At 71.2% G+C, this 113311-nt stretch carries 108 protein-coding genes, 2 pseudogenes and 1 riboswitch (2 of these 111 only partly in view); of the genes and pseudogenes, 39 read left to right on the plus strand and 71 right to left on the minus strand.

Features of this window, described 5'->3' with window-relative positions; all coding sequences use genetic code 11:
- Positions 1 to 199 carry the beginning of an ABC transporter permease gene (locus tag OO68_RS33880; RefSeq protein ID WP_033313073.1) on the minus strand. It extends 836 nt beyond the left edge of the window, so 199 of the gene's 1035 nt are visible here — the first part of the coding sequence; its start codon is at positions 197 to 199; its stop codon lies beyond the left edge, outside the window.
- A gap of 26 nt (positions 200 to 225) precedes the next feature.
- On the minus strand, positions 226 to 1908 hold the full coding sequence (locus OO68_RS33885; RefSeq protein WP_033313075.1) for an extracellular solute-binding protein: 1683 nt from the start codon (positions 1906 to 1908) through the stop codon (positions 226 to 228).
- 322 nt (positions 1909 to 2230) lie between these two features.
- Between OO68_RS33885 and OO68_RS33890 the strand changes: the two genes are divergently transcribed.
- On the plus strand, positions 2231 to 5068 hold the full coding sequence (locus OO68_RS33890) for a glycoside hydrolase family 3 C-terminal domain-containing protein (RefSeq protein WP_033313077.1): 2838 nt from the start codon (positions 2231 to 2233) through the stop codon (positions 5066 to 5068).
- 97 nt (positions 5069 to 5165) lie between these two features.
- On the opposite strand, the gene OO68_RS33895 is transcribed toward OO68_RS33890, so the two are convergent.
- The 3 genes from OO68_RS33895 to OO68_RS33905 all read right to left on the minus strand — a co-directional run bounded on the left by OO68_RS33895 (position 5166) and on the right by OO68_RS33905 (position 10658).
- Positions 5166 to 6611: an aldehyde dehydrogenase family protein gene (locus tag OO68_RS33895; protein ID WP_033313079.1), complete on the minus strand. Its 1446-nt coding sequence runs from the start codon at positions 6609 to 6611 to the stop codon at positions 5166 to 5168.
- 122 nt (positions 6612 to 6733) lie between these two features.
- Positions 6734 to 8407, minus strand: a complete 1674-nt coding sequence (locus tag OO68_RS33900) for a PucR family transcriptional regulator (protein WP_033313081.1) — start codon at positions 8405 to 8407, stop codon at positions 6734 to 6736.
- A gap of 118 nt (positions 8408 to 8525) precedes the next feature.
- Complete coding sequence (locus OO68_RS33905) at positions 8526 to 10658, minus strand: hypothetical protein (protein ID WP_033313082.1); 2133 nt, start codon at positions 10656 to 10658, stop codon at positions 8526 to 8528.
- A gap of 251 nt (positions 10659 to 10909) precedes the next feature.
- Between OO68_RS33905 and gabT the strand changes: the two genes are divergently transcribed.
- From gabT to OO68_RS33915, 3 genes and pseudogenes are all read left to right on the plus strand, one after another.
- Complete coding sequence (gene gabT / locus OO68_RS33910) at positions 10910 to 12244, plus strand: 4-aminobutyrate--2-oxoglutarate transaminase (protein ID WP_033313083.1); 1335 nt, start codon at positions 10910 to 10912, stop codon at positions 12242 to 12244.
- A 328-nt stretch (positions 12245 to 12572) separates the two neighbouring features.
- Positions 12573 to 12791 (plus strand): annotated as a pseudogene (locus tag OO68_RS47940) (phosphatase PAP2 family protein); the annotation flags it as partial.
- Between the two features lie 253 nt (positions 12792 to 13044).
- A complete protein-coding gene (locus tag OO68_RS33915) occupies positions 13045 to 13716 on the plus strand; it encodes a phosphatase PAP2 family protein (RefSeq protein WP_051814907.1) in 672 nt (223 codons plus the stop codon).
- Here OO68_RS33915 and OO68_RS33920 read toward each other — a convergent pair.
- From OO68_RS33920 to OO68_RS33950, 7 genes are all read right to left on the minus strand, one after another.
- Positions 13698 to 14168, minus strand: a complete 471-nt coding sequence (locus OO68_RS33920; RefSeq protein ID WP_033313084.1) for a hypothetical protein — start codon at positions 14166 to 14168, stop codon at positions 13698 to 13700. The two genes, OO68_RS33915 and OO68_RS33920, sit on opposite strands and share 19 nt — an antisense overlap.
- A gap of 141 nt (positions 14169 to 14309) precedes the next feature.
- The gene (locus OO68_RS33925) at positions 14310 to 15728 is read right to left on the minus strand and encodes an NAD(P)/FAD-dependent oxidoreductase (RefSeq protein WP_033313085.1); all 1419 of its coding nucleotides are present in this window, start codon (positions 15726 to 15728) and stop codon (positions 14310 to 14312) included.
- 18 nt (positions 15729 to 15746) lie between these two features.
- Positions 15747 to 16547 (minus strand): ABC transporter permease, encoded by an 801-nt coding sequence (locus tag OO68_RS33930; protein WP_033313086.1) that lies wholly within the window; start codon positions 16545 to 16547, stop codon positions 15747 to 15749.
- On the minus strand, positions 16548 to 17477 hold the full coding sequence (locus OO68_RS33935) for an ABC transporter permease (RefSeq protein WP_033313088.1): 930 nt from the start codon (positions 17475 to 17477) through the stop codon (positions 16548 to 16550).
- Positions 17477 to 18622, minus strand: a complete 1146-nt coding sequence (locus OO68_RS33940; protein WP_209442652.1) for an ABC transporter ATP-binding protein — start codon at positions 18620 to 18622, stop codon at positions 17477 to 17479. The genes OO68_RS33935 and OO68_RS33940 overlap by 1 nt, the downstream gene beginning before the upstream one ends.
- Positions 18623 to 18627: 5 nt before the next feature.
- Positions 18628 to 19875 carry a polyamine ABC transporter substrate-binding protein gene (locus tag OO68_RS33945; protein ID WP_033313090.1) on the minus strand — a complete coding sequence of 416 codons (1248 nt, stop codon included), beginning with the start codon at positions 19873 to 19875 and terminating at the stop codon, positions 18628 to 18630.
- Positions 19876 to 19931: 56 nt separating this feature from the next.
- Positions 19932 to 21467, minus strand: a complete 1536-nt coding sequence (locus OO68_RS33950; protein ID WP_033313092.1) for a gamma-aminobutyraldehyde dehydrogenase — start codon at positions 21465 to 21467, stop codon at positions 19932 to 19934.
- A gap of 199 nt (positions 21468 to 21666) precedes the next feature.
- Here OO68_RS33950 and ybiA point away from each other — a divergent pair, with 199 nt between their 5' ends.
- Positions 21667 to 22239 carry a riboflavin biosynthesis intermediates N-glycosidase gene (gene ybiA, locus OO68_RS33955; RefSeq protein ID WP_033313093.1) on the plus strand — a complete coding sequence of 191 codons (573 nt, stop codon included), beginning with the start codon at positions 21667 to 21669 and terminating at the stop codon, positions 22237 to 22239.
- A gap of 51 nt (positions 22240 to 22290) precedes the next feature.
- Here ybiA and OO68_RS33960 read toward each other — a convergent pair whose 3' ends face one another.
- Positions 22291 to 22755, minus strand: a complete 465-nt coding sequence (locus OO68_RS33960; RefSeq protein ID WP_031105737.1) for a DUF4190 domain-containing protein — start codon at positions 22753 to 22755, stop codon at positions 22291 to 22293.
- A 68-nt stretch (positions 22756 to 22823) separates the two neighbouring features.
- On the minus strand, positions 22824 to 23468 hold the full coding sequence (locus tag OO68_RS33965; protein WP_033313094.1) for a DUF4190 domain-containing protein: 645 nt from the start codon (positions 23466 to 23468) through the stop codon (positions 22824 to 22826).
- A 279-nt stretch (positions 23469 to 23747) separates the two neighbouring features.
- Between OO68_RS33965 and OO68_RS33970 the strand changes: the two genes are divergently transcribed.
- Together OO68_RS33970 and OO68_RS33975 are read left to right on the plus strand one after the other, a co-directional pair.
- Positions 23748 to 24809 (plus strand): adenosine deaminase, encoded by a 1062-nt coding sequence (locus tag OO68_RS33970; protein WP_033313095.1) that lies wholly within the window; start codon positions 23748 to 23750, stop codon positions 24807 to 24809.
- Positions 24806 to 25531 carry a glycerophosphodiester phosphodiesterase gene (locus tag OO68_RS33975; protein WP_033313378.1) on the plus strand — a complete coding sequence of 242 codons (726 nt, stop codon included), beginning with the start codon at positions 24806 to 24808 and terminating at the stop codon, positions 25529 to 25531. Before OO68_RS33970 ends, OO68_RS33975 begins: the two co-directional genes overlap by 4 nt.
- Here the strand turns inward: OO68_RS33975 and OO68_RS33980 are convergent.
- From OO68_RS33980 to OO68_RS33990, 3 genes are all read right to left on the minus strand, one after another.
- Positions 25476 to 27134 carry an RNA polymerase sigma factor gene (locus tag OO68_RS33980; protein WP_033313096.1) on the minus strand — a complete coding sequence of 553 codons (1659 nt, stop codon included), beginning with the start codon at positions 27132 to 27134 and terminating at the stop codon, positions 25476 to 25478. The two genes, OO68_RS33975 and OO68_RS33980, sit on opposite strands and share 56 nt — an antisense overlap.
- Before the next feature lie 128 nt (positions 27135 to 27262).
- Complete coding sequence (locus OO68_RS33985; RefSeq protein WP_033313097.1) at positions 27263 to 27787, minus strand: hypothetical protein; 525 nt, start codon at positions 27785 to 27787, stop codon at positions 27263 to 27265.
- A gap of 104 nt (positions 27788 to 27891) precedes the next feature.
- Positions 27892 to 29331, minus strand: coding sequence for a gamma-aminobutyraldehyde dehydrogenase (locus OO68_RS33990; RefSeq protein ID WP_033313098.1), 1440 nt, complete (start codon positions 29329 to 29331; stop codon positions 27892 to 27894).
- A 164-nt stretch (positions 29332 to 29495) separates the two neighbouring features.
- On the opposite strand from OO68_RS33990, the gene OO68_RS33995 reads away from it, so the two are divergent.
- From OO68_RS33995 to OO68_RS34025, 7 genes are all read left to right on the plus strand, one after another.
- Positions 29496 to 30035 carry an Lrp/AsnC family transcriptional regulator gene (locus OO68_RS33995; RefSeq protein WP_033313100.1) on the plus strand — a complete coding sequence of 180 codons (540 nt, stop codon included), beginning with the start codon at positions 29496 to 29498 and terminating at the stop codon, positions 30033 to 30035.
- 13 nt (positions 30036 to 30048) lie between these two features.
- Positions 30049 to 31416: an aspartate aminotransferase family protein gene (locus tag OO68_RS34000; protein ID WP_078625622.1), complete on the plus strand. Its 1368-nt coding sequence runs from the start codon at positions 30049 to 30051 to the stop codon at positions 31414 to 31416.
- A gap of 207 nt (positions 31417 to 31623) precedes the next feature.
- The gene (locus OO68_RS34005; RefSeq protein WP_033313103.1) at positions 31624 to 32373 is read left to right on the plus strand and encodes an ABC transporter ATP-binding protein; all 750 of its coding nucleotides are present in this window, start codon (positions 31624 to 31626) and stop codon (positions 32371 to 32373) included.
- Positions 32355 to 34007: a hypothetical protein gene (locus OO68_RS34010; RefSeq protein WP_033313105.1), complete on the plus strand. Its 1653-nt coding sequence runs from the start codon at positions 32355 to 32357 to the stop codon at positions 34005 to 34007. Before OO68_RS34005 ends, OO68_RS34010 begins: the two co-directional genes overlap by 19 nt.
- 142 nt (positions 34008 to 34149) lie before the next feature.
- On the plus strand, positions 34150 to 34557 hold the full coding sequence (locus tag OO68_RS34015) for a VOC family protein (protein ID WP_033313107.1): 408 nt from the start codon (positions 34150 to 34152) through the stop codon (positions 34555 to 34557).
- Positions 34558 to 34581: 24 nt separating this feature from the next.
- A complete protein-coding gene (locus tag OO68_RS34020) occupies positions 34582 to 35703 on the plus strand; it encodes an LOG family protein (protein WP_033313108.1) in 1122 nt (373 codons plus the stop codon).
- A 155-nt stretch (positions 35704 to 35858) separates the two neighbouring features.
- Positions 35859 to 36554 (plus strand): LAETG motif-containing sortase-dependent surface protein, encoded by a 696-nt coding sequence (locus OO68_RS34025; RefSeq protein WP_033313379.1) that lies wholly within the window; start codon positions 35859 to 35861, stop codon positions 36552 to 36554.
- Positions 36555 to 36615: 61 nt separating this feature from the next.
- On the opposite strand, the gene OO68_RS34030 is transcribed toward OO68_RS34025, so the two are convergent.
- From OO68_RS34030 to rlmN, 5 genes are all read right to left on the minus strand, one after another.
- Entirely contained in the window at positions 36616 to 37413 is a 798-nt protein-coding gene (locus OO68_RS34030; RefSeq protein ID WP_033313109.1) for a maleylpyruvate isomerase family mycothiol-dependent enzyme, read from the minus strand.
- 24 nt (positions 37414 to 37437) lie between these two features.
- Positions 37438 to 38457 carry an ABC transporter ATP-binding protein gene (locus OO68_RS34035; RefSeq protein WP_033313110.1) on the minus strand — a complete coding sequence of 340 codons (1020 nt, stop codon included), beginning with the start codon at positions 38455 to 38457 and terminating at the stop codon, positions 37438 to 37440.
- Positions 38457 to 40121, minus strand: coding sequence for an ABC transporter permease (locus OO68_RS34040; protein ID WP_033313112.1), 1665 nt, complete (start codon positions 40119 to 40121; stop codon positions 38457 to 38459). Before OO68_RS34040 ends, OO68_RS34035 begins: the two co-directional genes overlap by 1 nt.
- Positions 40097 to 41134, minus strand: coding sequence for a thiamine ABC transporter substrate-binding protein (locus OO68_RS34045; protein ID WP_051814909.1), 1038 nt, complete (start codon positions 41132 to 41134; stop codon positions 40097 to 40099). The genes OO68_RS34040 and OO68_RS34045 overlap by 25 nt, the downstream gene beginning before the upstream one ends.
- A gap of 124 nt (positions 41135 to 41258) precedes the next feature.
- A riboswitch (TPP riboswitch) is annotated at positions 41259 to 41365 on the minus strand.
- A 24-nt stretch (positions 41366 to 41389) separates the two neighbouring features.
- On the minus strand, positions 41390 to 42496 hold the full coding sequence (rlmN, locus tag OO68_RS34050) for a dual-specificity RNA methyltransferase RlmN (RefSeq protein ID WP_033313115.1): 1107 nt from the start codon (positions 42494 to 42496) through the stop codon (positions 41390 to 41392).
- A gap of 205 nt (positions 42497 to 42701) precedes the next feature.
- Here rlmN and OO68_RS46425 point away from each other — a divergent pair, with 205 nt between their 5' ends.
- Positions 42702 to 44054, plus strand: a complete 1353-nt coding sequence (locus tag OO68_RS46425) for a HEPN domain-containing protein (RefSeq protein ID WP_157852778.1) — start codon at positions 42702 to 42704, stop codon at positions 44052 to 44054.
- A gap of 359 nt (positions 44055 to 44413) precedes the next feature.
- Here the strand turns inward: OO68_RS46425 and OO68_RS34055 are convergent, their stop codons facing one another.
- The 3 genes from OO68_RS34055 to OO68_RS34065 form a co-directional block, all read right to left on the minus strand.
- A complete protein-coding gene (locus tag OO68_RS34055; RefSeq protein ID WP_033313116.1) occupies positions 44414 to 44899 on the minus strand; it encodes an NUDIX domain-containing protein in 486 nt (161 codons plus the stop codon).
- Positions 44900 to 44918: 19 nt separating this feature from the next.
- Positions 44919 to 46133, minus strand: coding sequence for a helix-turn-helix domain-containing protein (locus OO68_RS34060; protein WP_033313117.1), 1215 nt, complete (start codon positions 46131 to 46133; stop codon positions 44919 to 44921).
- A gap of 235 nt (positions 46134 to 46368) precedes the next feature.
- A complete protein-coding gene (locus OO68_RS34065; protein WP_033313119.1) occupies positions 46369 to 46737 on the minus strand; it encodes a GntR family transcriptional regulator in 369 nt (122 codons plus the stop codon).
- 149 nt (positions 46738 to 46886) lie between these two features.
- On the opposite strand from OO68_RS34065, the gene OO68_RS34070 reads away from it, so the two are divergent.
- The 12 genes and pseudogenes from OO68_RS34070 to OO68_RS46430 all read left to right on the plus strand — a co-directional run bounded on the left by OO68_RS34070 (position 46887) and on the right by OO68_RS46430 (position 53373).
- Complete coding sequence (locus OO68_RS34070) at positions 46887 to 47240, plus strand: SCO3933 family regulatory protein (RefSeq protein ID WP_033313121.1); 354 nt, start codon at positions 46887 to 46889, stop codon at positions 47238 to 47240.
- A 2-nt stretch (positions 47241 to 47242) separates the two neighbouring features.
- Positions 47243 to 48449, plus strand: a pseudogene (locus OO68_RS42610) (FtsK/SpoIIIE domain-containing protein).
- Between the two features lie 82 nt (positions 48450 to 48531).
- Positions 48532 to 49227, plus strand: coding sequence for a DUF2637 domain-containing protein (locus tag OO68_RS34080; protein WP_033313122.1), 696 nt, complete (start codon positions 48532 to 48534; stop codon positions 49225 to 49227).
- A 19-nt stretch (positions 49228 to 49246) separates the two neighbouring features.
- Positions 49247 to 49441 carry a hypothetical protein gene (locus OO68_RS34085; protein WP_033313123.1) on the plus strand — a complete coding sequence of 65 codons (195 nt, stop codon included), beginning with the start codon at positions 49247 to 49249 and terminating at the stop codon, positions 49439 to 49441.
- A gap of 1 nt (position 49442) precedes the next feature.
- Positions 49443 to 49634, plus strand: a complete 192-nt coding sequence (locus tag OO68_RS34090) for a mobile element transfer protein (protein ID WP_031108984.1) — start codon at positions 49443 to 49445, stop codon at positions 49632 to 49634.
- Positions 49635 to 49647: 13 nt separating this feature from the next.
- Complete coding sequence (locus OO68_RS45765; RefSeq protein WP_106974487.1) at positions 49648 to 49803, plus strand: hypothetical protein; 156 nt, start codon at positions 49648 to 49650, stop codon at positions 49801 to 49803.
- 24 nt (positions 49804 to 49827) lie between these two features.
- Positions 49828 to 50151 (plus strand): hypothetical protein, encoded by a 324-nt coding sequence (locus tag OO68_RS34095; protein WP_033313125.1) that lies wholly within the window; start codon positions 49828 to 49830, stop codon positions 50149 to 50151.
- Between the two features lie 89 nt (positions 50152 to 50240).
- Positions 50241 to 50429, plus strand: coding sequence for a hypothetical protein (locus OO68_RS34100; RefSeq protein WP_033313127.1), 189 nt, complete (start codon positions 50241 to 50243; stop codon positions 50427 to 50429).
- Positions 50422 to 51579 carry a replication initiator gene (locus OO68_RS34105; RefSeq protein ID WP_033313128.1) on the plus strand — a complete coding sequence of 386 codons (1158 nt, stop codon included), beginning with the start codon at positions 50422 to 50424 and terminating at the stop codon, positions 51577 to 51579. The genes OO68_RS34100 and OO68_RS34105 overlap by 8 nt, the downstream gene beginning before the upstream one ends.
- A gap of 2 nt (positions 51580 to 51581) precedes the next feature.
- Positions 51582 to 51779 carry a helix-turn-helix transcriptional regulator gene (locus tag OO68_RS34110; protein ID WP_033313130.1) on the plus strand — a complete coding sequence of 66 codons (198 nt, stop codon included), beginning with the start codon at positions 51582 to 51584 and terminating at the stop codon, positions 51777 to 51779.
- Positions 51779 to 53014: a tyrosine-type recombinase/integrase gene (locus OO68_RS34115; protein WP_033313131.1), complete on the plus strand. Its 1236-nt coding sequence runs from the start codon at positions 51779 to 51781 to the stop codon at positions 53012 to 53014. Before OO68_RS34110 ends, OO68_RS34115 begins: the two co-directional genes overlap by 1 nt.
- Positions 53015 to 53217: 203 nt before the next feature.
- The gene (locus tag OO68_RS46430) at positions 53218 to 53373 is read left to right on the plus strand and encodes a hypothetical protein (RefSeq protein ID WP_157852779.1); all 156 of its coding nucleotides are present in this window, start codon (positions 53218 to 53220) and stop codon (positions 53371 to 53373) included.
- 25 nt (positions 53374 to 53398) lie between these two features.
- Here the strand turns inward: OO68_RS46430 and OO68_RS34120 are convergent, their stop codons facing one another.
- The 6 genes from OO68_RS34120 to rpsB all read right to left on the minus strand — a co-directional run bounded on the left by OO68_RS34120 (position 53399) and on the right by rpsB (position 58659).
- Positions 53399 to 53848 (minus strand): SRPBCC family protein, encoded by a 450-nt coding sequence (locus OO68_RS34120; RefSeq protein ID WP_033313133.1) that lies wholly within the window; start codon positions 53846 to 53848, stop codon positions 53399 to 53401.
- A 135-nt stretch (positions 53849 to 53983) separates the two neighbouring features.
- Positions 53984 to 55111, minus strand: a complete 1128-nt coding sequence (locus tag OO68_RS34125; RefSeq protein WP_078625623.1) for a phosphatidate cytidylyltransferase — start codon at positions 55109 to 55111, stop codon at positions 53984 to 53986.
- A complete protein-coding gene (gene frr, locus OO68_RS34130; protein WP_006136598.1) occupies positions 55111 to 55668 on the minus strand; it encodes a ribosome recycling factor in 558 nt (185 codons plus the stop codon). The genes OO68_RS34125 and frr overlap by 1 nt, the downstream gene beginning before the upstream one ends.
- 164 nt (positions 55669 to 55832) lie before the next feature.
- A complete protein-coding gene (pyrH, locus tag OO68_RS34135) occupies positions 55833 to 56591 on the minus strand; it encodes a UMP kinase (protein WP_003993277.1) in 759 nt (252 codons plus the stop codon).
- A gap of 184 nt (positions 56592 to 56775) precedes the next feature.
- Positions 56776 to 57612, minus strand: coding sequence for a translation elongation factor Ts (gene tsf / locus OO68_RS34140; RefSeq protein ID WP_033313135.1), 837 nt, complete (start codon positions 57610 to 57612; stop codon positions 56776 to 56778).
- Between the two features lie 177 nt (positions 57613 to 57789).
- The gene (gene rpsB, locus OO68_RS34145; protein ID WP_033313137.1) at positions 57790 to 58659 is read right to left on the minus strand and encodes a 30S ribosomal protein S2; all 870 of its coding nucleotides are present in this window, start codon (positions 58657 to 58659) and stop codon (positions 57790 to 57792) included.
- Positions 58660 to 58932: 273 nt separating this feature from the next.
- Between rpsB and OO68_RS34150 the strand changes: the two genes are divergently transcribed.
- Complete coding sequence (locus tag OO68_RS34150) at positions 58933 to 59523, plus strand: M23 family metallopeptidase (protein WP_078625625.1); 591 nt, start codon at positions 58933 to 58935, stop codon at positions 59521 to 59523.
- A 27-nt stretch (positions 59524 to 59550) separates the two neighbouring features.
- On the opposite strand, the gene OO68_RS34155 is transcribed toward OO68_RS34150, so the two are convergent.
- From OO68_RS34155 to OO68_RS34235, 17 genes are all read right to left on the minus strand, one after another.
- On the minus strand, positions 59551 to 60108 hold the full coding sequence (locus OO68_RS34155) for a TetR/AcrR family transcriptional regulator (RefSeq protein ID WP_033313138.1): 558 nt from the start codon (positions 60106 to 60108) through the stop codon (positions 59551 to 59553).
- 93 nt (positions 60109 to 60201) lie between these two features.
- Positions 60202 to 61044, minus strand: a complete 843-nt coding sequence (gene whiG / locus OO68_RS34160; protein WP_033313139.1) for an RNA polymerase sigma factor WhiG — start codon at positions 61042 to 61044, stop codon at positions 60202 to 60204.
- Between the two features lie 271 nt (positions 61045 to 61315).
- On the minus strand, positions 61316 to 62476 hold the full coding sequence (gene dprA / locus OO68_RS34165; RefSeq protein ID WP_033313140.1) for a DNA-processing protein DprA: 1161 nt from the start codon (positions 62474 to 62476) through the stop codon (positions 61316 to 61318).
- Positions 62473 to 64098: a YifB family Mg chelatase-like AAA ATPase gene (locus tag OO68_RS34170; protein WP_033313142.1), complete on the minus strand. Its 1626-nt coding sequence runs from the start codon at positions 64096 to 64098 to the stop codon at positions 62473 to 62475. Before OO68_RS34170 ends, dprA begins: the two co-directional genes overlap by 4 nt.
- Positions 64099 to 64470, minus strand: a complete 372-nt coding sequence (locus OO68_RS34175; protein WP_033313144.1) for a YraN family protein — start codon at positions 64468 to 64470, stop codon at positions 64099 to 64101. It abuts the gene before it with no gap.
- 88 nt (positions 64471 to 64558) lie between these two features.
- A complete protein-coding gene (locus tag OO68_RS34180) occupies positions 64559 to 64867 on the minus strand; it encodes a DUF2469 domain-containing protein (protein WP_003993268.1) in 309 nt (102 codons plus the stop codon).
- Positions 64868 to 64923: 56 nt separating this feature from the next.
- The gene (locus OO68_RS34185; protein ID WP_033313146.1) at positions 64924 to 65448 is read right to left on the minus strand and encodes an NUDIX hydrolase; all 525 of its coding nucleotides are present in this window, start codon (positions 65446 to 65448) and stop codon (positions 64924 to 64926) included.
- The gene (gene lepB, locus OO68_RS34190) at positions 65438 to 66217 is read right to left on the minus strand and encodes a signal peptidase I (RefSeq protein WP_033313147.1); all 780 of its coding nucleotides are present in this window, start codon (positions 66215 to 66217) and stop codon (positions 65438 to 65440) included. The genes OO68_RS34185 and lepB (OO68_RS34190) overlap by 11 nt, the downstream gene beginning before the upstream one ends.
- A 51-nt stretch (positions 66218 to 66268) precedes the next feature.
- A complete protein-coding gene (gene lepB, locus OO68_RS34195) occupies positions 66269 to 67231 on the minus strand; it encodes a signal peptidase I (RefSeq protein ID WP_033313148.1) in 963 nt (320 codons plus the stop codon).
- On the minus strand, positions 67119 to 68210 hold the full coding sequence (lepB, locus tag OO68_RS34200; protein WP_033313149.1) for a signal peptidase I: 1092 nt from the start codon (positions 68208 to 68210) through the stop codon (positions 67119 to 67121). The genes lepB (OO68_RS34195) and lepB (OO68_RS34200) overlap by 113 nt, the downstream gene beginning before the upstream one ends.
- Positions 68203 to 68928 (minus strand): signal peptidase I, encoded by a 726-nt coding sequence (gene lepB / locus OO68_RS34205; protein WP_033313150.1) that lies wholly within the window; start codon positions 68926 to 68928, stop codon positions 68203 to 68205. Before lepB (OO68_RS34205) ends, lepB (OO68_RS34200) begins: the two co-directional genes overlap by 8 nt.
- A gap of 45 nt (positions 68929 to 68973) precedes the next feature.
- On the minus strand, positions 68974 to 69324 hold the full coding sequence (gene rplS / locus OO68_RS34210; protein ID WP_003993262.1) for a 50S ribosomal protein L19: 351 nt from the start codon (positions 69322 to 69324) through the stop codon (positions 68974 to 68976).
- A 134-nt stretch (positions 69325 to 69458) separates the two neighbouring features.
- Positions 69459 to 70292, minus strand: a complete 834-nt coding sequence (gene trmD / locus OO68_RS34215) for a tRNA (guanosine(37)-N1)-methyltransferase TrmD (RefSeq protein ID WP_033313152.1) — start codon at positions 70290 to 70292, stop codon at positions 69459 to 69461.
- Positions 70292 to 70834, minus strand: a complete 543-nt coding sequence (gene rimM / locus OO68_RS34220; protein ID WP_033313154.1) for a ribosome maturation factor RimM — start codon at positions 70832 to 70834, stop codon at positions 70292 to 70294. Before rimM ends, trmD begins: the two co-directional genes overlap by 1 nt.
- Positions 70835 to 70918: 84 nt before the next feature.
- Entirely contained in the window at positions 70919 to 71158 is a 240-nt protein-coding gene (locus OO68_RS34225; protein ID WP_003973401.1) for an RNA-binding protein, read from the minus strand.
- A gap of 2 nt (positions 71159 to 71160) precedes the next feature.
- Positions 71161 to 71580 carry a 30S ribosomal protein S16 gene (gene rpsP / locus OO68_RS34230; protein ID WP_033313156.1) on the minus strand — a complete coding sequence of 140 codons (420 nt, stop codon included), beginning with the start codon at positions 71578 to 71580 and terminating at the stop codon, positions 71161 to 71163.
- A gap of 293 nt (positions 71581 to 71873) precedes the next feature.
- Positions 71874 to 72476 carry a hypothetical protein gene (locus tag OO68_RS34235; RefSeq protein WP_031107038.1) on the minus strand — a complete coding sequence of 201 codons (603 nt, stop codon included), beginning with the start codon at positions 72474 to 72476 and terminating at the stop codon, positions 71874 to 71876.
- Between the two features lie 562 nt (positions 72477 to 73038).
- Here OO68_RS34235 and OO68_RS34240 point away from each other — a divergent pair.
- Positions 73039 to 73893 (plus strand): methyltransferase domain-containing protein, encoded by an 855-nt coding sequence (locus tag OO68_RS34240; RefSeq protein WP_033313157.1) that lies wholly within the window; start codon positions 73039 to 73041, stop codon positions 73891 to 73893.
- A 136-nt stretch (positions 73894 to 74029) separates the two neighbouring features.
- Positions 74030 to 74632 (plus strand): hypothetical protein, encoded by a 603-nt coding sequence (locus OO68_RS34245; protein WP_033313158.1) that lies wholly within the window; start codon positions 74030 to 74032, stop codon positions 74630 to 74632.
- 79 nt (positions 74633 to 74711) lie between these two features.
- Here OO68_RS34245 and ffh read toward each other — a convergent pair whose 3' ends face one another.
- From ffh to nsdA, 5 genes are all read right to left on the minus strand, one after another.
- Positions 74712 to 76262 (minus strand): signal recognition particle protein, encoded by a 1551-nt coding sequence (ffh, locus tag OO68_RS34250; RefSeq protein WP_033313159.1) that lies wholly within the window; start codon positions 76260 to 76262, stop codon positions 74712 to 74714.
- 81 nt (positions 76263 to 76343) lie between these two features.
- Positions 76344 to 78791 carry a [protein-PII] uridylyltransferase gene (locus OO68_RS34255; protein ID WP_033313160.1) on the minus strand — a complete coding sequence of 816 codons (2448 nt, stop codon included), beginning with the start codon at positions 78789 to 78791 and terminating at the stop codon, positions 76344 to 76346.
- A 34-nt stretch (positions 78792 to 78825) separates the two neighbouring features.
- Positions 78826 to 79164 (minus strand): P-II family nitrogen regulator, encoded by a 339-nt coding sequence (locus OO68_RS34260; RefSeq protein WP_033313162.1) that lies wholly within the window; start codon positions 79162 to 79164, stop codon positions 78826 to 78828.
- Positions 79161 to 80501: an ammonium transporter gene (locus OO68_RS34265; protein ID WP_033313163.1), complete on the minus strand. Its 1341-nt coding sequence runs from the start codon at positions 80499 to 80501 to the stop codon at positions 79161 to 79163. The genes OO68_RS34260 and OO68_RS34265 overlap by 4 nt, the downstream gene beginning before the upstream one ends.
- Positions 80502 to 80839: 338 nt before the next feature.
- Positions 80840 to 82336: a transcriptional repressor NsdA gene (gene nsdA, locus OO68_RS34270; RefSeq protein ID WP_033313164.1), complete on the minus strand. Its 1497-nt coding sequence runs from the start codon at positions 82334 to 82336 to the stop codon at positions 80840 to 80842.
- A 446-nt stretch (positions 82337 to 82782) separates the two neighbouring features.
- Between nsdA and OO68_RS34275 the strand changes: the two genes are divergently transcribed.
- A complete protein-coding gene (locus OO68_RS34275) occupies positions 82783 to 83448 on the plus strand; it encodes a bifunctional DNA primase/polymerase (protein WP_033313166.1) in 666 nt (221 codons plus the stop codon).
- A gap of 120 nt (positions 83449 to 83568) precedes the next feature.
- On the opposite strand, the gene ftsY is transcribed toward OO68_RS34275, so the two are convergent.
- Complete coding sequence (gene ftsY, locus OO68_RS34280; RefSeq protein ID WP_033313168.1) at positions 83569 to 84768, minus strand: signal recognition particle-docking protein FtsY; 1200 nt, start codon at positions 84766 to 84768, stop codon at positions 83569 to 83571.
- Positions 84769 to 84919: 151 nt separating this feature from the next.
- Here ftsY and OO68_RS34285 point away from each other — a divergent pair, with 151 nt between their 5' ends.
- Positions 84920 to 85891, plus strand: coding sequence for an LLM class flavin-dependent oxidoreductase (locus OO68_RS34285; protein ID WP_033313170.1), 972 nt, complete (start codon positions 84920 to 84922; stop codon positions 85889 to 85891).
- 126 nt (positions 85892 to 86017) lie between these two features.
- Here OO68_RS34285 and OO68_RS34290 read toward each other — a convergent pair whose 3' ends face one another.
- The 4 genes from OO68_RS34290 to OO68_RS34305 all read right to left on the minus strand — a co-directional run bounded on the left by OO68_RS34290 (position 86018) and on the right by OO68_RS34305 (position 92321).
- Entirely contained in the window at positions 86018 to 87436 is a 1419-nt protein-coding gene (locus tag OO68_RS34290; protein WP_033313172.1) for a sugar porter family MFS transporter, read from the minus strand.
- A gap of 222 nt (positions 87437 to 87658) precedes the next feature.
- Positions 87659 to 91237, minus strand: coding sequence for a chromosome segregation protein SMC (gene smc / locus OO68_RS34295; RefSeq protein WP_033313174.1), 3579 nt, complete (start codon positions 91235 to 91237; stop codon positions 87659 to 87661).
- A 220-nt stretch (positions 91238 to 91457) separates the two neighbouring features.
- Positions 91458 to 91661, minus strand: coding sequence for a hypothetical protein (locus tag OO68_RS34300; RefSeq protein WP_030852030.1), 204 nt, complete (start codon positions 91659 to 91661; stop codon positions 91458 to 91460).
- 378 nt (positions 91662 to 92039) lie between these two features.
- Entirely contained in the window at positions 92040 to 92321 is a 282-nt protein-coding gene (locus OO68_RS34305) for an acylphosphatase (RefSeq protein WP_031138144.1), read from the minus strand.
- 161 nt (positions 92322 to 92482) lie between these two features.
- Here OO68_RS34305 and OO68_RS34310 point away from each other — a divergent pair, with 161 nt between their 5' ends.
- Together OO68_RS34310 and OO68_RS34315 are read left to right on the plus strand one after the other, a co-directional pair.
- Complete coding sequence (locus tag OO68_RS34310) at positions 92483 to 93634, plus strand: CAP domain-containing protein (RefSeq protein ID WP_033313175.1); 1152 nt, start codon at positions 92483 to 92485, stop codon at positions 93632 to 93634.
- Between the two features lie 84 nt (positions 93635 to 93718).
- Positions 93719 to 94117, plus strand: a complete 399-nt coding sequence (locus OO68_RS34315) for a winged helix-turn-helix transcriptional regulator (RefSeq protein WP_033313176.1) — start codon at positions 93719 to 93721, stop codon at positions 94115 to 94117.
- Here OO68_RS34315 and mutM read toward each other — a convergent pair.
- From mutM to recG, 8 genes are all read right to left on the minus strand, one after another.
- On the minus strand, positions 94107 to 94967 hold the full coding sequence (gene mutM / locus OO68_RS34320) for a bifunctional DNA-formamidopyrimidine glycosylase/DNA-(apurinic or apyrimidinic site) lyase (RefSeq protein ID WP_033313177.1): 861 nt from the start codon (positions 94965 to 94967) through the stop codon (positions 94107 to 94109). The two genes, OO68_RS34315 and mutM, sit on opposite strands and share 11 nt — an antisense overlap.
- Before the next feature lie 105 nt (positions 94968 to 95072).
- Complete coding sequence (gene rnc, locus OO68_RS34325) at positions 95073 to 95921, minus strand: ribonuclease III (RefSeq protein ID WP_033313178.1); 849 nt, start codon at positions 95919 to 95921, stop codon at positions 95073 to 95075.
- A 7-nt stretch (positions 95922 to 95928) separates the two neighbouring features.
- Entirely contained in the window at positions 95929 to 96102 is a 174-nt protein-coding gene (gene rpmF / locus OO68_RS34330; protein WP_003951102.1) for a 50S ribosomal protein L32, read from the minus strand.
- A 2-nt stretch (positions 96103 to 96104) separates the two neighbouring features.
- Positions 96105 to 96758, minus strand: coding sequence for a YceD family protein (locus tag OO68_RS34335; protein ID WP_033313179.1), 654 nt, complete (start codon positions 96756 to 96758; stop codon positions 96105 to 96107).
- A 124-nt stretch (positions 96759 to 96882) separates the two neighbouring features.
- On the minus strand, positions 96883 to 97956 hold the full coding sequence (locus tag OO68_RS34340) for a F0F1 ATP synthase subunit B (protein WP_033313180.1): 1074 nt from the start codon (positions 97954 to 97956) through the stop codon (positions 96883 to 96885).
- 121 nt (positions 97957 to 98077) lie between these two features.
- Positions 98078 to 98557: a pantetheine-phosphate adenylyltransferase gene (gene coaD, locus OO68_RS34345; protein WP_033313182.1), complete on the minus strand. Its 480-nt coding sequence runs from the start codon at positions 98555 to 98557 to the stop codon at positions 98078 to 98080.
- Between the two features lie 26 nt (positions 98558 to 98583).
- Positions 98584 to 99171 carry a 16S rRNA (guanine(966)-N(2))-methyltransferase RsmD gene (rsmD, locus tag OO68_RS34350; RefSeq protein WP_033313183.1) on the minus strand — a complete coding sequence of 196 codons (588 nt, stop codon included), beginning with the start codon at positions 99169 to 99171 and terminating at the stop codon, positions 98584 to 98586.
- Positions 99172 to 99251: 80 nt separating this feature from the next.
- The gene (recG, locus tag OO68_RS34355; protein WP_033313184.1) at positions 99252 to 101477 is read right to left on the minus strand and encodes an ATP-dependent DNA helicase RecG; all 2226 of its coding nucleotides are present in this window, start codon (positions 101475 to 101477) and stop codon (positions 99252 to 99254) included.
- Positions 101478 to 101665: 188 nt separating this feature from the next.
- Here recG and OO68_RS34360 point away from each other — a divergent pair, with 188 nt between their 5' ends.
- Together OO68_RS34360 and OO68_RS34365 are read left to right on the plus strand one after the other, a co-directional pair.
- Positions 101666 to 103504: an HSP90 family protein gene (locus OO68_RS34360; protein ID WP_033313382.1), complete on the plus strand. Its 1839-nt coding sequence runs from the start codon at positions 101666 to 101668 to the stop codon at positions 103502 to 103504.
- Entirely contained in the window at positions 103501 to 106440 is a 2940-nt protein-coding gene (locus tag OO68_RS34365; RefSeq protein WP_033313185.1) for a tetratricopeptide repeat protein, read from the plus strand. Before OO68_RS34360 ends, OO68_RS34365 begins: the two co-directional genes overlap by 4 nt.
- A 227-nt stretch (positions 106441 to 106667) precedes the next feature.
- Here the strand turns inward: OO68_RS34365 and OO68_RS34370 are convergent, their stop codons facing one another.
- Positions 106668 to 108380 carry a DAK2 domain-containing protein gene (locus tag OO68_RS34370; RefSeq protein WP_033313186.1) on the minus strand — a complete coding sequence of 571 codons (1713 nt, stop codon included), beginning with the start codon at positions 108378 to 108380 and terminating at the stop codon, positions 106668 to 106670.
- A gap of 267 nt (positions 108381 to 108647) precedes the next feature.
- Here OO68_RS34370 and rpmB point away from each other — a divergent pair, with 267 nt between their 5' ends.
- Positions 108648 to 108833, plus strand: coding sequence for a 50S ribosomal protein L28 (rpmB, locus tag OO68_RS34375; protein ID WP_003993230.1), 186 nt, complete (start codon positions 108648 to 108650; stop codon positions 108831 to 108833).
- A 123-nt stretch (positions 108834 to 108956) separates the two neighbouring features.
- On the opposite strand, the gene thiD is transcribed toward rpmB, so the two are convergent.
- Both thiD and OO68_RS34385 read right to left on the minus strand, forming a co-directional pair.
- Positions 108957 to 109754 (minus strand): bifunctional hydroxymethylpyrimidine kinase/phosphomethylpyrimidine kinase, encoded by a 798-nt coding sequence (gene thiD, locus OO68_RS34380; RefSeq protein WP_033313187.1) that lies wholly within the window; start codon positions 109752 to 109754, stop codon positions 108957 to 108959.
- The gene (locus tag OO68_RS34385; protein WP_033313188.1) at positions 109751 to 110716 is read right to left on the minus strand and encodes a thiamine-phosphate kinase; all 966 of its coding nucleotides are present in this window, start codon (positions 110714 to 110716) and stop codon (positions 109751 to 109753) included. The genes thiD and OO68_RS34385 overlap by 4 nt, the downstream gene beginning before the upstream one ends.
- Positions 110717 to 110922: 206 nt before the next feature.
- On the opposite strand from OO68_RS34385, the gene OO68_RS34390 reads away from it, so the two are divergent.
- Both OO68_RS34390 and OO68_RS34395 read left to right on the plus strand, forming a co-directional pair.
- Positions 110923 to 111156, plus strand: a complete 234-nt coding sequence (locus tag OO68_RS34390) for an Lrp/AsnC family transcriptional regulator (RefSeq protein ID WP_030851968.1) — start codon at positions 110923 to 110925, stop codon at positions 111154 to 111156.
- A 20-nt stretch (positions 111157 to 111176) separates the two neighbouring features.
- Positions 111177 to 111695, plus strand: a complete 519-nt coding sequence (locus OO68_RS34395; RefSeq protein ID WP_033313189.1) for a DUF3515 domain-containing protein — start codon at positions 111177 to 111179, stop codon at positions 111693 to 111695.
- A gap of 82 nt (positions 111696 to 111777) precedes the next feature.
- Here OO68_RS34395 and OO68_RS34400 read toward each other — a convergent pair whose 3' ends face one another.
- On the minus strand, positions 111778 to 112935 hold the full coding sequence (locus tag OO68_RS34400) for a D-alanine--D-alanine ligase family protein (protein ID WP_033313190.1): 1158 nt from the start codon (positions 112933 to 112935) through the stop codon (positions 111778 to 111780).
- A gap of 59 nt (positions 112936 to 112994) precedes the next feature.
- Positions 112995 to 113311, minus strand: partial view of an NAD(P)H-dependent glycerol-3-phosphate dehydrogenase gene (locus tag OO68_RS34405; protein WP_033313191.1) — the end only. It continues 694 nt past the right edge of the window; the window shows 317 of its 1011 coding nt (coding positions 695–1011); the start codon falls outside the window, past its right edge; its stop codon occupies positions 112995 to 112997.

Below are 113311 nucleotides of genomic sequence, written 5' to 3' on the forward strand. Positions count from 1 at the left end.
CGTAGTTGAAGACCAGGACCAGCAGGACGGCCGGCAGGGTCATCAGGATCAGGGTGCGGTCCCGGCGGAACCGCAGGCGGAGGCTCAGTCTGCCGGAGCGTTTCGCCTCCGGCCGCCCCCCGGCGGGGGCTTCCGCCCGGGGGTCCGCCTCGGTGGTGGCCGCCTCGGCCCTGCTGCGGGGCACCGTGCTGTTGGACACGGATGTCTCCTTGCCTCAGCGCCGGGTCACTGCGCGGAACCGTTGTCGTCGTGCAGCTTCTGGTACCAGTCGCGCAGCTTGTCGCCACCCTGCTTCTTCCAGTCGGAGACGGCCTGCTGCACGTCGCTGATCTTCTTGCGGCCGCGGACGGTGTCGTCCTCCAGCTGCTCGAAGTCGTTGGAGAGGTTGGTGTAGCGCGCCGGTTCGGTGATCTGCAGGCCCCAGAAGGTGGACTTCTTGGTGAAGGCGCCCATCCGCTGCTGCCACTCCACCTGCTCCTTGGCGATGTCCGGGAAGTCCGGGTGCGCGATGGTCGGAGCGGGGCTGGCGAGCATGACGTAGGCGTTGATGACCTCCTGGTTGCCCTTGTCGTTCTTGGTGGGTACCCCGTCCTTGACGGTGTAGTGGGTGCCCTCCACCCCGTAGTTGGTGAGCATGTACTCCTTGGTGCCGTACGGGGCGGCGGTGACGTTGGCGGCGGCCAGGATGTCCTCGACGACGGCCTTGGAGGCCTTCTTGTTGACGAAGGCGAAGATGCCCGCGGGCGAGCCGGCCCAGAGCGTGGGGTCACCGCCGTCGGCGCCGAAGATGTCCATGCCGGAGATGCGGAAGTCGCTGTTCTGGCCCGCCTGTTCGGCCATCTTCCCCCACCAGGACGAGATGTTGTCGTTGTACATCAGGACCTGGCCGGCGGTGAACCGGTCGCCCGCGGTGCCCTGGACCGCCTTCGCGTCGGGGTGGACGACACCGGCCGCGTACAGCTTGCGCGTCCATTCCAGCGCCTCGAGGTACTCCTCGGTCTCCACCCGGTAGATCATCTTGCCGTCGACCAGGTTCCAGCCGAGCGGCTTCTCGCTGCCGGAGAGCACTCCGAAGAAATTGAAGGCGCTCCACTTCATGTCGTCGCAGGCCCACACCTTGTCCTTGGGCCGGCTGATCTCCTTGGCGAGGGAGAGGAACTCGTCCGGTGACGTGGGGAGTTCGTAGCCCTCCTTGTCGAAGACGTCCTTGCGGTAGAAGGGCACGATGCCGACGACGGAGGGGGCGGGCTGGGGCAGGCCGCGCAGCTTGCCGCCGAAGATGGAGTACTGCCAGGCGCCGCTCGGGATGGCCGCGAGGTTCGGGTACTTCTTGATCGCGTCCCCGGACAGGTAGGGGCCGAGGTCGGCGAACTTGCTGATGATGGCGCTGGGTATCTTGCCGCCCATGTTCCAGCTGGGGATGACCACGACGTCCGGCACGTCGCTGGAGGCGAGCACCGCGCCCAGCTTCTCGTCGTAGGTGTTGCCGTCCTGGTTCTGCCAGGCGATGTCGACGCCGATCAGGTCGTTCATCGCCTTGTAGTAGGCGTTGTCGCCCTTCGGCGGCGTGCCCCAGAACGGCGACATGATCTTGACGGAGCCGCCCTTGCCGAGCTTCTTCGGCACCGAGGTCTTGAGGCCGGCCAGGTCGAGCTTGGCCGTGAAGCCCATGGCCGAGCCGTTCTTGGACGGGATGTCCGGCGTCACCACGTTGCTCGCCACGTACGCCGGCAGCAGCTTCTTGGCGTTCTTGCCGGCCGTCGTGCCGTCCTTCGACCCACTGTCCGACCCGCCGCACGCGGCGAGCAGCGGCATCCCGCCCGCGACGGCAGCGGTGGCGACCGCCGTGGAGGCGAGGAAGCTTCTCCGGCTCGGTCCCGAGGAGGCGGAGGCGGCATTCGGCGTCATTGCGTCAACCCTTCATGGCGCACCAGGACACCCGGCGGAGGGCCGTCGGCTGCGGTGTCTCGAGTGGAACTGGCTGAGCAGAAGCGACACTTCGACCAGAGGGGCTTCCGCAGTCGAAGCGCTTCGATGTTGGTGTGAGGTTAAGTCAACACCCCAGGGTGCACAAGGGTCGTCCCCAAACTTCCTCGCAGGTGCGGGAGGGGACGGTTCCTCATGCACGACTTGAAGTGACGGCGTCGGCTCTTGACACCTGACCCGTCCCCGACCCAGCATCGAAGCGCTTCGAAAGCGCCTCGCCGATCCATCGCAGGGGGATCCCCACGTGACCGCACACCCGCCGCCCACCGCACCGTTCCGCGATCCGCAGCTGCCGTTCGCGAAGCGCGTCGACGATCTGCTGGGGCGGCTTACCCTCGACGAGAAGACGTCCTTCCTGCACCAGTTCGCCCCCGCCGTCGAGCGGCTCGGCCTCGCCGCCTTCCGCACCGGCCAGGAGGCCCTGCACGGGGTGGCGTGGATGGGCCCGGCGACGGTGTTCCCGCAGGCGGTCGGTCTCGGCGCCACCTGGAACCCGGAGCTGGTGCGGCGTGTCGGCGACGCGGTGTCCCGGGAGATCCGCGCGATGCGCGCCAAGGACGACCGGGTCGGCCTCAACGTCTGGTCCCCGACGGTCAACCTGCTGCGCCATCCCCTGTGGGGCCGCAACGAGGAGGGCTACTCGGAGGATCCGAAGCTCACCTCGGCGATCGCCACGGCCTACACCCACGGGCTGCGCGGCGACCACCCCACCTACTGGCGCACCGCGCCCGTGCTGAAGCACTGGCTGGCCCACAACAACGAGACGGACCGCTCCACGACGTCGAGCTCGGTGCGCCCGCGCGTGCTGCACGAGTACGACCTGCGGGCCTTCCGCGAGACCGTCGAGGCGGGTGCGGTGGCCGGGGTGATGCCGGCGTACAACCTGGTCAACGGCCGCCCCAACCACGTGTCGCCGCACCTGGCCGAGCACCTGCGGACCTGGACCGAGGAGGAGCTGCTGGTCTGTTCGGACGCGGGCGCGCCGAGCAACCTGGTCGACTCGGAGCACTACTTCGACACCCACGAGGAGGCCACCGCCGCCTCCCTCGTCGCGGGTGTCGACAGCTTCACCGACCACGGCACGGACTCCTCGCAGATCACCGGACGGCTGCGCGGCGCCCTGGAGCGCGGTCTGCTGACCGAGGCCGATGTCGACACGGCCGTCCGCCGCCAGCTCTCGATCCGTTTCCGGCTCGGCGAGTTCGACCCGGGCCACGACCCGCACGACGCGACCGGCGAGTTCGACACCCCGGCGCACCGCGCCCTCGCCCAGGAGGCCGCCGAGCAGGCGATCGTGCTGCTCAAGAACGACGGGGTGCTGCCGCTCGCCCCGGACGCCCGGATCGCCGTGGTGGGCCTGCTCGCCGACGAGTGCAAGCTCGACTGGTACAGCGGCACCCTCATCCACCGCTCGACCCCGCTGGAGGGCCTGTACGAGCGGTTCGGCGCGGAGCGGGTGGAGTTCGCGGAGGGCGTGGACCGCGTCCGGCTGAAGACCTCCACGGGTGCGTTCCTGCACGTGCCGGTGGCCGAAGGGGCCGCCACCGAGGCGCGCGGGGCCGAGGGCGCGCTCGACCCGGCCCTGCTCACGGGCCGCACCGACCTGCCCGCACTCACGACCGGCGCCGACGGCACCGAACTGGCGCTCGCCGACTGGGGCGAGGGCGTCCTGACCCTGCGCGCCCCCGACGGCCGCTACCTCTCGGTCGCCGACGACGGCTGCCTGCGCGCCTCCGCCGACCAGCCGGGCGGCTGGATCGTGCAGGAGACGTTCCGCCTGGAGCCGCACGGGAACGGGCACCTCCTCAAGCACCTGGGGACGGGTCGCCACGTGTGTGTCTCCGCCGACGGCGTGAAGGTTGCCGACGCGGACCCCGAGGTCTTCGAGCTGGTCGTCGCCGAGCGCGGCGAGGAGGCGGCGGCGCGTGCCGCGGCGGCGGCCGACGTGGTCGTGGTGGTCGCGGGCAACGACCCGTACATCAACGGCCGCGAGACCGAGGACCGTACGACCCTGCGCCTGCCGGAACACCAGGAGCGGCTGCTGCGGGCGGCCCGCGCCGCGAACCCGGCCACCGTGCTGGCGCTGGTCTCCGCCTACCCCTACGCCATCGACCCCGCCGGGCTCCCTGCGGTGCTGTGGACCGCGCACGGCGGCCAGGCGGGCGGCACCGCCCTGGCCCGCGTCCTGGCCGGTGACGTCTCCCCCGCCGGCCGCCTCCCGCAGACCTGGTACGCCGACGACGCCGACCTGCCCGGCCTCCTCGACTACGACGTGATCGGCTCCCGCCAGACGTACCTCTACTTCGAAGGCACGCCTCTGTTCCCGTTCGGGCACGGCCTGTCGTACGCGTCGTTCACGTACGGCGGCCTGACGGCCCGGGCCGGGGACGGGGCGTTGCGCGTCTCCTTCTCGGTCACCAACACCGGTGACGTCACCGCCGACGAGGTGGCGCAGCTCTACGCCCGGGCCGTCGACCCGTCCGTGCCGCGTCCGCGCCGCGAGCTGCTGGACCACCGACGCGTCACCCTCGCCCCGGGGTCGACGGCGGAGCTGGCCTTCGAGATCCCGCTGAGCGCCTTCGGGTTCTTCGACGTCGCCCAGGACCGGTGGCGCGTGGAGCCCGGCGCGTACGAGCTGCTGGCCGGGGCGTCCAGCGAGGACGTCCGGCTGCGCGCGACGGTCACGCTCGACGGCGAGCCGGCCCTGCCCCGCGCGGTCGTCGCGAACGGCCTCCCGGCGGCCGGGTTCGACGAGTACAGCGGCATCGAGATCGTGGACCGCACGAAGGTGTCGGGCGACGCGGTGACACCGGCGGACCAGGCGATGGGCGAACTCGTCTATCGCGGCTGCGACTTCGGGCGGGGCATCTCCGGGGTGACGGTGGAGGTGGCCGGCGAGGGCTCGGTCGAGCTGTCCCTCGACGGCGGCCCGGTGCTCGCGGTGCTGTCGACCGCGGCCCCCACCCCGGGCCCGTACGACTACGTCTCCCTCGACGCCTCCGTCGCAGCGGCGGGCGTCCACGACGTGCACCTCAGGCTGCGCGGCCCGCTGCGGCTCGCGCACGTCGGCTTCTCCGGTTGAGGGTCCGGAGCAGGCCGGCACAGAGAAGGGGCCCGGCACCGGAAGGCATCGGTGCCGGGCCTCTTGTTGGAGCTTACATGAAAATGGTTCTCATGAGCTAGAGGTTGATGCCGGTGAGGACCAGCACGCGCTCGTACGTGTAGTCCTCCATGGCGAACCGCACGCCCTCACGGCCCACGCCGGACTGCTTGACGCCGCCGTACGGCATCTGGTCGGCGCGGTAGGACGGCACGTCGCCGATGACGACACCGCCGACCTCCAGGGCCCGGTGGGCGCGGAAGGCGGTCTGCAGGTCGTGGGTGAACACACCCGCCTGGAGGCCGTACTTGGAGTCGTTGACGGCGGCGAAGGCCGCGGCCTCGCCGTCCGCCTTCTGCACGGTCAGGACCGGTCCGAAGACCTCCTCGCAGGAGATCGTGACGCCGGCCGGGACCTCGGCCAGGACGGTCGGCGCGTAGGAGGCGCCGTCGCGCTTGCCACCGGTGAGCAGCTGCGCGCCGGCGTCCACGGCCTCCTGGACCCACGTCTCGACGCGCCGGGCGGCGTCCTCGCTGACCAGCGGGCCGACGTCGGTGGCGTCGTCGCCCGGGTCGCCGGTGACCTGGGCCTCGACGGCGGCGACGATGCGCGGCAGCAGCCGGTCGTACACCGAGGCGTCGGCGATGACCCGCTGCACGGAGATGCAGGACTGGCCGCCCTGGTAGTTGGAGAAGGCGGCGATGCGGTTCGCCGCCCAGTCGAGGTCCTCGTCACTCGCCCAGTCTGCGAGGACGACGGCCGCGCCGTTGCCGCCCAGCTCCAGGGTGCAGTGCTTGCGCGGCACCGAGTCCATGATCGCGTAGCCGACCTTCTCGGAACCGGTGAAGGAGATGACGGGCAGCCGCTCGTCCTGCACCAGGGCCGGCATCTTGTCGTTGGCGACCGGCAGGATGCTCCAGGAGCCAGCGGGCAGCTCGGTCTCGGCGAGCAGTTCGCCGATGATCAGGCCGGAGAGCGGGGTCGCCGGGGCCGGCTTGAGGATGATCGGGGCGCCGGCGGCGATGGCCGGGGCGACCTTGTGGGCGCAGAGGTTCAGCGGGAAGTTGAAGGGCGCGATGCCGAGCACGACGCCTTTGGGGAAGCGGCGGGTGAGGGCCAGCCGGCCCTGGCCGCCGAGGTCGGTGTCGAGCCGCTGGGCCTCGCCGCCGTTGAACCGCCGGGCCTCCTCGGCCGCGAACCGGAACACGGACACGGCCCGGCCGACCTCGCCGCGCGCCCACTTCATCGGCTTGCCGTTCTCGGCGGAGATCAGCCGCGCGATCTCCTCGGTGCGCTCGGCGAGGCGCTTGCTGACGTGGTCGAGCGCGGCGGCCCGGACGTGCGCGGGGGTGGCGGCGAACTCGTCCAGAACGGCGTGCGCGGCGGCCACGGCCTCCTCGACCTGCGCGTCCGTCGGCACGCTCACCGTGCCGACGAGCCGCCCGTCCCAGGGGGAGGTGACGTCGAAGGTGTCCTCGCCGGTGGCCTGGCGGCCGGCGAGCCAGAAGGCGTGGGTGGAGGTCATGTGGGTTCCGGCCCTTCGGCGTTGGGGGTGATCCTGTGCTGCGGGACCAACGGTAGGGGTGAGGGGGCCGAACGGCGTTTGTCCGAGCCGTAGCAGTGGGGGACGCGGACACTCCGGTTTGGCTACTCGGTGGTGGCCGCCTTCAGGGCGAGCCACAGCTCCATCCGGACGTCCGGGTCGTCCAGGGACCGGCCGAGGATCTCCTCGACCCGGCGCATGCGGTAGCGCAGGGTGTGCCGGTGGACGCCGAGGTCGGCCGCCGCCGCGTCCCACTGGCCGTGCTTGGACAGCCAGGCGCGCAGGGAGGCGACGAGGTCGCCGCGGCCCGTGGCGTCGTGCTCGTACAGCGGCCGCAGCATGCCGTCGGCGAAGGCCCGCACCGCGTCGTCCGCCAGCAGCGGCAGCACCGATCCGGCCGCCATCTGCTCGTGCTCGACGAGGACCCGCCCGCGCCGCCGCGCCACCGACAGCGCCTGCTCGGCCTGCTTGTACGCGGCGGACGCGGCGATGGGTCCGGCGGGTGCCGACAGGCCCACGACCAGTTCGTCGTCCTCGCCGCCCGGCACCTTCTCGCGTATCCCCGCCCGGGCCGTCTCCAAGGCGGCCGCGTACTCCCCGCAGGCCGTCGCGGCGGCGCCACCGTCCGCGGCCAGCACCACCAGCCGCTCCCCCTCCGGCACCACCAGCACGGCCTCGCCGGCCCGGGCCGCCGCGGACTCCACGACGTCCGCGAGGGCCGCCAGGGGGTCGCCGCCGGGGTCGGCCGCGGCGAGCGCGGCGGCCGAGTGCCGCTCTGCGGGAGCAGCGCCCTTGCGCGCCTCGGCGCGGGCCAGCGCGGCGGACGCCGACACCGGCACCCGCTCCGCGACCATCATCCGAAACGGCGCGTCCAGCAGCTCGCCGTACAGGTCACCGGCGACCGCGCGGGCGTGGTCCGGCTCCCCGGCCAGCAGCATGCGCAGCACCGCGGCACCGACGCGCTGCTCGGCGGCCTGGAGGGACCGGGAGCGTTCCGTGGTCAGGGTCAGCAGCGCGATGGCCGAGTGGACGGCGTAGCGCTCGGCGGTGCCCGGTGCGGCGGCCGTGCCGACGGCGAGGGCCGCCCGGGGGCGGCGGCCGGTGCCGAGGGTGTGCAGTTCGACCCGGTCCTCGTTCTCCGGGCCGCCGACCACGGAGGAGGCGGGCGCGGGACGGTCCCGCAGCTTCTGCACGTCACCGGTGAGCCGCGCGGCGCGCCGCCCCGCCCACTCCGGTGCCGTGGCGACGACGGCGCCCGAGGCGTCGTACAGCGCCGCCCAGCCGTCGACCTGCGATGCCAGCGCGGCCAGCAGCCCCTCCGGCCCGCCGGCCTGGGCCTGCCGGGTCAGCTCCCGCTGGGCTGCGAACCCGGCGGTGACGGCCCGGTACTGGTCGGCGGCGATCGCGGCGGAGACGGCCTTGCTGATGGCGAGGAACGGGGTGCGGCGCGGCACCTCCAGCAGCGGCAGGCCCTCCCTTTCGGCCGCGTCGACGAGCGCGGCGGGGATCTCCTCGTAGTTGACGCCGACGGCGAAGCCGAGCCCGGCCACTCCCGCCCCGGCCAGCCGCCGCACGTAGCGGCGCATGGCCTCCGGGTCCTCGGCGTCCAGCTTGAGCGCGGTGATCAGCAGCAGCTCCCCGCCCTCCATGTAGGGGACGGGGTCGGCGAGCTCGCTGGGGTGCGCCCAACGGACCGGCACGTCGAGGCGGTCTTCGCCCGCCCGCACGGTCAGCTTGAGCGCGGAGTGGTGGACGAGCGAGGCGAGCGTCGGGGGCATGAGGCCTTCTGCGTCAGGGCGGTGTGATCACTGTGTATTTTGGCCGCCGCGTATGAACGACCTGTGACGATTCTGCCTCACCGTACGGTCCCTTCGTGCCCCCGCGGGTGCGAAGGGGTCAGCCCCGCAGATCCACCAGCAGCGGAGGCGCGTGCTCGCCCTTGACGTCGGTGAGCGACAGCACCGCGTGCCCCGCCGGTACGCCGTGTGCCAGCTCGGAGGCGGACCAGCGCTCCCGCTCGACCTGCCGCACGGTCACCGCCCGCGCGGTCGGGGCCTTGCCGGTGATCACCCGGCGCAGCATGTGCACGGCCTTGCCGGCCGGGGTCTCCGCGATGATCTGCCGGTCGGTGACGTCGCGGGCCTCCGTCCACTCCTTGCCCCACACCTCGGCGAAGTCCTGCCCGTCCCACGGCGTGAGCCCCGACAGGGCCATCCGGCATCCGGTGGCCCCGAGCAGCGGCCCGCGCAGGGGCCGGGCCACGTCGTCCAGGGTCCGCAGGGTGAGCACGACTCCGGCGTTGCCGGACCGCAGCCGCTGGATGCCGCGCACGGCCTCGGGCGTCACCACGCCGGTCGCGTCGTCCAGCAGCAGGCAGGCGAAGAGCGACCGGTCCTCGCGTACGGCGACACTGGCCGTGAACTGCGCGAGCACCAGGCGGGCCAGCATCTTGGAGGCGTCGGCGTGGCCGCGCTGGGGCAGGTCGATGCGCACCCGCACCGGGTGGTCGAGGGCCTTGAGCGTGAAGGGCCGGGACTGCCCGGAGGTGTCGAAGAACCCGGCGAAGGCGGGCCGGTCGAGCAGCGCGACGCGATCGCCCAGCACCCCGCCGACGTCCCCGGGCTGCCCCATCTGCCGCTCCCGGGCGTCGAGCTCCCGCAGCAGCGACTCCTGCCCGGCCTCCTGGAGCCCCTGGCGCAGCGCGGCGAACGGCCCGGGCGCCCCGTCCAGCAGCTGCCGCAGCTCCGGTACGGAGGGGAAACGCCCGTGCACGGCCCGGAACGGCCCGAGCAGCTGGGCGAGTACGGTGGTGGACCGGCGGCTGTCACTGCCGGGGTGCGGATCGGCCAGGTCGCCTACGAGCGCTTCGGCGAGCACGGCGGCGGCCTCGTCCGGGTCGGTGCTGCCGCCGTAGAGATCGAGGTCGTACTCGGAGTCCTGGTTCCCGATCCGCACGACCACGTCGTACGCGTCGGCCGGTCCGAGCCCCGCGCCGGCCGCCCCGACGACGACCACGGCGGCACGCCCGGCGAGGGCGTGCAGGCAGAGCGACTCGGCGAGGGGGCGGACGACGGTGCCGGTCTTGCCGGATCCGGCGGGGCCGACGGCGACGAGCGAGGTGCCGAGCAGGTCGGGCCCGAGGGCCAGCCCGGTGCCACGGTAGGCGTACGGGTTGCGGGCGTCGTCGACGGTGGTGCCGAGCCGCACCTGTCCGGTGACGAGGTCGTGCCGGGCGAGCCGGGCGGGCAGGTCGCGCTCCCCGGAGGGGTGCAGGCACGCGGCGGCACCGTCCTTGAGCACGGCGCCGCTGAAGGTGGCGAGGCTGTGCCGTCCGGTGCGCACCCCCTGCCAGGCACGGAGGATCCGGGCGTGGTCGACGTCCCGCATCAGGCCGGAGCGGGCCTCGGCGGCGAGCCGCTCGGCGGCGTCGGCGGCCCCGGCGGCGCGCAGCTCGTTCCACTGGGCCGGGTCGTCCTCGGGCGTCGTACGGGTCTCCTGGGCCTGAGGCCGGCGGAAGCGGGGGGTGACGAAGCGGCGCCACACCTCGCCCCAGCGGCCGAGCCGGGCCGCCCCGACCATGATCGCCAGGGCGACGAGCAGCTCGTACCCCTGGTAGACGATGAACGTCCCGGTCTCCCCGAGATCGCTGTCGCCGCCGCGCCAGGCGTCGGGGACGATCAGGTCGAACGGCACCCACCACCAGGTGCCGAGATACCCGTTCTGCAGCAGCGACCAGATCAGCCATCCCACGAGGAAGGCGATCAGTGCCCCGCTCAGCAGTTGCCGGGTCGGGATCTCCTCGGGCTCCTCCGCGGGCCGCGGCCGGTGCCCGAACCGCCACACGCCCGGCGCGGCGTCGGGGCGCGGCGCGCGCAGCCAGGTGAGGAACGCCGACCCGTCCGGCGGTGGCGGCATCCCCGGCGCCCGGGGTGGCAGGGGAGGCATCGCGGGCACCTGAGGAGGTCCCGCCGGGCGCGGCACGGGACTCGCATGCGTACCCCGCGCGTCCTGCGTCCCGTCGCTGTCCATCGCCCTTGCCCCCTGACCAGCCGCTCCGTCCACCATCAGCGAGCCAATCTAACGCCCTCCCCTGGGGAGTTCACCGCTTACACGGCCGGGTCGTGGGCACCGGTCCAGGAGACTGCCATGTCCACCCCGGACAAGGCGCTCCGCCGACAACGCCCACATGGAGCATGCCCACCCCCCTTCCCCCGCCCTAGCCTGCGAGAAAAGAAGCCAAGCGTCCGTCGAGACCATCCGCACCACCCCAGGAGCCCCGCATGACCGCACTTCCGCAGGAGCGCCGCGTCGTCACCGCCATCCCCGGTCCGAAGTCGCAGGAGTTGCAGGCCCGCCGTACCGCCGCGGTCGCGCAGGGCGTGGGGTCCGTGCTGCCCGTGTTCACGGCGCGTGCCGGTGGCGGGATCATCGAGGACGTCGACGGGAACCGGCTGATCGACTTCGGGTCGGGCATCGCCGTGACGTCCGTGGGCGCCTCCGCCGAGGCCGTCGTACGGCGGGCGTCGGCGCAGCTCGCCGACTTCACCCACACCTGTTTCATGGTCACGCCCTACGAGGGGTACGTCGAGGTCGCCGAGGCGCTCGCCGAGCTGACCCCCGGTGACCACGCCAAGAAGAGCGCCCTGTTCAACTCCGGCGCCGAGGCCGTGGAGAACGCGGTCAAGATCGCGCGGGCGTACACCAAGCGCCAGGCCGTCGTGGTGTTCGACCACGGCTACCACGGCCGCACCAACCTCACCATGGCACTGACCGCGAAGAACATGCCGTACAAGCACGGCTTCGGCCCGTTCGCTCCCGAGGTGTACCGCGTGCCGGTGGCGTACGGCTACCGCTGGCCGACCGGTCCCGAGAACGCCGGCCCCGAGGCCGCCGCGCAGGCCATCGACCAGATCAGCAAGCAGGTCGGCGCCGAGAACGTCGCCGCGGTCATCATCGAGCCGGTGCTCGGCGAGGGCGGCTTCATCGAGCCGGCCAAGGGCTTCCTGCCGGCGATCCGCAAGTTCGCCGAGGACAACGGCATCGTCTTCGTCGCCGACGAGATCCAGTCCGGCTTCTGCCGCACGGGCCAGTGGTTCGCCTGCGAGGACGAGGGCATCGTCCCGGACCTGATCACGACGGCGAAGGGCATCGCGGGCGGTCTGCCGCTCGCGGCCGTCACCGGTCGTGCCGAGATCATGGACGCCGCGCACGCCGGCGGCCTGGGCGGCACCTACGGCGGCAACCCGGTCGCCTGCGCGGGCGCGCTCGGCTCGATCGAGACGATGAAGGAGCTCGACCTCAACGCCAGGGCGAAGAACATCGAGGCGATCATGAAGGCCCGCCTCGGCGCCATGGCCGAGAAGTTCGACATCATCGGCGACGTCCGCGGCCGGGGCGCCATGATCGCCATCGAGCTGGTCAAGGACCGCGCCACCAAGGAGCCGAACCCGGAGGCGACCGGCGCGCTCGCCAAGGCCTGCCACGCCGAGGGCCTGCTGGTCCTGACCTGTGGCACCTACGGCAACGTGCTCCGCTTCCTGCCCCCGCTGGTGATCGGCGAGGACCTGCTGAACGAGGGCCTCGACATCATCGAGCAGGCGTTCTCCCGCATCTGAATCGCCGACGCACGTATCTGAGCCCCCGTCGGGGCAGGTGAGCCGCCCCGGTTGCGCTACCGGGGCGGCTAGGGGGCTTCTGATGGATCTGCGTGGAAGAAGGAGCGGCGTTCGGTGCGTGCGATCGGCGTGCGCCGTGAACGGTCATGTGGCGGAGCCACCTGTCCGTTCACGGCGTGCGGCGAGCGTGCGTGCCGGGCGTCGTGACGCCGCGGAGATCCATCAGAAGCCCCCCAACGGCAGAGCGTGTGAAGAAGGTGTGCGAGGTGGATGACAGGCGGCCCGATGCCCTGTCCTGCGCCCCGCCCCTGTCGTAGGTTCTACCCAGATGAGAGATACACCCCGCCCGCAGGGGACTGTGGGTGACATCAGGCCGGGGCCTCCCCAGCTTCGACCTGGTCGTGCCCTCGCGCACACAACCGGAGCCTGAAGCTCTGGATCTCCTCACCGATCGGACGGTCGCCCGCCCCAAACCCCCCGGGGCGCGCGACGTTCCGGTCCGGACGGCCGCCCCGGAACCACCCCCCCTGTTCCGGGGCGGCCGACCTCCCTCTACGCCCCCTTCCTGAGCGTCTCGGTGAGTGCCAAGACGCTGTGCGGGCCGTGGCCCGCCTCGGCAGCACCGCAACGAGTCGTTCAGGGGAGCCCGCCGGCCGGTGCCGACGTTCGTCTCCTCCGTGAGGTCCGCGTCAAGGTCCGCGCCCGTTTGAGGAAGAGGCTCCAGCCACTTCACGGGGGGGCCCCGTGATCCTCCGCAGGGCCCGCGAGTGGACGTCGGTGACCGTGCCAAGCTGTGCCCCATGCCGATCCCCGCGAACCAGGAACGCACCACGCTCCCGGGCTCCGTCGCCCTCCTGCTCGCCCTTCCGGCCCTCCTCTTCGCCCTGATCACCTGGCAGGTCGTCGCCGACGGCCCGCTCGTGCGGCTCGACGAGCGGCTCAGCCGCGTCCTGGTGAACCCGGACCGCTGCTCCGAACTCCTCGCCGACCTGGGCAACGTCCAGGTCGCGGTCCCGGTCCTCGCCGTCGCGCTCGGGTACGTCGCCCGGCGCAACCGCCGCGCGGGCGTGGACCGGTGGTGGCTGCCCGTCGCCGCGGGGGCGCTGCTCATGGCCCTGGTCCCGGCGCTGGTCGTCCCGCTCAAGGAGCTCACCGACCGCCCGGGCACCCCGGTCGTCCCGCCCGGCACCGGCTACTACCCCTCGGGCCACACCGCCACCGCCGTCGTCGCCTACGGCTGCGCGACCCTGCTGCTGCTCCCCTGGCTGCGCACGGCCCTGGCCCGCCGCACCCTGGTCACCCTGTGCGCCGCCCTGGTCCTCGGCGCGAGCTACGGCCTGGTCCGCCGCGGCTACCACTGGCCCCTGGACGTGGTGGGCAGCTGGTGTCTGTGCTCGGTGCTGCTGACGTCGCTGTGGCTGTCCGTCCTGGCGGTGACGCCGCCAGGACGGTCTCAACCACCGGGGCCCTGACCGTCGTTCCGCGTCGCCAGCCCCGCCGCCGCCTCGTGCATGGCCAGTTCCAGCAGGGCCGGGTCGGTCAGCAGCCCCGAGCCGTCGGGCGGTACCAGCCAGCGGACGCCACCGGGTGAGGAGCGGCCCGGGTACGGCACGACGATCCAGGTGCCGGCGCCCGCCGTGCGAATGCCGGTGCCGAGCCAGCGGGCCGCGGTGCCCGGGGGCACGAAGAAACCCATGCGCGCGTCACCGAAGTCGACGAGCACGGGCCCCTGCCGGTCCAGGACACGGCTCAGCACGTCGAGCGTGGCGTAGCCGAGGTCGCCGGGCAGGATGAGCACGTCCCAGGCGCTGCCGGCCGGCAGCAGCGCCACGCCGAGCGGGTTGCGTTCCCACTCCCAGCGGCAGGCCTCGGGATCGGGTGCGACGGATGCGAGCCACTCGACCGCCGTCTTCGCACCGGTCATCGAAAAGACCCCCTTCTCTCTCGCGAACCTCGCGGACGCGCGGGGCGTCCGGAGGGCATCACGAGGAAGAAGGGGGTCTCCCCCCGGCCATTACGCGGGTTCCGGCACTCCTTTGGAGTGAACCGGATCACACCCGGTCGGTCAGCTGTCGAATCCCAGCCCCAGCCGGTCCATCGTGCGCAGCCACAGGTTGCGGCGGCCGCCCTGGGCGTCCGCGCGGGCCAGTGACCACTTGGTGAGGGCGATGCCCGTCCAGGCGAACGGCTCGGGCGGGAACGGCAGGGGCTTCCTGCGGACCATCTCCAGCTCGGTGAGCTCGGTGCGCTCCCCCGCCAGCAGGTCCAGCATCACCTCGGCGCCGAACCGGGTGGCACCGACCCCGAGGCCGGTGTACCCGGCGGCGTAGGCCACCTTGCTCTGGTGGGCGGTGCCGAAGAACGCCGAGAAGCGGGAGCAGGTGTCGATCGCGCCGCCCCAGGCGTGGCTGAAGCGGACGCCCTCCAGCTGCGGGAAGCAGGTGAAGAAGTGCCCGGCGAGCTTGGCGTAGGTCTCGGGGCGGTCGTCGTACTCGGCGCGGACGCGGCCGCCGTAGGGGTAGATCGCGTCGTAGCCGCCCCAGAGGATCCGGTTGTCGGCGGACAGCCGGAAGTAGTGGAACTGGTTGGCGCTGTCACCGAGGCCCTGGCGGTTCTTCCAGCCGATCGCGTCGAGCTGCCCGGGCGTGAGCGGCTCGGTCATCAGGGCGTAGTCGTAGACCGGGACGGTGTACGAGCGGACGCGTCTGACCAGGTTCGGGAAGATGTTCGTGCCGAGGGCGACCCGGCGGGCGCGGATCCGGCCGTAGGGGGTGCGGACGGCCATGCCGGGGCCGTACGGCTTCAGGGTCAGGGCGGGGGTGTGCTCGTAGACGCGCACGCCCAGCTCCACGCACGCCCGCTTCAGGCCCCAGGCGAGCTTCGCGGGGTTCAGCATGGCGACGCCCCTGCGGTCCCACAGGCCCGCCTGGAAGGTGGGTGAGTCCACCTGCTCCCGTACGGCGTCGCCGTCCAGGAACTCGACGCCGTCGGCCAGGCCCTGCCGGGCGGTCTCCTCGTGCCACGCGCGCAGCTCCCGCGCCTGGTACGGCTCGGTGGCGACGTCGATCTCGCCGGTGCGCTCGAAGTCGCAGTCGATGGAGTGCCGGGCGACGGCGGCCTCGATCGCGTCGAGGTTGCGGTCGCCCAGCTCCTGGAGCTTGTGGATCTCGTCGGGCCAGCGGGTGAGGCCGTTGGGCAGGCCGTGGGTGAGGGAGGCGGCGCAGAACCCGCCGTTGCGGCCGGAGGCGGCCCAGCCCACCTCGCGGCCCTCCACCAGCACCACGTCCCGCTGCGGGTCGCGCTCCTTGGCGATCAGCGCCGTCCACAGTCCGCTGTAGCCGCCGCCGACGACCAGCAGGTCGCAGGTCTCGGAGGTGGTGAGGGCGGGTTCGGGCCGGGGCCGGCCGGGGTCGTCCAGCCAGTACGGGACCGGCTGGGCGTCGGAAAGCGAACGGGTCCACTGGTTCATGGCACCAGGGGCCATGATGTCAACTCCCTACGGTTATGCCTTGTGCCTGTTGCGGCGGTTTCCGGCGACCATGGAAACCAGGACGAACAGTACGGCGACGACGAACATGGTCGTGCCGATGACATTGATCTGAACGGGCGTTCCGCGCTGCGCCGAGCCCCAGACGAACATGGGGAATGTGACGGTCGAGCCGGCGTTGAAATTCGTGATGATGAAGTCGTCGAAGGAGAGCGCGAAAGCGAGCAGTGCGCCCGCCGCGATTCCCGGCGCCGCGATCGGCAGGGTGACGCGGACGAAGGTCTGGAACGGTCCCGCGTACAAGTCCCGTGCCGCCTCCTCCAGTTTCGGGTCCATCGACATCACACGCGCCTTGACGGCCGTGACCACGAAACTCAGGCAGAACATGATGTGGGCGATGAGAATCGTCCAGAAGCCCAGCTGGGCGCCCATGTTGAGGAACAGGGTGAGCAGCGAGGCGGCCATGACGACCTCGGGCATCGCCATCGGCAGGAAGATCAGCGAGTTCACGGCGCCGCGGGCGCGGAACCGGTAGCGGACCAGGGCGAAGGCGATCAGGGTGCCCAGCAGCGTGGCGCCGAGGGTCGCCCAGAACGCTATCTGGAGGCTGAGGGACAGCGACCCGCACAGCCCGGAGACCCCGCACGGGTCCTTCCAGGCGTCCAGGGAGAACTGCTGCCATTCGTAATTGAAGCGCCCCTTCGGTTTGTTGAAGGAGAACACCGTCACGACGACGTTCGGCAGGAGCAGATAGCCGAGGGTCAGCAGTCCCGCCAGGACGACGAGATTTCTCTTGAGCCAGTTGACGAAGGGCATTTAGACCAGATCCTCCGTCCCGGACCTGCGGATGTAGAGGGTGACCATGAGCAGGATGGCCGCCATGAGGATGAAGGAGAGCGCCGCGGCCGTCGGATAGTCGAGGACTCTCAGGAACTGTGTCTGGATGACGTTTCCGACCATGCGGGTGTCGGTGGAGCCCAGCAGATCGGCGTTCACGTAGTCACCGGCCGCCGGGATGAAGGTGAGCAGCGTGCCGGAGACGACACCCGGCATCGACAGCGGGAAGGTGACCTTGCGGAACGTCGTCGAGGGGCGCGCGTACAGATCCCCGGCGGCTTCGTGGAGCCGTCCGTCGATGCGCTCCAGCGAGGTGTAGAGCGGAAGGATCATGAACGGCAGGAAGTTGTACGTCAGACCGCACACGACCGCGAGGGGCGTGGCGAGGACGCGGTCGCCGGCGGTCATGCCGAGCCAGTTCGTGACGTCCAGGACGTGCAGCGTGTTGAGCGCGCCGACGACCGGTCCGCCGTCCGCGAGGATCGTCTTCCAGGCCAGGGTGCGGATCAGGAAGCTGGTGAAGAACGGCGCGATCACCAGGATCATGATCAGGTTCCGCCAGCGGCCCGCCCGGAAGGCGATCAGGTAGGCGAGCGGGTAGCCGAGCAGCAGGCACAAAATCGTCGCCGTGCCCGCGTAGAGCACCGAGCGGACGAACTGCGGCCAGTACGCGGACAGCGCGTCCCAGTAGGTGGCGAAGTGCCAGGTGACCTTGTAGCCCTCCTCCAGGGAGCCCGTCTGCACGGACGTGGAGGCCTGGTAGATCATCGGCAGCGCGAAGAACACCAGCAGCCAGAGGATGCCGGGCAGCAGCAGCCAGTACGGCGTGAAGCGGCCTGTGCGCTTCGGCGGTTTCGGTTCGGGCGCCTCGGGCGCGAGCGGCGGTGGCGCCTCGGTGAGTGTGCTCATCAGACCGCCTCTTCCACTCCGGCGTCGGCGTCCTGAGCGGCGTCCAGACCGAAGGTGTGGGCCGGGTTCCAGTGCAGGACGACCTCGGCGCCGGGCACCAGGCGCGGGTCGCGGTCGATGTTCTGGGCGTAGACCTCGAAGTCGGAGCAGACCGGGCTGTCGACGACGTACTGCGTGGAGACGCCGATGAAGCTGGAGTCGGCGATCCGGCCCGTGATGCGGTTGCGGCCCTCGGGGATCTCGCCGGCGTCGTCCGCGTGGCTGAGGGAGATCTTCTCCGGGCGGACGCCGACCAGCACCCTGCCGCCGGTGGACGTGGGTGCCGAACATCGCGCCCCGGGCAGGACGAGCTTGCCGCCGCCCGCCTTCAGCACGATGTCCTCGCCGCTCTTCGAGTCGACCTCGGCCTCGATGAAGTTGGAGGTGCCGAGGAAGTTCGCGACGAACGTGGTGCGCGGGTTCTCGTAGAGGTCGGTGGGCGCGCCCAGTTGCTCGACGCGGCCCCCGTTCATCACGGCGACCGTGTCGGCCATGGTCATGGCCTCCTCCTGGTCGTGCGTGACGTGGATGAAGGTGATGCCGACCTCGGTCTGGATGCGCTTGAGCTCCAGCTGCATCTGGCGGCGCAGCTTGAGGTCGAGGGCGCCGAGCGGCTCGTCGAGCAGGAGCACCTTGGGGTGGTTGATCAGCGCGCGGGCCACGGCGACGCGCTGCTGCTGGCCGCCGGAGAGCTGGTGCGGCTTCTTGCGGGCCTGCTCGCCGAGCTGGACGAGGTCGAGCATCTCGTCGACCTGCTTCTTCACCGACTTCAGGCCGCGCCGGCGCAGACCGAAGGCGACGTTCTCGAAGATGTCGAGGTGGGGGAAGAGGGCGTAGGACTGGAAGACCGTGTTCACGGGCCGCTTGTACGGCGGGAGGGCCGTCACGTCCTGGTCGCCCAGGAAGACGGTGCCGGCGGAGGGTTCCTCCAGCCCGGCGATCATGCGCAGGGTGGTGGTCTTGCCGCAGCCGGAGGCGCCGAGCAGGGCGAAGAAGGAGCCCTGCGGCACGGTGAGGTCGAGCGGGTGCACGGCGGTGAAGGCGCCGTAGGACTTGGCTATGCCCGTGAGGCGGACGTCGCCGCTGGGGTCCGTCTTGTTCGTCATGGTGGTCACGCCCCCGTCAGCTTCGCGAACTTCGCTTCGAACTCGGTCTCTTCCTTCGAGCTCAGCGAGCGGAAGGCGTGCGACTTGGCGGCCATGGCCTTGTCGGGAATGATCAGCGGGTTGTTCGCCGCGTCCTCGTCGATCTTCTCCAGCTCGGCCTTCACGCCGTCGACGGGACACACGTAGTTGATGTACGCGGCGAGTTCGGCGGCGGCCTTCGGCTCGTAGTAGAAGTCGATGAGCCGCTCGGCGTTGGTCTTGTGCCGGGCCTTGTTGGGAATCAGCAGGTTGTCGGTCGACGTCACGTAGCCGCTGTCCGGGATGAGGAAGTCGATGTCGGGGCTGTCCGCCTTGAGCTGGACGACGTCACCGGCCCAGGCGACGCAGGCGGCGAAGTCGCCGCTGGTCAGGTCCGAGGTGTAGTCGTTGCCGGTGAAGCGGCGGATCTGGCCCTTGTCGACGGCCTTCTGGAGGCGGGCGATGGCCGCGTCGTAGTCGTCGGCGGTGAAGTCGGCCGGGTCCTTGCCCATGTCGAGCAGGGTCATGCCGATGCTGTCGCGCATCTCCGACAGGAAGCCGACCCGGCCCTTGAGCTTGGGGTTGTCCAGCAGGTCGGATATCGACGTCACCTCGACACCGTCGAGGGCCTTCTTGTTGTACGCGATGACGGTCGAGATGCCCTGCCAGACGTACGAGTAGGCGCGGCCCGGGTCCCAGTCGGGGCTGCGGAACTGGGCCGACAGGTTGGCGTAGGCGTGCGGCAGATTGCTCGGGTCGAGCTTCTGCGCCCAGCCGAGGCGGATGAGGCGGGCAGCCAGCCAGTCGGTGAGGACGATCAGGTCGCGGCCGGTGTCCTGGCCCGCCGCGAGCTGCGGCTTGATCTTGCCGAAGAACTCGTTGTTGTCGTTGATGTCCTCGGTGTACTTGACCTTGATGCCGGTGCGCCGGGCGAACTGGTCCAGCGTGGGGTGGTGCTTGCCGCTGTCGTCGACGTCCATGTACTCGGTCCAGTTGGAGAAGTTCACCGTCTTCTCCTTGGCCGAGTGATCCTCGGCCGAGACGCCGCCCTGCGACTTGCCGGCCGCCGGGATGCCGCAGGCGCTCAGCGTCCCCAGTCCGCCGACCGCGAGCGCCCCGCCCGCGGAGGCGCGCAGCAGGGACCGCCGGGTGAGGGAGGCCCTGCCGTTGGTGAGACTGCGCCTCATGGCGGCCCTTTGGGCCGCGGACAGGCGGTCGGGCTCGTACTGCTCCATGCGCGTGGTGCCCTTTCGGAGGGTGGACGGCCGGTGGTCAGGCGGCCTGCGAACGGCTATCGATCCCCGAACACGGTGCGGTGCCAGTCCTTGGCGGCCACCGCGGTGTTGTCGAACATGACGTGCTTGATCTGGGTGTACTCCTCGAACGAGTACGCGGACATGTCCTTGCCGTAGCCGGAGGACTTGTAGCCGCCGTGCGGCATCTCGCTGATGATCGGGATGTGGTCGTTGATCCAGACACAGCCGGCCTTGATCTCGCGGGTGGCCCGGTTCGCGCGGTACACGTCCCGGCTCCAGGCGGACGCGGCCAGCCCGTACGGGGTGTCGTTGGCGAGCGCGAGGCCCTCGTCGTCGGTGTCGAACGGCAGCACGACCAGGACCGGTCCGAAGATCTCCGACTGGACGACCTCGCTGTCCTGGGCAGCGTCGGCGATCAGGGTGGGCCGGTAGTAGGCGCCCTCGGCGAGCTCGCCCTCGGGTGCCTCGCCACCGGTCACCACGCGCGCGTAGGCCCGCGCCCGGTCCACGAACCCGGCGACCCGGTCCCGCTGCACGTGGGAGATCAGCGGGCCGAGGTCGGTGCCGGCAGCGAAGGGGTCGCCGAGCCGGACCGTCTCCATGAGCTCAGCGGTCCGCTCCACGAAGGCCTCGTACAGCGGCCGCTGCACGTACGCGCGCGTGGCGGCCGTGCAGTCCTGCCCGGTGTTGATGAGCGAGCCGGCGACCGCGCCCTGGGCGGCGGCCTCCAGGTCGGCGTCGTCGAACACCACGAAGGGCGCCTTGCCGCCGAGCTCCAGGTGGAGGCGCTTGACGGTGGCGGTGGCGACCTCGGCGACGCGCTTGCCGACGGCGGTGGAGCCGGTGAAGGAGGTCATGGCCACGTCGGGGTGGCCGACGAGGTGCTCCCCGGCCTCCCTCCCGGTGCCGGTGACGATGTTGATCACGCCGTCCGGGATCCCGGCGTCGGTGGCCGCCTGGGCGAAGAGCAGCGAGGTCAGCGGGGTGAGCTCGGCGGGCTTCAGGACGATGGTGTTGCCCGCCGCGATCGCCGGGAGGATCTTCCAGGCGGCCATCTGGAGGGGGTAGTTCCAGGGCGCGATCGACCCGACGACCCCGATGGGCTCGCGCCGCACGTACGAGGTGTGGTCCCCGGAGTACTCACCGGCCGACTGCCCCTGGAGATGCCGTGCGGCACCGGCGAAGAAGGCGGCGTTGTCGATCGTCCCGGGGACGTCGAACTCGCGGGTCAGCTTGAGCGGCTTGCCGCACTGGAGCGACTCGGCGCGGGCGAAGTCCTCCGCCCGGTCGGCGAGGACCGCGGCGAACCGGTGCAGGGCGTCGGACCGCTCGCCGGGGGTGGTCCCCGCCCAGCCGGGGAAGGCCGCGCGGGCGGCGGCGACGGCCCGGTCGACGTCGGCCGTGCCCGCCAGCTCGTAGGTGAGGACCTCCTCACCCGACGCCGGGTCGACGACCGCGTGCGTGCGGCCGGAGGTGCCCCTGGTCAGACGGCCCGCGATGTACTGCGCGCCCTCTGCGAAGCGCTCCTTTGCCGGGAATCGGTCCGGGGTGGCAGTGCCCGGGTTGTGCATGTCGCTCTCCTCCGTGTCCCCTGACGGGGCCGGCGTGGCTCAGGCTCGATTTGAGTGCCGATCCTGACAGAGGTATGGCATGCCAACAAGTGATTCCGTTGTTGATTTTTGGTTACGCGACGGAATCTGTCGACCAGGTGTCGAGTCCGCCGCGAAAAGGCGGGACGCTGTGTCAGTGGTGCGTGCCAGACTCGCGTGCATGGAGAAGATCACGGGGGCGGTCGGCTCGCAGGAGGCCCTGATCAGGGCGGTCCGCGCGGGGGCCGGGGTGAGGTATCTGCACTTCTGGGGGCACCGGCCGCGGCCGGACGGCCGGATCGGGGCGAGCTGCCTGAGCCAGTGGTGGCCGGCGCCGTTCGCGGTGGACGGCGTGGTCTACGCGACGGCCGAGCACTGGATGATGGCGGAGAAGGCCCGGCTCTTCGAGGACGCTTCGGCGGAGCGTGCCGCGCTGACCGCGGGGCATCCCGCCGAGGCGAAGAAGGCCGGGCGGCTGGTGCGCGGGTTCGACGAGGCGACCTGGGCACGGGAGCGGTTCCGGATCGTCGTCGGGGGCAGCGTCCACAAGTTCGGCGCCCATCCCGACCTGCTGGCGTACCTGCTGGGCACAGGTGACCGGGTGCTGGTCGAGGCCAGCCCCGTGGACCGGGTGTGGGGGATCGGGCTGGCCGCGAGCGACGAGGCGGCGATGGATCCGGAGCGGTGGCGGGGGCCGAACCTGCTGGGCTTCGCGCTGATGGAGGCGCGGGAGCGGCTGCGGGCAGGGGCATGAGCAGGGGCCGGTCCCCGGGACCGGCCCCTGCTGAAGCTCCGTTGACCCCCGTCAGGACGCGGCGCCGAGACCGCCCATGATGCTGGCGAACAGCAGGAAGCCCAGCAGCGGAAGGATCACGGTCGCGATGATGCCGCAGACCAGGCCCGCGGTCGCCGCGCCCTTGTTCGTTGCCTCACCGCGGGTGGCCCTGCCGCGGCCGATGGCGCCGAAGATGATCGCGAGAATGCCCAGGATCACGCCGAAGAACCACATGATGAAGGTCACGCTGCACACCACGCCGATGATGCCCAGCACCAGGCCCGTGGTTCCCATGCCGTTGCTGGGCTGGGCGGGCATCCCGTAGCCGGGGGCCTGCGGGTAGCCCACGGGCGGCGCGGCCGGGTAGCCGGGGCCGCCCTGCGGGTAGCCGTAGCCCGGGCCGGGCTGCTGCGGATAGCCGTACCCCGGGGCCGGCTGCTGGGGCGGCTGGGCCGGCGGGCCGAAACCACCCGGGGGCGGGTTGGTGTTGGACATGGACGCTCTCCCCTCGTTGTCAGACCTGGGCATCGTAGTGGCCAAGTCGGCTGCGGAGGGCGGCAGTTTCAGCGGTGGAACGGGGCGGTGGCCACCGTGCCGACGGCGCCGTAGTAGGTGTCGTCATTGCGGTCGCTGTTGATCGCGGCCGTGATGCCGACGGCGATCAGGACGATCACCGTGATGCCGAGGATGATCCCGATGATGCCCATGATCAGTCCGGCCTGGGCCTGCCCGTGGTTGGTGGCCACCCCGGCCTCGGCGCGCTTGCGGCCCTTGATGCCGAAGACGACCGCGAGGATCCCGGTGACCAGGGAGACCACGCCGTAGAGGCAGAAGAGGGTGCAGGAGATGATGCCGAGCACCATCGCGGCGACGCCCATGCCGTTCTGCGGTGCCATGGGCATGCCGGGCCAGCCGTAGCCGCCCTGGGAGTAGCCGCCTTGGGGGTAGCCGCCCGGGTATCCGTAACCGCCGGGCGCTCCGGGGCCGGTGGGGGCCACGGGCGGGGGCGGCACGGCACCGGTGCCGGAGCCCGGCGGGTCGTACTGCGGCGTGCCCGCCGGCGGCGTGAAACCCGGCATGGAGGTGACCGTGGCCTGGTCGTGGACGGACGGCGGCTGCGGTGTCGGGTTCTTGTCGAGCGAGGGCTTGCTCTCCGGAGGCGCCCACGGGTCGTGGCTGCCTCCGTCGGGCTGCGTCGCGTCCGTCATCGTGCGTCCCCCCTGGGTCGATCGTCCCGTCATGCTACGGGGCCGGTCGGTGCGGGCCACAGGGCGGGTGCGCCGCGGATCCCGGTGCCCGTGGCCGCGTCCACCGGCACCCGGCCGACCCCGCGCGGCCCCGCCGCGGCGGAGCCGCAGACCGCAAGGCGCCGCGCCCCCGGGAAGGGGCGCCGCGCCACGGCCTACGATGATGCCGAGTCACCGATCAGCCGATCACCCGCGCCCGCCCGCCCCGCGCCGGCCGGAGCGCCGTTCCGGGGAGGAACCTTGACCCAGCACCTCGTCGACCCGCACGCCCCTCGCGACCTCAAGGCCTTCGTCGCGGGCCTGCCCAAGGCCGAACTGCATGTGCACCACGTGGGATCCGCCTCCCCCCGGATCGTCTCCGAACTGGCCGCGCGGCACCCCGACTCGAAGGTGCCGACCGACCCCGAGGCCCTGGCCGACTACTTCACGTTCACCGACTTCGCACACTTCATCGACGTGTACCTGTCGGTCGTCGACCTGATCCGCACGCCGGAGGACGTCCGGCTGCTGACGTACGAGGTGGCCCGGGACATGGCCCGGCAGCAGGTGCGCTACGCCGAGCTGACCATCACGCCCTTCTCGTCCACCCGGCGCGGCATCGACGAGCGGGCCTTCATGGACGCGATCGAGGACGCCCGCAAGGCCGCCGAGGCCGACTTCGGGACCGTGCTGCGCTGGTGCTTCGACATCCCCGGCGAGGCGGGGCTGCAGGCCGCCGAGGAGACGGCCCGGCTCGCCACCGACGACCGGCTGCGTCCGGAGGGCCTGGTCTCCTTCGGTCTCGGCGGGCCCGAGGTCGGCGTGGAGCGGCCGCAGTTCAAGCCGTACTTCGACCGGGCGATCGCCGCCGGCCTGCACTCCGTCCCGCACGCCGGCGAGACGACCGGCCCGCAGACGGTGTGGGACGCGCTGACCCACCTGCGGGCCGAGCGCATCGGCCACGGCACCAGCTCCGCGCAGGACCCGAAGCTGCTCGCGCACCTCGCCGAGCACCGGATCCCGCTGGAGGTGTGCCCGACCTCGAACATCGCCACCCGCGCGGTCCGCACCCTCGACGAGCACCCCATCAAGGAGTTCGTGCGGGCCGGGGTGGTCGTCACCGTCAACTCCGACGACCCGCCGATGTTCGGCACCGACCTCGACAACGAGTACGCGGTTGCCGCCCGGCTCCTCGACCTCGACGAGCGGGGCCTGGCCGAGCTGGCCAAGAACGCGGTCGAGGCGTCCTTCCTGGACGCGGCGGGCAAGGCCCGGATCACCGGCGAGATCGACACCTACACCGCGCAGTGGCTCTCCCGGTGACGCCCGCCCCGGTCGCCGTGGCCCACCGGGGCGACCCCTACCGCGTCCGGGAGAACACCGTCGCCTCGCTGCGTTCCGCGCTGCGCCGGGGCGCGGACGCCGTGGAGATCGACGTACGGCTCACCCGGGACGGCGTGCCGGTGCTACTGCACGACGCGACGCTGAAGCGGCTGTGGGAGCACGAACGGCCCCTGCTCGCGCTGTCGTCCGAGGAGGTGCGCGGCCTGACCGGCGGCGGGGTGCCGACCCTGGCCGAGGCCCTGCCCGCGACGGACGGGCACCGGGTGATGATCGACCTGCCCGGGTCGCCCGATGTGCGGGCGGTGCGCCGGATCATGGGCGTCGTCGAGGAGGCCGGGGCGGCGGACCGCGTCTACTACTGCGCGGGCGCCGACGCCATGCTCGCCGTGCGCGCCGCGGATCCGGCCGCCGAGATCGCCCTCACCTGGACGACCCTGGCCCCGCCCCGGCCGGTGCTGCTGGAGGCGGTCCGCCCGCGCTGGCTCAACTACCGCTTCTCACTGGTGGACCGCCCGCTCGCCGAGCGGGTGCACGCCGACGGCTACCTGCTGTCCGTCTGGACCCCCGACACCCGCCGCTCCATGCGGCGGCTGCTGGAGGCGGGCGTGGACTCGATCACGACGAACCGCGTCGACGTGCTGTGCGCTACACGCGCGAACGCTGCGGCACCGTCGCCGGATCGGCCGGCGTCTCGCGCGTGACGTACTGCGGCACCGGCGCGCTGTCCGTGCCGGTGTCGCGGACGAGCCCGTAGCGAAGGGCGCCGTCGGCGGGGCCCTCGTCGATGTCCCTGACCACGGCGTCCCGGTCCGACGGGAAGACGATGAGGCCGTAGTCGCAGCCCCGTTCGTTCTGGGTGAGGGTGACGGTGCCGTCGAGGTAGAAGTACTCGTTCTGCCACATCTGCTGGGTGCCGGGCGGGAGGACGGCGTAGCCGATGTCCGGGCCGCCCATGCCGGTGGCGTAGCCGTTCGGGGCTCCGGGCAGCGGGTCGTCCATCCGCCGCGAGCCGCCGGACGCCACGTGGAACAGTCTGCCCTTCAGACCGGTCCAGGACGGCATGACCAGCGGGCCGGGCCGCGACCCGGGTGAGATCTGCCAGCGGACCAGGACGTAGCCCCGGCCGGTGAGCGTGACACGGTCGCCGCGGTGCTGCATGACCGCCTTCGGGCCGCCGGTGCTGGTGATGCCGGACTCGGGACGGCGCGGCAGGGCGGCGGGCCGGGTGTCCGGGTCGGGAGCGCGGTCGACGGCGTCGACGACGGTGCCGTACAGGTCGGCCTTCTTCGTCGCCGACGGCGAGGGCTTGGGGGTGGGGGTGGGGGCGGCCGGTGCGGACGACCGCGGCGGTTCGGAAGTGGCCGTGGCCGTGGGCGCGATGGCGGCCCGGGGCGGCGGTGCGTCCGGCGGCTGCGTGACGACGTAGGCGCCGCCCGCGACGATCGTCGCGCCCGCCGTCACCGCGACGGCCGGCTTGGTGAGCGCGCCGAGCAGCTTGGCCGACCAGCCGGCGGAGGTGGCGGCCGAGGCGGCGGCCACGGCCGTCTTGCCGCCGAAGGCGAGCGACAGGGTGAACCCGACGGGCAGCGGGACGAGGGCGATGCCCACCAGGAGGCGTTCGGCCGGGACGACGCTCTCGCGGGTGCCGCCGCAGTAGCCGCAGCCGCGGATGTGCCGGGCCAGCCGCTTGCGCCACACCGAGTCGGGCCGGCCGTCCCAGCGGCCGGTCAGCTCGCGCAGGCCGGGGCAGGCACCGTCCAGGGCGCGCACGATGCCGCGTGAAATCTCCAGGCGCTCCTTCATCCGCTGGACGCGCACGGCGGCGTGCTGCCGGGTGATGCCGACGGCGGCGGCCAGTTCGCGCCGGGTCAGCTCGCCCGCGACCTCCAGCCACCACAGCGACAGCAGCTGCCGGTCCTCGTCGTCGAGCCAGCGCACGGCCTCGGCGACCTCGCGCCGCTGCCCTTCCAGCTGGAGCCGCAGCACGGTCAGGTCGGCGAAGTCGGAGGCCGGTGCCTCCTCCAGCCGGTCCGGGGTCCTCCGCCGGGCCCGGTCGCGGATCTGCCGCATGGCGATCGCCACCAGCCAGGACCGGAAGCTGTCGGGGTCGCGGAGCGAACCGAGGTTGCCGACGGCGCGCAGCATGGTCTCCTGCACGACGTCGTCGACGTCGGCGTGGCCGTTCAGGGCCCGGCCCACGATGTTGTAGACCAGCGGCAGCCAGCCCGCGACCAGCTCGTCGAGCGCCCGCCGGTCGCCGGCCTGCGCCGCGGTGATGACGGCGCGCCAGTGCTCACTGTCCACGGGAGCCTCTCGCCGGCCGGGATCGGTACTTCTCCGCACGCACCCTCTCAGGCAGGACGGGGGTCTTGGCTATGTGGGGGATCACATGCGGGGAGACGGCGTGAAGGTTCTCGGGGTAACAGTTTTTCTCAGCCGCCGAACGCCGGGGCGGTCACGGGCGCGGTCAGCGCCTCCAGCCGCTTGATCCGCTGCCGGACGACGTACAGCGGGATCACGCCGAACACCCCGAAGGCCATGTCGATCACCGACCACCAGAAGGGGATCCCCCGGAGCGGTCCGCAGATCAGGGCGAGCGGGATGATCCCCGCGCAGGCGATCATGCCGAACTCGACGACCCAGATGTTGCGGACCGGGTCACGGTAGGGCCCGTAGAAGGCGACCGCGATCACCAGGTGCGCGAAGGCCAGCCAGTCCGTGCCGTAGAGGAGGAAGGGGTATTCCGCGTCGGCCTGGTCCAGGCCGGCCCGGACCCGCCCGATCCACTCCGCCAGCCCGGGCAGGTGGTCGCCGACGGAAAACGCGCGCAACAGATCCTCGGTCCACCGCAGTTCGTGCACCAGGGGAAAGGCCGTGGCGCCGCTGAGCACCAGGCACACGACAAAAAGGGCCAACCAGGCGCGGATGCCCTTGAGCAGGGCGGCTCTGTCGTTCATGGAGGCACTCTACGCCCAAGTTGAACATGTTCAAAAAAGAGGGCGGGGCAACGGAACGGCCCCGGGCGGCAGCGCCCGGGGCCGTTCACGACCGAACCGTGTGACTACGCGTCCAGCGACGTCATCACGTGCTTGATCCGCGTGTAGTCCTCGAAGCCGTAGCCCGAGAGGTCCTTGCCGTAGCCGGACTTCTTGAAGCCGCCGTGCGGCATCTCGGCGACCAGCGGGATGTGGGTGTTGATCCACACGCAGCCGAAGTCGAGCTTCTTGGACATCCGCATGGCACGGCCGTGGTCCTTGGTCCACACGGAGGAGGCCAGCGCGTACTCCACGCCGTTGGCCCACTCCACGGCCTGCTCCTCGTCGGAGAAGGACTGCACGGTGATGACCGGGCCGAAGACCTCCTTCTGGATGATCTCGTCGGTCTGCTTCAGGCCCGAGACGACGGTCGGCGCGTAGAAGTAGCCCTTGTCCCCGACCCGCTTGCCGCCGGCCTCCACGCGCGCGTGCGCGGGCAGCCGGTCGATGAAGCCCTCGACCTGCTTGAGCTGGTTGGGGTTGTTGAGCGGGCCGAACAGCACGTCCTCGTCGTCCGGCTGCCCGGTCTTCGTCTCGGACGCGGCCTTGGCCAGCGCGGAGACGAACTCGTCGTGGATGGACTCGTGGACGAGCACGCGCGTGGCGGCGGTGCAGTCCTGGCCGGCGTTGAAGTAACCGGCGACCGAGATGTCCTCGACGGCCTTGGTGATGTCGGTGTCCTCGAAGACCACGACCGGGGCCTTGCCGCCCAGCTCCAGGTGGACGCGCTTGACGTCCTTGGAGGCGGACTCGGCGACCTGGATGCCGGCGCGGACGGAGCCGGTGATGGAGGCCATCGCCGGGGTCTCGTGCTCGACCATCATGCGGCCGGTCTCGCGGTCGCCGCAGATGACGTTGAAGACGCCCTTGGGGACGATCGAGCCGATGATCTCGGCCATGAGGACCGTCGAGGCCGGGGTGGTGTCCGACGGCTTCAGCACGACGGTGTTGCCCGCCGCGATCGCCGGGGCGAACTTCCACACGGCCATCATCATCGGGTAGTTCCACGGCGCGACCTGCGCGCAGACCCCGACCGGCTCGCGGCGCACGATGGAGGTCAGGCCCTCCATGTACTCACCGGCCGAGCGGCCCTCCAGCATCCGCGCCGCGCCCGCGAAGAAGCGGATCTGGTCGACCATCGGCGGGATCTCCTCGGAGCGGGTCAGCCCGACCGGCTTGCCCGTGTTCTCCACCTCGGCCGCGATCAGCTCCTCGGCGCGCTCCTCGAAGGCGTCCGCGATCTTCAGCAGGGCCTTCTGGCGCTCGGCGGGCGTGGTGTCGCGCCAGCCGGGGAAGGCCTCGGCGGCCGCCGCCATCGCGGCGTCCACGTCCGCCTGCCCGGACAGCGGAGCGGTCGCGTACGCCTCGCCCGTCGCGGGATTGACCACCTCGGTGGTCCGTCCGTCGGCGGCGTCCTTGAACTCACCGCCGATGTAGTTGCGCAGACGACGCAGCTCGGTGCTCACTGCCGGCCCTCCAGTTCGGATGTCCAGTACTTGAGACACCCACCCTAGTCGGCCGACCCACGTTTTCAACACCCCCGCTCCCTTCGATCGTGCGGAATTCGCAGGAGTAGAGGACTCAAACAACGAATTTCATCGATCCAGGCTTGCGGAAGTGTCGAGACCTCGTGCACAGTGACCTCGTGGCCAGTCGAAGCGCAGAACAGAAGGGCTCGCGGGAGTCCCGCGAGCCCTCCCGCGAGTCCAGGAACGGCAGCTCGCCGCAGCTGGACGCCGTGTCCCTCGCCATCATCGAGCAGCTCCAGGAGGACGGCCGCCGGCCGTACGCCGCCATCGGCAAGGCCGTGGGCCTGTCGGAGGCGGCCGTGCGCCAGCGCGTCCAGAAACTGCTCGACCAGGGCGTGATGCAGATCGTCGCCGTCACGGACCCGCTCACCGTGGGCTTCCGCAGACAGGCGATGGTCGGCGTCAACGTCGAGGGCGACGTGGAAGCGGTCGCGGACGCGCTGTCGGCGATGTCCGAATGCGAGTACGTGGTGATGACCGCAGGCTCCTTCGACCTGATGGTGGAGATCGTGTGCGAGGACGACGACCACCTCCTGGACGTCATCAACAAACGCATACGGGCGGTGCCCGGAGTGCGCTCCACCGAGAGCTTCGTCTACCTCAAGCTCAAGAAGCAGACCTACATGTGGGGAACCCGATAACCGTGAGGACCCGATAGCCGTGAGCAAGGACCTCTCCCAGTCCGCGTACGACCACCTGTGGATGCACTTCACGCGCATGTCGTCGTACGAGAAGGCCCCCGTCCCCACCATCGTCCGGGGCGAGGGCACGTACATCTACGACGACAAGGGCAAGCGCTACCTGGACGGCCTCGCCGGCCTCTTCGTCGTGCAGGCCGGGCACGGCCGGGTCGAGCTCGCCGAGACCGCCTTCAAGCAGGCGCAGGGGCTCGCGTTCTTCCCGGTGTGGTCCTACGCCCACCCCAAGGCCGTCGAGCTGGCCGAGCGCCTCGCCGGGCACGCCCCGGGCGACCTGAACAAGGTCTTCTTCACCACCGGCGGCGGTGAGGCGGTGGAGACCGCCTGGAAGCTCGCCAAGCAGTACTTCAAGCTGACCGGCAAGCCCACCAAGCACAAGGTCATCTCCCGCGCGGTGGCCTACCACGGCACCCCGCAGGGCGCCCTGTCCATCACCGGCCTGCCGGGTCTGAAGGCCCCCTTCGAGCCGCTGGTGCCGGGTGCGCACAAGGTCCCGAACACCAACATCTACCGCGCCCCGCTCTTCGGTGACGACCCGGAGGCCTTCGGCCGCTGGGCCGCCGACCAGATCGAGCAGCAGATCCTCTTCGAGGGCCCGGACACGGTCGCCGCGGTCTTCCTGGAGCCGGTGCAGAACGCGGGCGGCTGCTTCCCGCCCCCGCCCGGCTACTTCCAGCGCGTCCGCGAGATCTGCGACCGGTACGACGTGCTGCTCGTCTCGGACGAGGTCATCTGCGCCTTCGGCCGCCTGGGCACGTACTTCGCCTGCGACAAGTTCGACTACGTGCCGGACATGATCACCTGCGCCAAGGGCATGACCTCGGGCTACTCCCCGATCGGCGCGTGCATCATCTCCGACCGCCTGGCCGAGCCGTTCTACAAGGGCGACAACACCTTCCTGCACGGCTACACCTTCGGCGGCCACCCGGTCTCCGCAGCCGTGGGCCTGGCCAACCTCGACCTGTTCGAGCGCGAGAACCTCAACCAGCACGTCCTGGACAACGAGGGCAACTTCCGCGCCACCCTGGAGAAGCTCCACGACCTGCCGATCGTCGGCGACGTCCGCGGCAACGGCTTCTTCTACGGCATCGAGCTCGTGAAGGACAAGAACACCAAGGAGTCCTTCAACGACGAGGAGACCGAGCGCGTCCTGTACGGCTTCCTCTCCAAGGCGCTGTACGACAACGGCCTGTACTGCCGGGCCGACGACCGCGGCGACCCGGTCGTCCAGCTCGCCCCGCCGCTGATCTCCGACCAGTCGACGTTCGACGAGATCGAGCAGATCCTGAGGGCCACCCTCTCGGAGGCGTGGACCAAGCTCTGACCCGCGTCGCTCCGATCGTCTGCCTGGATGATCAACAACGGCCCCGGTGCCGCCCGTTCGAGTGAGAAACGGCGGCCCGGGGCCGCGTGCTGTCCGGCGTCCCGGCCCCCTTCTGCCTAGCGTGCCCAGTGACCGATCGGCCCTGCCTTCGTTCCCCCGCACGGGGGATGGCACGGGAACTACGGATCTGAACCGAGGTGTACGCGCATGGAGGCCCCGCCGGACAACGACGTGCTCTGGGCACGCGCCCTGCACTTCCAGCACGACGACGGCTCGCCCGCGCTCTGCGGCGTCTCGCTCGGCGTGCGCGAGGGCGAGATCCTCGCCCTGAGCGGCCCGCGCGGCAGCGGTAAGACGACCCTGCTGCGGTGCCTGTCCGGCCTGGTGCCCGTCCGGCGCGGCGAGGTCTGGTTCAACAGCATGCCCGTGCACACCATGGGCCCCCTCACCCGCGAGCGGCTGCGCCGCGACCGGTTCGGCTGGATCGACCCGGCCCCCTCCCTGGTGCCGGAGCTCAACGCCTGGGAGAACACCGCCCTGCCGCTGATGTTGCGCGGCACCAGCAGGCGCCGCGCCAAGACCGCGGCCCTGGAGTGGCTGGAGCGCCTGGACATCGGCGACAGCGCCCGCAAACGGCCGCACCAGCTGGTGCAGGCCGAGCGGCAGCGGGTCTGCATCGCCCGCGCCCTGGCCCCCGCCCCGTCGGTGCTGTTCGCCGACGAGCCCACGGCGCCCCTGCACCGCGCCGACCGCGCCCATGTGCTGCGCACCCTCACCACGGCGGCCCGTTCCCACCGCATCACCGTCGTCCTGGCCACCCACGACGCGGAGACGGCGTCCCTCGCCGACCGCACGGTGTCCCTGCTCGACGGGCGGCGCGTGCAGACGGTCCACCTGCCGCCGGTCGCCGAGACCAGCGAACCGGAAGGCCGGGCCGCGTGCTCGCTCTCCGTCTGACCCGCGGCGCCCACCCCGCCGTCCAGCTGCGCCGCCTGTTGGTCACGGCGGCCTCGGCGGGCACGGGCTTCCTGCTGCTCTGCGCCCTGGGCTACGCGCTGGGCCACCCCGGCTCCCCCGGCTCCGCCGCGCTCAGGCTGGCCTGGTGCGCGGCCCCGCTGGCCGCCACGGTGTACTTCGCGGTCGCGGTGGCCCGTACCGACCCCGGCACCAAGCCCCGCTCCGGCCTCTCGGCCATCGGCCTGGGACCGGTCCGCATGATGGCCGTCTCGGCGACGACGACGGCCCTGTCCTGCACGCTGGGCTCGATGCTGGCCCTGCTCGTCTTCCTGCACCTGCGGGGCGACCTGACGGGCATGCCCTTCGACGGCGCCGCCGCCGACTCCCTCGCCGCCGGCCGGCCCCTGCCGCTGCCGGGGGCCCTGACCCTGCTGGCGTTCGTGCCCGTCGGCGCGTCGGTGGCGGTGGCCATGGTCCTGCGACCGCGCGAGGCGGGGCCCGCCGCGCCCCGGGCGGCCCGGATGTACGGCCGCTTCGGCGCCTACCGGCGCACCAGCAATCGCGAGACCTTCGGGGCGTACGGCCGGTTCGGCCGGCAGATCGTCCGGCCCACCGACGGCCGTACCGCCGAGCCCGCCGCGAAGAGCGGCCCGCCGACGGCCCGGACCGGCGGGTCGGCCCCTGCGGCGGCCGCGAGCCCCGGCGGGACGGTGAGCGCGGTCGCGGACCCCGCCCGACCGCCCGCGGTGGACGCGGGCGCGGTGAATCCGGGCGCCGTTGATGCGGGCGCCGTGGATCCGGGCGCCGTGGATCAGCGCGTCGTGGACCCGGCCGCGGAGGCCGCTTCGCCGGCCGCGCCGCACCGGGCTGCGGAGGCCGCCCCGGCCGGCGATCCCGCCCAGCGGCTCAGCGCGCACGCGGCGGCGCCGGACGCGGCCGGAGCCATCAGCCCCGCCGGGGCCCTGACCCTGCACCCCGTCCCTGCGACGCCCGACGTCCCCGACGAGGTCTCCGAGGCAGCCCTGCCGGACACCGTCGCCGCTCCCTCCGGTCTGCCATGGGGCATCACCGTGCTGGCCGCGGGCCTCGCCGTGGTGAGCTACACGAGCCGTACCGCTCCGACACCCCCTGACCTCTCCTTCTCCGGCGCCTCCCCGGGCGTGCTGGCGGGCTGGGCCCTGGCCGCCGTCGGTCTGGCCCTGGCCGGTCCGGGCCTGACCCATCTGTGCGGACGGCTGCTCCAGTCGGCCCGCCCCGGCGCCCTGCGGCTCCTGGCCGGCCGCATCCTCATGGCGGAGGCCGTCCGCATCGGGCGTCCCCTGGGCGTCGTCTGCGCGGTCCTGTCCGCCGCCTGGGCCATGGCGCTGCTGCACGCCCCGGACGGGCTCTCGCTCGGCCCGCTCACCACCCTCGGCGTACTGCTCGTGACCGGGTGCACCACGGCGACGCTCCTGACGGCGGCCGTCGAGGCCAGGCAGGCCCGCGCCGGCACCACCGCCGCCCTGATGCGGCTCGGCGCCCCCGCCACGACATTGCGCAGCGCCGCCGCCCTCCGCGCGGGCGCGCTGCTCGCCGTGTTCGGTCCGCTCACCCTGACGGTCGCGGAACTGGCGGCGCTCCCCCTGGCGCGCTGAGTCCCGCGACCGCTCGCCGGAGGACCGCCGGAAGACCCGCCGGAAAACTCGTACGAAAAAAATCTCCGTAGGGCGATGAGTTCCGGACCGGCGCCCGGTCTATCCCCGCGTAACGACACGGACTTGATGGGAGAGACCTCGCATGTACCAGCAGATGATCTTCGTGAACCTGTGCACCGGCGACCTCGGCGCCTCGAAGAAGTTCTTCACGGAGCTTGGCTTCACGATCAACGAGCAGTTCAGCGACGACACGACCGCCTCGGTCGTCATCAGCGAGACCATCGTGGTGATGGTGCACACCAAGGAGAAGTACACGCAGTTCACGAAGAAGGACGTCGTGGACTCGACGAAGACCAGCGAGGTGCTGATCGCGCTGAGCGCCGAGAGCCGCGAGAAGGTCGACGAGCTGGTCGAGAAGGCGGTCGCGGCGGGCGGTTCCGTCTCGGGCGAGACGCAGGACCACGGCTTCATGTACGGCCGCGCCTTCGACGACGTGGACGGCCACACCTTCGAGGTCGTGTGGATGGACCCCGCGGCCGTCCAGGGCTGACGGCGTGCGGCCTAGCATGGGCGGGTGCAGACGATGCCCGCCCATGCGGCCCACCACGACGACCGTGAGATAGAGACCCTCGAGGAGTTCGACGCGACCGTCACGGCGCGCGGCACCCTCGCCGGATACCGCGTCCAGGCCGTCGATCTGACGGACCGTACGCGCGAGCTGCTCACCACGGACACCGCGGGCGCGGTCTTCCTGGGCTGCGCGATGCGCGGGGACGCGGACGCGAAGGTCCGGGCCGACGGCGCCCTGGTCTTCCCGCCGGTCCCGGGCCTGCCGTTCGACCCGTACCGCGGCCTGGTCTACTCCCCGGACGAACTCTTCGCGTCGCTGGCCGACGGCTACGAGGCCACGCCCGACGCCCTCGCCTACGCCTGGTTCCAGCGCACCAAGGCGGACCGCGACATCTACGCGTCGATGCTGCGCTCGGTTCACGACGACTCCGTCTCGGACGCGCTCGACGAACTCCTGTCCGGCGTTCGGGTCGTGGGTGTCATGGGCGGCCACGCGATGGCCCGCGGCACCGAGGAGTACGCGGGCGCCGCACGCCTCGGCCGGGAGCTGGCCCGCGCCGGCTTCACGGTGGCCACCGGTGGTGGCCCGGGCGCGATGGAAGCCGCGAACCTCGGCGCGTACGTCGCCCCCTTCGACGACGAGATCCTCACCGAGTCGCTCGAACTCCTCGGCAAGACACCGCACTTCACCCCGTCGATCACCCAGTGGGCCGCGGCCGCCTTCGAGATACGCGCCCGTCGGCCGCAGGGCGGCCGCTCGGTGGGCATCCCGACCTGGTTCTACGGCCACGAGCCGCCGAACGCCTTCGCGTCGCACATCGCCAAGTACTTCGCCAACGCCACGCGCGAGGACGGCCTGCTGGCCCGGTCCAACGCGGGCGTGGTGTTCCTGCCGGGCGCCGCCGGGACCGTACAGGAGATCTTTGACAACGCGACGCCCAACTACTACGAGTCGCGCGGCGAGCCGACGCCGATGGTGCTGGTGAACCGCGCGCACTGGACGGAGAAGCTGCCCGCGTGGCCGCTGCTCCGCTCGCTGGCCCGGGGCCGCTCGATGGAGGCGCGGATCGCGCTGGTGGACCGGATCGAGGAGGCGCCGGAGGCGCTGAAACGTCTCGGCGGTTAATAAGAAGGCAAAGCAAGTGCTTGCAACCTGCATATGCGTTGACACTACTTATGCGGCGCTTATAGACCTGAGAGCCTCCCGGTGGTGCTGATGTCCAGTCAGCACTGCCTCAACCCCCCGCTTGAGCAATCCCGTAAAGGACAAACGTGGCAGTTCTGTCCGTATCCCGCCGCGCACGTGCCGTGCGCGTCCTCGGTGTCGTCTCCGCCTCGGCCGCGATCGCGCTCGGCACCGCCGGCAACGCGCTCGCCTGCGACATCAGCGAGTTCTCCGCCGAGGCGAAGTGCGACGGTGACAAGGGCGTCATCACCGTCACCGACGTCGACCCCGCCGGCATCCCGGCGACGGTCACCGTGTACCTGGAGAACAACGGCGCCGACGTGAAGAAGGTCGGCGAGCAGGAGGTGAAGGGCTCCCGCGAGGGCACGACCATCACCTTCGCCGAGAAGTGGAAGCCCAACGCCGAGTACCGCATCCACGTCAAGGCCGCCGGTTACGTCGACGAGGACATCAAGCCGAACCTCGTGACCCCGGCGACCGCCTGCAAGAAGGAGGAGCAGCCCCCTTCGACTCCTCCGGCTTCGACTCCCCCGGCGACGCCGACCACCCCGTCGGCCTCCCCCTCCCAGCCCGCCGAGGACAGTGAGTCCCCGGCTCCGGAGCCGTCGGAGAGCCAGAGCACGTCCCCGGCGGGCAACGTGCCCGCCCCGGCCGGTGACTCCAACCTCGCCGAGACCGGTGCCGACTCCAACACCGGCATCATCGCCGGCATCGCGGCGGCCCTGGTCGTCGTCGGTGGCGGTGCGGTGTTCTTCGGCATGCGCCGTCGCGGGGCGAACAGCGACAGCTGACGCCCGCGGCACACTCCGTGATGTGGCCCGTCCCCGACCGGGGGGCGGGCCAGGTCCCGTCTCAGCCGAAGGTGGCCCGCTCCAGCCAGAACTCCAGCAACTCCCGCTCTCCCAGGACCTCCAGCTCCTTGGCGTCGAGCGGCAGCCGGCGGTAGAACGCGAGCAGCACGAAGGTGAGCGGCCCGCGCAGGGCGACCGTGGCCTTCTCGTGGCCCCGGCGCCGGCGGACACCGTCCTCGGTGAGCTCGACGACCCACTCGGCGTTGAGGTCCGGCCCGGTGTCGGTGGCGTGCAGGTGGATGCTGCTGCCCGGGCCGACCAGTTCCCCCACCACGTCCTGCGGCTCCGTCCGCTGCACGTACTCCACGATCTGGAGCCATTCGTCGATCGCGTCGGCGGCGACCTCGGGCGCGACGTCGTAGGGCAGCCCGGCGGCGAGGGCGGCGTCGGCGCGGTGCACGGTGATCTCGTGCGTCATCCTGCGGGCCCAGAACCCGGAGCTCTGTATCCCGGCCCAGCTCCACACCTTCGCGTCCGGTCCGGCCTCCCGGAGCGTGGCGACGATCTGCTCGCCCGACTCGGCCAGCCAGGCGTCCAGTGACGCGGCGTCACCGACGGCCTCGGGCCCGGCCACACCCGGCACCTGCTCCTCGGGCACCTCCTCCGCGGCCCGGGTCCGCACCATCAGCTCCGCCCAGCGCAGCGCGCCGCCCGTGTGCCGGACGAGTTCCTCCAGCGACCAGTCGGGGCAGGTGGGCACGGTGCCGGACAGGTCTGCCCCGGAGGTCACCACCTGCCGCAACAGGGTGATCTGGTGGGCGATTTCGTCGCAGTAGCGGTCGTGCGCGAGTGGCGTCATGCCTCGGACCCTAGGCGGGCGCGTTCAGCCGAGCACCACGATTTCCGCCGCGTCGAACTCCACGCCCACCTCGTCCCCGACCTCCGGTGCCGCCCGCAGCGCGCACGCCGCCTCCAGGCGCGGTGCGCCCTCGGGCTGGAGGTGCACGGCGACATGCGTGCCCCGGAAGGTACGCGCGGCCACCGTGCAGCGCAGGCCCGAGTCTGCGGGCACCAGGCGCACCCCGGCGGGCCGCACCAGCAGGGTCCGGGTGCCCTGCGGGGCACCCTCCGGCACCGGCACCTTGCCCCAGGGCGTGTCCGCGGCCTCCGCCCCGACCGTCGCCTCGACCACGTTCTCGAACCCGAGGAAGCGGGCGACGAAGGCGTCGGCGGGCCGCTGCCACACCTCAAGAGGCGTGCCGGACTGGGCGATCCGCCCGTCCCGCATCACCACGACCCGGTCGGCCAGCGCGAAGGCCTCCCCCTGGTCGTGCGTCACGGCGAGCACCGTCGTGCCCAACCGGCCGAACAGTTCCCTCAGTTCGACGACCAGCCGCTCCCTCAGCGACCGGTCGAGCTGCCCGAGTGGCTCGTCCAGCATCAGCAGCCGCGGGCTCGGTGCGAGGGCCCGGGCCAGCGCAACCCGCTGCTGCTCCCCGCCGGACAGCATCGCGACGGCCCGGCGTCCCGCGTCCGGCAGCCCCACCAGGTCCAGCAACTCCTGCACCCGCTCCGCCTGTTGCCGCTTCGGCTCGCCGTGCATCCGCAGCCCGAAGGCGACGTTCCCGGCCACGTCCCGCTGCGGGAACAGCTGGTGGTCCTGGAACATCAGCCCGACGCCGCGCCTGTGCGCGGGCACACCCGCCTGGTCGCGGCCGTCGAGCACCACCTGCCCGGAGTCCAGGGGCTGCAGCCCGGCCACCGCCCGCAGCAGGGTCGACTTGCCGCTGCCGCTGGGCCCGAGCACACACACGATCTCGTGCTCGGCGACCTCCAGATCGACGGCGTCCAGCACCGCCCGCCCGCCGAAACGGACCGTCGCGCCCCGCAGAGCCAGCAGCATCAGAACTCCCCCGTCCGGTCCGTGCGAAGCCTCTCCAGCACCAGCAGGGCCACGGCGCACACCACCATCAGAATCGTCGAAAGGGCCATCGCCTGCCCGTAGTTGAGGTCACCGGGCCGCCCCAGCAGCCGGGCCACGGCCACCGGCAGCGTCGGGTTGTCGGGCCGTGCGATGAACACCGTCGCGCCGAACTCACCCAGGGACACGGCGAAGGCGAACCCGGCGGCGATCAGCAGCGCCCGGCGCACCATCGGCAGGTCCACCTCCCGCCACACCCGCCAGGGCGAGGCCCCCAGCACAGAGGCCGCCTCCCGCAACCGGACGTCCACGGCCCGCAGCACGGGCAGCATGGTCCGTACGACGAACGGCACCCCGACCAGGGCCTGCGCGAGCGGCACCAGGATCCAGGAGGACCTGAGGTCCAGCGGCGGCTCGTCGAGGGAGATCAGGAACCCGAAGCCGACGGTGACCGCGGACACCCCGAGCGGCAGCATCAGCAGCGCGTCGAAACCGCGCACGAACCGCCCGGCGTCCCGGCGGGTGAGCGCGGCAGCGGCGAGACCGCCGATCACCACGGCGATGAGCGTGGCGGCGACGGCGTACGACAGGGAGTTGCCTATCGCCTCGATCGGCGGGACCAGGAAGACCCCGCCGTCCTCGCTGGTCAGCGCCCGGTAGTAGCCGAAGCCCGGCGCGCCGAGGGACCGCTGCACCAGCACGGCGAGCGGCAGCAGGAGCAGGACGACGACCGTGGCGAGGACCCCGCCCAGCAGCGCCCACTGCCCGGCGCCGCGCGGCCGGCGCGCGGTCACGGACGGGTCCACCAGCCGCAGCGCGGTCTCCCGCCGCCGCACGGTCCAGGCGTGCACGGCGAGGATCGCGCCCACCGCGACGAACTGGATGAGCGTCAGCACGGCCGCCGTGGACAGGTCGAAGATCTCGGACGTCTGCCGGTAGATCTCCACCTCCAGGGTGGAGAAGGTGGGCCCGCCGAGGATCTGCACGACACCGAAGGAGGTGAAGGTGAACAGGAAGACCATGAGCGCCGCGGCGGCCACGGCCGGGGCGAGGGCGGGGAGCGTCACCTGCCGCCAGGCCCGCAGCGGGGACGCACCGAGCATCCGCGCGGCCTCCTCCTGCCGCGGGTCGAGCTGCGCCCAGAGCCCGCCCACGGTCCGGACGACGACGGCGTAGTTGAAGAAGACGTGCGCGAGCAGGATCGCCCACACCGTGGTGTCCAGCCGTACGCCCCACAGTTCGTCGAGCAGCCCGCCCCGCCCGACCAGTGCCAGGAACGCCGTACCGACGACGACCGTCGGCAGCACGAACGGCACGGTCACGACCGCCCGCAGGACCTGCTTGCCCGGGAAGTCGAAGCGCGCGAAGACGTACGCGCCGGGAAGCGCGACGATCAGCGTGAGCGCGGTGGAGACCAGCGCCTGCCAGGTGGTGAACCACAGCACGTGCCGGACGTCGGACTGCGCCAGCACCTCTCCGATCCGCGCGAGGTGCCAGGTCCCGTCGGTCTTCAGGCCGCGCGCGACGATCGCGGCGACGGGGTAGGCGAAGAAGACCGCGAAGAACGCGACGGGCGCGGCCAGCAGACCGAACCGCGCCGCCGCGCCCCGCTTGCGCACGGCTACTTCAGTACGAGTGAGGTCCACGACTTGACCCACTGGTCACGGTGATCGGCGATCTTCGCCGGGGCCATGGTCTCCGGGTCCTTCGCCTGCGGCCCGTACTTCACGAACTCCGGCGGCACCTGGGCGCCCTCGGTCACCGGGTACACGAACATGTTGAGCGGCATGTCCTCCTGGAACCTCTTGCTGATGAGGAAGTCGAGGAGGGCCTTGCCACCCCTGGTGTTCTGGGCGTTGCTGAGCAGCCCCGCGTATTCGACCTGCCGGAAGCAGGTGCCCTCGGCGACGCCGGTCGGGGCGGAGGTCGGCTTGGGCTTCGCGTAGAGCACCTCGGCGGGCGGCGAGGAGGCGTACGACACGACGAGCGGCCGGTCCCCCTTGGCCTTCTTGCCACTGGCCGAACCGGAGAACTCCTGGTTGTAGGCCTGCTCCCAGCCGTCGACGACCTTCACGCCGTTGGCCTTGAGCTTCTTCCAGTAGCTCTCCCAGCCGGTGTCGCCGTACTGCGCGGCGGTGCCGAGCACGAAGCCGAGCCCGGGCGAGGAGGATGCGGCGTTCTCGGTCACGAGCAGGTTCTTGTACTGCGGCTTGACCAGGTCGTCGAAGCTCTTCGGCGGCTCCAGCTTGCGGTCGGCGAAGTACTTCTTGTCGTAGTTGACGCAGATGTCGCCGGTGTCGATGGGCGTGACCCGGTGCTCGTCCTGGTCGACCCGGTACTCGGCCTTGACCTGCTCGGACCCCTTCGCCTCGTACGGCTGGAAGAGGCCGTTGTCGAGGGCGCGGGAGAGCAGGGTGTTGTCGACGCCGAAGAAGACGTCGCCCTGCGGGTTGTCCTTGGTCAGGATGGCCTTGTTCACGGCCTGTCCGGCGTCGCCGTCCTTGAGGACCCGGACCTTGTACCCGGACTGCTTCTCGAAGGCGGCGATGACGTCCTCGGACGCGGCCCACGAATCGTGGCTGACGAGCGTCACGGTCTTGGAGTCGCCGGACCCCTGGCCGCCGTCGGACGACCCGCACGCGGCGAGCGTGCCGGCCATGCCGAGACCGACGACCGCCGCCGTCAGCCGCTTGATGGTGTTGCCCACTGGATTCCTCCTGGAGTGACCAGGAGAAGACGCGGCCCCGCCCGGGACTTCCGGGGTCCCGGGCAGGGCGCAACAGCTCGAGTGATGACCGATCTCCCTACCCAGAATGACCTGGGCCAGGTTCGGAGGGTCTGCGGCCGTGTGCCGCACTCTCAGCGCTGTGGCGCTCCCCTGTCGGAATATGCAGATGTTCTTACGGCGGTCAGACTACCGTTCGGTGGCAGCGAGCTGACCACACGCCCCGTCGATCTCCTGACCACGGGTGTCCCGGATCGTCACCGGCACACCATGGGCGGCGATGGCCTCCACGAAGGCCTTCTCGTCCTCGGGCCGCGAGGCCGTCCACTTCGACCCGGGCGTCGGGTTCAGCGGGATCAGGTTCACGTGCACGGGCTTGCCCTTGAGCAGCCGCCCGAGCCGGTCACCCCGCCAGGCCTGGTCGTTGATGTCCCGGATCAGGGCGTACTCGATGGACAGCCGGCGCCCGGACTTGGCGCTGTACTCGAAGCCTGCGTCCAGCACCTCCCGGACCTTCCAGCGTGTGTTCACCGGCACGAGGGTGTCGCGCAGCTCGTCGTCGGGGGCGTGCAGCGAGATGGCGAGGCGGCACTTGAAGCCCTCGTCGGCGAACCGGTGGATGGCCGGGACGAGACCGACCGTCGAGACGGTGATCCCGCGCTGCGAGAGCCCCAGTCCGTCGGGCTCGGGGTCGGTGAGCCGCCGGATGGACCCGATGACCCGGTTGTAGTTGGCGAGCGGCTCGCCCATGCCCATGAAGACGATGTTGCTGAGCCGCGCGGGACCGCCGGGGACCTCCCCGTCGCGCAGGGCGCGCATCCCGTCCACGATCTGATGGACGATCTCGGCGGTGGAGAGATTCCGGTCGAGACCCGCCTGCCCGGTCGCGCAGAACGGGCAGTTCATGCCGCACCCGGCCTGGGAGCTGATGCACATGGTCACCCGGTCCGGGTAGCGCATCAGCACGGACTCGACGAGCGTCCCGTCGAACAGCCGCCACAGCGTCTTGCGGGTGGTGCCCTGGTCGGTCGACAGATGCCGCACGACGGTCATCAGCTCGGGCAGCAACGCCTCCCGCAGCCGCCCCCGGGCAGCGGCCGGAATGTCGGTCCACTGCTCCGGATCATGCGCGTACCGCGCGAAGTAGTGCTGCGAGAGCTGCTTGGCACGAAACGGCTTCTCCCCGACAGCGGCAACGGCCTCCTTGCGCTCGGCAGGAGTGAGATCGGCAAGATGCCGCGGCGGCTTCTTGGCTCCGCGGGGGGCGACGAAAGTGAGTTCTCCGGGTGCAGGCATAACCCTCCCAGTGTCGCAGATCAACTCGGGGAGCCCAGGCCAGAGCGGGGTGGGGGTGGTCACCCGTGGGTGCCGACTGTCAGCGTTGGTCGGCCTCGGACGGCCCAGGGACGGCCCAGAGGCTGACGCGGCGGCCCGCTCTCCGGTAGCGACATCTTTCCGTAAATCGGCTGATTGTGGGATCCGGAACTGCCAGACTACCGCCATGGACAAAGTACACACCAAGGCAACAGAACTAGTTTTGAATGCTGCCGCCGACGCCGAATCCTCAGATAACCCAAAACCGTGGGACTATGGCTGGTGCAGCGAATCGTACCGACACTCTGAGAACGCCGCCATCTCTTCACCGAACGGCCCGATTCGTCTATCTAAAGCAGGCGTTGAGAAACTGGAAGAGCTTCACGCATTACTCTCTAAACAGTCACAGGTGCGCGACCGATGGAATCTGGAAGAACTTTGGGGATACCTAGCGACACTCATTGCCTTTGTCTACAGATCAGAAGGACCGGAAGATAGAGCGAGGCGACTACTAGCGCGCATTCTCTACACAGAACCATCCGTCGTCATTTTCCCGGTTTCCAACATTGCATGGACCGGGGATCCGATAAGAATGGGAAAAAAGAATGTAGTCGGTCTCCTAGATGACGCATTTGTTGATGCAGTGCAAAATCTGGGAGGCCGTGGGGCGGCACACAGAAAGCGGATTGCGGCCTACGTGGGGGACCTAAAACACAGGGAGCCGCGAATCGGATTTGCCACACTCGTTCCGGGACAACGTGGCAAGGCGCGCCGCCAAGCGGCAAGGAACTTTCAGGCCTTGGTGGACTTGACGATGATGCTCGTCACGAATAAAAGCGATCGTCGTCTGTGGTCCCTCAGGGGCGACACGAATCGCCCGGGCCTCAGAGGGATCACACTGGACCGGAAGGCTGTCGAGACCAGCCTCAGAGAGTCGGGCGACCATGTGGAACTGTACTCAAACCCACTGGTGATAGACGCTATGGGAAACAACGGTGGCATCCAGTGGCGTGGAGAAGATCCAATCCCCTTGAAGGAACTACTAGCGGACGATTCACTCCGTGCCGCCGTCGAGACATGCCTTACGCAAGAGAATAGCTTCCTGCGTCGACTGCATGTCGCCGCTCGCTGGTTCGCCGAAAGTTATTGGGCTTCAGCCCAGGATGATGCAGCACTGGCGGCGGGCGTGGCACTGGACGCTCTCCTGGGATCAAAATCTGCTCTTCCTGGACGGGCCATGAAAGAGCGGTACGCCTTGCTTGAACGAGACCCCAAAATGAGGTCACGACGCGCGAAAGAACATGAGGAATTTTATTCGGTGAGAAGTACGGTCGCCCACGGCGGTGAAGTTCGCAAGCTCAGCGAAGGCAATTTTTTGAGAGACATGCAGGACTCGGTAACCTGGGCAGCATGGAGATTGCTCGACATTTTCGCAACATTCCCAGTATCCAGCGACAAAGAGTTTGAATCGCTGTTTGACGAAATTCGGTGGGGGACGCGCGAGTGGCCTTTGGCAGAAGGTACCGACTCGCCAGGTTGACCCGCCAGGTCGGCGGAGCGGCTTTGGGCTGGAGCTGCTTTGGGGCGAGTGATCATGGCCCCTTAAGCTTCCGGCGAGTCGGGCAGTCTGTGGACCTGCCCGTTAAAGCACGACGTTGGGGCCATGATCTTAGAGGCTCGCCCCAAAGTGGCTGCCTAAAGCCGCGGAGCCGACCGCCCCAGCCACAGAGGGTGTCTACCGCTTCGTGCCCGCAGCTCGCCAGCGCGCCGCCGGGCGCGGCCAGCCGGGGCGCAGACAGGAGGCAGGCCGCGCCGCAGAGGCGGCGCGTGCCCGCGCCGTGCGCGGGCTCTTGATGGATGTAGGGAAATTCTTACCGCACTGCGGTCAGTCCTGCGTGATCACGCAGCTCGGCTCTCCGGCCTCTGGCCATGCTCCAAGTAGACCGGGGCAGACTCGGACTTTGCCTCGGCCGCCGCGAGGATGCGTCGGGCCAGTCGCGGGATGGTGCGCTCCGTGATCTGCTCCGAGGACAGAAAGGCGAAGCTCTTCAGCTCGTCGGCCTGCAGAACGATCGCCGCCAGGTGCTCCTGCCTGAGCTGGCCGCCGTCGAACAGGTACAGCACCTTGTCGCCCTCGGCCTCGTTCGGGGCCCAGTCGACCGCGAGCAGGCGCCCGATGGGCGGCTTGATCCCCAGCTCTTCCTGGACCTCTCGGACGGCCGCGTGCAGCGGAGACTCGCCGGTCTCGACGTACCCGCCGGGGATCTCCCAGTAGTCCTTGTACGTGGGTTCCACCATGAGGACCCGCCCTGCGGCATCAAAGAAGAGCGCACCCGCTGCCATGCGCGGATGCGCCATCTTCGCTTCCTGTGCGTTCAGTGCCATGCAGCCGAGACTACCCAGCTCAGATGACATGCAGCCTGTTGGCCAGGTCCGCCAGGCTGCGGCTCGGCCGGCCTTTCTGGTTCCGGACCCAGGTGAGCACGAGTTCGCGCGCGAGGTAGTGGTTCCGTACCTGCTCAGGGGCCCAGCTCTCCGCTTCGAGGATCTTCGCCAAGGCGTCGTCCATGCGGTTGTGGGCGCTGAGGGCTCGGGCCACTTCGAGGTTGTGGCGTGTGCGGCGCTCGGTCGGCAGCGCGCTGGTGTCGATCTGCGGGCCCAGATTCACCGCGACCTGCATGTCTCCCAGCTCTGCGGCGGTGGCTACGCGGTGGATGGCCACATTGGTCGGGCCGAAAGCGGTCCACACGTGGTTGGCGTCGGTTCCCAGCCGCCGGGCTGCCTGGTCGGCCTCGGTGAGGAAGGTCTGGGTCGTGGCGCGGTCCTCCGCCCGTGCAGCCGCCATGGATCCGGCGAGGAACAGGGTTCCGTAGATCGACAGGAACTCGGGGTTCGCATCGTCCAGGCCGGGGCGGAGGTACTCCCCTGCGTCGCCGACGAGCTGCGTGGCGGTGTCGAACCGGCCGGTGGACAGCAGGCAGTGGGCGACGGAGCGGAACAGGGACCCGGTCACCACGGCATTGCCGGACTGCTGGGCGGCGGCCAAGCCGCGGTCGGCTGCGATCCACGCCAGATCGGCCTCGCCGAGCTTGGTGAGCACCATGGCCGCGCCCTGGTAGGTCATCGCCATAAGTTCGTGCGCTTGCTCGCGCTCCCGGCCCTGGTAGGCCTGGGCCGCGATGAGCGCGTCGGCCAGCAACAGCGGGAGACGGCGGGTGGCGAACGCGTAGCGCGAGTCCTGGTAGGCGTCCCATACCTCGGCGACGCTGCTGCGGAGTTCGTCGAGTGAGGTGGGCTCGCCCTCGGTCGTGACTCCGAGAAGAGGGGTCAGCTGGCGGTAGTTCATCAGGGCCGAGCGAAGTGCCGGCACCGTGCGCTTGCCGCTGTCGGCTGTCCAGTCCAACAGGGTGGGCTCGGCGAGCAGGTCGCCCAGGGTCACGTCGAGTGCATCGGCAAGCGACTTGATGACCGAGAGCCGGTCCAGCTCGATCCGGTTGTTCTCGGCCTTGCTCAGCCAGTCGACGGTTCGGCCGACCAGTCCGGCCAGGACTTCTTGGGACATGCCACGCCTGCGGCGGTACCAGGCAACGCGTTCGCCGATCGTCAGGTTCGTCGTCATTCCTCGCATGGCAAGAGCGTCCCCCCGTCTCTATGTGGAACCCCGGAGAGTTTTTCCGGGGTACTCCGGCGACCCGCTCCTAGCGTTGCTGACAACCCCAGGGACTGTCAGGTCGAACCACGACGAAGGAGCCACGCGATGCCGCTGACCCCGGCCGAAGTGGTCGAACTCATCAGGGAGGTCAGAGAGCTTGGCGAGGAGGTGGCCGCGCTCGGGAATCGAGCTGAGGCGTTGGTCAGTCGTCTTGCGCCTGGTTCCGCACCAGTTGCTCAAGTTGATCCATCCGCTCGGCGAGCCGACGTACCTCCTGGCGGACGTCCGACAGGTATCCGGCGATCTCCTCGAACTCCGGGCTGTGCTTCGCCGGTCGAGGTTCGTCGGGAAGAGTGACGAAGCTGCCTTTGCCCTGGTGGGAGATCGCGTAGCCGTCCTCGCGAAGGCGTGAGATCGCCTGCCGGGCGACCGTGCGAGAGACGTCGTGCGTTGCCATCAGCTCGGTCTCGGACGGCAGCTTCTTGCCTGGAGCCAGCTCTCCCTGGCGGATGCGGCGCTTGAAGTCGTCAGCGATCTCCAGGTACTTCGCGCGTCCGGTGAACTCGGCCATAGCCCCTCTCAGTGCTTGTCGCACTAAGTGCAGCACATCCAACCGACAACAGTCGAGAACCACTTGACGTACTAAGTACTTCAGGTGCACTCTCGTGACAGGTCGACGTACTAAGTACGTCAAGTTCGACGACAGCTAGGAGCGCACTCATGCGTCAGATCCCCGTTGAGACGTCCGGCGCGACCGTGATGGTCGCCAAGGCCCCGCAGCCCAAGGTCCGTGACCGCCGGACCGGTGAGATCGCCACCGACGCCGACGGCGTCAAGCTGATGACCGTCGACGTGATCTTCGCGGCCAACGACGAAGTCGAGATCCTGTCCATCACCGTCCCGGAGCCCGGTATCTCCAGCGACCTGGCCATGGGCACCCCGGTCGCCCTGACGGGCTTGATCGCCAGGCCGTGGGAAAACGAGTTCAACGGCCAGAAGCGCCACGGCATCGCCTTCCGCGCCGTCGCCGTCACCTCGCTGGCCGCCACCGGCTCGGCATCCGAGGCGGCCTGATCATGACCTGGTTCATGGGCGCCGTGGTTGTGGTCGTCGCCGCTGCGGGTCTCCTGCGGTGGCGGCGCCCCGCCTGGTACTGGCTGACCTTCGGCGTCTTCGTCGCCTCGGTCCGGGTCCTGGTCCGCTACGCCTCGGTCATGGACGCCTGCGGACTGACGGTCCCGCCCTCGCGCTGGCGGCTGGCCTTGGCCCGGGTGGCCAACCGTCCGGTGCCCGAGTCCCGAGTGCCGCGCATCCTGCGGCTTCGGCCCACACGGACCGGCCTGGTCCTGCGGCTCAAGCTCCGCCCCGGCCAGGACGCCTTCGACGTGGCGGCGGCTACCGACCGGCTGCGCCACTCCTTCGCAATGTACGGCGTCACCTCCCGAGAGGTCCGCTCCGGTGTGGTTGAAGTGCGAATGACCGGCTATGACGTGCTCAAGCAGGTCCAGATGCCCGCCAAGACCGACACGCGTCCGATGCGGGTGCCGGTCGCGCTGCGCGAGGACGGCTCTGTGCACTACCGCGACTACCGCGCCGTCCCCCACGGCCTGACCCTCGGGGCCACGGAGTCCGGCAAGTCCGTCTACCAGCGCAACCTGGTCGCCGGACTCCCAACTCATCCGAGCCGAGCAGCGCATCAGCGTCGCCGTGCCGGATGCGGAGATCGCCGCAGACATCTGGGACCTGCCCGACAACATCCGCCCAGTCCCGGTCGTGGTCCTGGTCGACGAGGTCGCCGAACTCGCCCTGTTCGCCAGCAAGGAAGAGGAGAAGCGCCGCGACCGGATCATCACCGCCCTCGTGCGCCTCGCCCAGCTCGGTCGCGCGGCCGGTATCTACCTGGAGATCTGCGGGCAGCGCTTCGGGTCCGAACTCGGCAAGGGCATCACCATGCTCCGGGCCCAGCTCACCGGCCGCACCGCCCACCGCGTCAACGATGAAACCTCCGCCAACATGGCCTTCGGTGACATCTCCCCGGACGCCGTCCTGGCCGCCATCCAGATCCCCGCTGAGACACGCGGCATAGCGATCGCCGGTGACTCGACCGGTGGCTGGCACCGCATCCGCGCTCCGCACACCTCGCTGCGCCAGGCCGTGAACACCTGCAACAAGTACGCCGACCGCACCCCCGAGGTGCCTGCCCTGGCGCCGTTCCGGCCCGCGGCTGCGGCGCTGCCCTCGGCCCGGGGCCCGCTGTCCAAGACGGCACCTGCCACCGCCTGATCCATCTGTCATCTCCGGTCGGCGCGACCGCTTCGCGCCAGGTCCCTACCCCTCCCATGCCTCACGACAGGAAGGAGCCGTGATGGCCCGCCCCGCTCTCCGCGTCGACGCCGTCCTGGTCCAGGCCGTCATCGCAGGGGCGCTGTCCTTCGCCCACCTCCACGACCTAGCCGCCGCTGCCGGACAGGACGGCTGGAAAGCCTGGGCCTACCCGATCAGCGTCGACCTGCTCCTGGTCGCTGCCTGGCGGCGGCTCCGTGTCGATGGACCGTCGCGGCTGGCCTGGTGCTGGTTCGTGATCGCCCTGGTCGCCTCCCTCGGCGCCAACGTCGCCACCGCCGGACTCCTCGACCTCGACCATGTCCCGGCCTGGCTGCGCATCCTCGTGGCCGCCTGGCCCGCCCTGGCCTTCATGGGCGGTACCCTCCTCGCCCACTCCGCCACAGACCCAGTGCCGGAACCGCCGGCACCCGCAACCCCGGGCACCGAGCCGGGGCCTGAACTGGTCACCGAGACCGACCCCGAGCCTGAGCCCGAGCCGCTTCCAGCGGTCGACCACACCCCGGCCCTCCCGGCTAGTGAGCCCGCCCGGGCTGAGCCTGCCCCAGCCGAGCCCGCTCCGGCCTCGCCGGTCCCGGCCGCGCTGGTCGACCACGCCCGCAAGGTCGCCGACGACCACCACGCCCGCACCGGTACCCCGATCGACACCGACACCCTGCGCGCCCGCCTCGGCGTCCCGCCCCAACTCGCCGACGCCATCGCCGCCCAACTCGCCTGACATCGACGGGAGCCACGCCATGACCAGTGACCCGGCCGACCTGACCGCCGCCGACCACCTCGACGCCGCCTACGAGATAGCCGCCGCGAACCGGCCGCTCCTCGCGCACCTGCTCGCCGAGGAAGCTGCCCGCCGCACCGCCGACCCGGCCACCGCCGCCGCTATCCGCGCCGCGTTCCCCGACCCGGCCCTGACCCGCAAGGAGACCGACTGACATGCCCGCCCGCGACCACTTCCACTCTGTGATGCGCATCGGCCCGGTGCAGATCGGCACCCACCGCGACCGCCACGGCCAGACCAAGTACGCCGCCGTGTGCACCGCCGACCGCTGCGGCTGGTCCTCCGACTACTCCAGCCAGTCCGCTGCCCAGCTCGCCGCCCGCACCCACCGCTGCCGCGTCCGCTAGGAGGCCCTCCGCCATGGAAGTACCGCTCTGGCTCGCCCTGCTCGTCGTCGGCTACCTCGGCGTCAAGCTCATCCGCCCGCCCGCCTGGCTCATCACCGTCCTGCTGCTCGGCGGCTTCCTCCTCGCCGACAGCGTCCTTGCCCCCGCCATCGACACCTTCATCAAGTAACCACCCCGGAAGGGAGAACCGCTGATGTTCCGTCCGAAGATCCCGACCATGCCCACGCCGACCGGCCACGTCAGCACGCCCGCAGTGGTCGAGCCGACCACCATCGTCCCGGCCGCCCAGACCCCGCCCCCCGCACCCGTGGCCCCGGTCCCCGCGCCGTCCCGGCCGACGGTGCAGCTCACCCCCGGCACCGCGCTCGCCCTCGTCGGCGGCGGCACCGCCGTGGTCCTGGTCGTCGGCGCCGTCCTGGTCTCCATGCTCCTGGCCGTCGCCATCACCGGCGCCTCGCTCGCCGTCTGCGCCGTCGTCCTGCGCTCCCTGCTCGCCTCCGAGACCAAGCGACGCTGACCGGCCCCCGGAGCGGCATCAACCGCCAAGTCTCATCCGCTCCGGGCGCCGTCCCTGTCCGATCCAACGAACCGGAAGGAACCCCCAGCATGCCGCACCCCACCGCCACACCGACGCCCCGCATCTGCCCCAACTGCGACGGCTTCGCCACCGCCGCCATCACCACCGGCAGCCGCGACCGGCACGGCCAGCTGCCCACGCTCACCATCGACTGCCGGGCTTGCGACGGCCAGGGCACCGTCCCCGCCCGCCGCGTCCGGGAGGGTGCGCGTGCCTGACCTGCTCGACCCGACCACCCTCGGCGACCTGCTGAGGGTGGCTTCGGCCCCCGACTACCACCGCTGGCACGAGCAGATCCGCCGCACCGGCCGACGCGACATCCCATCCACCGTCCGCGACCACCCCCGCGTCTTCGCCACCCTCACCGCACCCTCCTTCGGCCGGGTCCACAACCGGCCCGACCATGGCGTCTGCCGCTGCGGTGTTCGCCACGCCCCGGACGCCCCTGAGCTGGGCACCGCCCTCGACCCGGCCACCTACGACTACGCGGGCGCCGTGCTGTTCAACAACCACGCCGGGCAGCTCTGGCAGCGCTTCACCAACCGGCTCCGCCGCGAGATAGCCGCCCGCGCCGGCATCACCCAACGCGAGCTGAAGGAGTGCGCCCGCCTCTCCTACGGCAAGGTCGCCGAGTTCCAGAAGCGCGGCGCCGTGCACTTCCACGCCGTCATCCGCGTCGACGGCCCCGACGGACCCGACACTCCACCGCCCGCCTGGGCCACGGTCGACCTCCTCGCCGACTCCATCCGTGCAGCTGCCGCGCACTCCTACACCTCGGTCTCCGTCCCGGCCGCCGAGGACCAGCCCGCCCGCACCTTCCGCTGGGGCACCCAGCTCGACGTCCGGCCCGTGAAGGCCTTCGGCGACGGCTCCGCCATCACCGAGCAGGCGGTCGCCTCCTATGTGGCCAAGTACGCCACCAAGGCCGCCGAGAACACCGGCACCCTCGACCGGCGTATCGGCGAACTCTCCGAGCTCGACCGCCACGGCGTACCCGAGCACACCCGCGGCCTCATCGAGGCCTGCAAGGTGCTCGATCCGCTGTACCCCGACCGGCGCCTGTGGGCCTGGGCTCACATGCTCGGCTTTCGCGGCCACTTCTCCTCCAAGTCCCGCCGCTACTCCACCACCCTCGGCGCCCTCCGCCAGGCCCGCGCCGACTACCGCGCAGCCCAGGAACACGCCGCCCTCGGCCTCGAAGACCGCGAGCCCGACACCGTCCTCGTCCTGGCCGACTGGCAGTACGCCGGACACGGCCACACCCCCGGAGAATCCGCCCTCGCCGCCACCGTCGCCCGCGACCTCCAACGCAACCGCGAAACCGCCCGCGAAGCCCTACGCGACCAACTCATCGAAGAGGAGTGGTGACCATGGCCTCAGAGCTGCCGAACCGGTTCCTGACGCCTGAGGACCTGGTCGAGATGTTCGAACTGCCCAGCGTCGAGACCGTCTACCAGTGGCGCCGCAAGCGCACCGGCCCCCGCGGCTTCCGAGTCGGCCGGCATCTCCGCTTCGACCCGAACGACATACGGGCCTGGGTCGACTCCCAGCTCGAGGAGGCCGCCTAATGGCGGGGCACGTCCAAGACCGCTGGTACAAGACCGAGCCGGGCCCCGACGGCAAGCCGGTAAGGGTCAAGACCGAACGCTACGGCAACGGACTCCGCTACCGGGCCCGCTACGTAGGCCCGGACGGCACCGAGAAGAGCAAGTCCTTCCCAGACCGTCAGAAGCGCCGGGCGGAAGAGTGGCTGGCCGAGACGGCTGCCGACATGTCCCGTGGTCAGTACGTGGACCCCAGGGCAGCCCAGACAACCTTTCAGCAGTACGCGGAGCGCTGGATCACCGGTCAGACGACCGACCTGAACACACGAATCGGGGTGGAGACGCGTCTTCGGCTGCATGCCTTCCCTCGTCTCGGGGCGCGTCCGCTGGGGTCTTTCCGTCCAGTCCACATCCGCGAGTTCGTGCGCGACCTGGAGAACGGGCCGATGGGCGGCACCTACGCCCGCAACATCTACGCCAACGTCCGTGCCGTCCTCTCGGCCGCCGTGGATGACGGCTTCCTCGCCAGGAACCCGTGCTCGGCAGCGTCAGTGCGCCCGCCCGCCGTCTCGACTGCCCGGGTCGTTCCCTGGCTCCCGTCCCAGGTACGTGCGGTCCGAGCCGCCCTGCCTGAGCGCTACCAAGCCATGGTCGACGTCGGCAGCGGCTGCGGCCTCCGACAGGGCGAGATCATCGGTCTGGCCGAAGACACCTTGCAGCTCGACAGCGACACCCTTCGGGTCACCGCTCAGGTCAAGCTGATCCGGGGCGTCGCGGTCTTCGCTCCGCCCAAGGGCAACAAGGAGCGTGACGTACCGCTGCCGTCCTCGGTCGCCTCCGCCCTGCGCCGACACATGGAGAGTCACCCGCCCGTGGGCATCAAGCTGCCCTGGGGGAGGCCGGACGGCCCACTCACCGAACGACGTCTGATCTTCACCAACACGGCCGACGGAATCGTCTGGCGAAGCAACTTCAACGTCCACGAGTGGAAGCGCGCCCTCGCCGCCGCCGGCCTCATCCCGACGCCCGAACCCGGCAAGCCGTACGCCTCCGCCCGGCAGCACGGAATGCACGCCCTGCGCCACTTCTACGCCTCGGTCCTCCTGGACGCGGGCGAGAGCATCAAGGCCGTGAGCGAATACCTCGGGCACTCCGATCCGGCGATGACGCTGCGGGTGTACGCCCACCTGATGCCCAGCAGCACCGAGCGCGCCCGCCGGGCTCTGGACGGTGTCTTCGGCACGGCCCAGGAGCCCTGACGGCCCAGGGACGGCCCACCGGGCACAAGACAGCCCCCTACTGGCGACAAGACCGCTGGTAGGGGGCTTCTTCATGCCCGGAGCACATCAGTTCTCCGGGCTTAGGCATGGCCGTACCAGTGTCGCAGATCGATTCAGGTGACCTACGGCCCCGGCCGACGGAACCGAGTGTTCCTGCTCATGACGCCGGGCAAGCGCGAGCAATGACGTCCTTCTACGCGGCACCGGTTCAACTGGCGGAGAAGTGGCAAGGCCCCCCGTGGTTCAAGTGGGCCTTCCTCGGGGTGTGGGCCCTCTGCGGAGTGTTCATCCTCTTCAAGCTGCGCCAGAACGGCTGGAAGTTCCCCCGGCGACGCTGAGGCGTGCCCCCGGGGGCGGAGCGTCCTACTCCCCCGTCTGCTCCAGCCGATCCTTGAGGAGCTGCTCGTTGCGTGGGAGTTCCTTGCGGACCTGGGGGCGTACGACGAGGGGGACCAGGACCTTGCCCATGCCGTGGCCCTCGAAGTCGATGTCGATCGTGACGTGGGAGCGCCGGCCCTCGTCGTACGGCTCGACCTCGCCGTGCACCTGTGCCCGGACGGGGCCGTCCACGCCGCGCATACCCCAGCTGTGCGGCGGGTCGTACTCGGTGACCTCCATGGTCATCGGCATGACACGACGGCCGATGTGCCGGGTCACCCGGACCTGGGTGCCGATGCCGACGGGCCCCGCGTCGAGGCGCTCCGCGGACACGGCGCTCAGCTGCCACTCCGGCATGCGCTGGGTGTCCATGACGTACTGGTAGACCTCCTCCGGACGGCGGTCGACGTCGATGCTCTCTCGGATGATGGCCATGACGGCCTCCTTGGGAGACTTCGGGAGGTTTCGGGAGGTACACCTGCATCGTCCCACCTCGGACTCCCGGGCGTCTCCCCGGGACGACAGTGAGCCCCTGCCCATCAGGGCAGGGGCTCACCGGCAGCGGTCGTTTCAGCCGGACCCGACGAACAGTACGAGCAGCAGCCACACCACCGGAGCCGTGGGCAGCAGCGAGTCGAGCCGGTCCATGATGCCGCCGTGGCCGGGCAGCAGCGTGCCCATGTCCTTGATGCCGAGGTCCCGCTTGATCATGGACTCGCCGAGGTCGCCGAGCGTGGCGGTGACCGCGACCGCGAGGCCCAGCACCAGTCCCTGCCACCAGGCACCGTCGTCGATGAGGAACTGCATGCACAGCGCCCCCGCGACCATGGCGAAGGAGACCGCGCCCAGCAGGCCCTCGCGGGTCTTGCCGGGGCTGATGCGCGGGGCGAGCTTGTGCCGGCCGAACCGCCAGCCGACGGCGTAGGCACCGGTGTCGCTGACGACCGTGAGCAGCAGGAAGGTGAGCACCCGCTGCGCCCCGTCGTCCGCGGTCAGCATCATCGCGACGAAGGTCGCGAGGAACGGCACGTAGAACGCCGCGAAGACGCCGGCGGTGACGTCCCGCAGGTAGCCCTCGGGTGGTTCGGTCATGCGCCAGACCAGGACGGCCAGCGCCGTGAGCGCCATCGCGACCCACGCGCCCTCGGCACCCCGGACGTACCCGGCGACGACCATCGCGGCACCGCCGAGCGCGAGCGGCACGAGGGGTGCCCGGATGCCCTTGCGTTCCTCCAGCCGCTTGGTCAGCTCCCACAGGCCCACCACCACGGCCACGGCGACGACACCGACGAACACGGCCTTGACGACGAACAGCGAGGCGACGATCACCGCACCGAGACCGACACCGACCCCTATCGCGGCACTCAGGTCGCGACCCGCGCTCTTCTTCGGCGGCTTGGGTGCCGGCTGCGAGGCGTCGGGCATGGGCTCCGGATTCGTGTCGTTTCGGACCGGGGCGCCGCTCAGCCGAGCAGCCCCCCGGTCGTCATCCTGGTTTCCGCCGAAGTCGGTCACGTCGGGCACGATGGGCATGGGGCGAGTCTGAGGCGCTTCATACGCATCGTATGCGGGACCCGCCGGAGCGGCCCCTTGGACGTGCCCGTGGCCCGGACCCTGGACGTGCCCGTGACCATGCCCTTGGTCGGTGGGCCCCCAGTACCCGGCCTGTGGCGGCGCCCCCCAGGAAGAGTCGTTCATCAGACCTCGAGCAGCTCCGCTTCCTTGTGCTTCAGGAGCTCGTCCACCTGCGCGACGTACTTCGCGGTGGTGTCGTCGAGCTCCTTCTCCGCACGGCGGCCCTCGTCCTCGCCGACCTCGCCGTCCTTGATCAGCTTGTCGATGGCTTCCTTGGCCTTGCGGCGCACGGAGCGGATCGAGATCTTCGCGTCCTCGCCCTTGCCCTTGGCGACCTTGATGTACTCACGGCGGCGCTCCTCGGTGAGCTCGGGGAACACCACCCGGATGATGTTGCCGTCGTTGCTCGGGTTGACGCCCAGGTCGGAGTCGCGGATCGCCTGCTCGATGTTGCGCAGCGCGCTCTTGTCGAAGGGGGTCACCACGGCCATACGCGGCTCGGGCACGGAGAACGAGGCCAGCTGGTTGATCGGCGTCGGCGCGCCGTAGTAGTCGGCCACGATCTTGTTGAACATCGCCGGGTGCGCACGGCCGGTGCGGATCGCGGCGAAGTCCTCCTTGGCGACCACGACGGCCTTCTCCATCTTCTCCTCGGCCTCGAGGAGGGTCTCTTCGATCACCACTTGCTCCTGCGTGTCTTGAGTAGGCCCGGCTGCAGTTCCATGTGGGGCGGCGGCCGGCTGCGTCGCGTCTTCTTCTGAACGGTTCCCGACCGGCGGGACATTGTCCATCCCCCGGCCCGGCTCCGTCCCGTCCGTCCCCCGGACGGGGTGGTTCTCGGGTCTCAGTCCCGGCTGCCGGGGTCCCCCACCAGCGTGCCGATCTTCTCACCCTTGACGGCGCGCGCGATGTTGCCCTCCGCCAGCAGCTCGAAGACCACGATCGGGAGCTTGTTGTCGCGGCACAGCGTCACGGCCGTGGCGTCGGCGACCTTCAGGTCGCGCGTGATGACCTCGCCGTAGCCGAGGTGGTCGAACTTCACCGCGTCCGGGTTGGTCTTCGGGTCGGAGTCGTAGACCCCGTCCACGCCGTTCTTGCCCATGAGGAGCGCCTCGGCGTCGATCTCCAGGGCGCGCTGTGCGGCGGTGGTGTCGGTGGAGAAGTACGGCATGCCCATCCCTGCGCCGAAGATGACCACACGGCCCTTCTCCAGGTGCCGTACGGCGCGCAGCGGGATGTACGGCTCGGCGACCTGGCCCATGGTGATCGCGGTCTGCACACGGCAGTCCACGCCGACCTTCTCCAGGAAGTCCTGGAGGGCGAGGCAGTTCATGACGGTGCCGAGCATGCCCATGTAGTCGGAGCGGGCCCGGTCCATGCCGCGCTGCTGGAGTTCGGCGCCGCGGAAAAAGTTGCCGCCGCCGATGACGACCGCGATCTGCGCACCGTCGCGCACGACGGCCGCGATCTCGCGGGCGATCTTGTGCACCACGTCGGGGTCGACGCCCAGGCCGCCGCCACCGGAGAAGGCCTCTCCGGACAGCTTCAGCAGAAACCGGCCGCGCACTTTGCCGTCGTCGCTCTTCTGGGCCTTGGTGGTCATGGGGGATCCCGCCTCTTTCACGTGTTGCACATACCAAGAAGGCCATTGCCGGTGGGGCGTGTTTCGCATCCCATACGGCAATGGCCTCCTTGTCAGATCTGCTGTCGTCCGCCACTCATGTGACGGCGTACGCGGACGACTGCTGTCGACCCTATAGGGGTCGGGCGTCGAGCGCGGTACGGACTCAGATGCCGACCTTGATGCGCGTGAAGCGCTTCAGGGTGACACCGGCCTCGTCCAGGATCTTCTGGACGGACTTCTTGTTGTCGAGCGCGTACGGCTGGCCGAGCAGCGTGGCGTCCTTGAAGAAGCCGTTGAGGCGACCCTCGACGATCTTCGGCAGGGCGGCCTCGGGCTTGCCCTCGGCGCGGGTGGTCTCCTCGGCGACACGGCGCTCGGACTCGACGACCTCGGCCGGCACGTCCTCCTTGGAGAGGTACTTCGGCGCGAAGGCGGCGATGTGCTGGGCGACGCCCTTGGCGATCTCCGCGTTCGGCTTGTCCAGCTCCACGAGGACACCGATCTGCGGGGGCAGGTCGGGCATCGTGCGGTGCATGTACGCCGTCACGTAGCCGTCGGCGAACTGCGCGAAGCGGTCCAGGACGATCTTCTCGCCCAGATTGGCGTTGGCCTCGTCGACGAACGCCTGGACGGTCTTGCCGGCCTCGATCTCGGAGGCGAGCAGGGCCTCCAGGTCGGCCGGGGAGGTCTTGGCGACGTGCTCGGCGATGGTGTTGGCCACGGCCTGGAACTTCTCGCCCTTGGCGACGAAGTCCGTCTCGCACTTCAGCTCGACGATGACACCGGAGGAGTTGTCGTCGGCGATGATCGAAACGACGGCACCGTTCTCGGCGGAACGGCCCTCGCGCTTGGCGACGCCCTTCTGGCCCTTGATGCGGAGCGCCTCGACGGCCTTCTCGACGTTGCCCTCGGCCTCGTCCAGCGCCTTCTTGCAGTCCATCATGCCGGCGCCCGTGAGCTCACGGAGCTTCTTGACGTCGGCGGCGGTGTAGTTCGCCATGAGTCTGTGAATCTCTCTCGAAGTCTGGAAGATCGAAGATCTGCGGTGCGCTCCCCATGGAGCCGGGGAGTCCTGTCCTGCCGCTGACCTACGGGTGAACGGCGGGAGCGGACTTCACACCGCGCCGAAGGCACTGGTGATGCGGTACCGCTCCCGCCGTCAACTCGGACTGACGGGTCAGGCCTGCTCGGCCTCGGCCGGCTTCTCGGCCTCGGCGGCGGGGGCCTCGGCGGCCGGAGCGGCCTCGGCGGCGGGGGCGGCCTCGTCGGCCTTCTTCTCGCCCTCGAGCAGGTCGCGCTCCCACTCGGCGAGCGGCTCGCCGGCGGCCTTCTCGCCCTTGCCCTCGGTGGCGACACCGCTGCGGGCGATGAGGCCCTCGGCGACGGCGTCGGCGATGACGCGGGTGAGCAGGGTGACGGAGCGGATCGCGTCGTCGTTGCCCGGGATCTTGTAGTCGACCTCGTCGGGGTCGCAGTTGGTGTCGAGGATCGCGACGACCGGGATGTTCAGCTTCCGGGCCTCACCAACGGCGATGTGCTCCTTCTTGGTGTCCACGATCCAGACGGCGCTGGGCACCTTCTGCATCTCGCGGATACCGCCGAGGGTCTTCTCCAGCTTGGCCTTCTCGCGCGAGAGCACGAGAAGCTCCTTCTTGGTCAGACCGGACGCGGCGACGTCCTCGAAGTCGATCTGCTCGAGCTCCTTGAGGCGCTGCAGACGCTTGTAGACGGTCGAGAAGTTGGTGAGCATGCCGCCCAGCCAGCGCTGGTTGACGTAGGGCATGCCGACGCGGGTGGCCTGCTCGGCGATGGCCTCCTGCGCCTGCTTCTTCGTGCCGACGAACATGACCGTGCCGCCGTGGGCGACGGTCTCCTTGACGAACTCGTAGGCGCGGTCGATGTACGACAGCGACTGGAGCAGGTCGATGATGTAGATGCCGTTGCGCTCCGTGAAGATGAAGCGCTTCATCTTCGGGTTCCAACGACGGGTCTGGTGACCGAAGTGGACGCCGCTCTCCAGCAGCTCCCGCATCGTGACGACGGCCATGGCCGTATCTCCTTGATTTTCTCGGTTGTGCCGCGGATGCCGGACGGCTTCCGCGCCTGACGCCCACTGCGCGCCGTTCCACGAGGGACCGAGGGGCGCTGACACGGGCCCGTTGCCGGGGTTCGTGTCGGGGCGTGCGAAGTCGACCCGATGGCTCGGGTCGCCACCAGAAGTGTACGGGACCCGCGGGGTGCCGGGTGACGCCGTTGTCCACAGCCGCGCGGCCACCCACAGCCGCGAGCGGCGGCACCGGCACTCCGGGACGCTTTCCGCATGCGAGCGAACCGATGGGTGCGCGCCTGCGCCCGCCTGATCCTGCTGCTGATCGTCACGGCGACGGCCCTGCTGGCACCACCGCCACCGCTGTTCGCGGCGGACGCGCCTCCCGCGGAGGCCGACGTGCCGGCGATGGGCCGCACCTGGCCCGTCGGCCTGCGCCCCCGGGTCCTGCGGGGCTGGGAGCCCCCGGCGACGCCCTACGGCCCGGGCCACCGGGGCGTGGACCTGGCGGCGCCCGCCGGCACACCTGTTCGAGCGGTGACCGCGGGCCAGGTCTCCTTCGCGGGCCGGGTGGCCGGCAAGGGAGTCGTCTCGGTGGACCTCACGGGGACGGGCGATCCGCCCTTGCGCACGACGTACGAACCGGTGACGGCGACGGTCGAGAAGGGCGAGGAGGTGGAACCGGGTGAGGTGATCGGCACGGTGGACGCGAGCGGCTCGCACTGCTCGGCGGCCCCGTGCCTCCACTGGGGGCTGCGCCGCGGCGAGGTGTACCTGGACCCGCTGTCCCTGCTGCCGCCGTGGCTCCTGCACCGGGGCCCGTCACGGCTGCTTCCGGTGCCGGACACCCGGCCGCCCTCCTGAGGCCACCCCGCCCCGGCCCCGGCGCCGTCAGCCCCGCACACCCCGCAGCGCCATGGAGACCGCCGCTTCGACGATGGCGGCCGGCTCCTCCGCCGCCCCCAGCTCGATCCTCCGCACGGCCGCGTCCACGACCCCCTGCAACAGCATCGCCGCCAGCCGGGGCTGGGCGTGCCCCAGCTCGCCCAGTGCCTCGACGATCATGGCGACCAGCCCGCCGTGCGCCGCCCGGATCTTCTCGCGCGCCCCCGCGTCGAGCTCACTGGCGGAGATCGCGACCACGGCCCGGTGCCGCCGGTCCCCGACCAGCTCCAGCTGCCGGCGCACGTACGCCTCGACCTTGGCCTCGGCCGTCTCCGCCCGCTCCATCGCCGCCGACACGTCCGCCGCCCAGACCGGGAAGTCGACCTCGCACAGCTCCTCGACCACGGCCGCCCGCGACCGGAAGTACTCGTAGACGGACGATCGCGCGAGGCCCGTCCGCTCGGCGAGGGCCGGGAAGGTCAGCGCCTCCGTACCGCCCTCGGACAACAAGGAGCGAGCCGCGTCCAGCAGGGCGGCTCGCTGCATCGACCGGTGCTCGGCCACGGAGGCCGCTCGAATCCTTGGCACGTCAACACTCTACGGACGCGTCCCGCCGTACGGGAGTGGCTGTTGCCGACCCGAGGGCATCCGGCCTGGTCAGCGGCCAAAGCTCGCCAGCTTCGCTCTCAGTTGCAGCACCGATTTGGTGTGGATCTGGCTGACCCTGCTCTCGGTCACACCCAGCACGTTCCCGATCTCGGCCAGGGTGAGGCCCTCGTAGTAGTACAGCGTGACCACGGTCTTCTCCCGGTCGGGCAGCGTGTTGATCGCCCTGGCCAGGAACCTCCTCAGCTCCCGGTCCTCGGCGACCTCGACGGGGTTGTCGGCGGCGGTGTCCTCCAGCGTGTCCATCACGCTGAGCCCGTCGCCGCCCTCACCGCCCCCGTGCAGCAGCTCCTCCAGGGCCACCACGTTGGCCAGCGACAACTGGCTGAACACCGCGTGGAGTTCCTCGACGGCGATGCCCATCTCAGAGGCGACCTCGCCCTCGCTCGGGGTCCGCCGCAGCCGCGCCTCCAGCGTCGCGTACGCCCGCTCCACGTTGCGCGCCTTCTGGCGCACCGAGCGGGGAATCCAGTCCAGCGCCCGGAGTTCGTCGATCATCGCGCCGCGGATCCGGGTGATCGCGTACGTTTCGAACTTGATCTCGCGGTCGATGTCGAACTTCTCGATCGCGTCGATCAGTCCGAACACCCCGGACGAGACGAAGTCCGCCTGCTCGACGTTGGACGGCAGGCCCACGCTGACCCGTCCCGCGACGTACTTCACGAGGGGCGAGTAGTGCAGGATCAGCTGCTCCCGCAGCCGCTCGTCCCCCGTCGCCTTGTACGACCGCCACAGCTCGTCGAGCGTCGAGGGAGCGGGCGGCCGCACGCTGCCACCGTCGCGGACGGCTGGGGGGATCGCCGCCCGGTCGGACCCGGAGGTGTGCTGGGGCATTCGTCGCCTTGTGCCGTTCTGCTGCGGAGTGGTGCTGCTGAGGTGAGCTGTCTGTCTGATGTCGCGTTGCCTGTCCGTGTCGGGATCCTCGTGAGCGTAGCGTGACTGCGGCGTCGCGGTGTGCGAAGGAAGGGGACCGAGGCGGACGCGGAAACGTTCCCGAGGACGTCCCGCGAGGCCTCGCGACGGCCCGGTGTGATCACCCGAAGGCCTCAACTGGGCGCATTCCCAAGGGGTGTAGGGGTTCCCCCGGACGGCCGAACAGGCACGGTCAACCCGGCCCGCGACCGCCGCGGACCGACATCACCGCCTGGCGTGTCAACTTCCAGCCGTCGCCGTGTCGTTCGACGTAACCGAGTGCTCGGAGTTCGTACAGTCTCGCGATCGCGTCGTCCTGGGCGGTCTGGGCGGAGCGGGCGATCTCGTCCGGCCGGGCCGTCCCGCGCCCGGGCAGTGCGGCGAGCACCTGCCGGGTGGCCGGTTCCAGCAGGTCCCGGGGCAGGACGGGGCCGCGCCGGTCGGGGGCCAGCTCTCCGATGTCACCGACCATTTCGACGACGTCCGCGACATCGGTGACCAGGGCGGCCTCTCCGCGCAGCAGATCGTGCACTCCGGCGGAGAGCCCGCTGGTGGCGGGGCCCGGCACGCCCATCGTGTGCCGGCCGAGGCGTTGTGCCGCCCGCGCGGTGACCAGGGAGCCGCTGCGGTGGGCGGCCTCGACGACGACCGTGCCGCGGGTGAGCGCGGCGATCACTCTGTTGCGCAGGATGAACCGGCTCGGTGTCGGGTGATCGCCGGGCGGCAACTCGCCGATCACCAGTCCCTGTTCGGCGATCCTGCTGATCAGCCGGGTGTGGCCGCGCGGGTAGGGCCGGTCGACGCCGCAGGCGAGGACGGCGACGGTGGCGCCGCCGGCTCCGAGCGCTCCGCGGTGTGCGGCGCCGTCGACTCCGTAGGCGCCGCCGGACACCACGACCCAGCCCTGCTCGGCGAGGCCGGCGGCGAGGGTCGCGGCCATGTGGGCCCCGTACTCGGTGCAGGCCCGGGCGCCGACGACGGCGACCGACCTGAGCGCCCACATCCGCAGACTGGGCCGCCCGCGCACCCACAGCCCCAGGGGCCGGGCATCCCCGAGATCGTCGAGCTGCCCCGGCCACTCCGCGTCCCCCGGGGACACGAACCGCACTCCGGCGTCCCGGGCGGCCTCCAGGTCCCGGCGCGGCCGGGCTGCCTGCGCCCTGGCCACGAGCCCGGACCACCGCGTCCCGCTCGCGCCCGGCAGAGGGGCCCCGCCCTCCCCGAGCCGTCGCGCCACTTCCGCGACGCCGAGCTCCCGCACCCACCGCCCGCCGGTCTCGTCGCCGGGCTCGATGGCACGGGTGAGCAGGACCCGGGCGAGCAGTTCGCCGTTCGGTTCGTCGTCGACGCTCATGTCAGCGCCCCGATGGCCATGGGGACGCCTCGCGGGACTCCGGTGCGCAACTGGAGCGCGAGGGCGACGTCCGTGGCGTCGGGCCGGTCGTGGCCGACCAGGTCGGCGACGGTCCAGGCGACCCGCAGGACACGATCGAGGCCTCGGGCGGTCAGGACGCCGCGCTCCAGGTTCCGCTCGGCTTCGTCCATCGCGCCGGGCACGGCGTACCAGCGGCTGCGCAGCTCACGGCCGGGCACCTCGCTGTTCGTGCACCAGGGGGTGCCGGCGAGGCGGTCCGAGGCCCGTTCGCGGGCCGCCCTCACCCGGTCGGCGACCGTCGCGGTCGACTCGCCCCTGGCGCCGGAGGCGGTCAGCTGGGTGCGGGTGACGCGGTCCACCTCGACACGCAGGTCGACCCGGTCCAGCAGCGGGCCGGAGAGCCTGGCCTGGTAGCGGCGGACGGCCGAGGGGGGACATTCACACAGGTCGTCGCGCTGTGAGAACCGGCCGCACGGGCAGGGGTTGGCCGCGAGCACCATGAGGAACTTCGCCGGGAAGCGCACGACTCCCGCACTGCGCGCGATCACGACGTGCCCCGCCTCCAGGGGCTGCCGCAGCGCGTCCAGGGCCTGGCTGCTGAATTCCGGCGTCTCGTCCAAGAACAGCACCCCGCGATGGGACAGGGACACCGCGCCGGGCCGCCCGATGCCCGGGCCGCCGCCGACGAGTGCCTGCATGGTGGCCGAGTGGTGCGGGGCGCAGTAGGGCGCGATGTCGATCAGCGGCTTGCCCGGCGGCAGCAGGCCCGCCACCGAGTGGACCGCGGTGACCTCCAGCGACTCCTGCCGGCCGAGCCGGGGCAGGATGGCCGGCAGCCGCTCGGCGAGCATCGTCTTGCCGGCGCCGGGCGGCCCTTCGAGGAAGAGGTGGTGCCCGCCGGCCGCGGCCACCTCCACCGCCGTGCGCGCCGAGGTCTGTCCGACGACGTCCGCCAGGTCATGGCCGTGGTCGTGCTGGGCCGCGCCGACGCTGTGCATGCCCGTGGCCGCGCCGGTCCCCGGAATGCGCAGCCCGGCGAGCAGGGGGTCCGGGCGGCCCTGCTCGTCCGGTTCCTCGTCGGGCACCGGTTCGTCGGCCAGGACGGCGATCAGCTGCCGCAGGCTGCGGACGCCCAGCACCGACACGCCGGGAACGAGGGACGCCTCGGCGGCGGCGCACTCCGGCACCACCACCTGCTCGTACCCCGCACCGGCCGCGGCCAGGACCGCAGGCAGCACCCCCCGCACCGGTCGCACCCGGCCGTCCAGCCCGAGTTCGCCGATCATCACGATGTCGGCGAGGACGCGCGGGTCGATACGTTCCGCCGCACCGAGGACCGCCGCCGCGACGGCCAGGTCGAAGCCGCTGCCGGACTTCGGCACCGAGGCCGGGCTCAGGCCGACGGTGAGCTTCTTCTGCGGCCAGGCCGCGCCCGAGTTGACGACCGCGGCGCGGACCCGGTCCCGGCTCTCCGTGAGGCTCTTGTCGGGAAGCCCCACCAGCGTGAACGCCGCGACGCCGGGTTCCAGGTCGGCCTGGACCTCGACGACCACGCCCTCGACGCCCACCAGCGCCACCGAACACGTGCGGGCGAATGCCATTCAGGCCACCCCCCGCGCATGCTCGACCACGGCGGCGCCACGGGCCGGCAGCAGGACCCCGACCACGTCGATGCGGACTCCGCCGGGCGGTGCGCCTCCGTGTGTCTGGATCCACCGCTCGGCCAGGTCCCGCAGCCGCTCCGCCTTCTGCGGGGTCACGGCCGCCATCGGATGCTCGAAGGGGCCCTCCCGGCGGGTCTTCACCTCGCAGACGACCAGGACGTCCCCGTCCCTGGCCACGATGTCGATCTCGCCGGTGCGGCCGGAGCGCCAGTTGCGCTCCAGGACCGTCAGACCGGCCTCGGCCAGCCGCCGCGCGGCCAGACCCTCCCCGTACTTGCCCATGGCACTGCGTGCCAGATGTGCGGTCATGTCGGCACCACCTCCGGTGCCAACGATCGCGCCGCCACGTCCAAGAAGTTGATCTTGGTGGGTTACTCAGCGGTTGTGGACAACCCCGTCACCCGCTCGGCAGCTCCAGGTCACTCTTGTTCAGCTCCTCGATGTTCACGTCCTTGAACGTGAGGACGCGCACCTGCTTCACGAAGCGGGCCGGCCGGTACATGTCCCACACCCAGGCATCCGCCATGGACACCTCGAAGAACACCTCACCCTGGACCGAGTGCACCTGCATCTCGTAGTCATTGGTCAGGTAGAAGCGCCGCTCGGTCTCGATCACGTATTTGAACAGACCGACGACATCGCGGTACTCCCGGTAGAGCTTCAGCTCCATCTCGGTCTCGTACTTCTCGAGGTCCTCGGCGCTCATGGCATGTTCCCCTTCAGCCGTGCGATCCCCCCATTGTGCGCCAGTCCCGTGAGCCCCTAGACGATTTCCGGGTCAAGGATCACAGGCCTGGCCGGGGGACCTTCGTCGAGCAGCGTGCGCAGCAGCCCAGCGAGTCTGGTCGGATACACCGTCTCATGTGCCCGGCTCAGTTCCGGACACGTCCACCAGCGCGCTCCGGCGACACTGCGCCGTTCCAGCTCGGTCAGTCCGGTGGCGGCCACCGCCGTGCGGTCCGTGCGGGCCAGGTAGTACCACTCGTCCTGGTCCCAGCGGCGTCCGGCGAACGGGAAGGAGCACCTCCGCCGCCACAGCACCGGGCCGAGCTCGACCTCGGTGATGCCCGTCTCCTCGGCGAGTTCCCGCAGGGCGGCCTGTTCACGGGTCTCGTCGCCTTCCACACCGCCGCCGGGGGTGAACCACCAGTCGTCGGCCGGATCGTCCGGCTCGTGCCCGTGCAGCAGCAGGATGCGGTCCTGCGGGTCGAGCAGCACGACCCGGGCCACCTTGCGCAACCCGCCCTCGTAGGTGTCCCGGCCCGTCCCCACGGCCTCAGCGGGCACCTGCGGGCTCCGCACTCCCCCGACGGGCGCGGGCGGCTCCGCTGCGCTTGGCGATGGGCCCGTAGGCGCCTCCGCCCAGGACGAGCACGGCGCCGGCGATCACCAGGAAGGTGATCGTCCGCAGCGGACCGGGCGAGGAGAGGGTGCTGAGCGCCTCGAAGCCGGTGGGGCGCTCCAGCATGCCCTTCATGGGCCAGACGACGGCGTCGACGCGCGCGTCCACGGCGGAACGCGCCACCGTGCCGCTGGCGGCGTCGGTCAGGTGGGCCGTGGAGTCCACGGAATTGCCGCGCTCGTCGCCGAGCAGGAAGAGGCGGCCCTTGGGGACGGTCACGGTCGGGAAGTTGCTCATCTCGGCCGGAGTGCCCTTGGGCAGGTACGTTTCGTCGATCTCGTTGCCGTTGACCTTCAGCCTGCCGTCCTGGCAGCAGGAGACCGTGTCGCCGCCGACGGCGACCACGCGCTTGACCATGGGGGCGTTGGCCCAGGTCGCGTCCTTGAAGACCACGACGTCACCGCGCCGCACCTCGCCGCCGTCGACGCGCTGGGCCAGGATCCGGTCGCCGGCGTCGATCGTCGGTGTCATCGAACTGGTGGGGACGGTGTACGGCCGGTAGACCACCGCTCCCCAGGCGAACCCGCCCAGGAACAGCACGAGGCCCAGTGCGACGGCCAGCCCGGACAGTCGCTGTCCGGTCTGGCTGCCCACCGGGCCCGTCCCTGAGCCGCCGCTGCGCGGGGCCGTGTGCGTCATGCTCTCGCCACCCATGGGTCCGCACCCTACCCGGGGGTACCGGCCGGGGTCAGCCCATGGCCGGGATCACTGCTTGCGGCGACGCCAGAGCACCACCGGCACCACGCCGAGGAGCGCGATCCCCTGCGGTGCGACCGGCAGGCCCGCCGCGTTCGGCTGGGCGTTCAGACCGGACTGGTCGAAGGTGTCCGGCACCGGCAGGGTGTCCCAGCGGGTGATCGGCCAGGCGACGACGACGGCGCGTCCGACGACGTCCTTCACCGGGACCATGCCGTGGTGCTTGTCGGCCTGCTGGTAGCGGGAGTCCCGCGAATTCTGCCGGTGGTCGCCCATGACCCAGATGAAGCCCTTGGGGACTTTCACCTTGAACTGGCCGCCCTGGTCGTCGACGCTGCACGGCGTGTTGCCCGCGTAGACGTACGACCGCTCGTCCAGCGCCTTGCCGTTGACCGTGAGCGGGCCGGTGCCCTTGCACTCGATGGTGTCGCCGCCGACGCCGATGACGCGCTTGATGAGGTCCTTCTCCTCCGCGGACGGCATGAGGCCGATCCAGCTGAGGAAGGTCTGCAGCGCGTTCGGGTCCGTGGTCGGCTCGCCCGCAAGCCACTTGTCCGGGTCGTGGAAGACGACGACCTCGCCGCGCTCGGGCTCGGAGCCGAACCAGGGGGTGAGTTTGTCGACCAGGACACGGTCGCCCTGCTGGAGGGTGTTCTGCATCGAGTCGGAGGGGATGGAGAACGCCTGCACCAGGAAGGTCTTGATCAGCAGCGCCAGAACCAGCGCGATACCGATCAGGATGGGCAGCTCCTTCCAGAAGGAGCGCGGCTTCTTCGGAGTCCGGGCCGGTCCGCCCGGCCCCTGGTCCTCGGCTGTCGTGTGTTCGCCCGTCACCCTGCCGTCCTCGGCTGCCCCGGAGTCACTCCCGGAGGTCACGGCGCTGTCCGCGGCCGGGACGGCGGATTCCGCGGGGCGTCCGCGGTGCTCCTCGCCGTCGTGTCCGGACCGTGCGCCAACCGCCACATCCCCCACGCCAACTCCTCACTGTCTGCCGCCGCCTGCCCCATACGCGGCGCAGGCCCACCACTCCCATAACGAGCGGGAGTTCCGCAGGGGTCGGGAGCTGGATCGTTCCGTTCGGATCGTAGGAGGCAACCCTATGCGACAGTTCGGGAGCGGCGGTCGACCCGGTGGCCGAGTCGGACACGGAGGCGTACGTATTCGGTTCCTCCAGCATGTTCCAGTGCCCGAAGGGCCAGGCGATGACCATGGCGCGGCCCACCACCTCGTCCTCGGAGACGGTGCCCCCGTAGTCGGTGTCCTGGTGGGCGCGGGAGTCCGCGGAGTTGTTGCGGTGGTCGCCCATCACCCACAGCCGTCCCTGGGGGACGGTGATGTCGAACGGCGTGTCGGACGGGGCGATACCGGGATACAGGTAGTCCTCGATCAGCGGGACCCCGTTGACGGTCACGCGCCCTTGCGTGTCGCAGCACTTGACGCGGTCGCCGCCGACGCCGACGACCCGCTTGATGAGGTCCTTCTCGTTCTCGGACGGCAGCAGGCCGATGAAGGTGAGCCCTTCCTTGACCTGTTTGATGACGACGGGGTCCGACTTCTTCGTGGCCGGCTGCTCGTCCTTGAGCCAGCCTCCGGGGTCCTTGAAGACGACGACGTCCCCACGCTGCGGCTTCGAGCCGAACCACGGGGTGAGCTTGTCGACCAGGACGCGGTCGCCGATCTGGATCGTCTGCTCCATGGAGCCGGACGGGATGACGAACGCCTGCACGAGGAACGTCTTCAGTACGAGCGCGATCAGGACGGCGACGCCCACAAGGAGCGGTATCTCCTTGACGGCACCGCGCCTGCGGCGCCGCTTGACCTTGCGCTGGAGCTTGCGCCGCTCGGCGCGCGTGCGGCCACTGGAGGCGCCGGCGGCGCGCCGGGCGCCGGTGGGCAGCAGGTTCTCCGCTGGGCTGGCGGGGACGCCGCGCGGTTTGCCGCGGTTACCCATGGGCGCCCGCCCTTCCGGCGGCGGGCACGCGCGCGTAGGCGTCGGGGCGGTGCAGCCGGGTGGCATGGCCGAAGGGCCAGATGATCCCGTCGGCGCGTCCGACGACGTCGCCGACGGGGATCATGCCGCCGCCCGGCGAGCCGAGGTGGTCGCGCGAGTCGCTGGAGTCGCTGCGGTGGTCGCCGAGGACGAAGAGGGTGCCGCCGGGCACGACGACGTCGAAGGGCACCGTGGACGGGCTGTCGCCGGGATACAGGAAGCCCGACTCGTCGACCGGCCGGCCGTTCACCTGGATCCTCCCCTCCCTGTCGCAGCAGACCACGCGGTCTCCCCCGACACCGACAACGCGCTTGATGTAGTCCGCGTGCCCGAAGTACCCGGTCCCGTCGAACACGACGATGTCTCCCCGCTGCGGCACGGCACCGAAACGGTACGCCAACTTATTTACGAGAACCCGGTCCCCGATCCTCAATCCCTGCTCCATGGATCCGCTGGGGATCTGGAACGGGCGCAGCACGAAGGTACTGAGCAGCAGCAGGAACAGCAGGCAGACGAGCAGGGTGAGGGTGATCCGGCCGCCCGGAACCCAGGCGCCGATACGCGACACCAACGCGAAACGCGACCGGTCCTCCGACCCTGCGGCCTCCGAGGTCGTTCCCTCGGATGCGGAAGGGCGGGAGGAGCGGTCGCGCTCCGTCGGCTGTGCTTCGGTGTCCATCGGAGCCAGATGTTATCCGGCCCCGGCGTGAACCCCGGAGAGCGCTCAGCTCTCGCGCTTCTCCTTGATCTTCGCGGCCTTGCCGCGCAGCTCGCGCAGGTAGTACAGCTTGGCGCGACGGACGTCACCCTTGGTGACAAGCTCGATCTTCTCCACGATCGGGGTGTGCACCGGGAAGGTGCGCTCGACGCCGACGGAGAAGGAGACCTTGCGGACCGTGAAGGTCTCGCGCACGCCGGAGCCCTGGCGGCGGATCACAACGCCCTTGAACTGCTGCACACGGGAGCGGTTGCCCTCGATGACGCGGACGTGGACGTTGACGGTGTCGCCCGGGCGGAAGGCGGGGACGTCGCTGCGCAGCGACGCGGAGTCGACGGTGTCGAGCAGGTGAGACATGAGTCTGCTTTCCTCGCTGATGCCACAGGTCATCAACGGAAACTAGGTGTTTCGGATCAGGGGTGTGCGGGTCGGGGCGGACGTCGTCTCCCCCTGTGGCAGGGGCGCACGCCGGACGGACGCACAACAGCTGGCTATTCTTCCACGCCGTCGGTCCTGCGCCAAAATCGGCCGTACGGCTCCCCCGCCGGGTCGGGTGCCCAGCCGAGGATGGAGAGCATCTCGCGGTCCTTCTTGTCGAAGGCCTTGGGGTCGCACCGCTCGATGAGGTCGGGCCGGTGAGCGGTCGTGCGCTTCAGGGCCTCGTCGCGGCGCCAGCGCGCGATCTTGCCGTGGTGGCCGCTGAGCAGCACGTCGGGGATGTCCCGGCCGCGCCACTCGGGCGGCTTGGTGTAGACGGGCCCTTCCAGCAGGCTCGCCATCGCGCCGGGCGCGAAGGAGTCGTCCCGGTGGGACTCGGCGTTGCCCAGGACCCCGGGCAGCAGCCGCGCCACGGCCTCCGTGACGACGAGGACGGCCGCCTCGCCGCCGGCCAGGACGTAGTCGCCGATGGACACCTCGTAGACCGGCATCCGGGTCGCGTACTCGTCGACGACGCGGCGGTCGATGCCCTCGTAGCGGGCCGGGGTGAAGATCAGCCAGGGGCGCTCGGAGAGGTGGACGGCGAGTTCCTGGGTGAAGGGCCGGCCGCTGGGCGTGGGCACGATGAGCGCGGGCGCCCGGGAGCCGGTCTCGTAGCCGTCGGCCAGCACGGAGTCCAGCGCGTCCCCCCACGGCCCGGTCTTCATGACCATGCCGGGGCCGCCGCCGTACGGGGTGTCGTCGACGGTGTTGTGGCGGTCGTAGGTCCAGGAACGCAGGTCGTGGACGTGCACGTCGAGCTGTCCACGCGCGCGTGCCTTGCCGACGAGGGAGACGTTCAGCGGTTCCAGGTACTCGGGGAAGATCGTGACGACGTCGAGGCGCATTACGACTCGTCCCGGCTGGAGGCGATCTCCGCGCGGTCGTCGATCAGTCCCGGGGGCGGGGTGATGACGGCCTTCTGCTCCTCGAGGTCGATCTCGGCGACGATCTCCTCGACGAAGGGGATCATCACCTCGCTGCCGTCGGGGCGCTCCACGATGAACAGGTCCTGGGTGGGCAGGTGCGAGATCTCCGTGATCCGGCCGACCTCGGTGCCGTCGGCGGTGACCACGTCGAGGTCGATGAGCTGGTGGTCGTAGTACTCGTCCTCGCCCTCGGGCAGTTCCTCCGGGTCGACCTCGGCGATCAGGAGGGTGTTGCGCAGGGCCTCGGCGCCGCTGCGGTCGCTGACGCCCTCGAAGCGCAGCAGGAGGCGGCCGCTGTGGACGCGGCCCGTCTCGATGGTGAGCGGTCCCGCGGAGGCGGGATCGGTGGTGAGTACGGCGCCGGGGCCGAGCCTCAGCTCCGGCTCGTCGGTCCGCACCTCGACGGTGACCTCACCCTTGATGCCATGGGCACGGCCGATCCGTGCGACTACCAGCTGCACGTGTCCAATCTCCTGTCATACGACTGCGGGCCGGGGACGGCCCTGTGGCCCTCCCCGGCCCGAGCCGGTGCTGCTGCGAAAGCGTCAGCGGACGTGGTCCACGTCGACGAGGTCGACGCGGACGCCGCGACCGCCGATGGCGCCCACGACGGTACGCAGCGCGCGTGCGGTACGGCCGTTGCGGCCGATCACCTTGCCGAGGTCGTCCGGGTGGACCCGGACCTCGAGCACACGGCCGCGGCGCAGGTTGCGCGAGGCGACCTGCACATCGTCAGGGTTGTCGACGATGCCCTTCACGAGGTGCTCGAGAGCCTCCTCGAGCATGCTCAGGCCTCGGTCGAAGCGGACTCAGCGGCGGCCTCGTCCTTCTTCTCAGCCTTCTTCTTCTGGGTGATGGCCTCACCCTTGCCCTCGTCCTCGCCGCCGATGGCCTCGAAGGAGGGGCGCGCGGCCTTCTCCGGCTGCGTCAGCAGCGGAGCCGGGGCGGGCTCGCCCTTGAACTTCTGCCAGTCGCCGGTCTTCTTGAGGATGGCCATCACGGGCTCGGTCGGCTGGGCGCCGACACCGAGCCAGTACGCCACACGCTCGGCGTCGACCTCGATCACCGACGGGTTGTACGTCGGGTGGTACTTGCCGATCTCCTCGATGGCCCGGCCGTCACGGCGGGTACGGGAGTCGGCGACGACGATGCGGTAGTGAGGCGAACGGATCTTGCCCAGACGCTTCAGCTTGATCTTGACTGCCACGGGAGTGGGTTCTCCTGGTTTTGACGTGGTTGGGCACGGCGGAAATGCCGCGTGGGGTTGCGGTACCCGAGTGCCCGATGGACGCGTCAGCCGGAGGCGAGAGGGTTCCTGTGCGGCTGTCGAGTACAGCTAGCCATTGTGCCACACCCTGGAGGCCGCGCCGGGCCGGGGGCCTGCGCCGGTGTGCGGGCACACCGAGGGCGCACCCGGCGTGGAGGTGGGGCACGACGGGTGCGCGAGACGGCCCGAGCCCTGCGCCGACGACCGGCAGCCACGAGATGCCGGTGGGGGCGTCAGCTCGCTACCGCTCCGACGACGTCCGGGATCCGGAACGGCTTGCCGCAGCCGCCGCAGACGATCGGGGCCTGGGCGAGGACCGACGGGACGACCCGGACGTTGCGGCCGCAGTCGCAGACCGCCTTGACGCGGACGCCGCCGCCGGAGGAGCCGTGCCGGGCGGCCGGGCCCCGGAAGGTGCGGGAGGTGTCGGAGGAGGTCGCCGCGGTGTGGGCCTTCAGGGCACGCTGGAGCCGCTCCATCGTCGGGCGGTAGCGGCGTTTGGCCTCGGGGGTGAGCGTGACCAGGGAGAAGCCGCTGCTGGGATGCGGTTCCTCGGGGTGGTCCAGGCCCAGCTCCTCGGCGATCGCGAGGAATCTGCGGTTGTGGTAGCGGCCGGCACGGGAGGTGTCGCGGACGCCGCGCGAGGCGGCGATGCCATGGACTGCCTCATGGAGCAGTCGCTCGAAGGAGAGCTCGTGACCGCACGCGGACGACGACTCCCCGATCAGGGACTCTGGCGCGGCAAGGTCGGGCAGCTCGGGGTGGTACCGCTGAATGTCGGCCCACGCCTGTGCCAGCTCTGCGGCGAGAACAGGTGGTGTCTGTGTCGTGCTCACGTAATGACAACGAGCCGGGGTGCCTCAGTGTTCCGATTCCGGGCCATCCCAAATAATTTGCACGTACCCGTCAGTTGCCTCTGATGCGTCCCGACGAGGGCGGGTGCGCTGATCTGTGGAGAAGCCTCACAGCTCACCACAAGGTGGTGCGTAGCCCCGCGTACGCCCCGGCGCGTAGGCCAACCGCGCGCGCCGGGGTAGCAGAGGTCCGCGGACACGCAAGGGGCGTTTCGGCCGCGTGGAGTCCTGCTCAGTAAGCGCGTACGACGACCGCGACGTTACCGGGCGCGTCATCGGCGTCCGGCACCGACCCGTCCTCGGCGACCAGACACCGTACGGACACCGTGTGGGCGCCTCGGCCAGGGCGGGACGGTACGGGCTCAGGTTGCCGGAATGTGAAATCTCGCCATAGGCACATGACAACTCACAAGCCCTGCCGCATTCCACTGGACGACAGGTCGAGGGGGGAGTTTCCTGGCATACGGGGGTAGTGCGAGCGCACTGTCACGGGGGCCATGGAATCGGGCAAGAGGCAACTCTCGGCGGATTGGGGCGCTTACTTATGACACCTACGCTCGTGCGGCAGCACCTGCCTCACGCGGGGGCCGCACCCCGCGTGGACCTGCGTGCACGCGCGCGTGACTGGTCCGAGATCCAGGAGCGGATGCTCGTACCGCTCTACGAGGCCGTCTACGAGCGACTGGAAGTGGGTCCTGCCACGCGGCTGCTCGGCCTCGGCTGCGGTTCCGGACTCTCCCTGCTGATGGCCGCCGCCCGGGGAGCGGCGGTCACCGGTGTCGACGCTTCAACCGAAAGAATGGCCCTGGCGCGGGAGCGGCTGTCGCCCGGGACGCCGGGTGCGCGGACGGGCCCGGAGGCCCGGCTGGTCGACGGCACGCCCCGGGACACCGCGGTGCCGGGCGCTCCCGGGTACACCCTGGTGACCGCCTTCGAGCCGATCGGCTGCCTGGCGGGCGACTCGGAGGGGCTGGGCGGGCTGCTCGCGGAGGCGACGCCGCTCACCCGGCGCGGTGCGGCCGTGGTGCTGGCCGGCTGGGGTCCGCCGGAGCGCTGCGCCACGGCGGCCGTTATGCGGGTGGCCACGAAGCTGGCGGAGCCGCTGCGCACCTCGGGCAGCTGGCGTCCCGCCAGCCGTGACGACCTGGAGGACGTCGCCCAGCGGGCCGGACTCAGGCCGGACGGTTCGGGGCGGGTGGCGTGCCCCTTCGGCTACGCCGATGTGGACAGCGCGGTGCGCGGCCTGAAGTCGACGGGACTGTTCGACGCGGCGATGACGGCGACGGACCAGGTGCAGGTGGACAAGGAGCTGACCGAGGCCCTGCATCCGCACCGGCGCCAGGACGGCACGGTGTGGATGCCGAACGTGTTCCGGTACCTGATCGCCCGGACACCTTGACGAACGCGATTCCGATGCGGGTGTGAATGGTGTGAAGAAAGCACCATGGGGTGCTTTTGGTTTCACCAAGTGGATCATGAACGCCTAATGTGATCCACCGCTCGGGGGACCTACACATCTGCATACAGGAGTTGCTGTGCCGCACCACCAGACCGCGCTGCGCCTCGTCGCGCCCGTCGCCGTCCTCGCTCTGACGCTCACCGCCTGCGGGGGCGGCGACGACGCCGCCGACGCGAAGAGCACGGGCACCGCCCAGGCCAAGGCCTCGCCGTCGCCGGAGCCCGCCTCCGGCGGCGAGATGGGGACCGGCGAGAGCGCCACGGGCAAGGTCGCGGAGGACCCGGGCGAGGTCACCTACGAGGTCCTGGCGCAGAAGGTGCAGGTGGGCACCGAGGCCGAGGCGGCGAAGGCCGTCTCCGAGCCGGACAAGGTCAAGGGCAAGGCGCTGGCCGTGGCGTACGTGAAGTACACGCACAAGAGCGGGCCCGCCCTCACCGAGGGCTCCGACGTGCACGACGGCACGACGGTCTTCGCCGACGGACAGCGCGGCTCGGTCCTCATCGGCGCGTCCGAGGACGCCGCCGGCTGCGAGGACCCGTACGACGTCGAGAGCTGGAAGCAGGGCGAGAGCCATGTCTTCTGCGAGACGTACGTGGTCCCGGCGAACGCCAAGAGCGTCGAGGTCCACTGGTCCGAGGAGGACGGCGAGCCGTACGTCTGGAAGTTCCCGAACGGCTGACCGGCGAGCCGCCGGCACACCGCTGAGGGCGCCCCCCTGTGAACCAGGGGGGCGCCCTCAGTGCGGTTCGGTCGGGCCGTCAGCCCATGAACTTCTTGAACTCGTCGGGGAGTTCGAAGTCCTTGCCGCCCTGCTGCGGCAGCCCGAAGGCGCTGCCGCCCTCGGCCGCGGCGGCCCGGCGGGCGGCCTCCTCCTGCTCCTGCTGCTTGCGCTTCATCGGGTTGCCGGAGCGCTGCTTGCCCTTGGCCTGCTTCTGCTTCTTCTTCGTCCGGCCGGGGCCGCCGCCCATGCCGGGCATCCCCGGCATCCCGGGCATGCCGCCGCCCTGGGCCATCCGGGACATCATCTTGCGGGCCTCGAAGAACCGCTCGACCAGGTTCTTGACCGCGCTGACCTCGACACCGGAGCCCTTGGCGATACGGGCGCGGCGTGAGCCGTTGATGATCGTCGGCTCCTGGCGCTCGGCCGGGGTCATCGACTTGATGATGGCGGCCGTGCGGTCGACGTCCCGCTCGTCGAGGTTGTTAATCTGGTCCTTCATCTGGCCCATGCCCGGCAGCATGCCGAGCAGCTTGGAGATGGATCCCATCTTGCGGACCTGCTCCATCTGGGCCAGGAAGTCGTCCAGGGTGAAGTCCTGGCCCTTCTTGGACGCCAGCTTGGAGGCCATCTTCTCGGCCTCTTCCTGGCTGAACGTCTTCTCCGCCTGCTCGATCAGGGTGAGCAGGTCACCCATGTCGAGGATGCGGGAGGCCATCCGGTCAGGGTGGAAGGCGTCGAAGTCGTCGAGCTTCTCGCCGTTCGAGGCGAACATGATCGGCTTGCCGGTGATCTGCCGGATCGACAGGGCCGCACCACCGCGGGCGTCACCGTCGAGCTTGGAGAGCACCACGCCGTCGAAGCCGACGCCGTCGCGGAAGGCCTCGGCCGTGTTGACGGCGTCCTGGCCGATCATCGCGTCGACGACGAACAGGATCTCGTCCGGGGAGACGGCGTCGCGGATGTCCGCCGCCTGCTGCATCATCTCCTGGTCGATGCCGAGGCGGCCGGCGGTGTCCACGATCACGATGTCGTGGACCTTCGACTTGGCGTGCTCGACGGAGTCCTTGGCGACCTTGACCGGGTCACCGACGCCGTTGCCCGGCTCGGGGGCGTAGACCGCGACACCGGCGCGCTCGGCGACCACGCTGAGCTGGTTCACGGCGTTGGGGCGCTGGAGGTCACAGGCGACCAGCAGCGGCGAGTGGCCCTGCTCCTTGAGCCAGCGGCCGAGCTTGCCCGCGAGGGTGGTCTTACCGGCACCCTGCAGACCCGCCAGCATGATCACGGTGGGCGGCTGCTTGGCGAAGCGCAGACGCCGGGTCTCGCCACCGAGGATGGTGACCAGTTCCTCGTTGACGATCTTGAGGACCTGCTGGGCGGGGTTCAGCGCCTTGCTGACCTCGGCACCGAGAGCGCGCTCCTTGAGGTTCTTGATGAACGTCCGGACGACAGGAAGCGCCACGTCCGCTTCGAGGAGCGCGATCCGGATCTCGCGCGCCGTGGCGTCGATGTCCGCCTCGGAGAGCCGTCCCTTGCCGCGCAGGTTCTTGAAGGTCGCTGAGAGGCGATCGGAAAGAGTATCGAACACGGCGCTCGCGGTCCTCGGGGTCGGTGGCTACAGGGAATCGCCCTCCAGGGTATCCCGGCGCGACAAGTCGCCGGGTCGGCCTCACCCCCGCAGTGTCTCCTCCAGCTTCCGCGCCACCGAAGCCGCCTCGTCCCCGGGCAGGGGCGCACCCTCCGGGCCGGTCACGTAGAAGGCGTCGACGGCGTTGGCGCCCAGCGTCGAGACGTGCGCGCTGCGCACCCGTACGCTCGCGTCCTCCAGGGCGCGGCCGATGCGGAACAGCAGACCCGGCGCGTCCTGGGAGCGGACCTCGATCACCGTGGCCAGCCGGGAGGCCGCCGGGTGGACCGACACCCGGGCCGCGGGGGCGACCACGCCCCGGCGGCGCGGGTAGGCCGCGTCCCGTTCGGCGAGGCGGCCGGCGATGTCCAGGGAGCCGTCCAGGGCCCGGACCAGGTCCGAGCGCAGCCGGGCGGCCTGCGGCAGCGAGCCGTACTCGGCGGCGACCCGCCAGTCCAGCAGCAGGACGGACCCGTCGACGCCGTCCGGGAGGTGCAGGGAGCGCAGCTCGGCGGTGCGGACGGTCAGCCGGTGCATGGCGAGGACACCGGCCACCGCGGGCAGCACCCCGGGCTGGTCCGGGACGGCGATGAGCAGCTCCACGCCGAGCGGTTCGGGGTCGCCGGACGGCTCCTGCCCGGCGGGCGGCTCGGTCTGGGCCCGCAGGGCGAGCACGGGGCTGCCCGTGGCGGCCGCCTCCAGGGCGAGCCGCTCCTGCTCGGCGGTCGGCGCGGCCTCCTCCGGGTCGTCCGGGACGTCTCCGGCGAGCACCGCCGCGACCCGCTGGACCAGGTCGGCGACGAGCGAGCCGCGCCAGGACGACCAGGCGGCCGGGCCGGTAGCGAGCGCGTCGGCCTCGGTGAGCGCATGCAGGAGCTCCAGGGTGCCCTGGGAGCCGACGGCCTCGGCGACGGAGCGCACGGTGGCCGGATCCTCCAGGTCCCGCCGGGTGGCGGTGTCGATGAGCAGCAGGTGGTGCCGTACGAGGGTGGCGATGACGGCCACGTCGTGGCGGTCGAAGCCGATGCGGGCGGCCACGTCCTTGGCGATGATCTCGCCGGCCACGGAGTGGTCGCCGGGCCAGCCCTTGCCGATGTCGTGCAGCAGCGCGGCCACCAGCAGCAGGTCGGGGCGGCTGACCCGGCGGGTGAACTCGGAGGCGCGCACGGCGGTCTCGATCAGGTGCCGGTCGACGGTCCACAGGTGCACGGCGTTGCGCTGCGGGCGGCAGCGCACCCGCTCCCAGTCCGGCAGCAGCCGGGTGATCAGCCCCTCGGCCTCCAGCGCCTCCCACACCTCGATGGTGGGACGGCCGGAGCCGAGCAGGGTGACGAGCTGTTCGCGTGCCTCGGCGGGCCAGGGCGTGGGCACCGGGCGCACGGTGGACGCCAGGCGCCGTACGGCGTGCAGGGAGAGCGGGAGTCCGGCCTGCGCGGCTGCGGCGGCGGCGCGCAGCGGCAGCACGGGGTCGCGCTCGGGGCGCGCGGCGCGGGCGAGCACCACCTCGCCGTCCTGCTCCACCACGCCCTCGGCCAGCGGTGACCGCTCGGCGGTCGGTTTCCCGCCGCCCAGCATGGCGCGCAGCCGGGGCCGCACGGCGCGCGAGCGCAGGACGCGCCCCACCTCGCGCCAGGTGACATCACTGGCGTACGACACGAGCCGGGCCGCCTCGTACACCTGCCGCAGCAGGGTGTCCGCGTCGAGCAGGCCCAGCTCGGCTGCTACCTGGTCCTGCTCCTGGAGGGCGAGCCGGTCGGTGGCCCGCCCGGTGGCCAGGTGCAGGGCGTCGCGGACGTCAAGGAGCCGGCGCCGGGCGTCGGCGAGTCCCTCGCGCGGGGCGTCGGCGAGCCAGGAGGCGGCGACGGCCCGCAGGGCGGTGGCGTCCCGCAGCCCGCCCCGGGCCTCCTTCAGGTCGGGCTCCAGCAGGTACTGCAGCTCACCCTGGCGCTCGGCGCGCTCGGCGCACAGTTCCTGGAGTTCGGGGAGGCGTTTGGGGGCCTGGTTGCGCCAGTCGGCCAGGACGGCCGTGCGCAGCGAGGCCGTGAGGCCGAGGTCGCCGGCGATGTGCCGGGCGTCGAGCAGGCCGAGCTGCACCTTGAGGTCCTCGCCGGCGGTCTTGCGGGCCTCGGCGGGTGTGCGGACGGAGTGGTCGAGGTCCAGCCCCAGGTCCCACACGGGGTACCAGAGCCGGTCGGCGAGGGCGGCGACCGCCTTGCTGTCACTGCCGTCGTGCAGCAGGAGCAGGTCGAGGTCGCTGCGCGGGGAGAGCTCACCCCGCCCGTAGCCGCCGACGGCGACCAGCGAGGCCCCGCGCAGTCCCTCGGCGCCCGCCGCGAACAGGCCGGTCAGCCAGTCGTCGGTCAGTTCGGCCAGGGCCGCACGGCGCGGCGGCCCGGACCGCGTCTCCTCGGTGAGGAGACGCAGCCGGGCCGCCGCGTAGCCGCTGGGTCCCGAGTCCTCTGCTTCCTTCTGCACGTCCGTACCCGTCACCCGGCGACTCCTGTTCGTTTTTCTGCTCGGGCCTTCAGAGCGCGTCGGGACCGCGCTCGCCGGTCCTGACCCGTACGGCCGTGTCGACCGGGATGGACCAGACCTTGCCGTCACCGATCTTGCCGGTGCGGGCCGCCTTGACCACCACGTCGATCAGCTGCTCGGCGTCTTCGTCCTCGACCAGGACCTCGATGCGGATCTTGGGGACCAGGTCGACGGTGTACTCGGCACCGCGGTAGACCTCGGTGTGGCCCCTCTGACGACCGTAGCCGCTGGCCTCGGTGACCGTCAGGCCGTGTACTCCGAAGGCCTGCAGGGCCTCCTTGATCTCGTCGAGCCGGTGCGGCTTCACGACGGCGGTGATGAGCTTCATGCGTCCACCTTCTTGCTCGCGGCCGCGGCGACCGGGGCCGTGGCGGCGGTCTTGGCGGCGCCGCCACCGGCGCCGCTGAAGTCGTATGCGGTCTCGGCGTGCTCGGCCTGGTCGATGCCGGCGACCTCGTCGTCCTCGGTGACCCGCATGCCCATGGTCTTGTCGAGGATGAAGGCGAGGATCGCGGAGACGATCAGGGAGTAGGCGAGCACCGCGAAGACACCGGCGCACTGCTTCCAGAACTGGGTCAGGCCGCCGCCGTAGAAGAGGCCCTCGACGTCGGACTGGCCCTTGCCGCTGGCGAAGAAGCCGATCAGCAGGGAGCCGAGGACACCGCCGACCAGGTGGACGCCGACGACGTCCAGGGAGTCGTCGTAGCCGAACTTGTACTTCAGGCCGACGGCCATGGCGCACAGCACACCGGCGATCGCGCCGACGGCGATCGCGCCGAGCGGGGTGACCGCGCCACCGGCCGGGGTGATGGCGACCAGACCGGCGACCGCGCCGGAGGCGGCGCCCAGCGTGGTGAACGCGCCGTGGCGGATCTTCTCGTAGATGAGCCAGGCCAGCATGGCGGCGGCGGTGGCGACCTGCGTGTTGACGAACATCAGCGCGCCCACGCCGTCGTCGTTGCCGAGCCAGGAGCCGGCGTTGAAGCCGAACCAGCCGAACCACAGCAGACCGGCGCCGAGCATGACCAGCGGCAGGCTGTGCGGACGCATCGGGTCCTTCTTGAAGCCGACGCGCTTGCCGATGACGAGGATCACGCCGAGCGCTGCGGCACCCGCGTTGATGTGCACCGCCGTACCACCGGCGAAGTCGATGACGCCCAGTTCGAAGGCCCAGCCGCCGGTGCCCCAGACCCAGTGCGCGACCGGGAAGTAGACGACCGTGGCCCACAGGGCGATGAACAGCGCCCAGGCGCTGAACTTCACGCGGTCCGCGAGGGCGCCGCTGATCAGGGCGGGGGTGATGATCGCGAACATCAGCTGGAAGACCAGGAACACGAAGACCGGGATCGTGTAGCCGGGCCACAGCTCGGTGAGGCCGATGTTGCCGAGGCCGACCCAGTCGGAGTTCCAGCCGATGAGGCTGCCGGAGTCGGTGCCGAACGCCATGGAGAAGCCGTACAGCACCCACAGGATGGTGACGATCCCGAGGCTGATGAAACTCATCATCAGCATGTTCAGGGTGCTCTTGACGCGGACCATGCCTCCGTAGAAGAAGGCCAGACCCGGCGTCATGAGCATCACCAGGGCGGAACAGATGAGCATGAACCCTGTGTTCGCGGCAGAGAGCTTGGGCGCTTCTGCGGCAAGGGTGATGGCTGGTGCCATCGGCGTCTCCTCGTCATTGGTACGGCCCCGTGCGGGCGAAGCCTCGAGCGGAATGAGGGGTGGGCCGGTTATGCGCCACGAGATTGGCGCAGCGCGGTTTCGGTGGAAGCCCCTCGTTGTTTCGCGGCCGTGACGAAGGCGCGTTCTGTGTTACGCGTCGATGAACTGCCGGATTGCGGGCGAGCCGATCGTTATCGTGGCGCAACCTTCGGCTTTCGGACAGCCGTGGGGACACAGACCGGCCGCGGACGGCCTTCCGATGACCTGGCATGGGGGAGCCGAGTCGGGCAGTTCGGGAGGGCCGGCCGCGGCCGGGGTTCTGGGGGTCGTACGGCTTGTCAGACCGCCTCGGCGGTCTCGGGCAGTTCGGCGGCGAGCCGTTCGGTGAGGTCGACGACCTCACCCAGGTCGCCGAAATCGCGGGCGGCGGTGTCGACCGTCTTGCGGATGCGGGTGTTGACGCGCTCGGAGCGGACCTTCTTGGCGACCTGCATGGCCTCGGTGGCCAAGACCGTGCTCCGCTCGGGCTCGCGCCGCAGGAGGTGCACCGTGGCCATGCCGATGAGGTTCAGCGCGTACGACCGCTGGTGCTCGTCGTCCTCGGCGAAGAGCTGTACGGCCCGGTTCATCAGGGGCTCGGCCAGCGAGGCGTAGGTGGGGCTGCGGCCGGCGACGTAGGCCAGGTCGCGGTAGGAGTGGGAGTTCTCGCCGTAGAGCTCGGCCTCGGAGAAGAAGCGGATCCAGTCGGGGTCCGGCTCGTCCCACTCGTCGGCCTCGGCGAAGGTGTCCTCGGCCATCCGGACCGCCCGCTTGCACTTGCCGGGCTGCCCCATGTTGGCGTAGGCGCGGGCCTCCATCGCATACAGCATCGACTGGGTCCGCGGGCTCGCGCAGTCCCGGCTGCCGTACTGCGCGAGGTGGATCAGCTCCAGCGCGTCGTCGGGCCGGCCGAGGTGGATCATCTGACGGCTCATGCTGGACAGCACGTACGAGCCGAGGGGCCGGTCACCGGCCTCCTTGGCGGCGTGCAGCGCGAGGACGAAGTACTTCTGCGCGGTCGGCTGGAGCCCGATGTCGTACGACATCCAGCCGGCCAGCTCGGCGAGTTCGGCGGCGACCTTGAACAGCCGGCGGGTGGTCGACTCGGGCTGGGGCTCCTGGAGGAGGTCGGTCACCTCGTGCAGCTGGCCGACGACCGCCTTGCGGCGCAGGCCGCCGCCGCACTGGGCGTCCCACTGCCGGAACATCACCGTCGTGGATTCCAGGAGGTCCAGCTCGGGCCGGGAGAGCCGGCCGCGGGCACGGCCGGAGCCGCCCGCCGGCTCGGGCTCGGAGCGCGGGGCGGGCGGCGAGGGGACGAGCCAGCGCTGCATGGGCTCGATGAGGGCCGGGCCCGCGGACAGGACCAGCGAGCTCCCGAGGAAGCCGCGCCGCGCCAGCATCAGGTCGCTGCGCGAGAACTCGCTGAGCAGGGCCACCGTCTGCGGGCCCGTCCAGGGCAGGTCGACGCCGGTCGCGGAGGGTGACTGGCGGGCGGTGCGCAGCCCCAGGTCCTCGACGGAGACGACGACGCCGAAGCGCTCCGAGAACAGCTCCGACAGGATCCTGGGGATCGGCTCGCGGGGGTTCTCGCCGTCGAGCCAGCGGCGCACGCGGGAGGTGTCCGTGGAGATGTGGTTGGCGCCCAACTGCCGTGCCCTGCGGTTGACCTGGCGGGCGAGCTCGCCCTTGGACCAGCCGCTGCGCACGAACCAGGAGGTGAGCAGCTCGTTCGGGCGCTTGTCAGCGTGCGTCGCGCCCGCAGCGTTCGTTCCGCTTCCGCCGTTGCCGCTCACTGGAACGCCCCCATCCCTGAGACCACTTGCCGCCGAGTGCGCCAAGCCCTATCAGCATGCCGGTTCGTACGGCCGTCCGTCCGGCCCTTGTCACCCTTCGAACGGAATGACGACTTGCCTCCGGCATACCCACGAGCGCATGTGCCCCCAGGACTCGTGCACACAAAGTAATCCTACGATCACCCGTCCAGCCACGGCTCACACGGAAACGCCACCATTCGCCACCCCTTCGAATGAACTCACGTACGGCAACGCGCGATTGACTTGACACAGCATGAGCAGAAGCGGGTGCAGTGACGCACTCGGGGGCGCGCGTCGTCGGGCACGCAACCGGGGGCGCGTCCGGGCGCTGAATGAACCGACCGCCGCCGGGAAGGCGGAATACAGAGAGTCACGCATCGCGATCGCAGCGTAACCACCGGTGCGGCGGACCCGTTGGAGGGGGCATGGGCTTCACGATCGGCATCAGCCGGGGCATGCGCGACATCCGGTCCGGCGCACGCCGCCGCGGCCGCACGTCGGACGGTACGGCCGTGGCCGAGTACACCGGCCTGTGGGGCTGGGACGTGGTGCCGGGCGCCCGGGCCTCGGCGGGCGCCTGCTCCTGCGGCCGCGGCGACTGCCCGGAGCCGGGCGCGCACCCGCTGGACTTCGCGCCGGTGCTCGCCGCCGGGGCGACGCTGGACGACGTGACCGACATCTGGGGCGAGTTCCCCGGCGCCTCGGTGATGCTCCCGGTCGGCCGGGCGTTCGACGTCATCGAGGTGGCCGAGCCCGCCGGCTGCCGTGCGCTGGCCCGGCTGGAGCGCATGGGCCTGCCCGTCGGCCCGGTCGCGGCCACCCCGGACGGCCGCGCCCACTTCTTCGTCGCCCCCGGCGCCGCCGCCGACCTGCCCGGCCTGCTCTACCGCATGGGCTGGGACGACCCGGACTCCCTCGACCTGCGCGGCCTCGGCCCCGGCGCGCACATCACGGCCCCGCCCTCCGACCGCGGCGGCCTCGGCCCGGTCCGCTGGCTGCGCTCCCCCGCCCTGGACTCGGCCTCCCGGCCGCCGGAGGCCCGTCTGGTGCTGGGCACGCTGGCCTACGTGGCGCACCGGTCCCGGGCTTAGCGACCCCTTAGGCGCGGCAAGGACACAGAGCGAAGCGCCCGGCCCCGACTGCACCTCGGGGGCGGGCGCTTCTCGCGCAGGTACGGTTCTTCGCAGGTCGTGCCGCGGCTGGTGCCCAGCTCACTCCCCGATAAGGGCGTCAACGAACGCCTCCGGCTCGAACGGAGCCAGGTCGTCCGCGCCCTCACCGAGTCCGACGAGCTTGACCGGCACGCCCAGCTCGCGCTGGACCGCGACCACGATGCCGCCCTTGGCCGTGCCATCCAGCTTGGTCAGCACGATGCCGGTGATGTCGACGACCTCGGAGAAGACCCGCGCCTGGACCAGGCCGTTCTGGCCGGTGGTGGCGTCCAGGACGAGCAGCACCTCGTCGACCGGGGCCTGCTTCTCCACGACCCGCTTGACCTTGCCGAGCTCGTCCATGAGACCGGTCTTGGTGTGCAGACGGCCGGCGGTGTCGATGAGCACGACGTTCGCACCCATCTCCTTGCCCTCCTTGACCGCGTCGAACGCGACGGAGGCGGGGTCGCCGCCCTCCGGTCCGCGCACGGTGTGGGCGCCGACCCGCTCGCCCCAGGTCTGGAGCTGGTCGGCGGCGGCGGCCCGGAAGGTGTCGGCGGCGCCGAGGACCACGCTCTGGCCGTCGGCGACCAGGACGCGGGCGAGCTTGCCGGTGGTGGTGGTCTTGCCGGTGCCGTTGACGCCGACGACCATGACGATGCCCGGCTTGCGGTCCTCCGGCTCGGTCTTGACCGCGCGGTCCAGGTCGCGGCCGACCAGGGTGACGAGCTCTTCGCGCAGCAGGGTGCGCAGCTCCTCGGGGGTGCGGGTGCCGAGCACCTTCACACGCTCGCGCAGCCGCTCGACCAGTTCCTGGGTGGGCTGCACGCCGACGTCGGCCGTGAGCAGCGTGTCCTCGATCTCCTCCCAGGTGTCCTCGTCGAGGTGCTCACGCGACAGCAGGGTGAGCAGCCCCTTGCCGAGGGCGTTCTGCGAGCGGGAGAGCCGGGTCCGCAACCGGACCAGACGGCCGGCGGTGGGTTCCGGGATCTCGATCCCGGGAGCTTCGGCGGGCGGCTCCTCGACTACGACCGGAGCCGAGCCGTCCGGGAGATCCACCTCCTCTATCGTGCGCCGCGGTTCCTCCCGCGGCGTCTCGGCCTCGTCGCCGACGTGCGGCTCGGCCGGTGGGGCGGTGATGTCGGGCGCTGCGGGCGGGGGCGGGGGCAGCTGCTTCTTGCGCCGGCTGCCGACGATGAGCCCGCCGAGCGCGCCGAGCACGACCACGGCGATGACTACAGCAAGGATGACGATGTCCATAACGGGTCCAGTATCAGTCATGGGCCCCCGGGGCACCCTGCTCGCACCGCCCCGCGGCGCCGCGGGGCGCGGGATCTCCACACCCCTGGCTGTCTGACGCATCGTCAGCTAACGTCCCCCCGACACCCGCCCGGTGGAGGGAGACGCCGCCATGCCCGTCACGGTCACACGCTTCAACCTCGTCGCTCCCGGGGCCTCTCCCGCCGAGCTCGCCGCCCGGTACCGGGCGGCCCTGGAGATGGCCGCGTACGCCGACGACCGGGGCGTCACCACGGTCCAGACGGAGGAGCACCACGGGGCCGAGAACAACTGGCTGCCGTCTCCGTTCGCCTTCGCCGGGGCGGTCTTCGGCGCCACCCGGCGGATCGCGGTCACGGTCTCGGCGATCATCGGCCCGCTGCACGACCCGCTGCGGCTGGCCGAGGAGATCGCCGTGCTGGACCTGCTGAGCGGCGGCCGGCTGGTGACGGTCGCCGGGATCGGGTACCGGCCGGAGGAGTACGACCTGTTCGGCGTGGACTTCGCCCGGCGCGGACGACTCCAGGACGAACTGCTGGAGACCCTGCTCCAGGCGTGGACCGGCGAACCCTTCTCCTACCGGGGCCGCACGGTCCGTGTCACCCCGCGCCCGTACACCGACCCGCACCCGCTGCTCCTGGTCGGCGGCTCCTCCGAGGCCGCCGCCCGCCGGGCCGCCCGGCTCGGCCTGCCCTTCTTTCCCAGCGCGCACCTGCCGGAGCTGGAGGCGTACTACAAGGAGCGGCTCGCCGAGTACGGCACCGAGGGCTGGGTCATGATGCCCGCGGCCGAGACGCCCCTGCTGCACGTTGCCGAGGACCCCGACCGGGCCTGGGCGCAGTACGGGCGGCACTTCCTGCACGAGGCGCGGACGTACGCCTCCTGGCAGTCGGGCGGAGTGCGCTCGGCGGTGAAATCGGGCGCGACGACGGTCGAGGACCTGCGCGCGGAGGGCGTGTACCGGATCCTCACCCCGGACGCGTGCGTGGCGCTCGGGCTGGACTCCTACGTCCTGCATCCGCTGGCGGGCGGGATGCCGGTGGAGGAGGGGTGGCGGAGTCTGCAGTTGTTCTGCGAGCGGGTGCTGCCGGGGCTTGCGGGCTGACCCCCCGCGCGATGAACGACAGACCGCCGTCCCGGCTCGGGCAGTGGCCGAACCGGGGCGGCGGCGGGTTACGGGGAGAGGGGCAGCGGGGACTTTGGCCCCTTCTCCCCGAGTCGCGGGACGGGCCTAGCCCATCTCTTCCAGGGCCTTGCCCTTCGTCTCCTTGACGAACTTCAGGACGAACGGGATCGAGAGCGCGGCGAACGCGGTGTAGATCACGTACGTGACGGAGAGGTTCCAGTCGGCCAGGGACGGGAAGCTCGCGGTGATGGCCCAGTTGGCGATCCACTGCGCGGCGGCGGCCACGCCCAGCGCGGCGGCGCGGATCCGGTTGGGGAACATCTCGCCGAGCATGACCCAGACGACCACACCCCAGGACAGGGCGAAGAAGAGGACGAAGATGTGCGCGGCGATCAGGGCGATCCAGCCCTGCGCGGCCGGCAGCTTGCCGTCGACCAGGTGGTACGAGAACGCCCAGGCCTCCAGGGCGAGGCCGACGACCATGCCGACCGAGCCGATGATCGCGAGCGGCCTGCGTCCGATGCGGTCGACGAAGATCATCGCGATGACGGTGCCGAGGATGTTGATGATCGACGTGGTGAAGGAGTAGAAGAACGAGTCCGTCGGGTCCACGCCGACCGACTGCCACAGCGTCGAGGAGTAGTAGAACGCGACGTTGATGCCGACGAACTGCTGGAAGACCGACAGGCCGATGCCGATCCAGACGATCGGCTTGAAGAAGAAGCTGCCGCCGAGAAGGTCCTTGAAGCTCGACTTGTGCTCGCTCTTCATGGCGCCCTCGATCTCGGCGACACGGGCGTCCAGGTCGACGTCCTTGCCCTCGACCTCGGTGAGGATCTCCCGGGCGCGCTCGTGCTTGCCGACGGAGATGAGGAAGCGCGGCGACTCGGGGATGGCGAAGGAGAGCAGCCCGTAGAGGATGGCCGGGACGACCATGACGCCGAGCATGACCTGCCAGGCCTCCAGGCCCATCAGCTTGCCGCGCTGGTCACCGTCGGCGGCGTTCAGCAGGCCCCAGTTGACCAGCTGCGACACGGCGATGCCGATGACGATCGCGGCCTGCTGGAAGGAGCCGAGCCGGCCGCGGTAGGCGGGCGGGGCGACCTCGGCGATGTAGGCCGGGCCGATCACGGAGGCCATGCCGATGGCGAAGCCGCCGACCACACGCCAGAAGGCGAGGTCCCACAGGGCGAAGGGGAGCGCGGAGCCGACGGCGCTGACGGTGAAGAGGACCGCGGCGATCTGCATGCACCGGATGCGGCCGATGCGGTCGGCTATGCGCCCGGCGGTGGCCGCGCCGACGGCACAGCCGATGAGGGCGATGGCGATGACCTGGGCGAGGGCCGCGGAGCCGACGTCGTAGCGGTCACGGATGGCTTCGACGGCGCCGTTGATCACGGAACTGTCGTAGCCGAAGAGGAAACCGCCCATCGCGGCCGCCGCCGCGATGAAGACAACGTGCCCGAGATGATCGGGGTGAGCCGTCCTGGCTCCTGACTTGGGTGCCTGCGCTGTGCTGGTCACGTGTACTCCTCGGGCCACCGGCAACGCTGCCGGAGGGGGTCTGCCCTTCGAGGTCCACCTGAAGGTACCTGAAGGTAAAAGGAACGTTGCCGAGACTATGCCTTCAAGTTTCGAAGTCAATAGATCAGAAGCTGTGAATCTGAGGCAGGAGTGTGGGGGCTATGTGTTCAAGTATTGAAGTCAGAGGGAAGCGCAGGTGAGACCGATGTAGAGCACACACATCTAGCGGAGGCGCTGGCTGATGACCTTCGACACACCGTCGCCCTGCATGGAGACGCCGTAGAGCGCGTCGGCGACCTCCATCGTGCGCTTCTGGTGGGTGATCACGATCAGCTGGGAGGCTTCCTGGAGCTCCTGCATGATCCGGATGAGCCGCTGGAGGTTGGTGTCGTCGAGCGCGGCCTCGACCTCGTCCATGACGTAGAAGGGGCTGGGCCGTGCCTTGAAGATCGACACGAGCAGCGCGACCGCGGTCAGTGACCGCTCCCCGCCCGAGAGCAGCGACAGCCGCTTGACCTTCTTGCCCGGCGGACGCGCCTCGACGTCCACACCCGTGGTGAGCATGTTGTCGGGGTCGGTCAGGATCAGCCGTCCCTCACCGCCCGGGAACAGACGGGAGAACACGCCCTCGAACTCCCGGGCCGTGTCCCGGTAGGCCTCGGTGAAGACCTGCTCGACGCGCTCGTCGACCTCCTTCACCACCTGCAGGAGGTCCGCCCGCGTCTTCTTCAGGTCTTCCAGCTGCTCACTGAGGAACTGGTGGCGTTCCTCCAGCGCCGCGAACTCCTCCAGGGCGAGCGGGTTCACCTTGCCGAGCTGCTGGTAGGCACGCTCGGCCGACTTCAGGCGCTTCTCCTGCTCGGCCCGGAGATACGGCCTCGGCCGGTTGCGCGGGTGCTCCGGGTCCTCCGGCAGCTCCTCGCCCTCGGCGGGGGGCGAGGGCGGCACGAGCTGGTGCGGTCCGTACTCCGCCACCAGTCCGGCCGGTTCGACACCCAGCTCCTCCAGCGCCTTGGTCTCCAACTGCTCGATGCGCAGCCGCTTCTCGGCGCCGAGTACCTCGCCACGGTGGACCGAATCCGTCAACTTGTCGAGTTCCGCCTTGAGATCGCGCCCCTCGGTGCGGGCGCGGGCGAGTTCCTGCTCGCGGAGGGCCTTGGCGGTCTCGGCGGCGGTGCGCTCCTGATCGGCACGGGCCAGGGAGACCTCGACGTGCGCGAGCAGCTGCCTCGCCCCCGCGCCGACGGCCTCGGCGACGGCCGCCTCGTGCCGGAGCCGGGCCCGTCGCTGCTCGGCACGCGCGCGTGCCTCGCGTTCCGCGCGGGCGGCCCGGTCCAGCGAGTCGGCCCGCCCGGCCAGGCCCTTGACGCGTTCTTCGTGCGTACGGGCCTGAAGCCGGGCTTCCATCTCGGTCTGGCGTGCGTTGGCGCCGTCGGCGGCGAGCCGGTCCCGGACGGAGGTGTCGGGCTCCTCCTCGATCGGCATCTCCTCGGCGACGGCGAGCCGCTCGGCGAGTTCCTCGACCTCCTGGAGCGCGTGGTCGAGGGCGTCCTGGGCACGGGCCGCGGCGGCGGTGGCACGTTCCGCCTCGCCGGTGGCACCGCGCGCCTGGCCCGCGAGCCGCCCGAGCTGCTGGGCGACGGCCGACTTCTCCCGGTCGGCCGCCCGGCGCCGCTCCCCCAGCTCCTCGACCAGCGCGGCGGCGTCCCGTCGCCGGTCGACGGCCGCGTGCTGGGCCTCGGTGAGCTCCTGGCAGCGGACGGCGAGCTCATCCAGCTCGGCCGCCGCCTCGTCGACGGAGGCCTGCACTTCGAGGAGGCTGGGGGCGCCGGCGGAGCCGCCGTGGGCGAAGTGAGAGCCGAGGAGGTCACCTTCGGCGGTCACCGCGGTGAGCTCGGGGTGGGTGTAGACGAGGTCTTCGGCGTCCTCGAGGGTGCCGACGACGACGATGCCGTGGAGCAGCCGGCGAACGGCCGGCATCAGGTCGGAGGGGCCGCGTACCAATTCGGCGGCGTGGGTGTGTCGTGCGTCTGCGGATGCGTCGTGGCTGGTCGCGCAGTTCCCCGCGCCCCTGAGGGCGTCATCTCCTGCCAGGAGCAAAGTGGCCCGGCCTCCGTCCTGTTTGCGGAGGAGTCTGATCGCGTCCGCAGCGGAGGCCGGGGTCGTGACGGCGATCGCGTCGGCTGCCGCTCCGAAAGCCGCGGCGATGGCGACCTCGTGGCCCGGGGTCACCGTCAGCAGCTCCGCCGCCGGGCCCAGCAGGCCGGAGAGGCGGTCCTTGGCCGCGAGCAGTATTCCGGTGCCGTCCTTGCGGCGCAGGCCGAGGGCGAGGGCCTCGTGGCGGGCCTGCGTCGCGGCGCGCTTGCGTTCAGCCGCCGTGGCCGCCTCGCGGGCCGCCGTGAGGGCGGCCTCGGCCTCGGCGAGCTGCTGCTTGGCCGCCTCATGCTGCTCGGCGAGCTCCACGTCGCCGGCGTCGAGGCCGTCGACCTCGGCCTTGAGCGCCTCGTACTCCTCCTGCGCGGCGACGGCACGTTCCTGCGCCTCGTCGCGGGCCGCGGCCAGGCGTTCGATCTCTGCCTGGGCGGAGGCGGCCCGGGAGCGGGCGGCGTTGACCTGGCCGCTGAGCCGGGCCAGCCCCTCACGCCGGTCGGCGATGGCCCGGGCGGCGTCCTTCAGGCGCCGTTCCTCCTGGGTGAGCGCGCGTTCCAGTTCGGCGCGGTGGGCGACCGTGTCCTCCAGGGCCCGTTCGGCCGCCTCCAGGGCCGCCTCCAGCTCGGCCTCCTGCTCGCGGATGCGGGCGGCCTCGCGCTCCATGTCCTCTGGGTCGCGGCCGCGCCGCTCCTCGGGAGGCGCGGAGGTGGCGCTCTTCACGCGGGCGTCGGCCAGCGAGATCGTGCCCCGTACGCGTTCGGCGAGCTGGGAGAGCTCGTACCAGGTCTGCTGGGCGCGCTGGAGCCGCGGGGTGAGCTGCCGTACCTCGTCCTCCAGGAGGGCCTCGCGCTGGAGCGCCTTGCGCAGTTCCTGTTCGGCGGACTCCTTGCGCTCCTTCAGCGCGGCCTCGTCGGCGACCTCGGCCTTGAGGGCCTCCCGGAGCCGTACGAGGTCGTCGGCAAGGAGGCGCAGGCGGGCGTCGCGCAGGTCGGCCTGGATGACGGCGGCCCTGCGGGCGACGGCGGCCTGGCGGCCGAGGGGCTTGAGCTGCCGTCTGAGCTCGTCGGTGAGGTCCTGTACCCGCGCGAGGTTGGCCTGCATCGCGTCCAGCTTGCGCAGCGCCTTCTCCTTGCGCTTGCGGTGCTTGAGGACGCCGGCGGCCTCCTCGATGAAGGCGCGTCGGCCCATGGGATCGGCGTGCAGTACGGAGTCGAGCTGGCCCTGCCCGACGATCACGTGCATCTCGCGGCCGATGCCGGAGTCGGAGAGGAGTTCCTGGATGTCCAGGAGGCGGCAGGTGTCGCCGTTGATCTGGTACTCGCTGCCGCCGTTGCGGAACATGATCCGCGTGATGGTGACCTCGGCGTACTCGATGGGCAGGGCCCCGTCGGAGTTGTCGATGGTCAGGGACACCTCGGCGCGGCCCAGCGGGGGGCGGCCGGTGGTGCCGGCGAAGATGACGTCCTCCATCTTGCCGCCGCGCAGCGACTTGGCACCCTGCTCGCCCATGACCCAGCTGAGCGCGTCGACGACGTTGGACTTGCCCGAGCCGTTCGGTCCGACGACGCACGTGATACCCGGCTCGAACCGGAGGGTGGTCGCGGAGGCGAACGACTTGAACCCGCGAAGGGTCAGGGCCTTGAGGTGCACGCCGCCGGACTCTACCGCCCGGGTCGGTCTCACTCCATGAACCCACGGTTTCGCCGCTGAACGCGCAGGGCACATCAGACGTTAAAGACGGTGAAGGATGCGGGGGCAAGCAAGGCAAGAAAGAAGGGACGCCGACGGGGCGTCCCTTGCACTTCAGACAACTAGGCGGTTGTGACGGGCGGCCCAACCACTGCTGTGCTGTTGTGGAGCGGTGCAGTGATCAGGTGAGCGCAGGCTCCGCCTGGTGTGCGTCAACGCTCTCCATGATCCTGTCGTGAGAAGCGGCAGCCGTCAGCGCTTCGTTCTCCGCCTGGATTCGTCCGAGCTCGGATTCCAGGTCCTGGACGCGCTGCTGGAGCCGTCGCATCTCGGCGAGGAGTCGAGGGTCGGAGCCGCCGACGTAACCGAGAAGCGCCTTTGCCATGATGGATGGTCCTCCACAATGCGTGACCGACCGCTGCGGTGTGGGTCGTGAGGGATTCGCACCCGCAGTCTTGGCAGGGCCTGGAGTTGTGCTGCCGTTCAGCCATGCCAAACAGCTAAGGTGCGCGGGGCTTTCAGCGTCTCACCAAAAAGTTTGACGGTCAACACGATCACGCCCCGTATTGGGGGCAGCCCGGGCACGCGCGGCCTGGAACGGCCGTACTACGGCTTCTGCGGGGCCCTCGGGGCGTGGCGATCATCTTTGCGGGTGGAGCGTGCCGAGGCAAGCGGTTCTCGGCAATCACCAGCGCGTTTCCGACCGGGGCGGTCGACCGCGAGCCGTCGCCGGGCGGCCCCCGGGGCCGCTCGGCGGGTGCGCTCAGCGGATGGCGAAGCCGTCGTAGCCGCCGCGCGGTGTGTCCCAGATCTCGGTGACGCCGTCCACGCGGCCGGGCGTGTCGTCACTCTGGAGCCACTCCAGGAGCCCCTCGCACCCCTCGCGCCCGCCCTCGGCGACCACCTGAACCCGCCCGTCGCCCAAATTGAGAGCAAAGCCACTCAGGCCGCCGATCTCCAGCGCCTTGGCCCGCGTGAACCAGCGGAAACCCACACCTTGGACGCGTCCACGCACCCAGGCGACCAATCGCACATCCTCACTCATGCCTGCAACCTAACCGCCCAATCTCCCTCCGGGCACTTCCTCCACTTGCGCCATGCGGTACCGTCCCCCCTCAACGAATCTCATATGAAACTCACACGATCGAGTGAGTTTGGTGTTGATCTCGAGGACGAGTCGACCGCCAGGACGAGGAAGGCCAGGACATGGGACGCCACCGACGCTCCGACGCCGGCCGCGCCGCCACGGGCCGCGCCACGGGACCCACCCACGCCGACGGCTTCGCGGAGGGTCACGATCTGCTGTACCCCATCGCGGACGACGCCCCGACGATGGGCATCGCGCCCTATCTGAACCCGGAGGCGTACGCCGGCAGCTACGCGAAGAGCGAGGCCTACCTGTTCGGGGCGGAGGGGTCCGCCGCGGGTGACCGCTACGACGACACGGCCGTCTTCGCCAGCGACGGCTTCGCGAGCGACGGCTTCACGCCCGACCTGGGCGCCCGCCGCTCGGGTTCGCACCGCCGCCGCAAGAAGGCCGCCCGGCCGATGCGCACCGGCCTGCTCGGCGTCTCCGCCGCCGTCGCCCTCGGTACGGTCGCGGTCGCCACCGGCGCCGTGCCCGGCCTCGACGACTACAAGCTCGGCGGAGGCGGCGGGGCCGACAAGGTCCAGGCCGGCAACACCCCGACGAACACCCCGGTCGAGCAGGGCGGCACCTCCGGCAGTGCCGACAGCCGGGACGACACGTCCACCAGCCGGGACGCCGAGCGCTCCGGCTCCCCGTCGCCCTCCGCCTCGAAGTCCTCCGCCGCACCGACGAAGACGCCGGAGAAGACGGAGAAGCCGGAGAAGACGCAGGAGAAGACCCCGGAGCCGAAGAAGCCGGCGGCCACTCCGAGCGAGAAGCCGGACACCACGCCCTCCCGTACGGCCACCAAGGCCCCGAGGGCTCCCGGCGCCTCCGCCGCCCTGGCCGGCGAGTCCGCCGCAGCGGCCCAGGTGCTCAGCCTCGTGAACGAGGAGCGGGCGAAGGTGGGCTGCAGTCCGGTCGCCGCCAACAGCGCCCTGACCGGTCTGGCCCAGAGCTACAGCGAGGACATGGCCGCGCGGGGCTTCTTCGACCACACCGACCCGGACGGCCGCACGCCGTGGGACCGGGCCGAGAAGGCCGGGATATCCAACCTCGGCGGCGAGAACATCGCCCGCGGCCAGGCCGACGCCGCGGCCGTGATGGACGCCTGGATGAACAGCCCCGGCCACCGCGCAAACATCCTGAACTGCGACTTCAAGACGCTGGGCGTCGGTGTCGAGTTCGGCTCGGGCGGCCCCTGGTGGACCCAGAACTTCGGCTACTGAGGCGACCTGAAGCACCCCAGAAGGCGCTAACCCTTGGTTAGTGCCTTCTGTCGGTTAGCGCTGTGCTGGCGTAGGCTGGGGCATATGACCACCACCCAGGAGCTCGCGGAAGGGCTCGACGACCTCCCGTACAACGTGTTCGCCAAGGCCTGCCCGTCGCGCGGCACGCTGGAGCACGTCACGGGCCGCTGGGGCGGCCTCGCGCTCGGTGCCCTGTACGAGGGCTCGCTGCGCTTCAACGAGCTGCGCCGCCGCGTCGACGGGGTCAGCGAGAAGATGCTGTCCCAGACGCTGCACGCCCTGGAGCGCGACGGCCTGGTCCACCGCGAGGCCCAGCCGACCAATCCGCCCCGGGTGGACTACGAACTGACGCCCCTGGGGCGCGACGTGGCGCAGCGGCTGCTCGCCCTGATCCACTTCGTCGAAGGCAGCATGGACGAGGTCCTGGCAGCGCGCGAGCGGTACGACTCCGCTAGGGCGTGATCCGCGGCGGCCGCTGGCACTTCGGGCAGTAGTAGCTCGACCGGTTCATCCAGGGCCGGCGCCGCATGGGCGTGCCGCAGCGCCGGCAGGGCAGGCCCTCACGGCCGTACGCGTCGAGCGACCGGTCGAAGTAGCCCGACTCCCCGTTGACGTTGACGTAGAGGCTGTCGAAGCTGGTGCCTCCCACCGCGAGGGCCGCGTTCATCACGTCCCGGACGTGCCCGAGGAGCATCAGGGTGCGCGGGCGGGTGAAGGTGGCGGTGGGGCGCTCGTAGTGGATGCGGGCGCGCCACAGGGCCTCGTCCGCGTAGATGTTGCCGACGCCGCTGATCAGCGACTGGTCGAGCAGGGCCCGCTTGATCGTGGACCGCTTGCGGCGCAGCGCCTGGTGGAATGCCTCGTCGTCGAAGAGCGGGTCCAGCGGGTCGCGGGCGATGTGCGCGATGACGTCGGGCAGGCCGTCGGGGGTGTTCTCGTGCAGCGACAGGCCGCCGAAGGTGCGCTGGTCGACGAAGCGGAGTTCGGTGTCCAGGGCGTCGGTGAAGCGGACGCGGATGCGCAGGTGCTTCTCGTCCGGGGCCGTGTGCGGCTGGACCAGGAGCTGGCCGCTCATGCCGAGGTGGGCCAGGATCGACTGGTCCGTGTCCTCCAGGGGCAGCCACAGGTACTTGCCGCGGCGGCTGGGGACGCCGATGCGGTGGCCCTTCAGGCGGTGGGCGAAGTCGTCGGCGCCCGCGAGGTGGCGGCGCACGGCACGCGGGTGCCGCACCTCGGTCTCGGCGACGGTCCGGTGGGCGACCCACCGCTCGAGACCGCGCCGGACGACCTCGACCTCGGGCAACTCGGGCATGGGGTCCCCCGTCACAAGAACGTGTGGATGACGCGAGCGCCCGCCCCGGGCAGGGGCGGGCGCTCGGGTGCGCTGTGCTCGCCGCCCGGTGCGGGCGGCGGCGGTTCAGCCGTCGGCGGAGCCGTCGACGGCCGTGTGGGCGGCCTGAGCCGCCGCCGTCTGCGTCGCCTCGGCGGCCTTGGCGGCCTTGGCGCGCTCGTCCGCCGCGGCCCGGATGGACCGCCATGCGGACTCGGCGGCCTGCTGCTCCGCCTCCTTCTTGCTGCGGCCGGTGCCGGTGCCGTACGAGACGCCTCCGACGCGGGCGGCAGCAGTGAAGGTCTTCTCGTGGTCGGGGCCGGTCTCCGTGACCAGGTACTCGGGGACACCGAGCCCCTCGGTCGCGGTGAGCTCCTGGAGACTGGTCTTCCAGTCCAGGCCGGCTCCGAGGTTCGAGGACTTCTCGATCAGCGGGTCGAACAGGCGGTGCACCAGCTCCGCCGCCGAGTCCAGTCCCTGGTCGAGATAGACGGCGCCGATCACCGCTTCGAGGGTGTCGGCGAGGATGGATGCCTTGTCCCGGCCGCCCGTGCCCTCTTCACCCCGGCCGAGCCGGATGAAGGAGCCCAGGTCGAGCCCGCGGCCCACCTCGGCGAGCGCACGCGAGTTCACCACCGCGGCCCGCAGCTTGGCCAGCTGGCCTTCTGGGAGGTCGGGGTGGGTGCGGTACAGCGTGTCCGTGACCACGAGGCCGAGGACGGAGTCCCCGAGGAACTCCAGGCGCTCGTTGGTCGGAAGACCGCCGTTCTCGTATGCGTACGACCGGTGGGTCAGTGCGCGCACCAGAAGGGCGGACTCGAGCTTGTACCCGAGCCGCCCTTCCAGAAGCGTGTGGGACGAGGCCTGGTTGTCCGCCGGAGCACTCCCGCTCGCACGGGAAGACTTGTTCTTAGGCGTGGACACAGTGCCTCTCACCAGCCGCTCAGACCTCGAGGACCTGGCGCTTGTTGTAGGTGCCGCACGACGGGCACGCGATGTGCTGCTGCTTGGGCTCGTGGCAGCGCTCGCACGCAACCAGGGTGGGGACCGCAGCCTTCCACTGCGACCGGCGGTGGCGCGTGTTGCTGCGCGACATCTTCCGCTTCGGAACAGCCACGGCTACTTCTCCTGCTTCTCGTCGGCGCGTGCTGACTGAGGCGCGCCGCCGCTCATCTCGTCCTTCTCGCCGTCCTTCATGGTGCCGGCGAGTCCCTGCAATGCCGCCCAACGGATGTCGACGGCGTCGTGGTGGTGGTCCGGGTCGTCCGCCAGCCGCGCGCCGCACTCGGCGCACAGACCGGGGCAGTCTTCCCGGCACACCGGCTGCATCGGCAGTGCGAGCACCACCGCATCACGCAGCACGGGCTCGAGGTCGAACAAGCCGTCCTCGAGGAAGAGCCTGTCCTCGTCGTCCTCGGCGTCGTCGCCCGGTTCCGCGATCACGCGGCCCCGGTCGTCGGCGTCAGGGTACGAGAACATCTCCTGGAATTCCGCTTCGAGCTCCTGCTCGAGCGGCTCCAGACACCTTACGCACTCCCCCTCGGCCGCAGCACGGGCGGTGCCTGTGACGAGCACCCCTTCCATGACCGACTCCAGGCGGAGTTCGAGCTCCACCGGGGCGCCTTCCGGCACTCCGATGACTCCCTTGATACCGAGGTCCTGGGGAGCGTCGACCGTGCGGGTCAGGCGCTGCAGCGCACCAGGCCGCCGACCCAGCTCGTGTGTGTCGAACACGAGGGGGTTGCGGTGGTCGAGGCGGGCGTTCAGGGCCATTCCTGCTTTCGGTGAGAGCTCGGGGACGCCGCCCTTCGGTGTTCCCGGGCAGCGTTGATCGCGGACGTACACGCGACCGAAGAGCCAGGATACTGGACCTTTCGCTGTCGGCCCAATCCGGTCCTCAGCCCTGGCCCCGGCCCTGCTCGTAGGCCCGCAGCTGCTCGGCGCTGATCATGCCGGTGTCGAAGAGACTGGTCTCGTCGAGGGCGTAGCCCTGGTGGCCCTGTTGTTGCTGGTGGGCCTGCTGCGGCTGCTGCTGGGCCTGGTTCGGGTCGTAGGGGGTCTGCTGCGGGTCGTAGCCCTGGTAGCCGTAGGGGTCCTGCTGGTAGCCGTAGGGGTCCTGCTGGGCGGCGTAGGCCTGCTGCGGGTAGCCGCCGTAGGGGTCGGGCTGCTGCTGATAGCCGTACACCGGCTCAGGCTGCTGCGGCTGCGCGTAGTCCTGCTGCTGGGCGGGCCGCTCGGCCGGGGTCTCCTGGTCCGCGAGGGCGGCCAGGTCGGCGAGGTAGTCGGCGTCGCTGGAGTGCTGGACGGTGCTCGCGTCGTCGGCGAGGGCTCCGAGGTCGTCGGTGGCGATCCGGCCGTGCAGCTTCTGCCGGCCGCGGCCGACGGCCTCCAGGGTCTTGGCGAGGACCGCCTCGAAGGCGCCCAGCTTGACGTCGACGTACTCGTCGGCGCTGCGGCGCTGGGTCTCGGGGTCATGGCTGCGCTCGGGGGCGTCCTCGTCCTCGTAGCCCTGCTCGTCGGTGCCGGGGCCGGTGCCCAGGAGCTTCTCGCGGCCGCGGCCGACGGAGCCCAGGGTCTTGGTGAGGACGACCTCGAAGTTGGCGAGCTTGGAGTCGACGTACTCGTCGGCCTCGGCGCGGATCTCCTCGGCCTCCTGGCGGGCCTCGGCGAGGATCCGGTCGGCCTCGGCCTGGGAACGGCGGGCGACCTCGGTACCGGAGACCAGCGAACCGCGCTCGGCGTGCGCGCCCTCGATGATCCGCTGGGCCTCCTGGCGGGCCTGCTCGACCATCTGCTCCCGGCCGCCGATCAGCTCCTGTGCCTGGGCGAGGGAGTCGGGCAGCGCCGCGCGCACCTCCTCCAGCATCGCGAGCAGGTCGGCGCGGTTGACCACGCACGAGGCCGACATGGGCATGGACCGGGCGCCGGAGACCGCGGAGACGATCTCGTCGAGCTTCTTCTGCACGTCCACCGTGTGCTCGCCACTCTCTACAGATGCGTTGGAGACGGACGGGACGACTGTACGGCCACGGGGTCGCCCCGGGACACCGGGTGACGGGCAGTCAAGCCCCGGGAGGACGTCCGGGGCCGGTTCAGTCCTTCCGCAGGCGCTCGGTGAGGACGCCGAGGACCTCCGCGGGCACCAGGTGGGAGACGTCGCCGCCCCAGGTCGCGACCTCCTTGACCAGGGAGGACGACAGGAAGCTGTAGGTGGGGTTGGTGGGGATGAAGAGGGTTTCCACGCCCGAGAGGCCGTTGTTCATCTGGGCCATCTGGAGCTCGTAGTCGAAGTCGCTGACGGCGCGCAGGCCCTTGACGATGGCGGGGATCTCGCGCTGCTTGCAGAAGTCGACGAGCAGGCCGTGGAAGGCCTCCACGCGGACGTTGCCGTACTCGGCGGTGACGCGGCGGATCAGGTCGATCCGCTCCTCGATCTCGAACAGGCCCTTCTTGGCCTGGTTGATCATCACCGCGACATAGACCTCGTCGTACAGCCTGGAGGCGCGGGAAATGATGTCGAGGTGTCCGTTGGTGATCGGGTCGAACGACCCGGGACAGACGGCGCGGCGCACTTGTGTTCCCTCGCTCTCCGGTCCGGTCATCGTGCGTCTTCGCACGTAGAGGCGGCGCGACCGTACCAAAACGTTCCCTCGCCGTAGCGACGGGCCCGGAGGGGTTCGAAACCCTCGGGCCACCGGAATTCACCGCCTCTGGTGCTGCGCTCCACGGTGACGAGGGCATCCCCGGCGAGCCAGCCCTCCGAGCGGAGTGTGAGGAGGATCTCCCGAAGATCGTCGTCCGTGACGGCGTACGGGGGGTCGAGGAAGACGAGGTCGTACGGGGCGCCGGGGGGTGGCGTACGGATGATCTGTTCCGCTTTGCCGGATCTGACCTCGGCGCCGGGGAGGCCGAGGTTCTTCACGTTGTCGCGGACCGTGCGGACGGCTTTGGCGTCGGCCTCGACGAGGAGGGTGTGGCCCGCGCCCCGGGACAGGGCCTCCAGGCCCACTGCGCCCGAGCCGGCGTAGAGGTCGAGGACGCGTTCGCCTTCCAGGGGACCGCCGAGGAGGGACTGCCAGGTGGAGAAGAGGCCCTCCCGGGCGCGGTCCGATGTGGGGCGGGTTCCTGTGCCGGGTGGGACTGCCAAGCGGCGTCCGCCGGCTGTGCCGGCGATCACGCGGGTCATCTTCGGTCCTTGCTCGTGAGCGGCTTTCGGTATCAGTGTGGCTGGTCGCGCAGTTCCCCGCGCCCCTGGGCAAGCATCGCTCAGCCCTTTTCCAGGTACTGCTCCCTTTCCTCGTCCAAGAGGGCGTCCAGAGCCGTCCGGAGTGCGGGAAGCCGGGACAGCTCCGGGTCGGCGGCCACTACCGCCGTCGCCTCCTCCCTGGCCTCCGCGATGATCTCCTCGTCCTCGATGACGGCGAGGACCTTCAGGGAGGTCCTGGCGCCCGACTGGGCCTGGCCGAGGACGTCGCCCTCGCGGCGCTGTTCCAGGTCGATGCGGGAGAGTTCGAAACCGTCGAGCGTGGAGGCGACCGCGCCCAGGCGCTGGCGGGCCGGGCTCGCCTCGGGCATCTCGGTGACCAGGAGACAGAGGCCGGGGGCGGAGCCACGGCCCACCCGGCCGCGCAGCTGGTGGAGCTGGGAGACGCCGAAGCGGTCGGCGTCCATGATCACCATGGCCGTTGCGTTCGGGACGTTGACGCCGACCTCGATGACCGTCGTGGCGACCAGGACGTGCGTCTCGCCGGCGGCGAAGCGGCGCATCACGGCGTCCTTGTCGTCGGGGTGCATCCTGCCGTGCAGGATTTCGATCCGCAGGCCCTTGAGGGGGCCCTTGACCAGCTGGTCGGCCACGTCGAGGACGGCGAGGGGCGGGCGCTTCTCCGCGGCGTCCTCCGGGGACTGCGGCTTCTTCTTGCCGGACTTCTTCGGGTCGTCCTCCTCGTCGCCGATGCGGGGGCAGACCACGTAGGCCTGGTGGCCGTTCTCCACCTCCTCGCGGACCCTTTCCCACGCGCGGGACAGGAAGTGGGGCTTGTCCGCTGCCGGGACCACATGGCTGGCGATCGGCGAGCGGCCCGCCGGGAGCTGGTCCAGGACGGATGTCTCCAGGTCGCCGAAGACCGTCATGGCGACCGTGCGCGGGATGGGCGTGGCCGTCATGACCAGCAGATGCGGGGGTTGCTTGCCCTTGCCGCGCAGGGCGTCGCGCTGCTCGACGCCGAAGCGGTGCTGTTCGTCGACCACGACCAGGCCCAGGTCGTGGAACTGCACCTTGTCCTCGATCAGCGCGTGCGTGCCGATGACGATGCCCGCTTCGCCGGTGGTGAGGTCGAGCAGGGCGTGCCGCCGGGCGGCCGCACCCATGGAGCCGGTGAGCAGCACCACCTTGGTGGCCTGCTCGGCCCCGCTCAGCATGCCGCCCTCGGCCAGCTCGCCCATCATCTCGACGATGGACCGGTGGTGCTGCTGCGCGAGCACTTCGGTGGGCGCGAGCATGGCCGCCTGCCCGCCCGCGTCGACCACGGCGAGCATGGCGCGCAGGGCGACCATCGTCTTCCCGGAACCCACTTCCCCCTGCAACAGCCGGTGCATCGGATGGTCCGTGGCCAGGTCGTCGAAGATCTCCCGGGAGACGCGCTGCTGGCCGTCGGTGAGGGTGAAGGGGAGGCGGGCGTCGAAGGCCGTGAGGAGGCCGTCGGGGGCGGGCCTGCGGGGGACGGCGGGGAGTTGGGCGTCCGCGTGGCGGCGGCGGGCCAGGGCTACCTGGAGGACGAAGGCCTCGTCCCACTTGAGGCGGGAGCGGGCGTCCTCGATGTCGGCCTTGGTCTGCGGGCGGTGGATCTTGAGCAGGGCCTCGGGCAGGGGCACCAGGCCGCGGCCCTCGCGCAGGGACTCCGGGAGCGGTTCGACGGCCTCCCGGGCCGTGGGCAGGACCGTCTGGATCGCCTTGCCGATCTTCCAGGACTCCAGCTTGGCGGTGGCGGGGTAGATCGGGATCAGCGCGCCTGCCCAGGTCTCGACGGACTCCTCCGGATCGCCGCGCAGCAACTCGTACGCCGGGTGCGCCAGTTGAAGGCGGCGATTGAAGACGGAGACCTTGCCCGCGAACATCGCACGGGTGCCCGGCAGCAGTTCCTTGTGGGGCTTGTGGACGCCCGCGCCGAAGAAGACCAGTTGGAGCCGGCCGCTGCCGTCCGTGATCGTGACTTCCAGGCGCTGGCCCTTGCCGCGCGGGGCCTTGGCGGAGGCGAACGTGTGCAGGCGGGCGTCGGCGACCTGTGCGACCACCGTGACGTGCTCGTCCATGGGGAGGTCGGCGAGGTGCGTGAGCTGGCCGCGCTCCTCGTATCTGCGCGGGTAGTGGTGGAGGAGGTCGCCGACGGTGAGCAGGCCGAGGTGCTCGGCCATCACCTTCGCGGTGGCGGGGCCGAGCACCGACTTCAGGGGCTGTCGCAGGGGTTCTTCCAGTGCGGGCACGAGATCCATTGCACACCACGCCACTGACATCGGCGCCCAGGCCGCGGCCGGGACCGCCGTAAAGGTCCCGGAAACCCCTGGTCAGGCGGCTGGTTCGGGCCTTAGGATGACGCGCTCCCGGCCCCCTTCCGCGGTCACCGCCCCACCGGGACCGCCCTACCCCGCGCCGTCGCGAGTCCCCCACCGGCGCCGTGAAGATGGACTCCCAGACCTCACAGGCATCCCAGCCACCCCATTCGCCCTCGTCACCTCACACGTTCCAGGTCGACCTGCGTGGTCTGGTGGACCTGCTCTCCCACCACCTCTACTCCAGTCCGAAGGTGTACCTGCGGGAGCTGCTGCAGAACGCCGTGGACGCCGTCACGGCCAGACGCGCTACGGAACCCGACGCTCCGGCCCGGGTCCGGCTGTACGCCGAGGGCGGTGCCCTGCGGGTCGAGGACACCGGCGTGGGCCTCACCGAGGCGGACGTGCACAGCCTGCTCGCCACCATCGGGCGCAGCTCCAAGCGGGCCGAGGGGCTTCAGGAGGCGCGGTCCGATTTCCTCGGGCAGTTCGGCATCGGCCTGCTGGCCTGTTTCGTCGTCGCCGAGCGGATCCGGGTCGTCAGCCGCAGCGCCCTCACGCCCGGGGCGCCGCCGGTGGAGTGGACGGCGGCCGATGACGGTTCCTACACCGTGCGGACGCTGCCGGACGCCGAGCGGCCCGAACCGGGCACGACCGTGCACCTGGTGGCCCGGGCGGGTGCCGCGGAGTGGCTCTCGCCCGGGCGGGTCGAGGCGCTGGCCCGGGACTTCGGCTCGCTGCTGCCGTACGACGTCCGGGTCGGTGACGAGGCGGTCACCGACCTTCCGGCACCCTGGGACCGTCCGTATCCGGGCCCGGCCGCCCGGCGCGTCGCCCTCGCCCGGCACTGCCACGGCCTGTTCGGCTTCACACCGCTGGACACGATCGACCTGTCCGTGCCGCTGGCCGGCATCCGCGGGGTGGCGTACGTGCTGCCGTCGGCGGTCAGCCCGGCCCAGCGCGCCGGTCACCGCGTGCACCTCAAGGGCATGCTGCTGACCGAGCGGGCCGAACAGCTGCTGCCCGACTGGGCGTTCTTCGTGCGCTGCGTGCTGGACACGGACAGTCTGCGGCCCACGGCGTCGCGCGAGTCGCTGTACGAGGACGAGACGCTGGCGGCCGTACGGGAGGCGCTGGGCGGGCGGATCCGGGCCTGGCTGACGGGGCTGGCGGCCGGTGATCCGGAGCGGCTGGGCGCGTTCCTGTCGATGCACCACCTGGGCGTGAAGTCGCTGGCCCGGCACGACCGGGAGATGCTGCGCACGATGCTGCCGTGGCTGCCGTTCGAGACGACCGACGGGCGGCTGTCCCTGGAGGAGTTCGCGCAGCGGCACCCGGTGGTGCACTTCACGCGGACCGTCGAGGAGTACCGGCAGGTCGCGCCGATCGCGTCCGCGCAGGGCATCGGCGTGATCAACGGCGGCTACACCTACGACAGCGAGCTGGTCCAGGCGCTGCCGTCGGTGCGGCCGGGGACCCAGGTCGCCGAGCTGGACGCGGAGACGGTGACCGCGCATCTGGACGCGGTCGATCCGGCCGAGGAGCTGGCCCTGTCCGGTTTCCTGGCGGCGGCCCGGGCCCGGCTCGACCCGCTGGGCTGTGACGTCGTCCTGCGGGCCTTCCACCCGCTGTCCGTGCCCGCCCTGCACCTCGACGACCGGGACGCCCGGCACGAACAGGCCCGCGCGGACGCCGAGGAGCGGGCCGACGACCTGTGGGCGGGGATCCTGGGCTCCCTGCGGGGCAGCGCACCCCGCGCGCGTCTGGTGCTCAACCACCTCAACCCGCTGGTCCGCAGGATCAGCGCGCTGCCCGACCCGGAGCTGATCGGCACGGCCACGGAGTCGCTCTACGGGCAGGCGCTGCTGATGGCGCAGCGGCCGCTCAGGCCGGCCGACTCGGCGCTGCTCAACCGCGCGTTCATCGGCCTCCTGGAGTGGGCCACGCACAGCGAGGACGGTCAGGCATGACGGAGATCACGGACTTCGACGCCCTGCGCGAGGCGATGGCGGAGAACTCCGGGCAGCCGGAGGGGCCGGCCCGCAACGCGCGCGCGGAGGAGCTGCTGGCGGCGGCCGAGAAGCTGAACGTCCCGCTCGCCGTGATCGAGGCGCTCGGGCACCAGCTGAAGGTCTACAACTACAGCTCCGAGAAGGGGAAGATGTTCGTCCCCTTCGCGCGCCTGCTGCGCATGTGGGACGAACGTCCCGAGGACTTCGACGAGTACGAGACCCACTCGCTGCACTGGGTCTTCAAGTGGGTCTCGGCCGGCATGCTCGACCAGCCGCACGTCCCGCTCGCGTCGATCGAGAAGTGGCTCGGCGAGATGGAGCACCGCTACCGGCTCGCCGGGCACTCCGAACGGGCCGTGCGCAGCGCCGAGCACAGTGTGGCCGCGCACGTGGGGGATCTGGCGCGGGCCGAGCGGGCGTACGCCGCGTGGCTGGCGGCCGACCGCGACAGCATGGCCGACTGCCACGCGTGCGAGCTGCACGGCCAGGGCTGGTGGCAGGCGGAGCAGGGGCGGGACGCCGAGGCACTGGAGCTGTGGGGGCCGGTGCTGGAGGGCGAGTACACCTGCGCCCACGAGCCGCACACGGCCCTCGCGTCGTCCCTGGTGCCGCTGCTGCGGCTGGGCCGCGAGGAGGAGGCCCGGGCCAACCATCTGCGGGGCTTCCGGCTCGTCCGGGCGATGGAGAGCATGCGGGGCGCCTACGCGGAGCACGTGGAGTTCTGCGCGCTCACCGGCAACGAGGCGCGGGGCCTGGAGCTGCTCGCGGAGCGTCCGGCGTACTTCACGGACGACGGGCAGCCGCAGAGCAAGCTGGACTACATGAGCGTGGTCGCCCTGCTCATGGACCGGCTGACCGGGCTCGGGCTGGGCGACCGGCAGGTGCCGGGCCCGGCCGGGCGGGAGTGGACCGCCCGCGAACTCGCCGGGCACGCGCGCGAGGTGGCCCTCGCCCTGGCGGCCCGCTTCGACGAGCGCAACGGCACGGCGCACGTGAGCGAGCGGGCACGCGCGCGTATGGCGCGGCAACCGCTGGTGGAGCGGCTGCCGCTGGGAGTGCGGTCGGTACGGCCCATTCCCCCGCCCGCTCCCGCCGCGGCTCCGGCTCCCGCCACCGGGCAGCCGGATCTGCCCGCCCTGCTGGCCGAGGCGCGGCGGCTGTCGGACACCCTGCGGCCGGGCGCCGTGGAGGCCTGGGCGGCTGCCGCCGCGGCCGCCGGGGGCGCCGAACTGGACCCGCGCGACCGTGCCGAGATGGCCGACCACGAGGCGATGTCCCTCGGCCCCGAGGGCACCGGGCTCTTCGAACGGGCCGCCGGCCTCTACGCGGAAGCGGGCGACCCGGGCGAGGCCCTCGCGGCACGCGCGCGTGGGGCGTACGTCCGCGCACTCGCGGGTGACGTGGACGGCGCCGTCGCAGCGGTGACCGGCCCCTACGACGAGGTCCTCGCGCTGTACGCCGCCGACGGCACGGGCATCCGGCAGACGGCGTCCGTCGTGATGAGCCGGGCGAGGATCCTGACGCGCCGGGCGCACGGCGTCGAGGGCGACCCGGCGGCTCTCGCCGGGGCCGAAGCCGCCGTCCGGGAGGTCCTCGCGCTCGTCGAGGGCCGGACCGGGGAGGACGTACGGCTGGCCGCACGGGTCGCCGAGGCCTGGGCGATGCTCGGGGAGCTGGCCGGGCTGGCCGGGGATCTGGAGAGGGCCGCGGAGCTGTTCGCGCGGGGCGCTGCGGCGTTCGTGGCGGCAGGACTGCCGTGGTTCGCGGTGGAGTACGAGGCCCGGCTCGCCTCTCTGGCCCACCACCTCGGCGACATGACGGAGGCGGAACGGGCGCTGCGGGCGGCCCTGGAGCACGGCGGGGCGCAGCTGGAGGCGCCCGGGCGGGCCCAGCTGCACCTTCAGCTCGCCGAGGTGCTCGGCGGCCGGGGTGAGGCCGTGGAGGCCGCCCGGCACGCCCTGGAGGCCGCCCACTGGGCCGACGAGGCGGGCGAGTCGGCGACGCTGGGGGCGTGGGCGCGACAGCAGCTCGGCGGCTTCCTGCTGCGGCAGGGGCGGTGGGCCGAGGCCGCGGAGGTGCTGGAGTCGGCACTGCCCGACCTGACCGCCGAGACGCACGGCGACGGGGCGGTCGTGCAGACGCAGTGGTGGCTCGGCGACTGCCTGAGCGAGCTCGGCGAGCACCGGGCGGCCGCCGAACGGCGCCTGCAGGCCGCCGAGATCGCCCGGCACTGGCCCGAGCAGCACGACCACGCGACCCTCGCCCACCTGGCCGGGGAGTCCCTCGGCCAGGCCGGACTGGCGGCGGAGGCGGACCAGGCCTACGCGCGCGCGGGCGGCCTGTGGCGCGAGCTGGGCAACAGCCATGGCCTGATCCGCTCCCTGCGTGCCCGCGCCTGGCTGGCGCTGCGCGCGGAGGGCGGGCTGGGAGAGGCGCGCGGCCTGATGGCCGACGCCGTCCGGGAGTGCGAGGCGGCGCGGGAGGCAGCCGCCGACGAGGAGTCCCGGCAGCAGCTCGTCGCCGAACTCGGCCACACCCACCGGCAGTTCGGCGACCTGCTGGCCCGCTCCGCCCCCGAGGACGCCGAGGGCGCTCCGGTCCGTGAGGTGTTCGAGGAGGCTCTGGCCCAAGTGCTGCGCGCGGCCGAGGTGTTCGCCTCTCTCGGGGACGGCGCCCTGCACAGCCGCACCGGCGCGGAACTCACCGCGGGCCGGCTGGAGGCCGACCTGGGCCGCCCCGCGGACGCGGTGGCACGCGCGCGTGCGGTGCTGGCGGCGTACGAGGGACACGGCGGCGCGGAGGCGGCCGACGGGGACGGCGAGGGCGAGGTGGTCCGGGCCCGCCGGGCGGAGGCGGAGCAGCTGCTGCGGCTGTCGGCGGAGCGGCCGGACTGAGCCCGACGGCGACCTGCATGCCGAAAGGGGCCTGCAAGGGGCCGGTTCGCGGCCTGGTCGAAGCCGCAGCGGCCCGCGGCGGCCGGCTCCACGGACACGGCTGCGGACACGAGGACGGTGCCGGCTGCGGGCGTGGCCGCGAGCCGGAGCCGGCCGGCGACGGCGAGGCGGCCGGCGGGCACCGGCCCGTCGCCCACACCGCCGGTTCCGCCGGGGCGGACCTGGCCCTACTCCACGCCGATGAGGAGCAGGGCCCCCTGCCGGCCGCCCCGGTACACGACCGTGTCGACGGCGAGGTACCCCTCGCGGACCCGGCCCTCCAGATGGTCGGCGACGGCCTCGGGGACGTCGTCGCCGAGGACCAGGGTGACCATCTCGCCCCCGGCCGAGAGCATGCGGTCGAGAACGGTCTCGGCGGTCTCGGCGACGTCCGCACCGATCACGGCCACGTCCCCGTCGATGAGGCCCAGGACATCGCCGGCCTGGCAGATGCCGGCCATCGTCCAGGACTGGCGTTCGGCGACGGTGACCTCGGCGTAGCGGGTGGCCCCGGCGGCGGAGGTCATGGACACGACGTCCTCGTCGAAGCGGCGGTCCGGCTCGTGCACGGCCAGTGCCGCGATGCCCTGAACCGCCGAGCGGGTCGGGATCAGGGCGACCCGGATGCCCTCCGTGCGGACCTGCTCGGCGGCCGCCGCGGCGGTGTGGCGCAGCTCGGCGTCGTTGGGGAGCAGCACGACCTCGCGCGCGTGGGCCCGCCGTACGGCCTGGACGAGCTCTCCGCTCGCGGGCGGCTCCCCGGGGCGTGCGAGCACGGTCGTCGCGCCGGCCTCGGTGTACAGCCCGGCCAGCCCCTCGCCGGGCACGACGGCCACGACGGCCCGCTGGGCGCGTTCCCGGGGCGGCCGTTCGGCGCCGGTGGTGTGGACGTCGCCCGCGCCGAAGTGGGTGATGCGGATCCGGTGGGGCCGCCCGGCCTCGATGCCGGCCTCGACGGCGGCACCAGCGTCGTCCACGTGGACGTGCACGTTCCACAGCCCGTCGCCGCCGACCACGACGAGGGAGTCCCCGAGGGCGTCGAGCCGCTCCCGCAGCCGCTCCACGGCCTCGTCCCCGGCCTCCAGGAGGTAGATCACCTCGAAAGCCGGCCCTTTCTGGCCCGGCACGGCCGCGGGGCCGTCGGCGCACTCGTCCAGGACGCCGTCGCCCGGCGCGCGGTCCGCTGCGGGGGCCACTCGGCCTTCGGAGGGGTTGGGGTACGCACTTCCCGCCACCCCCCGCGCCCGCTCCCCCGTGAACGTCTCCACCAGTGCTCCGAGCACCGCGACGAGGCCCCGCCCCCCGGCGTCGACGACTCCGGCGCGCTCCAGGACGGGCAGCTGGCCCGGGGTCGCGGCGAGGGCCGCGCGGGCTCCGTCGTAGGCTGCCCGGGCGACGGTCCCGCAGTCGCCCCGGGCGCCGTCCGCGGCGTCGGCGGCGGCCGAGGCAACCGTGAGGACAGTGCCCTCCACGGGATGGGCGACGGCCCGGCGGGCGGAGTCGGCCGCCTGCCGCAGGGCGAGCCGCAGCCCCTGGCCGTCCGCGTGGGCGGGGTCGTCCTCGGCCAGCACCTGGGCCATGCCGCGCAGCAGCTGGGCGAGGATCGTGCCGGAGTTCCCGCGGGCGCCGATGAGCGCCCCGTGCGCCATGGCCCGGGCGGCGTCGGCGAGCGTCGGCCCGTCGGGCCCGGAGGCCGCCGCGTGCCCGGCGAACACCGCCTCGACGGCCGCGACCGCCGACTCGACGGTCAGATACAGGTTGGTGCCGGTGTCGCCGTCGGCCACGGGGTAGACGTTGATCGCGTCGATCTCCTCGCGCGCCCGCCCCAGGGTCTCCAGCGCGAGACCGCACCAGGTGCGCACCGCGAGAGCATCGAAGAATGTCTGCGGCACCTGCGCCACTAGGCCTCCCTGAGCTGCTGGACGTGGCTCGCAGCGTAGACCCCGGGGCGGTGCTCACCGGAAGAGGGAGGGGCCGGGCCCCTGAGCTGCCATGGTAGTTTCGTTTCACGGGTGCAGCCGTTGTATGCTGCTCCGGTTGCCCGATCCGATCGGGCCTTCCCCCTGGCAACGCCACTCAGATTTCGACCGGCTCAGCAGAGCCCGAGAATCTTGATCCCGGCCTGCCGGGATCAACCGTAAGTGCATCTGAAGTCTTTGGAGTGACCCGTGGCTGCCAACTGCGACGTCTGCGGCAAGGGGCCGGGCTTCGGCAACAACATCTCGCACTCGCACCGCCGTACGTCCCGCCGCTGGAACCCGAACATCCAGCGAGTGCGTACCGTGGTGGGCGGGACGCCGAAGCGCGTGAACGCTTGCACCTCGTGCATCAAGGCCGGCAAGGTCTCGCGCTGACGCTCAGCTAGCGCGCGGCCACTGCTGGTTGCTGCAGAGCCGGTCCACCTCTGGTGGACCGGCTCTTTGCCGTGCCCGGATGTCAGTGATCGGGCCCGCGCATCAGCGTCCCGGTCTGACGCATCAGCGCTCGGGACCCGCCCGGAAGTGCCAGCCGTGGTCCACCGGGCCGATCCCGCCGCCGAGCGCGAAACCGGCCGCGACGGCCCCGGTGACGTACTCCTTCGCCGCCGCCACCGCCTCCGGCACGGACTGCCCCTTGGCGAGCTGGGACGCGATCGCCGAGGCGAGGGTGCAGCCGGTGCCGTGGGTGTGGCGGTTGTCATGCCGGGGCGCCCGCAGCCAGTGCTCCTCGGATCCGTCGGTCAGCAGATCGACGGCGTCGCCGGGCAGGTGCCCGCCCTTGATCAGCGCCCAGCGCGGCCCGTACGCCAGAACGGCCGCGGCGGCCTCCCGCATCTCCCCCTCCGACTCCACCCGTACGCCCGTGATCTGGGCCACCTCGTCGAGGTTCGGTGTGGCGACGGTGGCAACCGGCAGCAGCTTCGTACGGACGGAGTCCAGCGCGGAGGCGGCGAGCAGGGCGTCGCCGTGCTTGGAGACGCCCACCGGGTCGATCACGGCCGGGGCGTCCGTCTGCGCGATCAACTCGGCGACCGCCTCCACGAGTTCCGCGGAGGCGAGCATCCCGGTCTTCACCGCCTGGACGCCGATGTCGTCGACGACGCTGCGGTACTGGGCCCGCACGGCCTCCACGGGCAGTTCCCAAGCCCCCTGCACACCGAGGGAGTTCTGCGCGGTCACGGCCGTGACGACGCTCATGCCGTGCACGCCGAGCGCGAGCATCGTCTTGAGGTCGGCCTGGATGCCCGCGCCTCCGCCGGAGTCGGAGCCCGCCACCGTCAGGACGCCCGGGATCATGACTCTATGTCCCCGAAGTGGTCCCAGCCGCCCTTGCTGGTCCACGGCGCCCCGTCGACCGTCACCTGGGGCAGAGCCGAGGGGTTGAGGACCTCGCCGATGACCTTCCAGCGGGCGGGCAGTTTCACGTCCGGCGGGAACGTCGCCACGATCGCGTGGTCCTCTCCCCCGGTCAGCACCCACTGCATGGGGTCGACCCCGACGGCCTGCCCGATGTCGTTCATCTGGGACGGGATGTCGATCGCCCCGGAGCGGATGTCGATCCGCACCTTGCTCGCCTCGGCGATGTGACCGAGGTCGGCGATCAGCCCGTCGCTCACGTCGCACATCGCGGTCGCCCCGAGCCCGGCGGCGGCCGGGCCCGCGTGGTACGGCGGCTCGGGCCGCCGGTGGGCCTCCACGAACGCCCGCGGCGAGCGGAACCCCCGCGACAGCACCGCGTACCCGGCGGCCGACCAGCCCAGCCAGCCGGTCACCGCGACGCGGTCGCCGGGCCGGGCGCCCGCCCGTGTCACCGGCTCCTGGTTGCGCAGATCGCCGAGCGCGGTGATCGACACCATGATCGAGTCGCCGCGCACGACGTCACCGCCGACCACGGCGGCGCCCGCCACCTGGCATTCGTCGCGCAAGCCGTCCATCAGCTCGCTCGGCCACGTCACCGGCAGCTCGGCCGGGACGACCAGCCCGAGCAGCAGCGCGGTCGGTACGGCACCCATGGCGGCGATGTCGGCGAGATTCTGCGCGGCCGCCTTGCGGCCCACGTCGTAGGCCGTCGACCAGTCACGCCGGAAGTGCCGGCCCTCCACCAGGATGTCCGTGCTCGCCACCACCCTGCGGTCGGGTGCGGCCACCACGGCGGCGTCGTCGCCGGGGCCGACCCGGACCGCCGGGGTGGTGGTCAGACGGGAGGTGAGCTCCCTGATGAGCCCGAACTCACCGAGCTCACCAACAGTGCCCTTCATTGCCCTTTCTCCCCTTCTGTCCCTGTCCGTGCCCGGTCGCGAGGCATCTGCGTCCTCGCTACCGTCGAAGTGACCGTCAAGTTCTGCCGGACCTGCACCTCGGCGCGCAAGACCCGGTCCTCGCAGGTCTCCCCGCGGCGAGCGGCGACGCGATACCGTGGCGTTCCTTTTCCCCACATGATCCTCGTGGCCGCCCTGGAGGTTCCGTGGTACAGGCGTACATCCTGATCCAGACCGAGGTCGGGAAGGCCTCGGTCGTCGCCGAGACGATCAGCAAGATCCCTGGGGTCATCCAGGCCGAGGACGTGACGGGACCCTACGACGTCATCGTGCGGGCGCAGGCCGACACCGTCGACGATCTCGGCCGCATGGTGGTCGCCAAGGTCCAGCAGGTGGACGGCATCACCCGCACCCTGACCTGCCCGGTCGTCCATCTGTAGCCCCCGTCTACCCTGAGCCGGTGAACTCTTTCCGTCACCGGCACCGTTGTGTCCTCCGCGTGTTCCGCCTGCCCGCTGTCGCGCTGTTGATCACTGTTGCGGGCTGCTCCTCAGCAGACGACAGCGCGTCGGCGGCGGTTCCCAGTCCGGACGCGAAGGTCGCGGAACTGTGCCGGAACCTGGACAAGGTACTGCCCGCGAAGGTGAACGGTGAGCGCCGTGAGGATCCCGAGCCCGCATCGGCACTGACGGCGAGCTGGGGCAGCCCGGCGATCATACTTCGCTGCGGTGTGCCGCAGCCGCCCGAGATGGTCGACCCGAAGGTGGCGGAAGGACGGGATCCGGACGCGGTCGCCGGGGGCGTGAACGGGGTCGACTGGCTGATGCAGAAGCAGGACGACGGGGGGTACCGGTTCACCACGGCCAACCGTGAGGCCTACGTCGAGGTCCGGGCGCCGGAGGGCGTGGACAGCTCGGGTGTGCTGATCGACCTGGCCGCGGCCGTGAAGGAGGCGATCCCCGAAGGGATCGCCTCCTGAGCACCGCGCCGGTGCTCCTGTCCTGAGTCCGCGGGCCGTTCGTGACTGATCGCGCAGTTCCCCGCGCCCCTTGAGGGGCGATTCAGCGCAGGCCGGTAGAGCGCCGCAGTGCCGCCTGCACCAGCAGGTCGATCAGCTCCGGGTAGCTCACCCCGCTCGCCTGCCACATCTGCGGATACATCGAGATGGGCGTGAAGCCGGGCATGGTGTTGATCTCGTTGATCACGAACTCGCCGTCCTCGGTGAGGAAGAAGTCCGCACGGACCAGGCCCTCGCAGGACGCCGCCTCGAAGGCGTCGACCGCCAGGCGCTGGACCTCGGCCGTCTCCTCGGGGGTGAGGGGCGCGGGGACGAGACCCGGGGTGGAGTCGATGTACTTGGCCTCGAAGTCGTAGTACGCCTGCGCCTCGGGCGGCGGGATCTCCGCGGGCAGGGAGGCCCGGGGGCCGTCCTCGAACTCCAGGACGCCGCACTCGATCTCGCGGCCGCGCAGCGCGGCCTCCACGAGGATCTTGGGGTCGTGCCGCCGGGCCTCGGCGATCGCCTCGTCGAGACCGGAGAGGTCGTCGACCTTGGTGATGCCGATCGACGAACCGGCCCGCGAGGGCTTCACGAACAGCGGCCAGCCGTGCTCGCCGGCGAAGTCGACGATCTTCTTGCGGGCCGCGGCCTCGTCGCGCTCCCACTCGCGCGGCCGGATCACCACGTAGGGGCCCACCTTCAGCCCGAACGAGGTGAACACCCGCTTCATGTACTCCTTGTCCTGGCCGACGGCCGAGGCGAGCACGCCCGAACCCACGTACGGCACTCCGGAAAGCTCCAGGAGGCCCTGGAGGGTGCCGTCCTCGCCGTAGGGGCCGTGCAGCACCGGGAAGACCACGTCGACCTCGCCGAGCGCCTTGGGGACCGATCCCGGCTCGCTGTAGACGACTTCGCGGCTGGCCGGGTCCACCGGGAGGATCACCGCGCCCTCGGCGGACTCGGCGAGCAGGTCGACACTCGGCGGGCGCCGGTCGACGATCGCCATCCGCTCCGGTTCGTCCGCCGTGAGCGCCCAACGCCCGTCCTGCGTGATGCCGATCGGCAGGACGTCGTACTTCGTCCGGTCGATGGCCTTGAGGACGGCGCCGGCGGTGACCACGGAGATCCCGTGTTCGGAGCTGCGCCCGCCGAACACGACGGCCACACGCGGCTTGCGAGGCGGCTGCTCGGGGCTCTGGGGGAGGTTCTCGGTGCTCATATCGCGTTGAGGGTACCCGTAGGTAGGGCCGCTAGTAAGCGCCGCCGGCCTCGCGTCGCTCAGCGTCGTTCGGGCTTCGCGCTGCGCGACATCAGCTCCTTGAGAGCCACCACCGGGGGCTTGCCCTCGTGCACGATGCCGACGACCGTCTCCGTGATCGGCATGTCGACGCCGTGCCGGCGGGCCAGATCCAGCACCGACTCGCAGGACTTGACGCCCTCGGCGGTCTGCTTGGTGACCGCGATGGTCTCCTGCAGGGTCATGCCCTTGCCGAGGTTGGTGCCGAAGGTGTGGTTGCGCGACAGCGGGGAGGAGCAGGTGGCCACCAGGTCGCCCAGGCCCGCGAGTCCGGAGAAGGTCAGCGGGTCGGCGCCGA

Origin of the sequence: Streptomyces iakyrus (assembly GCF_000717055.1) — a bacterium.
In the GTDB taxonomy this organism is placed as follows: Bacteria; Actinomycetota; Actinomycetes; order Streptomycetales; family Streptomycetaceae; genus Streptomyces; species Streptomyces iakyrus.

Bases quoted from the DNA above. Each gene is read 5' to 3' on its own strand.
- OO68_RS33885 (WP_033313075.1), bottom strand. From the start codon at position 1,908: ATGACGCCGAATGCCGCCTCCGCCTCCTCGGGACCGAGCCGGAGAAGC.
- OO68_RS33895 (WP_033313079.1), bottom strand. From the start codon at position 6,611: ATGACCTCCACCCACGCCTTCTGGCTCGCCGGCCGCCAGGCCACCGGC.
- OO68_RS33900 (WP_033313081.1), bottom strand. From the start codon at position 8,407: ATGCCCCCGACGCTCGCCTCGCTCGTCCACCACTCCGCGCTCAAGCTG.
- OO68_RS33905 (WP_033313082.1), bottom strand. From the start codon at position 10,658: ATGGACAGCGACGGGACGCAGGACGCGCGGGGTACGCATGCGAGTCCC.
- gabT (WP_033313083.1), top strand. From the start codon at position 10,910: ATGACCGCACTTCCGCAGGAGCGCCGCGTCGTCACCGCCATCCCCGGT.
- OO68_RS33915 (WP_051814907.1), top strand. From the start codon at position 13,045: ATGCCGATCCCCGCGAACCAGGAACGCACCACGCTCCCGGGCTCCGTC.
- OO68_RS33920 (WP_033313084.1), bottom strand. From the start codon at position 14,168: ATGACCGGTGCGAAGACGGCGGTCGAGTGGCTCGCATCCGTCGCACCC.
- OO68_RS33925 (WP_033313085.1), bottom strand. From the start codon at position 15,728: ATGGCCCCTGGTGCCATGAACCAGTGGACCCGTTCGCTTTCCGACGCC.
- OO68_RS33930 (WP_033313086.1), bottom strand. From the start codon at position 16,547: ATGCCCTTCGTCAACTGGCTCAAGAGAAATCTCGTCGTCCTGGCGGGA.
- OO68_RS33935 (WP_033313088.1), bottom strand. From the start codon at position 17,477: ATGAGCACACTCACCGAGGCGCCACCGCCGCTCGCGCCCGAGGCGCCC.
- OO68_RS33940 (WP_209442652.1), bottom strand. From the start codon at position 18,622: ATGACGAACAAGACGGACCCCAGCGGCGACGTCCGCCTCACGGGCATA.
- OO68_RS33945 (WP_033313090.1), bottom strand. From the start codon at position 19,875: ATGGAGCAGTACGAGCCCGACCGCCTGTCCGCGGCCCAAAGGGCCGCC.
- OO68_RS33950 (WP_033313092.1), bottom strand. From the start codon at position 21,467: ATGCACAACCCGGGCACTGCCACCCCGGACCGATTCCCGGCAAAGGAG.
- ybiA (WP_033313093.1), top strand. From the start codon at position 21,667: ATGGAGAAGATCACGGGGGCGGTCGGCTCGCAGGAGGCCCTGATCAGG.
- OO68_RS33960 (WP_031105737.1), bottom strand. From the start codon at position 22,755: ATGTCCAACACCAACCCGCCCCCGGGTGGTTTCGGCCCGCCGGCCCAG.
- OO68_RS33965 (WP_033313094.1), bottom strand. From the start codon at position 23,468: ATGACGGACGCGACGCAGCCCGACGGAGGCAGCCACGACCCGTGGGCG.
- OO68_RS33985 (WP_033313097.1), bottom strand. From the start codon at position 27,787: ATGAACGACAGAGCCGCCCTGCTCAAGGGCATCCGCGCCTGGTTGGCC.
- OO68_RS34005 (WP_033313103.1), top strand. From the start codon at position 31,624: ATGGAGGCCCCGCCGGACAACGACGTGCTCTGGGCACGCGCCCTGCAC.
- OO68_RS34015 (WP_033313107.1), top strand. From the start codon at position 34,150: ATGTACCAGCAGATGATCTTCGTGAACCTGTGCACCGGCGACCTCGGC.
- OO68_RS34030 (WP_033313109.1), bottom strand. From the start codon at position 37,413: ATGACGCCACTCGCGCACGACCGCTACTGCGACGAAATCGCCCACCAG.
- OO68_RS34035 (WP_033313110.1), bottom strand. From the start codon at position 38,457: ATGCTGCTGGCTCTGCGGGGCGCGACGGTCCGTTTCGGCGGGCGGGCG.
- OO68_RS34045 (WP_051814909.1), bottom strand. From the start codon at position 41,134: ATGGCCGGCACGCTCGCCGCGTGCGGGTCGTCCGACGGCGGCCAGGGG.
- rlmN (WP_033313115.1), bottom strand. From the start codon at position 42,496: ATGCCTGCACCCGGAGAACTCACTTTCGTCGCCCCCCGCGGAGCCAAG.
- OO68_RS46425 (WP_157852778.1), top strand. From the start codon at position 42,702: ATGGACAAAGTACACACCAAGGCAACAGAACTAGTTTTGAATGCTGCC.
- OO68_RS34055 (WP_033313116.1), bottom strand. From the start codon at position 44,899: ATGGCACTGAACGCACAGGAAGCGAAGATGGCGCATCCGCGCATGGCA.
- OO68_RS34060 (WP_033313117.1), bottom strand. From the start codon at position 46,133: ATGACGACGAACCTGACGATCGGCGAACGCGTTGCCTGGTACCGCCGC.
- OO68_RS34065 (WP_033313119.1), bottom strand. From the start codon at position 46,737: ATGGCCGAGTTCACCGGACGCGCGAAGTACCTGGAGATCGCTGACGAC.
- OO68_RS34070 (WP_033313121.1), top strand. From the start codon at position 46,887: ATGCGTCAGATCCCCGTTGAGACGTCCGGCGCGACCGTGATGGTCGCC.
- OO68_RS34080 (WP_033313122.1), top strand. From the start codon at position 48,532: ATGGCCCGCCCCGCTCTCCGCGTCGACGCCGTCCTGGTCCAGGCCGTC.
- OO68_RS34085 (WP_033313123.1), top strand. From the start codon at position 49,247: ATGACCAGTGACCCGGCCGACCTGACCGCCGCCGACCACCTCGACGCC.
- OO68_RS34090 (WP_031108984.1), top strand. From the start codon at position 49,443: ATGCCCGCCCGCGACCACTTCCACTCTGTGATGCGCATCGGCCCGGTG.
- OO68_RS45765 (WP_106974487.1), top strand. From the start codon at position 49,648: ATGGAAGTACCGCTCTGGCTCGCCCTGCTCGTCGTCGGCTACCTCGGC.
- OO68_RS34095 (WP_033313125.1), top strand. From the start codon at position 49,828: ATGTTCCGTCCGAAGATCCCGACCATGCCCACGCCGACCGGCCACGTC.
- OO68_RS34100 (WP_033313127.1), top strand. From the start codon at position 50,241: ATGCCGCACCCCACCGCCACACCGACGCCCCGCATCTGCCCCAACTGC.
- OO68_RS34110 (WP_033313130.1), top strand. From the start codon at position 51,582: ATGGCCTCAGAGCTGCCGAACCGGTTCCTGACGCCTGAGGACCTGGTC.
- OO68_RS34115 (WP_033313131.1), top strand. From the start codon at position 51,779: ATGGCGGGGCACGTCCAAGACCGCTGGTACAAGACCGAGCCGGGCCCC.
- OO68_RS46430 (WP_157852779.1), top strand. From the start codon at position 53,218: ATGACGTCCTTCTACGCGGCACCGGTTCAACTGGCGGAGAAGTGGCAA.
- OO68_RS34120 (WP_033313133.1), bottom strand. From the start codon at position 53,848: ATGGCCATCATCCGAGAGAGCATCGACGTCGACCGCCGTCCGGAGGAG.
- OO68_RS34125 (WP_078625623.1), bottom strand. From the start codon at position 55,111: ATGAACGACTCTTCCTGGGGGGCGCCGCCACAGGCCGGGTACTGGGGG.
- pyrH (WP_003993277.1), bottom strand. From the start codon at position 56,591: ATGACCACCAAGGCCCAGAAGAGCGACGACGGCAAAGTGCGCGGCCGG.
- tsf (WP_033313135.1), bottom strand. From the start codon at position 57,612: ATGGCGAACTACACCGCCGCCGACGTCAAGAAGCTCCGTGAGCTCACG.
- rpsB (WP_033313137.1), bottom strand. From the start codon at position 58,659: ATGGCCGTCGTCACGATGCGGGAGCTGCTGGAGAGCGGCGTCCACTTC.
- OO68_RS34150 (WP_078625625.1), top strand. From the start codon at position 58,933: ATGCGAGCGAACCGATGGGTGCGCGCCTGCGCCCGCCTGATCCTGCTG.
- whiG (WP_033313139.1), bottom strand. From the start codon at position 61,044: ATGCCCCAGCACACCTCCGGGTCCGACCGGGCGGCGATCCCCCCAGCC.
- dprA (WP_033313140.1), bottom strand. From the start codon at position 62,476: ATGAGCGTCGACGACGAACCGAACGGCGAACTGCTCGCCCGGGTCCTG.
- OO68_RS34170 (WP_033313142.1), bottom strand. From the start codon at position 64,098: ATGGCATTCGCCCGCACGTGTTCGGTGGCGCTGGTGGGCGTCGAGGGC.
- OO68_RS34175 (WP_033313144.1), bottom strand. From the start codon at position 64,470: ATGACCGCACATCTGGCACGCAGTGCCATGGGCAAGTACGGGGAGGGT.
- OO68_RS34180 (WP_003993268.1), bottom strand. From the start codon at position 64,867: ATGAGCGCCGAGGACCTCGAGAAGTACGAGACCGAGATGGAGCTGAAG.
- lepB (WP_033313147.1), bottom strand. From the start codon at position 66,217: ATGGGTGGCGAGAGCATGACGCACACGGCCCCGCGCAGCGGCGGCTCA.
- lepB (WP_033313149.1), bottom strand. From the start codon at position 68,210: ATGGGTAACCGCGGCAAACCGCGCGGCGTCCCCGCCAGCCCAGCGGAG.
- lepB (WP_033313150.1), bottom strand. From the start codon at position 68,928: ATGGACACCGAAGCACAGCCGACGGAGCGCGACCGCTCCTCCCGCCCT.
- rplS (WP_003993262.1), bottom strand. From the start codon at position 69,324: ATGTCTCACCTGCTCGACACCGTCGACTCCGCGTCGCTGCGCAGCGAC.
- trmD (WP_033313152.1), bottom strand. From the start codon at position 70,292: ATGCGCCTCGACGTCGTCACGATCTTCCCCGAGTACCTGGAACCGCTG.
- OO68_RS34225 (WP_003973401.1), bottom strand. From the start codon at position 71,158: ATGCTCGAGGAGGCTCTCGAGCACCTCGTGAAGGGCATCGTCGACAAC.
- OO68_RS34240 (WP_033313157.1), top strand. From the start codon at position 73,039: ATGACACCTACGCTCGTGCGGCAGCACCTGCCTCACGCGGGGGCCGCA.
- OO68_RS34260 (WP_033313162.1), bottom strand. From the start codon at position 79,164: ATGAAGCTCATCACCGCCGTCGTGAAGCCGCACCGGCTCGACGAGATC.
- OO68_RS34265 (WP_033313163.1), bottom strand. From the start codon at position 80,501: ATGGCACCAGCCATCACCCTTGCCGCAGAAGCGCCCAAGCTCTCTGCC.
- OO68_RS34275 (WP_033313166.1), top strand. From the start codon at position 82,783: ATGGGCTTCACGATCGGCATCAGCCGGGGCATGCGCGACATCCGGTCC.
- ftsY (WP_033313168.1), bottom strand. From the start codon at position 84,768: ATGGACATCGTCATCCTTGCTGTAGTCATCGCCGTGGTCGTGCTCGGC.
- OO68_RS34285 (WP_033313170.1), top strand. From the start codon at position 84,920: ATGCCCGTCACGGTCACACGCTTCAACCTCGTCGCTCCCGGGGCCTCT.
- OO68_RS34300 (WP_030852030.1), bottom strand. From the start codon at position 91,661: ATGGCAAAGGCGCTTCTCGGTTACGTCGGCGGCTCCGACCCTCGACTC.
- OO68_RS34305 (WP_031138144.1), bottom strand. From the start codon at position 92,321: ATGAGTGAGGATGTGCGATTGGTCGCCTGGGTGCGTGGACGCGTCCAA.
- OO68_RS34310 (WP_033313175.1), top strand. From the start codon at position 92,483: ATGGGACGCCACCGACGCTCCGACGCCGGCCGCGCCGCCACGGGCCGC.
- OO68_RS34315 (WP_033313176.1), top strand. From the start codon at position 93,719: ATGACCACCACCCAGGAGCTCGCGGAAGGGCTCGACGACCTCCCGTAC.
- mutM (WP_033313177.1), bottom strand. From the start codon at position 94,967: ATGCCCGAGTTGCCCGAGGTCGAGGTCGTCCGGCGCGGTCTCGAGCGG.
- OO68_RS34335 (WP_033313179.1), bottom strand. From the start codon at position 96,758: ATGGCCCTGAACGCCCGCCTCGACCACCGCAACCCCCTCGTGTTCGAC.
- rsmD (WP_033313183.1), bottom strand. From the start codon at position 99,171: ATGACCCGCGTGATCGCCGGCACAGCCGGCGGACGCCGCTTGGCAGTC.
- recG (WP_033313184.1), bottom strand. From the start codon at position 101,477: ATGGATCTCGTGCCCGCACTGGAAGAACCCCTGCGACAGCCCCTGAAG.
- OO68_RS34360 (WP_033313382.1), top strand. From the start codon at position 101,666: ATGGACTCCCAGACCTCACAGGCATCCCAGCCACCCCATTCGCCCTCG.
- OO68_RS34365 (WP_033313185.1), top strand. From the start codon at position 103,501: ATGACGGAGATCACGGACTTCGACGCCCTGCGCGAGGCGATGGCGGAG.
- thiD (WP_033313187.1), bottom strand. From the start codon at position 109,754: ATGATCCCGGGCGTCCTGACGGTGGCGGGCTCCGACTCCGGCGGAGGC.
- OO68_RS34385 (WP_033313188.1), bottom strand. From the start codon at position 110,716: ATGAAGGGCACTGTTGGTGAGCTCGGTGAGTTCGGGCTCATCAGGGAG.
- OO68_RS34400 (WP_033313190.1), bottom strand. From the start codon at position 112,935: ATGAGCACCGAGAACCTCCCCCAGAGCCCCGAGCAGCCGCCTCGCAAG.